Source organism: Nannocystis punicea (genome assembly GCF_026965555.1).
Taxonomy (GTDB): domain Bacteria; phylum Myxococcota_A; class Polyangia; order Nannocystales; family Nannocystaceae; genus Nannocystis; species Nannocystis punicea.
In genome coordinates, this window is record NZ_CP114040.1 from 7715343 (window position 1) to 7830685 (window position 115343).

Here is a 115343-nt window from a genome sequence, read left to right on the forward strand (position 1 = left end):
CTCGCTGCGACCGACCACCATGTACGGCGTCACCAAGGTCGCCGGCGAGCTGCTCGGCGAGTACTACAGCCGCCGCCACGGCCTCGACTTCCGCGGTGTCCGCTTCCCCGGCCTGCTGTCGGCCGTGCTGCCGGGCGGCGGCACCAGCGACTACGCCCCGCTGATGTACTACGAGTCGCTGCGGACCGGCGGCTACGAGGCGTTCTGCCGCCCCGACAGCCAGATCCCGCTGATGTACATGCCCGACGCGCTGCGCGCCCTGGTCGAGCTGTCGCTGGCCCCGCGCGAGCGGCTCGGCCGCTGCATCTACAACATCGCCGCCTTCTCGCCGACCGCGCAGGAGATCGCGGACGAGGTCGCTCGCGTGGTCCCCGGGGCCCGCATCACCTTCAAGCCCGACCCCGCGCGCCAGGCCATCCTCGACTCGTGGCCGCGCGCGCTCGACGACACCTGCGCCCGCCGCGACTGGGACTGGCGCCCGGCCTGGGACCTGGCCAGGATGAGCGACGACCTCACCCCCAAGCTCGCCGCGCTGGCCGCCCGCGCCGGCAAGTGACCTGCCCGATTCCACCTGCCCCGAAGGACCTGTCCCCATGTACAGCAAAGCCCGTGACCACTACGCCGCCATCCTCGCCGAGATCGACGCCGCCGGCCTGACGAAGCACGAGCGCGTGATCGCCTCGCCGCAGGGCGCCGAGATCACGGTGAACGGGCGCACGGTCCTCAACTTCTGCGCCAACAACTACCTCGGCCTGTCGAGCCACCCGGCGGTGATCGCCGCCGCCCGCGACGCCCTCGACGAGCGCGGCTACGGCATGTCCTCGGTCCGCTTCATCTGCGGCACCCAGGACCGCCACAAGGAGCTCGAGCAGCGACTCGCCGGGTTCGTCGGCACCGAGGACGCCATCCTCTACTCGTCGTGCTTCGACGCCAACGGCGGCCTGTTCGAGACCCTGCTCGGGCCCGAGGACGCGATCATCTCCGACGCCCTCAACCACGCCTCGATCATCGACGGCGTCCGCCTGTGCAAGGCCCAGCGCCACCGCTACGCCAACGACAACCTCGAGGAGCTCGAGTCGATCCTCAAGGACACCCAGTCGGCGCGCCTGCGCATGATCGCCACCGACGGCGTGTTCAGCATGGACGGCAACATCGCCCGCGTGAACCAGATCTGCGACCTCGCCGAGAAGTACGGCGCCATGGTCATGGTCGACGACAGCCACGCCACCGGCTTCGTCGGCCCGACCGGCCGCGGCAGCCACGAGCACAGCGGCGCGTTCGGCCGCGTCGACGTCGTCACCAGCACCCTCGGCAAGGCGCTCGGCGGCGCCTCGGGCGGGTTCGTCGCGGCCAACAAGGAGATCGTCGCCCTCCTGCGCAACCGTTCGCGGCCCTACCTGTTCAGCAACTCGCTGGCGCCGTCGATCGTCGCCGCCTCGCTCGCGGTCATGGACCTCTTGACCGGCAGCTCCGAGCTGCGCGACCGCCTCGCCGCCAACACCCGCCGCTTCCGCGCCGGCATGACCGCCGCCGGCTTCGCCATCAAGCCCGGCGTCCACCCGATCGTCCCCGTCATGCTGGGCGACGCCCGCCTGGCCGCCGAATTCGCCGCCCAGATGCTCGACGAGGGCATCTACGTGATCGGCTTCTCCTACCCCGTCGTGCCCAAGGACCAGGCCCGGATCCGCGTCCAGCTGTCCGCCGGCCACCAGCCGGAGCACGTCGAGCGCGCGATCACGGCCTTCTCGGCCGTCGGCAAGCGCCTAGGCGTGCTGTCCGCTTGAACATGTCCTGAGGCGCCTGTCCTCAGGGACATCTGAGGACGGGCGCCCCCGCCCGCGGAGCGATCTCCCGCCCGGTGGCTGCAATGGGTCGCAGCCCGTCGGCGGAATCGCGCCTCCTGCGCAGTCGTCAACGGCTCTTTACGTTGGCGATCATCATCAGCACGAGGCACGCGACGACCGGGATCACATAGGGCACGACCTTGAGCCCCCCGAGCTCGAAGTTCTGCCAGCCGAGCAGGAACTCGCCGCCGGCGATCGATCCAGCCACCAGGATCGCCCCAAGCCGCTCCGGCCAGTCGGTCTCGATCTTCAGCCCGATATAGAAGATGAGCAGGCCGACCGCGCCCGTGATCGCCGGGAAGGCCCACGCCGGCAGCCCGGCGATGGCGTCGATGCCCTTGGTCGCCAGCTCCGGGTTGCTCAGCGCCAGGTTGGCCAGGACCGCCACCAACACCAGCCCAGTGGCGAAGATCAGGTAGGTCCAGATGCGTCCTTTGTGGGTCCGGTGGCTGTGGTCGTGGGCGTGCCCTGCTGCCATGCGTTCCTCCGCTGGCACTGTACCGCGTCCGGCCGGTCACACCCCGACCCCGTTGCGACGCGGAACACAGTCAACCAAGACGCGCGCTCTCGGTCACCGGCCGGCGGGCCATCCCTCGCAATTCCGACGTCCCCCCTTGCCGAGTCTGCCAGTGTCGGGCAGCATGAAATCGTTCGGCTCGGATCCTTCGACGCTACTTACGGTCCTTTTTTCGTCACGGTACTCCCATGCAACGCAACGCTCTCCGCTGGCTTCGTAACCTCCCGCTCCTCTCACTGATCGTCACGCCTCTCGTGATCCCCGCCTGTGGCATCTCGAAGCTCGACATCGACGGCTACGAGGAAGGCGACGAGAAGGGTGAAGGCGGCCAGGGTGAAGAAGAAGGCGGCCTCGAAGAGGGCGGCCTCGAAGAAGGCGGCCTCGAAGAAGGCGGCCTCGAAGAAGGCGGCAACGCCGAAGAGGGCGGCGGCAGCGGCCCCAGCGATCCCGGCACTGGCGGCTGGGAGGAAGGCGGCGAGGGCGGCGAGCAGGGTGAGACCGGCCATATCCCCGGCGAAGAGGGCGGCGAGGAAGGCCAGGCCGAGTGGGGCGGCGAGGAAGAGGGCGGCGGCGAAGGCCCCAACCCCGGTGAAGAGGGCGGCGGCGAGGAAGGCCAGGCCGAATGGGGCGGCGAGGAAGGCGGCGGCGAAGGCCCCTTCCCCGGCGAAGAGGGCGGCGGCGAGGAAGGCCAGGCCGAATGGGGCGGCGAGGAAGGCGGCGGCGAAGGCCCCTTCCCCGGTGAGGAAGGCGGCGGCGCCGAGGGCAACGCCGAGTGGGGCGGTGAAGAAGGCGGCGGCGAAGGCCCCCAGCCCGGTGAAGAAGGCGGCAACGGCGAATGGGGCGGCGAGGAAGGCGGCGGCGAAGGCCCGATGCCCGGCGAGGAAGGCGGCGGCGCCGAGGGCAACGCCGAATGGGGCGGTGAAGACGGCGGCGGCGAGGTCGGCGGCGAGACCAGCGGCGGCTTCCCCGGCGAGGAAGGCGGCGAGTGGGGCGGCGAAGGCGGCGTCCCCGACGAGGGCGGCAACAAGCCGGCCAAGAAGCCCGTCGTCCTCATCGAGAAGCAGTTCAACCAGTGCCTCGACTCGGGCAGCGCCTACGACCATTGCGTCGGCCAGCTCGACCTCGCATTGAAGAAGCTCTGAGCTCGCACGCGTCCGCGTGAATGAAGCGCCGAGGTCCGCACGACCTCGGCGTTTTGCGTGGGTCCATCCGTCACGCGCGGCCGAACTTGCGCGGACCGCCGATGCGCCGGACACTTCGCGCCGACCGATGCAGATCACCAGCAACTTCGACGGCGGCAACATCCTCGTCCGCGACATCGCCGACCCCGGCGACGCGCACCTCGAGATCCGGCGCGACAACCAGTCGGACTTCTACCAGTGGTTCTACTTCCGCGCCTCGGGCGTGCGAGACACCCCGCTGGTCCTGCACATCGACAACGCGGGCACCAGCAGCTACCCGCCGGGCTGGAAGGACTACCGCGCAGTCGCCTCCTACGACCGCGAGCAGTGGTTCCGCGTGCCCACCGACTACGACGGTCGCCGCCTCACCATCCGCCACACCCCCGACCACGACAGCGTCTGGTACGCCTACTTCGCGCCCTACTCGCACGAGCGTCACCAGGACCTGATCGCCGCCTGCCAGCTGTCGCCGCGCTGCCGCCACGAGCTGCTCGGCGCCACGGTCGACGGCCGCGACCTCGACCTCCTCGTCCTCGGCGAGCCCGCGCCCGGCAAGCGCGTCTGCTGGGTCATCGCCCGCCAGCACCCCGGCGAGACCATGGCCGAGTGGCTCATGGAGGGCCTGCTCGAGCGCCTGCTCGACGACGAAGATCCGGTCGCGCGCCAGCTGCTGGCCAGGGCCGTCTTCTACTGCGTCCCCAACATGAACCCCGACGGCTCGTTCCGCGGCAACCTGCGCACCAACGCCACCGGCGCCAACCTCAACCGCGAGTGGCAGGAGCCCACGCGCGAGCGCAGCCCCGAGGTCTACTTCGTGCGCAAGCGGATGGAGCAGACCGGCGTCGACTTCTGCCTCGACGTGCACGGCGACGAGGCCCTGCCCTACAACTTCATCGCCGGCCCCGACGGCGTCGCCTCGATCACCAAGCGCGTCCTCGACCTGCAGGACGAGTACGAGCGCCTCCTGATGCGCAGCAGCCCCGACTTCCAGCTCGAGCACGGCTACGACGCGGTGGCCCCCGGCGCCGCCAACATGACGATGTGCACCACGTTCATCGCCGACCGCTTCGGCTGCCTGTCGATGACCCTCGAGCAGCCGTTCAAGGACACCGTCGACTCGCCCCACGAGCTGTTCGGCTGGTCGCCCGAGCGCTGCCGCAAGCTCGGCCGCGCCAACCTCGACGCGCTGTTCGGCATCCTCGATCGCCTGCGCTGACGGCGAGCGCCGCCGCGAGACCGGCCGAGCGGCGGAGCCTGCCCCTTCGGACAGGCATCCGCCGCGGCCGCGCTACGCCCCGCTCTTGCCTGTCCCTTCGGACATACGCATCACGAACGCGAACTCGATCTTGCGCCGCTGCACGCTGCTGTCGATCACCTCGACCACCACGCGATCGCCGACCGTCAGGGCGAAGCCCGTGCGCTGGCCGACCAGCTTGACCCCGGACGAGTCGAGCTGGAACGGCTCGCCGCGGTCGCGCTCGAGGTTGCCGAGGCGCACCAGGCCGTCGACGAACGGCCGGTCGACCTGGACGAACACCCCCGGCGAGCCGATGCCCGACACAGTGGCCTCGAACCGGTCGCTCAAGCGGTCGCGCATGTAGAGCGCCGCGAACAGCGACTTGCTGTCGCGCTCGGCGTCGGCGACCGCCCGCTCGCGCAGGCTGCTGCGGGCCGCCTGTTCGGCCGACTGCTCGCGCGGCGGCATCGCCGGCACCGGCTCCGGCCCCGGCAGCCCGCCGATCTTCGCCAGGTGGGCCTTCAGCACGCGGTGCACGATCAGGTCCGGATAGCGCCGGATCGGCGACGTGAAGTGCGCATAGGCGTCGCTGGCCAGCGCGAAGTGGCCGACGTTGTCGACGCTGTACTGCGCCTGCGCCATCGCCCGCAGCATGAACATGTGCAGGGCGGCGCGGCGCGGGTGGTGCTGCGTCCGGTTGAGGAACTTCTGCGCCCCGCGCGGCGTGTTCAGCTTCTCCGGGTCGGCCTTGGCGCCGAGCGCCTCGGCCACCGTCGCCAGCTGCTCGAGCCGCACCGGGTCGGGCGGCGCGTGGATCCGGTAGACCAGCGGCAGCTTGGCCGACACCGCCACCCGCGCGACCGCCTCGTTGGCGGCCAGCATCAGCTCCTCGATCAAGTTGTAGGCCCGCGCCAGCTCGGCGCTGGCGCGCGTCGGCACGATGTCGCGGATACGCTCCGGGTCGTCCTGGTCGAGCAGCACCTTGATCTCGGGCACGTTCAGTTCGATCGCCCCGAGCCGCAGCCGGCGCGCGCGCAGGCGGTCGGCCGCCGCTCGCAGCGCCGCGATCCGCGAGCACACCTCGGCCGGCTGGGTCTCCTGCGGACCTGTCTCTTGAGACAGCACCGCCGCGACCTCCTCGTAGGTCAGGCGCTTGCGGCTATGGATGACCGCCGAGCGCAGCACCAGCTCGTCGATCTCGCCGTCGCCCTCGAGGCGGAAGCTCGCCACCATCGCCAGGCGGTCCTGCTCCGGCACCAGCGAGCACATGTGCGACGACAGCGCCCGCGGCAGCATCGGGATCGATCGGTTCGGCAGGTAGCACGAGAAGCAGCGCCAGGCCGCCTCGCGGTCGATGGCCGTGCTCTCGCGGACGTAGTGGGACACGTCGGCCACCGCCACGTGCACGCGCACGGCCCCGTGCGGGCCCTCGCCGGCGATCTCCTCGACGCACACCGCGTCGTCGAAGTCGCGCGCGTCGACCGGGTCGATCGTCATGAACTCGAGACCACGCAGGTCGGCGCGGTTCGCCAGATCCTCGGGCTGCACCGTCTCGGGCACCGCCTCGGCCTCGGCCAGCACGTCGGCCGCGAACTCGGGGTCGATGTTGTACTCGAGCAGGATCTTCGCCTGCTCGGTCGCCAGAGTGTTCGGCGGGCCCAGCAGTCGCTCGATCCGGACCGCCCCGCCGTCGCGGGAGTCGATCGGGTAGCGCGTGATCGCGGCGACCACCACGATGTCCTCGGGGACAGGTGTGTCGTCCTCGACGTCCGGCCGCAGCAGCACGCGGGGGTCATCGCACTCGAGCACGCGGACGCGGCCGATCCGGCGCACTTGCCCGGTCAGGCGCGTGCGACCGCGGCGCACGATCCGCACGATCTCTCCCTCGAAGCCCTTCTCGGACGGCCAGCTGTGGACCTCCACCTCGTCGCCGTCCAGCGCGCCGCTCAGGCGGCCGCGCGGAATGAAAACAGTACCTTCACCATCGAGGCGTTCGGCGAAGCCGAAGCCTCCGGGGTTGACGACCAGCTTCGCGGCCGCGGCCCCCTTTGTCTCTTCTTTACTCACGCGCGAGAAGATGCCGACCCAATTCCCCCCGCGCAACCCGCGACGAAGCGCGGCAAACGCACGCGCGCGCGAGCACGCCCGAAGGCCGGTGCGCGCCTATCGGAAGGCTCGCAGGTGACCGTCGTCGCAGCCCACCACGATCGTGCCGTCGCTCGCGATCGCGACCGACGAGTCGATGTCCGCGCCGAGCTCGATCGTCCACAGCACCTTGCCGCGCGGCGACACCGCGTAGAGGCGCTCGTCCTGGCTGCCGAAGAAGATGTTGCCGGCGGCGTCGACGACCGGGGTCGCGTGGATCTTGCCGCCGGTCGGCAGCACCCACTTCACGTCGCCGCCCGGTGACAGCGCGTACAGGTTGCCGTCGAACGACGTCGCGTAGACCGCCCCGCCCTCGCCGAGCGCGATCGCCGAGCGGATGTCCTTCTGCGCCACGAAGCTCCAGCGCAGGCTGCCGTCGGTGCGCAGCGCGTGCACGCGGCCGTCGTCGGCGCCGACGTAGATCGCTCCGTTGTCGCCGAGCGCCGGCCCGCCGTCGACGTCGGCGCGGATCGAGTAGGTCCACTGCATCGCGCCGTCTGCGCTGAGGGACATGAACAATCCGTCCTGTCCTCCGACGTAGATCGTCCCGTCGCCCGCCACCAGCGGGGCGGCGAACACGTGCTTGGCCTGGATCGACGCGTCGGCCGGGTAGTGCCAACGGATCTGTCCTTCGGGACTGATGCGATAGACCCCGTCGGCGCCGAGGATGAGGTCGCCGTCAGGGGCGATCGTCGGCCCGCCGTCGGCGTCGCAGCGGGCGCCCTCCGGGCCGGGCACGCGCGCGCCGTCGCAATTGCCGAGCTTGAGGGTCCACGCGATCGCCTGCTTGTCGAGGTCGATCGCGTAGAGCGTGTCGTCGTCAGCGCCGACGTACGCGCGATTGCCAGCGACCGCGGCCGTGGCCCAGACCATCCCGCCGAGCGTCACGTCGAGCACGATCTCGCCAGCGCGCGAACCGCCGAGCGCGACCCCGATGAACCGTCCTGCGTGCGTCCCGACCAGCGCAGCGGGCTCACCGCCGACCGTGCCGAGCGCCGGCGAGGCGAACACCACGGCGCCGAGATCGCGGTCCCACAGCTCCTTCGGCTCCTGCGCCGGCCCCTTCCCCTGCGTCGGGCCGGCGTGTCCGGGGCCGCCGCGGCTCCACTTGCCGGTGGCCGGCGTCGGCGCCCGCGACGTTGCAGATACAGCCGCCTCGGCCGGTCTGGGCGCCACGCAGACCCCCGCCTCGCAGATCCTGTCGCCTTTGCAGTCGGTGTCCTTGGCGCAACCCGGGTCCTGGGTGTTCGGCGCCTCGGTCGCCTCGGTCCACTGGCAGCCTGCGGCGCCCAGCACTCCGAGCACCGCCAGCGCAAGCCCTAGAACATCGTTACTTCGACTTCTGCGCGACACTCCAGGAGTCCTTTGCCGGGCGCGACCAAGTGAGCGAAAACTCTTGCCTTTGCGGCAATCTACCTTCGGCTCGGCTTTGACATCAACATTTTGGGGTGGTACCTGTATCCCGATATTCGCGGGAAAAAACGCCCCCCAGCGCGAGTTCCCGCGCAGGACCGGGCGTCGCCCGGCGCCCCCGGGTACCCCTCGTTTCTCGCGGGTGCGCCCTCGGCGCACCATCTCCACCCCGCCCGGTGTTCCCCTCGATTCACCCTCTGACCAGCCCCCGAACGACGTTCTGTCGCATTCCGGGTCTGGCTCGGATTTCTGGCCCTCCGGGCCTTCTTTGCGCCTGAGGAGCACGCATGTCCAGCCAGCCAGCCGCCCAGATCTCTTCCGGGACCGACGAGCCGGTCGAAGAGATCTACTACCGCAAGGGCGACATCGACTTCTGTTTCCTGCTGAACCGCCGGCACCACAACCTCCGCGTGTTCGACTACCGCGTCGGCAACTACCAGCAGAAGCGCGACTTCTTCGACCGGATCGCGCGCGCCGAGGGTCTGCGCAAGGTCTTCACGGTGGTCGAGAAGCAAGACTCGAAGAGCTGGCGCAGCGTCGGCTTCTCGCGCGAGGGTGCGATCCCCGGTTATTTCCGCACCGCAGACGCCTATATCATGAGTCGCGTCTACACCGAGGACGGTGAGCCGATTCAGGGCGGAGCGCCGAAGATGGGCGCGCCGCTGGCGTTGCCGGGCAAGGAGGGCAAGGACAAGGACCTCAAGTCCGTGCCCAAGCCGCGCGGATTGACGGTCGACTTCATCCGCGACCCCGTGCTGCTGCAGGACATCGTCCGCGGCGTCGGCCAGGACGCGCTGTACGCCCCGTTCCGGCGCGGCGTGTTCAACCCCGATCTGGCGATCCACGCCAAGACCGGCAAGAAGGAGTACTGGGTCGGCGCCGAGACCGACAGCTCGTTCGGCCACGCCAAGGTCGACATGTTGACGCCGCCGGTGAAGGACATCGAGCTGCCGGTGCTCGAGTACTGCGTGAAGGCGCTGCTCGACGAGCTGCACAAGCAGGAGACCGCCAGCGTGTTCGCGCTGTGCGCCGCCGACTGGACCCTGAGCAATCAGGTCTACAGCGAGCTCGGCTTCAAGGTCACCGCGCGGCTCACCGATCACATCACGCGCGCCGACGAATTCGTGGGCGCGCAGCTGTGGCACCGGCGCCTGGCCAACGTCGCCGCGCCGAAGCTGAGCAGCTTGCTCGGCTGATCGATCGCCGACGACTTCATCCTCGCGCGTGCGCCCCTCGGCGCGCACGCGCGTCGAGTCATTGGTTCTTCGCGCGCCGAGGGCCGTGCGCGCCGGCCGAAACGCGGACCGCCAACCTCGCCGGCGGCACTTGACGCACCTGGGCCTGGGTTTACCTTCACGCCCGGAGCCGTCCCGGCGGCGCCTGCGTGCACGAGTCCGCTGGCGCGCGTGTGCCGGGGGCCCGCGACAACCCTCCGATTCGTTTCTTGCCGAAGGTGCCACGTGACCACTAGCCGCGAAGAGAAGCACGAGTTCAAGGCCGAAGTCAGCGCCCTGCTCCGCCTCGTCACCAACTCGCTGTACACCAACCGCGAGATCTTCCTCCGCGAGCTCGTCTCGAACGCCTCCGACGCGCTCGACAAGGCGCGCTTCCAGGGCCTCACCGACACCAACCTGCGCGACCGCCACGAGAAGGCGCAGATCAAGGTCGTCGCCGATCACGCCCGCGGCGTCCTCACCATCGAGGACACCGGCGTCGGCATGACGCGCGACGAGATCGCGCTGAACCTCGGCACGATCGCCCACTCGGGCACGCTGAAGTTCATGGAGCAGGCGCGCGCGCAGCAGGAGAGCGGCCAGAAGCCTGACGTCAACCTCATCGGCCAGTTCGGCGTCGGCTTCTACAGCGCCTTCATGGTCGCCGACCGCATCGACGTCACCAGCCTGAGCGCGGCCGAGGGCGCCGAGGCGGTCCACTGGAGCAGCACCGGCGACGGCACCTTCAGCGTCGGCCCCGCCCAGCGGAGCACCCGCGGCACCACCATCGAGCTGCACCTCAAGCCCGACGCCAAGGAGTTCCTCGATCGCTGGAAGATCGAGGGCATCATCAAGCGCTACAGCAACTACGTCGTCCACCCGATCCTGCTGAAGGTCGTCGACGACAAGGGCAACACCGAGGTCGACGGCAAGCAGGTCAACGACGCCACCGCGTTCTGGATGCGGCCGACCCGCGAGCTCACCGACGCCGACTACAACGAGTTCTACAAGCACGTCATGGGCGGCTTCGTGCTGCCGGGCGACGAGCCGCTCGGGCACCTGCACCTCCACGCCGACGCGCCGATCCAGTTCGTCGCCCTGCTCTACATCCCGGGCAAGCCGCCGGCCGACCTGTTCCAGGAGGACCGCAAGGCCCTGCAGCTGTACGCCCGCCGCGTCGTCGTGATGGAGAGCTGCGACAAGCTGCTGCCCGGCTACCTCCGCTTCGTCCGCGGCGTCGTCGACTCCGAGGACCTGCCGCTCAACGTCTCGCGCGAGATGCTGCAGGAGCACAGCGCCCTCACCTCGATCCGCCGCCAGCTGAGCCGCAAGGTGCTCAAGCTGCTCGAGGGCATCGCCAAGGACAAGCCCGAGACCTACGAGAAGATCTGGGACAACTACGGCGCCGTCCTCAAGGAGGGCATCCACACCGACAGCACGCACCACGACGACCTCGTCGAGCTGCTGCGCTACCGCACCTCCGCGGACGACAAGCTGGTCTCGCTGGCGCAGTACGTCGAGACGATGCCCGAGGGTCAGCCGGCGATCTACTACATCACCGGCGAGTCGCTGGCCGCGGTGGCCCGCAGCCCGCACCTCGAGGCCTGCCGCGCGCGCGGCTACCAGGTCCTCTACATGGCCGACCCGATCGACGAGTGGGTCGTGCAGGACCTGTCCGAGTACAAGGGCAAGAAGCTCGTCAGCGTCACCCAGGGCGACCTCGACATCCCCGAGGACGAGCAGCACAAGCACGACGCCGGCGCCATCGCGGCGGCCGTCGACAAGTCGAAGCAGCTGCTGACCGACAAGGTCAAGGACGTGCGCGTGTCGAAGCGCCTGCGCGAGAGCGCCGCCTGCCTCGTCGACGACAGCGGCGGCCTGTCGCGCAACATGGAGCGGATCCTCAAGATGGCGCGCCAGGACGTGCCGACGCGCCAGCGGATCCTCGAGCTCAACCCCGAGCACCCGTTCGTCCAGGCCGTCGACAAGCTCGCCCGCGAGGCCCCGAGCGACGACCGCCTCGGCACCTACGTCGAGCTCCTCTACGATCAGGCCGCCCTCGCCGAGGGCCAGGTCCCCGACCCGGCCGGCCTGCTCAAGCGCTTCAACTCGGTCCTGAGCGGCACCATCAAGATCTGAGCCGCGCCACCTGAAACGAACGAAGAGCTCCGCGACGGCGTCGCGGAGCTCTTCGCGCTTTCTGAGCCGGCCGTCGGTCGTTATCGAACGGACGAGCGCCGCCGACCCCGCAGCAGCGCCAGCAGGCCGAGCAAGGCCGCCGAACCTGTCCCTCCGGACATATCATTGCGGCAGCCGCAGCCCTCCCCGCCGGTCTGCCCGCCGGTCTCGCCCGCGCTGTCGCTGGCCCCGCCGGTGCTGCTGAGGTTGCCGCCCGTCGGCTCACCCGTGGCGTCGCCCCCGGTCGTCGGCGCCGTCGTCGCCGTCGTCGTCACCGCGCCGCTGTCGCTCGCGCTGTCGCCGGTGCCGGTCGGCTCCGAGGTGCTCGTGCCGCCGTCGGTCGTCGGTTCGACCCCGTAGGCGGTCATCGTCGCGTTCGAGGCGGCGACCAGCGTGTTGACGCCCGCGCGGAATTGCAGGCTCGCGCTGTTCTCGTACACGCCCGGCGCGCCGAGCTCGACCGTGACGCTGACCGTCTTGCCCTCGCCCTCGCCGAGGTTGCCCAGCTGCCAGGTCACCACGCCGTCGACGTGGCTGCCGTCGTCGGTCGCCGACACGAACGTCACCCCCGCCGGCAGCGTGTCGGTCAGCACCGCGTCGAGCGCGGGCATCACTCCCATGTTGACGAAGTTGATGTCGAACGTGACCTCGGGGACATCCGTGGTCGCCGGCGCCGACTTGGTGACCGAGATCTGCGGCAGGCCCTCGGCCGTCGCGCACGGCGCCTCGAACAGCGAATTGAGAAACAGCCGCGTCCCCTGCGTGGTCGGGTTCTCCGAGATCGGCAGATCGACGTCGTACTCGTGCCCGCCGAGGTAGCTGACCTTGCCCGCGGTCAGGCACGCCGCCGAAATCCCCGGCTCGCTGATGAGGCCCGGACAGATGCCGTCGACGAAGCCGGTCATCCACACGTCATTGATCCCGATCGGCGTGCCAGCCTCGGTGATCATCACGATGTCGCTGCCCTTGTAGCTGTCGCCCTGCGGCAGGCTGTACGCCGGCTCGCTGCCGCCGACCGACTGGAACGGCCCGTCGAGCTGACCGAACGGCGTGTCGGTCTCGTAGTACTCGTACATGTTCGGCTGCTGGCCGATGAGGAACCCGTGGGGCGTCAAGAAGTGCCCGTGCGCGGCCAGGTTCTCGAACGCGTTGACCGCCTGACACTCCGCGAACAGGTGCGTCGGGTGGGTCAGGAACTCGCGCATCTCCGCCACCACCTGCTGGTTCTGCTCGGCGTCCTTCACGCCCCAGTGCATCGACATGAACTGGCAGTAGACCGGGTCGCCCTCGTCGTCGAACAGCGCCCCGTCGCGCAGGTTGTCCTCGGTCGGCCCCGAGAGCTCGTCCGGGTCGAGCATGTCGGGGCTGGTGTCGGGCCAGCCGTAGTCGCCGACCGAGTCGGGGATGCCGGCCGCCATCATGTACTTGCGGGCGATCTTCTGGTTGCCGTCGGCCATCATCGCGATCGTCGGCGCCACCACCAGCGTCGCCGCGACGTCGCTGGAGAACCCCTCGCTCGCCTCGTGCACCGCCACGTCGGGGTTGTCCTGCTGCCACGCCTCGACGATCGGCAGCGCCGCCGCGGCGTCGGCCGCGTCGATCACCCACGGCCCCCCGCGATAACCGTGGGCCTCGATCGCCGCCCCGCTGGCCACGTCCGTGCCCGAGGCCGTGAAGTCCGCGTCGCCGTGGCCCTTGCCGGCCTTGATCGCCCAGTTCACCGGCACGCCCTGACGCAGCAGCTCGTACACGAGCCCGTAGGCGCGCAGCATGCCGAGGTCCTGGTAATCGGTGTCCATCGGGATCACCAGCGAGCCGGCGGCGAAGTCGGCCGCATCGGCCGACACCGGCGCGAACGCGAGCGCCACGGCGACAGCAGAAACACCTGTACGGATCATGAGTATGGTTCTCCGATCCGCTTGGACAGACCCCCCGAGTCTCGCTCCAACCTCGCCTGCACGATCCAACCTGTCCCCCGAGACATGCCACGGCGCTCGCTGTCCCACAACGACGCACGGCCTGTCTCTTTGAACATGTGCGCCTCGCCCGCCGCGGGCGAGCACTCGCGCACCTGAGCACCGGGCTCAGCCGAACACTTCGGCGAAGCCGAGGTCCTGCGGGACCTCGCCGGTCTTCGCCACCCAGCGCAGCCCGCTCAGCATCAGCGCGTCCTGCACGACCCCGCGCCCGCCGAGGATCGGGTTGGGCGAGAACAGCAGCACGCGGCCCTTGCCGAACTGCGACGCAGTGATCGCCGGCGTGCCGGGCATCTCGCCCGGACCTGTCCCCTTGGACATATTATAAATTTCGCCGATGAACGTCGCCAGCGGCACGTAGGGCGCCAGCCCCTCGACGGCCACCGGCGTGAAGATCGGCCCGTTGGCGTAGAACAGCTTGAACGGCTCGCGGCCCGGGGCCGACACGTCGAGCCCGGCGATCCCGCGCTGCCAGAAGTCGCCCGTCAGGTTGCGACCGGCGACGATCCGCAGCTTGTGGAACTGGTCCTCGCCCTGCAGCGCCATGTACGCCCCGGCGCACACGCCGACGTAGCCGCCGCCGCGGGCCACGAAGTCCTTCACCTGCTGTTTGCCGACGTCGCCGAGGTTGCGCCCCTGGGCCGTGCCGCTGCCGCCCATGAACACCGCGACGTCCTCGTCGGCGAGCGACCCGCCGCGGATGTCCTCGGGGACAGTCACCCGCAGGCGAAAGCCCTCGCGCCCCTCGAGCAGCTGCCTGGCCGCCGCGAAGGCCGCCGGGTGCACCCCTCCGGCCTTGTACAGCGCCACTCGCACCGGCTTCTGCCCCGCGCGCGCCCGCACGGGCAACATCGCCCCGATCGCCGCCCCGATGGTCGCCCCGAGGATTTCGCGTCGCCGCAGCACCTCCCGAGGGTGCCACAACTCCCGGCCCCGCGCCGCTTCCAGGCCTGGAGACACCGCGTGGCCGCGCGCATCGACCTCGCGCCGTCGCTCGCGCGCCGCTCAGCGCAGGTACTTGCCTTTGAGGATCTCGTCGATCTCTTGCAGCATCCCGAGCATCTGGTCGACGCGATCCTGCAGGCCGCGCACGTCCTGCAGGTTGCCCGTGGCCGCGCGCACCAGCGGCACCAGAGTGCGCTCGACGATGGCGACCTGCTGGGCCAGCAGCTCCTGCACGCCGGGGGGCGGCTCGTTGTGCACGTCGACCTTGAGCGTCGCCTGGTTGAGGCCCTCGAGCGCGCTGGCGATCCGCGCGACGATCGGCCGCGCCCAGTCGAGCCCGCCGGTCGTCGGCGGCGCGACGCTCGGCATCGGCAGCGTCGTCAGCTTCTTCTCCGGCTCCGGCGCCTTCTGTTGCGCCTGCGCCTGCGCCTGCGCCTGCGCCATCAGCTCGACCAGCCGCGCCTGCTGGGCCATCTGCGCCTGCTGCAGCTCCTTGCTGTTGGCCGCGTCGCGCTCGGCCGCCACCAGCAGCGAGTCCTTGACCTGCTCGACGCGCTCGGCGAGCACCGACAGCTGCCCCGCCACGCGCACCGCCGGGTCGTCGGCCGCCCCGCCGAGGCTGCGCACGCGCTGGAACTCGCGCTTGATCGTCGACCAGCGCTCGGTCTGCGGCGCCGTCTGACGGCCGCGCATCTCCGCCAGCTTGAGCAGGTTCTGCTCGGCCGCCACCGTGAGCGTCTGGGCCTCGCCGGCGTAATGGTCGTCGACCAGGCGATCGACCTCGTCGGCGGTCATCGCCGCCGCGACCTTCTCGGCCAGCTTGTTCATGTTGCGGTAGCTGCCCTGCAGCTTGAACGCCGGCTCGGTGCGGAACTTGTCGTCCATCGCCGCCGACGCGATGTACTCCTTGTTCACGCGCAGCAGCACCTCCTGCACGCGGAACAGGTGCTTGATGACGCCGACGACCTCCTGCACCTCGGCGCCGGAGTAGCCGTACGAGAAGTCGGTGCTCGGGACCTCCTCGCCGCGCGCCATCTTGATGAAGCGGTAGACGTCGGCCTGCTCGCGGGTGGCCAGCGGCGCCAGGGTGCGGTTCGACGTCAGCGTGTTCTCGATGTAGCTGAGCGAGAACGCCTCGAGGTTGCCGCCGAGGATGTCGCCGAGGTTGTAGGTGTCGGCGCGGTTGGCCAGCATGTCGGGGATCTTGAACGCCGCGCCCGACTCCGTGTACGGGTTGCCCGCCATCACCACGCAGAACTTCTTGCCGCGCAGATCATAAGTGCGCGACCGGCCGCGCCACACGCCCTCGATCCGCCGCTGCGCGTCGCACAGCGAGATGAACTTCTGCAGGAACTCCGGGTTGGTGTGCTGGATGTCGTCGAGGTAGAGCATCACGTTGTTGCCCATCTCGAGCGCCAGGTTGACCTTCTCGACCTCCTGGGCCGCCGTCGCGTTCGGCGCCTCGGACGGATCGATCGACACCACCTCGTGGCCGAGCGCCGGCCCGTTGATCTTCATGAACACCAGGCCGAGCCGGTTGGCGACGTACTCCATCAGCGTCGTCTTGCCGTAGCCCGGCGGCGAGATGAGCAGCAGCATGCCCATCCGGTCGGTGCGCTTCTGATCGCCTGCGGCCCCCAGCTGCTTGGCCATGTTGGCGCCGACCAGCGGCAGGTACACCTCGCTGACCAGCTTGTTGCGCACGAACGAGGTCAGCACCTTGGGCATGAACTCGTCGAGCCGCAGCCGCTTGCGCTCGCGGTCGATGAGCTGCTGGCGCAGGCGGCGGAACTCGCGGAAGCCCGGCACGCGCACCCGCGCGAACTCGCCGAGGCGGCCGAGGAACTCGTCGAGCCGCAGCTCGAGCGTGCGCTCGCGGATCCGCGGGTGCTGGCCCAAAAGACCGGTGACCTGCGCGCTCTCGATCGCGGTCTGGACCTCGCGGTCGAGCTTGCGGTCGGTCAGCGCCAGCGCGGCCGCCTCGACCAGCGCCGTCGCCCCCTTGGCCTGCTCCGGCAGCGCCGCCGCGAACGCCTCGAGCCACGCCTTCACCAGCTCGAAGCGCTCGCGCAGCCGGCCCTCGAGCGCGCGCAGATCGTCGTCGAGCGCGCGCCGCTTGCCGCCGGCCTCGAGCGCGTTCAGCAGCTCCTGCCACAGCGTCTGCGCCGCCGCGCTGGTGACGAAGCGCGGGCGCTCGTCGACCAGCTCCTCCGCGAGGTAGGCCCCGGCGGCGTGACAATCACCTGGCCCAAAGGACAGCCCCGTCTGCTGCACCCACTCGCCGATCGCCCGCGTCAGCTCGCCCGCCAGCGCGTCCAACGCGGCCCCGTGGCCGAACACGGCGCGCAGCCGGCCGGCGCTCTGGGCCCGCCGGTGCCACACCGCCTTGAGCTCGTTGCGCTCGAACCACGCCCAGAACAGGCAGGCCAGCGCGCGCGGCCCCGGCGACACGCGCAGGAGCCCCGCGGTCGCGTACATCGTCAGCAGCTTGTCGAGGATCAGCGCCGCGTCGGCGTCGTGCAGGCCGCGGTCGTAGCCCTCGTCGTAGCGCTCGGCCGCGAACTTGCGGACCAGCTCGACCAGCCCGCCCGCCTCGCGCCCGGCCGCGTGCAGCTTGTCGATCGTGAGCCCGTGCTCGCCGCGCTCGGCCGCGAACAGCACCGCGGCCGCCAGGTACTCGCCGCGGTACACCTGCTCGATCTCCGACACCAGCTGCTGCGACCAGAAGTCCTTCGTCTTGGCGAACTCGGGGTCCTCGACCGTCTCGTAGAAGTCGGTGCCGCCGAGGTGGATCGCCATCGCGCCGTCGCGCGCCACCAGCGTCAGGTCGAGCACCTGCGTGTTGACGGTGAAGCGGAACGTCCCGAACTTGACGATCTGCGCGCCCGCCTCGAACAGCTCCAGGCGGTCTCGCAGGGCCCGCAGCGCGTCCTGGCGGGCCGCCGTGATCTTGGTGGCGATCTCGTCGGCCTTGACCGAGGCGCCGAGCCCCATCAATCGATCGACCAGCTCCTTGGCCTTCAGCACCATCGCGTCGGCCGCGAAGTAGGCGTTGAGCTCGTCGGCGGTCTTGAAGGTCTGGGCGCGGCGGCCGACACCCTCGAGGATGCGGTCGGCGGCGGCGATGAGGTTCTGCACCCGCGCCTGGCGCTCGTCGAGCAGCGTCTGCTTGCGGGCCTGGAACGCGTCGTGGACCTCCTCGCGCTTGGCCGCGATCTCGCCGAGGAACTCGTCGAACTCGGAGAAGCGACCGGCGAGCTCCTCCAGCTGCACGAGCAGCTTCGCCAGCTGCTCGTCGCACTTCTCCGGCGTGTCGCACAGCGCCAGGCCCGACGACACAGTCTGGGCGAACAGCTTGAACTGGGCCGCGAACTCGGCCTTGCCCTCGGACGTGAGCAGCTGCTTGCGAACGCTCTGGAACGTCGCCCGCACCCGGCCCTGGTGGGCGAACACCGTCGAGATGTCCTCGAGGATCTTCGTCCGCGCCACCGCGTCCCCGACCTGCAGCCCGCTGACGACCTCGGCCAGCACGTTGAGGCCGTCGCCGATCGCCTGGATGTCCTCCTCGATCGGCTGCAGCTGCGCCGCGTTGTCGACCTTCTCGAGCCTGGCCAGGACCTCGTCGAGCCGCTTGCCGACCGGGATCAGCGCCTCGCCCTTGACCAGGAACTCGACGCACGCCTTGCTGATGCGGTCGAACTCCTCGACCAGCTGCTTCTCGAGCACGTCGAGCGCGGCCAGGTCGATCGACCGCACCTCCCGCAGGGTGATGACGGCGCCCCGTTGGTTGCGCAGGGCCGTCAGCGCCTGCATGTACTGCTCGACGCTCTTCCAGTCGCCCGGCCGCAGCGTCTTGACCAGCGCGGTCTGCTTGGTCTGCGCGTCCTGCAGCGCCTCGCGGGCGCGCTTGCGGATCGCCACGACCTTCTCGAACTCGTCGATGATGAGCTCGCCGGTCTGGCGGATCGTCTTGACGTCGCTGGCGAGGTCGCCGACCTCGGCGTGGCCCAACCAGTAATAGTTGTCGACCAGTCGCTGCGCCTGCGCGATCAGGTCCTCGTAGGTCTCGCGGCGCGGGTCGCTGTTGTCGATCAGGCGCGTGACGCTGAACGCTTCGCTGATCCCGCGCACCAATTCGGCGTTGCCGACCTTGGCCAGGTACGACCCGTCGGTCGGGGCCGCGGCCGCGAACTCCGACGTCATGAACGGCGTCTGCCACACCTGCATCGGGTGCAGCTGGGCCTGCTCCTCGCTCTGGGCGCGGAACACGATCAGCTTGCCGTCGCGGAACAGGCTGTAGCCGTTGCACTGGATCGGGTTGGCCATCTCCTTGCGGATCAGGTTGTACGGGAACAGCACGTAGCGGCCCTGATCGCGGCGGTAGAACACGTAGAGCACGTCTTCGCCGTTGGGCGCGTCGATCCGGCGCTCGAACTCGAAGGCCCCGGTGTCGCCCCCGAACTGCTTGGTGTCCCCCGTCGTCAGGTAATACCCACCGGGGAAGACCACCCCGTGCCCCTCGGGCAGCTGCATGCAGCTCTGGCCGATCGCGTCGACGCGCGCGACCGACTTGAGCCGGGTGTTGTAGACGAAGAAGCGGGCCTTCTGCTCGCGGTACGGCAGGATCTTCAGCAGCACCAGCGGGCCGACGAGCGCGTAAAAGAACTTGGCGTCGTCGAGCGCCTGGTTGGCGTCCTCGACCGGCTCGCGGTAGATGCCGAGGCCGTCCTTGGTGTTGTTCTCGACCTTGATCGTCAGGTCGCCGCCGACGGTCTCGACGAACACCAGGTCCTTGATCGACACGTGCGGGTGCGGCCCCGACACCTGGTCTTCGCGCGTCGTCGCGGTCCACTCGAAGTCGTGCGACGCCAGCTTCGGCAGCTCGCGATCGCCGCGCGTGTCGACATAGCGGACCCCGCCGCGCGGCAGCACGTTCCAGTGCAGCACCTTCACGTCGGTGGCCGCCGCGCCGATCTGGAAGATCGCGAACAACTTGGTGTCCGTCGCCTTCAGCCGCTGCAGCCGCGTGTCCTTGTAGTACTTGTAGATGTCGGTGAAATCCTTGACGAACTGCTCGCCGTCGAGGAGCCCCGGCACCTTGTCGAGCGCGGCGGGCTGCAGCGCCTGGCCCTCGGGCGCGCCGCCGTCGAAGGTCTGGATCGAGAACACGTCCTCGATCGCGACCTCCTTCTTCATGCCGAAGAACACGTTGTAGCCGAGCAGCAGGTGGCCGCCGGTCTGCACGATGTCGGCCGGGACGCAGGCGTGCTCGGTGCGCACGCGCTCGTTGGCGACCACCTGCAGCTCGCTGCCGCCGAACGCCTGCTTGCGGCGCTCGTTGAGCGCCGTGGTCTTCTCGGCCAGCGCCTTGCCCTGCGCGATCAGACGGGCGCGAATGACCTCGTAGCCGCCGCTCTCGAGCGCCTCGCCGCCGTCCTGCGGCTTGTCCTTCGCCTCTGCCATGACGGCTCCGGCTTACTGGATCCCGAGATCCTTGGCCTTCTCCGCCAGCGCCTGGATCTTCTTCTTCGTCGGGCCGTCGGCGTTGCGCAGCAGGTCGGCGAGGAACGCCGACAGCGTCAACTTCTGCAGGTCGTCGGCCGACACGCCGGACAGCACCTGCTTGAGGTCCTCGGGCAGGCTCTTCTTGCCGTCGAGGTAGTCGCCGAGCAGCTTCTTGAGGGTGTCGCTGTGGTCGATGGTGCCGTCGATCGACTGCGCGGTGCCGACGGCGCGCACGAACTTGTCGAAGAACTGGCCGTCGCCGCCGACGATGTTGATCTTGGCGTGCTCGAGCGCGGTCGCCAACACGCGGGCCTGGGCCTCGGCGATGGTCTTCTGGGCCGCGATCTGGGCCAGCTGGACGTCGCGGTCGCGCTCGAGCTGGAGGCGGAACTCCTCGTGCGCGCGCGGCTCGCCGGCGAAGTTCTGCATCGCCTTGCCCTTCTCGGCCAGGCCGGTCGCCTCGGCCAGCAGCTTCTCGCGGATCGCCGACGCCTGGGCCACGCCCTGGCGCTCCTGCGCGACGGCCTGGGCCGAGCCCTGCTTCTCGATCGCCGCCGCGTCCGCCTCCTTCACGCGCACACCGGCCAGGCCCTTCTGCTCCTCGCCGCTGGCCTCGACCGCGAAGCGCTCGCGCGCGATCGTGTTCTCGGCCATGCCGCGCTTCTCGATCGCGCCGGCCTCGGCCTCCTGCACGCGGACCTTGGCCATCCCGAGCTTCTCGGTGGCGACCGCGTCGGCCTCCTTCACGCGCACGCTGGCCAGCCCCTGCGCGGCCTCCTGGGCCTGCAGGCCCTCGGCCTCGCGGATCTTCGCCTTGGCCTGCTTGTCGGCCGACTCGAGCGACGCCTCGGCGAGGATGAGCTGCTTCTTGGCCTCGTGCTTGGCCACCTCTTCCATCGCCTGGGCGTTCTTCACGTCCTTGACCAGGCGCTCCTGGGCCTCGCCCTCGGCCTTGATGACGCGCGACTCCTTGACGCGGTTGGCCTCGGCCAGCGTGCGCACGTCCTTGGTGCGCTCCTCCTCCTCGGCCACGCCCTTCTCGACCGACACGCGCTCGCGGACCACGTCGGCGATCGCCTTGCGCTCGATCTCCAGCGCCTTCTCCTTCTCGATGCGCAGCAGCTCGACCGCCCGCTCGCGCGCGATCGCCTCGGTCGCGCGGGCCTTCTCGACCCGCTCCGTCTCGACCTGGACCTCGCGCTCCTTGGCCTTCTCGGCGATGAGGATCGCGCGCAGCTTGTCCTGCTCGGCCTTGCCCATCTCGGCCTCGTTGGCCTGCTGGACCAGCGTCGTCTTCCTGTGCTCCTCGCTGGCGACCCGCATCGCCTCGTTCTGCTCGCGGGCCTGCGACATCGCGATCTCCTTGTGCTTCTTCGCCTCGGCGTCGGCGCGCTGCTGCTCGTAGCGGAACACCGCCTCGTCGGAGGCGAGGTTCTGCGAGCCGACGTCCATGCGCTCCTTCTGCCGCAGCTCGTTGGTGCGCACGTTCTGGGCGGCCGTGATCTCGGTGATCTTGCGGATGCCCTGGGCGTCGAGGATGTTGTGCGGGTCGAGCGACGTCATCGGCGTCTGCTCGAGGAAGTCGATCGCCGCGTCGTCGAGGATGTAGCCGTTGAGGTCGCGGCCGATGACCTCGATCAGCTCGTCCTTGAACTGCTCGCGCTTGGTGTAGAGCTCCTCGAAGTCGAGCCGCTTGCCGACGGTCTTGAGCGCCTCGGAGAACTTGGCCGAGAACAGCTCGTCGAGGGTCGCCTGGTCGGACGCGCGGGCGCAGCCGATCGACTGTGCCACCTTGAGCACGTCCTCCGGCGTCTTGTTGACGCGGACGAAGAAGGTGACCTTGATATCGGCGCGGATGTTGTCCTTGCAGATGAGGCCCTCCTTGCCGCGGCGGTCGATGTCGATCGTCTTGACCGAGATGTCCATCATCTCGACGCGGTGGATGATCGGGTACACGATCTTGCCGGCGAACGAGACCTCGGCGCTGCTGTTCCAGCGATTGATGATCAGCGCCTTGCCCTGGTCGACCTGGCGGAAGAACCGGCTGATGACGAACCCCATGGCGAACAGCCCCAACAGGCTCGCTACCACCACGCTTGCGATCAGGATTAGCGTCGGATCCATACTGTTTTATCCCTCTCCGCGGACGACCCCGCGCTACGGGCGGGCCAGGCTGTCCTTCACCTCGAATGGCTCGACCATGTAAGTCCGGGCTTCGGCGTCGTAGCTCACGAGCACCACGCGCATGTGCCTCGCCAGCGCGTTCGGCGTGGCGCAGCGGACGTCGACGATGAGGTTCGCGCCGTCCTCCTGCAGGTTGGCCTGGCCGAAGCGCTCGTCGACGCGGCCGGTGGTGACGACCGCGAGCTTGCCGACCAGATCGCTGCGCCGGATCGGCTGATGCGGCTTGAAGGCCTTGCCTAGCGCCCGGGCGATCAAACCCGACAGCATGCCGGCGACGACCATCGCGCCGAAGCCGATGGCGACGTGCACCGGGACGGAGGCGACACCGTAGTCGCGCAGCATCAGCGTGGCGAAGGTCGACAGGGCCCACGCGAACAGGGTCAGCATGGAGATGACGAGGGTCGCCGGCACCTTGCCGAAGCCCATCGCGGCCAGCAGGCTGAACCCGCCCGAGACGCCCTCGAGCTTGCCGACCGCACCTTCGATCTTGCCGGTGGCGCCCTCGACCGCCCCGTCGACCTTGCCGGCCATCGCCTCGACCGCCCCGTCGACCTTGCCGGCCATCGCATCGACCGCCCCGTCGATCTTGCCGGCCGCGCCGTCGAGCAGGTCGCTGCCGATCCCACCGACCAGAGCGAGCAGCCAGTACCCCATGACAATCAACAGGGCGACCGTGAACACCACGGTGGGGAAGCTGACGATCGCGGCGATGAACTCGTCCATGGGCCAGCGGAGCGCGGAGTGTGAATGGTGCCACACGCCGCGTCGCTCTGCCAAGCCGACCGTCCGGGTTCGGATCCGCCCGATCCCGGCGAGTTATCTGTCCGTGAAGACAGGTGCCTGCGCCGCTCGTCGGCGCGCGACGGTCACGACGATTCGTCGGACCGTTGATGACGCGCCAGCGACAGCAACGAACGGGCGATTTGCAGCGCCCCGCGCGCCTTCTTGCCGATCCCGGCGCCGTAGATCGCCCGCACCGCGCCGGTCACCAGCTCGAGCGTCGCCGGCCGTACGGGGTACAGCGCCATGCCCTGGCGCACCGGGACGCGGTCGGTGACGATCGCCTTCTCGTTGCAGCAGGCGCGTAGGCCCTCGCGGCCGTTGATGCGCCCGAACCCCGAGATCTTGAGGCCGCCGAACGGCAGCGACTGGATCATGTAGGCCAGGCCGAAGTCGTTGACCGTGGTCATGCCGGCCGCGATCGCGCGGGCGAGCCGCTCGCCGCGGGCCGGATCGCGCGTGAACACCGACGAGCCGAGCCCGTACGGGCAATCGTTGGCGAGCCGCACCGCCTCGGCCTCGGAGTTGACCTTCAGGATCACCATCACCGGGCCGAACTGCTCCTCCCGGGTGATCCGCATCGTGTGGTCGACGTCGACCAGCACCGTCGGCGGATAGTAGTTACCCGGCAGGTCGGTCCGCGGCTTGCCGCCGCACAACACCCGCGCGCCCTTGGCGACGGCGTCGTCGACCAGCTCCTGGACGATCTGGAGCTGGCGCGGCATCGTCATCGCGCCGAGGTCGACCTCGCCCTGCAGCGGCGGCCCCTGGCGCAGCGCCTTCGCGCGGGCCACCACCTCGTGCACGAACGCGTCGTAGATGCCGGCGAACACGTACAGCCGCTCGGCGCCGACGCACATCTGCCCGCAGGCGTTGAACACCCCGAACGTGGCGGTGCTGACCGCCTGCTCGAGGTCGGCGTCGTCGCAGATGATCATCGGGTCCTTGCCGCCGAGCTCGAGCACCACCGGGGTGAGCGTCTCCGCGGCCGCAGCCATGACCTTGCGGCCGTTCTGCGGCGAGCCGGTGAAGAAGATCTTGTCGACGCCCGAGGTCACGAGCGCCGAGCCGGTCTCGCCGTAGCCGGTGACGATCTGCACGAGGTCGGGGCTGTGGCCGCGACGTCGCAGCACCTCGGCGAAGATCTCGACGTAGCGCAGCGACGACCAGGTCGCCAGCTCGCTGACCTTGACCACCACCGCGTTGCCGGCGAACAGCGCCGGGATCGCCGGGCAGAAGAAGTTGTGGAACGGGAAGTTCCACGGCGCGATCACGCCGATGACCCCGAGCGGCAGGTACTCGACGCGCGCGGCCTTGTGCGGCAGGAGCCCCGACGGGCGCCGCTCGGCGCGGAGGTCGGCCTCGCCGTGCGCGATCGTGTAGCGGAGCTTCTCGCAGACGGGGAAGATCTCGCCCATCGCCGCGTCGACCATCGTCTTCCCGGAATCGCGCACCGCGAGGCGACAGATCTCCTCCTGGTGCTGGACCACGTAGCGCAAGATGTCCGAAAGGACAGCCCGCCGCTCGGCCCACGACGTCGCCGCCCACGCCGCCTGGGCCGCACGCGCCCGCTGGACCACGGCCACGACCGCGTCCCTGTCCATCACCGGCGCCTCGCCGAAGCGTTCGCCGGTGGCCGGATCGCTGCACGGTAGAACGGTGGGCGGCGGAGGGGGCTCGGGGGGAACGGTTCGCAGCGTGGTCGCCATGGCGCGGCACCTTAGCGGCTTTGCCGGCGCGCCGGCTTGAGCCGGATCACGTCGTCTGCAAACATCGACGTGTCGCCGGTCTTCGCATGCCCCTGGCCCCCGCCGCGCAGCCCGTCGTCGCCGCGCCCGACCTGCCCCCGCAGCGAGTGCCGCGACCGGGGCCCTTCGACCCGCCCTCGCGCGGGGATCCGGGCAGCTGCCTGGGCATGAAGAGGGCGCAATACGGCACCGACGAGCAACGCAGCCGGCGTGACGGAGAACGGGCGCGGGAGGACAAGGCCCGGTCGCGACGTCGGGCCCCGGATCCACCCCGACGCCACGCATCGCCTCAGCGGACGCGCGCGAGCTCACGATCCGCCGCACCGACGGCTCCGGTCCTCGGGACGAGCGGCGCGCACGACATGGTCTTTAGGACAGGTAAACATTAACCTTCGGACATCTGCCCATGCATCACTCGTTGGTCGCCGCCCTATCGTTCGCCCTCTTGCAACCTGCCGCGCCCGCCCTCGCGCCGGCCCCGGCGGCCCAGCCTGCCCCCGTAGCTGTCCAACCAGCGGCGCCGCCTGTCCCGGCGCAGCCCGCCGCGCCCGCGCAGCCTTACGCGCAACCGACTCCGCCCGAGCAACCCTACGCGCAGCCGCTCGAGCCCACGCAGCCCTACCCACCGCCCAGCCAGCCCCAGGGCGGCCCGCCGAACACGTACTCCCCCGAGACGCCGCCCGCCACGACGACGACGCCGCCCGCCGGCGTCGAGGGGCCCGCGAACGCCCCCGAATCGGTCACGCACCGCAAGCTCGTGTTCGCCAACTTTTACGCCCTCAACTTCGGCATCCTCTCGCCCTTCCCCTCCGGCGACTTCAGCTTCTTCCTCGGCACCAACCTGCGCCCGCGCAAGAACCGGGCCCGCACCTTCGACTGGAACACTGCGCTCGGCTACCAGTTGACGCTCTCGGTCGGCCTCGCGGACGAGATGTCGTACGAGCTGTCCCCGGTCGACGACTACAACATCTTCATCCACCGCCACCACCTCACCGCGATGGGCTACGGCGGGCAGAAGCAACGGCTGTTCTACTCGATGGGCGCCGGCGTCGCGTTCCTGCTGTCGCAGATAGGCGGCGTCGAGGGCGAAGGCCGCCTCGGCTACGTGTTCAGCAAGCCGGAGAGGCGGATCAAGGGCGTGGTCGGCGGGCAGGCCCGCATCACCGCCGCGTTCGGCGGCGTCCCGCTGCTGCAGCTGGGGCCGTTCATCGGCTTCATGACTTTCTGACCGCGCGGACATGTCGCCCGAGACAGGTCCGCGAGAACATGCCCTGAAGGGCATGCCCCGGCGGGCACGCTCAGCGGTGGAAGCGGACGTGGAAGTGGTCGCGGTGGCCCTTCCAGTGGCGGATGATGCCGTAGCCACGGCCCTTGCCGCGCGGGTACTGGAACAGCTCGTCGAGCTTGGACTCCGGCACGCCTTTCTTCTTGGCGTGCTCGTAGAGGACCTTCTGCAGGCCGTAGTCGAGGAAGATCGCGCGGACCTCCTTGGTGTCGACGAACGACTTGATGAGCGCCCACGTGCGCGCGACGTCGAGGTTGTCGGCGTTGCCGGAGAGGAACCGGACCTCGCCGGCGTCTGCCCCCTTGAGCACCAGGCCGACGTCGACGTCGACGCCCTTCTGGTGCGACTTGTGGCCCTTGAGCGGCCCCCCGCCGCGGGCGCTGATGTCGCCGACGTGCACCTGCGGCCCGCCCTTGATGCCTTTCAGCTGGGCGTACTTCGAGATCGCGAACTTGATCGCCTTGATCGTCGCGCCTGTCCCGAATGCCAGGTTCGGCCGCTTGATGTAATAGTACTTGCCCGGGTCGAGCGGGATGCCGATCCGCAGCACCCCGCGATCTTCGTCCTTCGAGGGAGCGAACGCGGCGATGATGCCGCGGTCGACGAGGATCGTCAGCTCGTCGCCGGGCCGCAGGTCGGACTTGTTGGCGTCCAGCCGCTTGCGCAGCGAGCCCTTCTGCAGCGCGAGCAGCTCGCTGACCTTCATGTGGTACTTCTCGGCGATCTCGCTCAGCGAGTCGCCCTTCTTGACCGTGTAGCTGCCCTCCTCTTCGAGGTGCGGCGGCACCTCGGGGTCGGGGCAGACCAGCACGATCTGGCCGATCGACAGCTTGTCCGGGTTCTTCTTCAGCTTCGGATTGAGCCTGGTGATGTCGCCCATCCGCACCCCGTACTGGCCGGCGATGCGCCCGAGGTTGTCGCCGGACTTGACCTTGTGCTCCCAGATCGGCGTCTTGCCGCCGCAGCGCGGGTCGCCCTTGGGCTTCTTGGCCGAACTCGACTTCGTCGGCTTCTTGCCGGACTTGGCCGACTTGGACTTGGTCGCGGTCGGCGGCTCCGGCTCCGCCGCCGGCTCGGGCGCGATGACCGCTGGGACGTCTTCTTCTTCCTCTTCCTCGGGGGTGCCCGCCTCGGGCGGGTCGAGCAGGACCGGGGAGGCCGCCGCGGTGGGGACCGTCACGAGCCCGATCCACAGGGCCAGAGCGGTCAGCGCCCGCGGCAGGCGCCCGTGAGGGAGAAGATGGCTGGTTCGCATTCAGCGCTCCTGTGCTCGAACAGGCCCGGGGGCCCGCGCCGCGGCCTTAGACCGCGGCGGGGGCGCCAGATTCACCACCCAGGGCCCTTCAGGGACAAAAGTCTCACGCGCGGCGGCAAAGCGCCACAAACTCGCGAGGTCCTCGCGGCGCCGGCCCGACGCCTGATATACCGGCACTCACGATGGAGAGCGTCGTCATCCAGGGCGTCGAATTGCGCCTCACTCCGCCCGACGAGATGCGCTGGCAGTGGGTCGGGCGACCCGAGTTGAAGCGCCAGCTGCTGGCCGCGTGGGCCGTGTTGGACGAACAAGATCACGCGCTGTCGCCACGTTTAGTCGGCAAGCCCGGCGTTGGCAAGACGACATTGGCGTCGGCCGCCGCGCGCGCCCTCGACGTCCCGCTCTATGTGTTCCAGGCGACCATGGACACCCGGCCCGAGGACCTGCTGGTCACGCCGGTCATCACCGATGGCCAGAAGCTGCGCTACACCGCCAGCCCGCTGGTGAGCGCGATGATCAAGGGCGGCGTGTGCGTGCTCGACGAGGGCAACCGCATGAGCGAGCGCAGCTGGGCCTCGCTGGCGCCGCTGCTCGACCGCCGGCGCTACGTCGAGTCGGTGGTCGCGGGCGTCAAGATCCACGCGCATCGCAACTTCCGCTTCTGCGCGACGATGAACGACGACGCCAGCACCTTCGACATCCCCGAGTACATCCAGAGCCGGCTGCAGCCGCAGATCGTGATCGACTTCCCCGAGCGCGACGAGGAGACCGCGATCCTGCAGGCCAACCTGCCGTTCGCCAGCCCGCGGATCCTCCACTACCTCGCGGTGTTCCTCCAGCGCGCGCACGAGGACGACCAGCCGTTCACGGTGCGCGACGGCATCAACATCGCCCGCTACGCGCTGAAGCTCGGCGCCAGCGACCGCGGCGGCCTCGACGTGAAGAAGCACGTGCGCCAGGCCACCGCCATGATCCTCGGCGACGACGCGCTCGAGTACCTCCCCGGCGAGGTCCCGCTCGAGCAGCCTTGACCTGAACTTTCGGCCATGTTCGACGACGCCGCCGCGACCTACCGCCCGGCCTGGCCGGACCCGCTCAGCCTCTCGCGCGACGAGCTGGCCGAGCTCGACATGATCCTGCCCGGCGTCGTCGTCCTGCCGGTGGTGCACGGCCGCCTCGAGTGCGCGCAGATGGTCCGGCGCGCGATCGAGAAGTTCAGCCCCGCCGCCATCGCCGTCGAGCTGCCGGCGGGGATCGGCGAGCCGCTCGCCCGCGCGATCGCCCGCCTGCCGCTGCTCAGCGCGCTCGAGGTCCCGAACGAGGCCGAGCACGGGCGCCCGCAGTACCTCGTGGTCGAGCCGGCCGACCCGCTGATCGAGGCGGTGCGCCGCGCGACCGAGCTCGGGATCCCGTTCCACCTGGTCGACCGCGAGGTCGCCGATTATCCGTCGGCGCGCGACAGCTTGCCCGACGTCGCCAGCGCCGAGTCCGTCGGCGCCGCCGCCTGGCTGCGCGCCGGCCTGGCCGCCGCCTCGATCAGCCCGCGCGTCGCCGCCGACGACCTGCGCGAGGACTTCATGGCCGGCTCGATCGCCGCCCTCGCGCTGCGCCAGAACCTGCCCGACGCCGCCGTCCTGGTCGTCTGCGGCCTGCACCACGCGCGCGGCCTGGTCGCGCGCCTCGGCCCGCTGCTGGCCGAAGGCGCCTCGCCGCCCGCGCCGCTGCGTCGCCTCACCAGGCGCGAAGGACATGTCCTTTGGCACCTGTCCGAACAGTCCAGCGCCGAGGTGCTCGGCGAGCCGGCCTTCCTCCAGGCCGCGTACGAGCGCAGCCGCGGCAGCGCCCCGCCCTCGGCGCTGAGCCCGGCGAGCGCCGGCGCCGTGCTCGACCTGTTCACGCGGGCGCGCCAGGCCCCGCTCCAGGACCCGTTCCGCACGCCCTCGCCGCCCGATCCGTTCGACGAGCGGCCGCGGGTCACCGGGCGAACGGGCCTCCTGCTGGCGATCTGCCAGCAGGCGCGGACGCGCTACCGCGAGCGCACCGGCGGCGATCTCCGGCCCGGCGTGATCCTCCGCCTGCTGCGCTACGCCCACGCCTACGCGCTCGAGGAGGGGGCGATCGCGCCCGACCTCTACCAGCTCGTCGTCGCCGCGCGCGGCTTCGTCGACGACACCTACGCCCAGGAGGTCTGGGAGGTCGCTACCACTTATCCATGGCAGGCGGTGCGGCCCGACTTGCCGCCGCTCGACCTCTCCCTGCGCGACCTCCACGACCGCGTGCGGACGATCCACTTCCACCCGAAGCTCATGCAGCGGCGGCGTCGGCTGATGAAGATCGTGCGGCCGCGAGAGAAGGAGCGGCGCAAGGGCGAGTGGGCCGAACGTTTCACCGGCGACAGCATCTGCTCGTACCCGCCGGAGGACCTCGCGCTCGAGCACTACGGCGCGTTCCTGCGCAAGCGCACCGAGCGCGTGCTGTCCGACGCGCACACCCAGGTCGCGCCGTTCTCGACCAGCCTGTTCGACGGCGTCGACGTCCGCGAGACCGTGCGGAACTGGCACCAGGGCAAGATCTACGTGCGCATCGAGCAGCTCGTGCGCGGCAAGCCCGGCGCGGTCGTGGTGATCTTCGACGACGAGCCGCTGGTCCCCGAGGACGACGAGGTCGAGCCGAAGTTCGGCTGGCACATGACCTGGCAGGGCGAGCACGAGGACGAGGGCGACATGGCGCTGTACGCCAGCGACCCGTTCGCGCAGGTCGTCGGCCCGGGCATCGGCCGGGCGCTCTACGGCGGGTTTCTCCTCAATCGTCCGCCGGGGCAGATGTTCGGGGTATGGGAAGACCCGCACTTCGGCGACGCCCGCACCAAGGCCGAGGTGCTGTTGCGGGCGGCGCTCGATTACTCGGCCGAGCGCATGGTCGTCTACGTGGCGGCCACGCCGCCGCGCCCGGCGCTGCGCCAGCTCGCGCAGCGCATGGACAAGAAGATCGTCTACGTCCCGCTGGGGCAGCTGTCCCCGGTCGCGCTCAAGCGGCTGCGGGTGTTTCACGTGCTGAGCGACCGCAACGTGCGGGCGGTCGCGCACCGTTACATCCGCGACTAGGCGCACGCGCGGCGGGCTTCGCACCGAAGGCCGCGAGCGCGGACGGATTTGTTGTCACACGGCCGTGGGTCGGTACCATGCCGCGGGTGGGGCGAGCCGGCCGTGAACACAGGTCGGTCGGCCGGCGTCCCTGCGGCCACGCTCGTACCCTGAGAACCTTCCCATGCGCACTCGTCTCCTCGTCAGCACCCTCGCCCTCACCGCCCTCGTCGCAGCGCCCGCCTGTGGGGGCGACGACCCGCCCGGCTCGCTCATCGTCCCGTTCAAGATCGGCGCGAACGTCGACTGCAGCGTCCTCGGCGTCACCGACGTGACCGTCGAGCTCTACAAGTACTCCGCCAGCGGCGCCGCTGGCGACGTGATCGACACCGAGATCGTCAGCTGCGAGGACGGCCAGGCCGAGTTCACTGGCCTCCTCGCCGGCCGCTACAACGTCAGGGTCAGCGGCGTCGACGCCGAGAAGGTCATCGTCACCGACAACTTCGACAACGACCCGGCCGACATCGCCGAGGTCACCTCCGGCGCCGAGAACACCGCCGACGTCGTCACGATGTCGCCGACGCCGGCGAAGATCCTGGTGCGCTGGCTGCTCAACGGCGGCTTCGGCATGTGCTCCGACGTGCCGGTCACCCAGTTCCGCGTCGCCACCTACGAGAAGGAAGGCCTGAGCGAGCTGCTCACCTACGACTTCGACTGCGACCCCGAGGAGCCGGCGGTCATGGGCTACAACGCCATCATCGACCCCGATCGCCAGGTCGCCGGCGACGACCTCGACCGCGTGTTCATCGACGCGCTCGACGACAAGGGCGCCAGCCTCGTCACCGCGCCGCTCGAGTTCGTGATGGAGCCGCCGGGCCACGGCCGCACCGTCAAGCTGACCGTCGCCCTCGACTGCATGGCCGACCCGTGCACGATCGCCTGCGCCCAGGGCAAGGGCGCCGATCCGATGGATCCGACCCTCTGCCTGGCCGACTGACGGCTCGCCTGTCTCGACGGTCACCTTCGCCCGCGAGCGTGCTCGCGCCAGCTGCCCGGCGATCGCCGCGGCGGCTTTTGTGCAGCCATCGCGGCGCGTCGCCGTGCACATGACCCCGTGCACGCACCATCCGACGAGCAGCGCCGATCCCTTCACGCGCCGGCCCGTCGCCGTGCACGACCTCCCGCGCCGGCCTCGGCCGACGAGCGTTCCGCGCCGCTGCGCCTCGAACTCCGTCCGGCTCAGCCCTACGGCAGCGCATCTTCAACGATGAACTCGTGAGACATGCCCCAGTCGACATGTCCAAAAGAACATTCTCTATAGGACATGCACCATCGAGCATGTCCTATTGCGCCTGAGCCCGGAGATGTACCGCGCGCAGAGCCGTGAGCCCTCTTCGCGGATCCGCTACAGCGCAGCGGCTCTCCGCGCAGCTCCGCCCGGTCAACCTCTCACAGCCCGCGGGCCCACTCGGGCCGCAGCGTCACCTCGCCCGCGATCGCGCTGTCGATGGTCGCCAGGATCGCCGCGCGGTCGCGCGGCAGGCGGCCGCCGATCGCCAGGTAGTTCGACGCGTGGTTGGTGCGGAACAGGGCGTCGGTCGGGCGGGCCTCGTCGACGATGGTCCGCAGCTCGCGGAGCATCTCGACCACCGAGGGCAGCGCGAAGCGGCCGCGGGTCTGCAGCGTGTGCAGGGGCGTCTTGGGCACCACCGTGGTCGTCAGCGCCGACGCGAACGCCGGGTCCATCGCCGTGATCAAGCGCGCGGTCGCGGTCGCGTGCTCGTGGGCGCGTTCGGTGCCGGCGATCCCGAGCAGCACGATCACGCTGAGTTCGAGCCCCGCCGCGCGCGCGCGCTCGGCCGCCGCCACGTGCTCGGCGAACGTCGAGCCCTTGGCGATCCGCTTGAGCGTCGCGTCGTCGCCGGACTCGGGCCCGATGTAGAGGCGGGACAGCCCGGCCTCGCGCAGCGCCGCCAGCTCGTCGGGCGTCTTCTTGAGGATGTTGATCGCAGTCGCGTAGCACGACACCCGGCGCAGGCGCGGGAACCCGGCGCTGGCGGCGTTCAGGATCGCCAGCCAGCGCTCCATCGGCATCCCGAGCGCGTCGCCGTCCCCGACGAACACCTTGTCGACGCGGCTGCGGGCGATCGCGGCCGCGGTGCGCAGGTCCTCGAGGCACGCGTCGGTGTCGCGCTCGCGATAGACCTTGTCGCTGTACATGTCGCAGTAGGTGCAGCGGTTCCACGAGCACCCGACCGTCGCCTGCAGGATGTACGCATCGGCCTCGGACGGCGGGCGGTAGATCTTGCCTTCGTAGCGCATGCAGCGTTCGTCTCTGGGGCGAACGATAGCCACACCGGCGGCGTCGGGTTTCGCGCCGCCGGCACGAGCGTCCTCACGCGCCCTGTTCGGCGGCAACGTGGCGGTGCGGGCGCTTTTGCGCGCGGGGCAGCGACGGTCGGGGCCCCGCGGCCGGCGGCCGTGTATGCTCTCCCGGCCCTCGCATGACGATCGCCGACACGCAAGCGCACCTCGAAGCCCTGCAGCACCGCCTTGCCGACCTCCTGCGCGAGGTCCAGACCGTCATCGTCGGCCAGGACGACGTGCTCCGCGGCATCATCACCTGCCTCCTCGCCGGCGGACACGGCCTCCTCGAGGGCGTGCCGGGCCTGGGCAAGACGCTGATGATCCGGACCCTCGCGGCCGCGGTCGATCTGTCCTTCGCCCGCATCCAGTTCACCCCGGATCTCATGCCGGCCGACATCGTCGGCACCTCGGTGCTGGTCGACCGGCCCGGCGGCGGCCGCGAGCTGGCGTTCCAGCCGGGGCCGATCTTCAACCACATCGTCCTCGCCGACGAGATCAACCGCGCCACCCCGAAGACGCAGTCGGCGCTGCTCGAGGCGATGGCCGAGGGCCAGGTCACCGCGGCCGGCAAGACGCGCGGCCTGCCCGAACCATTCCTCGTCCTCGCCACCCAGAACCCGCTCGAGATGGAGGGCACCTATCCGCTGCCCGAGGCCCAGCTCGACCGCTTCCTCTTCAAGATCGACGTCCCCTTCCCCGGCGAGCGCGAGCTGCTGGCGATCCTCGATCGCACCACCGGCACCAAGAGCGCCGCGGCGCGGCCGGTGCTCGACGGCCCGACGCTGCTCGAGATGCGCCGCTTCGTCCGCGCCGTCCCGGTCGTCCCGAGCGTCGCCGAGTACGTCGTGCGCGTGCTGCGGGCCACCCACCCCGACGACGCCCGCGCCACCGATCTCGTCAAGCGCTACGTCCGCTTCGGCGGCAGCCCGCGCGGCGCCCAGGCAGTGCTCCTGGCCGCGCGGATCCGCTGCGTCATGGACGGCCGCAAGTCGCCGTCGATCGACGACGTCCGGGCCGTCGCGCCCTCGGCCCTGCGTCACCGCGTGATCCTCAACTTCGAGGGCGAGGCCGAGGGCATCGCCATCGACAAGGTCATCGGTCAGGTGCTCACCGGCGTCCCCGCCGACGCCGACAAGTCGCGGAGCTGATCGCTTGGCCCTGTGGAAGCGCAGCGAGAGCCCCAAGCCCGAGCGGCCCGCGCCCGCCGCCGCCGCTGACGATCTGTTCGGCGAGGCCTTCCTGGCCAAGCTCGAGCTGCTGCAGGTGATCGCGCGCCGGCTGTTCCGCGGCAAGCAGCGCGCCGAACGCAAGACGCGCAAGGTCGGCAGCGGCCTCGAGTTCGCCGACCACCGCGAGTACAGCCCCGGCGACGACATCCGCAACCTCGACTGGGGCGTGCTCATGCGCCTCGAGCAGACGCTGGTCCGCCTCTACGAGGAGGACGAGGACCTGCCGATCCGGATCGCCGTCGACATCAGCGACTCGATGTCGACCTCGGGCGGCAGCAAGCTGCGCTACGCCCAGCAGGTCGGGGCCGCGCTGGCCTACGTCGGCCTCGCCAACCTCGATCGCGTCGGCCTGACGTGCATGAGCCGCAAGCTGCACACCACGTTGCCGGCGGTGCGCGGCAAGGGCCGGATCTTCCGCGTGTTCGACTTCCTGCGCACGGCCCCGCGCGGCGGCCCGACCGACATGCGGGCCGCGTGCGGGCGGCTCGCCGCCGAGAGCACCCAGCCGGGCCTCACCGTCGTCCTCAGCGACTTCTACGACCTGCAGGGCGCCTTCGACGGCCTCAACCTGCTGCGCTTCCGCAAGCACGAGCCGGTGGCGATCCAGGTCATCGACCCGCGTGAGGCCCACCCCGAGCTCAGCGGCCTGCGCGGCGACGTCACCCTCGTCGACGTCGAGGGCGGCGACGCCCGCGAGGTCACCCTCAGCCCCGCGGCCCTGCGCGCCTACGCCGACGCCCACGAGAAGTTCTGCCAGGCTCTGGCCGCCAGCTGCCGCAGCCGCGGGATCCCCTACTTCCGCGCCGAGACCAGCGTCCCGTTCGACGAGCTCGTCCTGCGCATGTTCCGGGTCGGAGGCCTGCTCCGATGACCCTGTCCGGATGGACATGGCCCGAAATACTCCCGGTGTTCGCCGCCGGGGCCGCCGCGATCACCGCGCTCTACCTCCTGCGCATGCGCCGGCGCCAGGTCGTGGTCCCGTTCGCCGCGCTGTGGCAGCAGGTCACCCGCGAGAGCGACACGCGAAGGTTATGGAAGAAGCTGCGGCGGCTACTCAGCTGGCTGCTCCAGCTGGTCCTGCTGGCCCTGCTGTGCGCCGCGCTCGGCGACCCGCGGCCGGACAGCTGGCTGCGCGACCCGCAGACCGTGGCGATCGTCGTCGACCGCTCGGCCAGCACCGCCGGACCGGCCGCGGGCGAACCGGGGCTCACGCGGCTCGACCTCCTGCTCCGCCGCGCGCGCGCCGAGATCGCCGGCCTCGGGCCCACCGATCGTGCGCTCGTCATCACCGCCGGCGCCGAGGTCGAGGTCCCCGGCCCGCTCGGCCGCGACGCCGCTCCGCTGCTGCGCGCCCTCGAGGGCGTCGTCCCCGGCCCCGGCGAGGCCGACCTCGGCCGCGCCCTCGCGCTCGCCCGCGCCGCCCTCGCCGGTCAGGCCGGCGGGCGGATCCTCGTCCTCACCGACGGCGCCCTCGACGAGGCCGCCGGCGACGCTCTCGCGGCCTGCATCTCGGGACATGTCGCTTCAGACAGCCCCGAATCTGCCGCGATCCCGTGCCAGGTCGCGCGCGCCGGCGGGCCGGCCGACAACCTCGCGCTGGTCGCCTTCGCCGCGCGCCGCTACCCCGGCGACCGCGAGCGCATCGAGGTCCTCGCCGAGGTCCACAACCTCGGCGACGGCCCCGCCGACGCCGTGCTCGAGGTCCAGGCCGACGGCCTCGTGGTCGGGCGCCAGGCCGTGCAGCTCGGCCCCGGCGAGCGGCGGCGCGAGGTCCTGCGCGAGCTCGACGCCGCGCGCACCCGGCTCGTCGCCAACCTGTCCCTCGCGCCAGGCGCCGCTCCGCAGCTGCTCGGCCCGCCCGACGACGACCGCGCCTTCGCAGTGGTTCCGCCGCTGCCGCCGTTCAAGGTCGTGCTCGTCACCGACGGCAGCGACCTGTTCCTCGAGGCAGCCCTGCTCACCTTGCAGGACCACGTCCAGCTCACCGGCATCGGCCCCGCCGACGCCACCACGCACCCGTCGCTGGCCGAGGCGGACCTCGTGATCATCGACGTCGGCGAGCTGCCGCTGCCCGACCCGCTGCCGGCCGCCGACCTCGTGATCTTCGACCCCGCGCGGATCGCCCCCGACGCCGCGCCGATCCACGGCGCCGGCGAGCTCGCGCGCCCGTTCCTCACCGAGCAGCACCGCGAGCACCCGCTGCTCGACGGCGTCGTCCTCAAGGACGTCAACCTCCGCCGCGGCACGCGTCTCGCCACCGAGCCGGGCGACACCGTGCTGGTGCGCAGCCTCGGCGAGCCGCTGGTGGTCCTGCGCCACGAGCTCGGCGGCGACGGTCGGCGGCCGCGGGCCGTCCTGGCGCTCGGCTTCGATCCGCGCCAGACCGACCTGCCCCTTCGGACAGCCTTCCCGATCCTCGTCGCCAACATCATCACCTACTTCGAGCAGGCCCGCCCCGGCTTCGTCGCCAGCGTGCCGGTCGGCCCCAGCCGTCCGGTCGCCGCCGCGGAGATCGGCCTCGGCGCCCAGGGCCTGAGCCAGGTCGAGGTCCGCGGCCCCGAGCCCGCCGACGTCCCGGCGACGCTGCCCGTCGACGCCACCGGCGTGTTCCGCCTGCGCGCCATGGAGCCCGGCATCTACCGCGTGCGCGCCCTCGACGGCGCGGCCGCCGGCGCCGAGGTGCTCGTCGCGGTCAATCAGGCCAGCGTCGCCGCCTCCGACCTGCACGACCGCCTCGGCGAATTGCCGCCCGACGTCCTCGCCGGCGAGGCGGCCACGCCGGTGCCGGTGCGCGACGAGCCGCTGTGGGCCCTGCTGCTGCTGGCCGCGGCCCTGCTGATCGCGCTCGAGTGGGCGGCCTATCACCGCCGCGTCACCGTCTAGCGCCCGCGCTCACCCGCCGCGTCAGGCCTCGGCGTTCGCCAGCTTCTTGCCGAAGTCGGTGTCGCGGGCGAAGCGGAGCTGATTGAGGAAGAACGCCTCGACCCCCGGCGCGGCGATGCCGGTGCCCGCCAGCGCCGCCCGGGTGTGCGACGTGTCGAACCACAGCTGCAGCGACAGGTACGGCGTGTAGACCCGGCCGTTCGTCAAGATCCGCTTCAGGCGGCCGAACGTGAACCGGTCGATGAACGGTCGCGCGCGCACGAACAGGTTCGGCTTGACGAACACCGCCGGCTTGCAGCCGAAGAACTGGCTCGCGGCCGTGCTCAGCTGCGCGAGCGTGGCGGCGTGCTCGTGGCCGGCGCACAGGTGATACGCCTGTCCCGAAGGACCTGGCTGTTTGCGCAGGTGGCAGACCGCCTGGACGACGAAGTCGGACGGCACCACGTCCATCACCGCGTCGGGTCGGCCGGGCGCCCAGCGGAACCCGCGCGAGAAGATCTTGAGCGGCCAGTAGAGCACCTTGAAGCTCGAGGTCCGGCCGGTGCGCGAGTCGCCGACGATGATGCTCGGGCGGAAGATCGTCACCCGCTGCTCGCCGGCGCGCGCCCGGACCAGCTGCTCCGACTCGAGCTTGGTCTGCTCGTAGGTGTTGTGGAACGGCTGGCCGACGTCGAGCTCCGTCTCGAGCGCGGTGCCGCTGCGATCGCCGGCCACGTAGGCGGTGCCGATGTAGTCGAACGGGCACTCGGCCGCGTTGGCGAGGTCGAGCATGCGGCGCGTGCCCTCGACGTTGATCGCCCGCGCCTGCTCGAGCGGCAGCGAGAAGCTGACCGAGGCCGCCCCGTGGATCACGCCGGTCGCCCGTCCGGCGAGCCCGGCGTAGGTCGCGGTGTCGAGCCCCAGGTTGTCGCGCTCGAGGTCGGCGCGCACGATCTCGACCCGCCGCTCCGCCGCGGCCAGCGCCTCGCCGGCCAGTCGGTCGCGCAGCACCTCGGCGCCGCGGGCCCTGGCCTGCGCCTCGTCGCGACCGCGCACGAGCAGCGCCAGGCGCGTCGTCGGCTCGGTCGCCAGCAGGTGATGGACGAGCTCGCGGCCGAGGAAGCCGGTGGCGCCGGTGACGACGAGGACGGGATCCGACATCGCGCGCACGATCGCCCTCGACGCCGTGGCGGGTCAAGCGGGGCCCGCGCGCGCGGCCGCCCGGCGCATCCGCAGCGGCGGTCCGCGGGCGATGAGGCCGCTGCGGCGATCCCGGCGTCCGAGCCGCCGCGCGCCCTTCAGGTCCACCTCCGCCGGCGTGGGGCTGGGGTCTGAAAACCCGCGAAAGACCGCCCCGCTCGGGCTGGTTCGGGCATACTCGGTCCGCAGGAGATCCGTGAACGACGCCGACGATCCCCTCGCGCTCAACGACGAGATCGCCGCCCTCCGCTACTACGTCGGGGAGTTCACCGAGCGCGAGGAGACCCCCGCCGCGCTCGCGGCCCTCGAACGGGTCGAGGCGCGGCTCCACGCCGCCTTGCGCACGCGCACCGCGATCCTCTCGGACCTCGGGCACGAGCTGCGCACCCCGCTGAACGCCATCCTCGGCTTCTCGCACCTGCTCCGCGAGGACGTGCTGCTGAATGCGGAGCAGCGGGCGCACATCGAGGTCATCCACCGCAGCGGCGAGCAGCTGCTCACGCTGATCGACGAGCTCACCGGCGGCAACGACGAGGGCGCCGGCCAGGTCGGCTTCGACCTGCACTACTTGCTGGATGACCTCGCGGACATGTTGTGTCTGCGGGCCGCCGGCGCCGCGGTCGCCCTGCGCATCGATCGCGCGGTCGACCTCCCGCGGCGCGTCCGCACCGACCAGGTCCGGCTGCGTCATCTCTTGCTGCTCCTCCTCGGCAACGTGCTCGAGGTCCCGCGTCGCGACCTCATCGTCGTCCGCGTGCGCATCGAACCGGGCTCCGGTCCCGGCTCCGGTCTGCTGCGCTTCGACATCCGCGCTCCGGGCATCGACCTCGCCGACCTGCGGCTGCGCTCGTTCGTCCGCACCGACGCCGGTCTGCAGACGGACGAGCCCGGCCGCGGCCCCGAGCTGGCGATCGCCATCGCCAACCAGCTCGGCGGCGAGTACCACGTCGCGCCCGATCAACTCACCCTCACCTTGCCGGTGGGTCTCGGCCGCGGCGCCGAGGATCCGCGGCGGTCCGCGCGCAAGATCCTCGGCCTCGTCGCCGGCCAGGAGCCACGAAGGATCCTGATCGCAGAGGATCGGTGGCAGAGCCGCCAACTCCTGGTGCAGGCGCTCTCGCGGGTCGGATTCGAAGTTCGCGAGGCCGCCGACGGCCGCGAGGCCGTGTACTTGTGCGAGACTTGGCGTCCGCACCTCGTGTGGATGGACATGCGCATGCCCGGAGTCAGCGGCATCGAGGCCACGCAGCAGATCAAGCAGAGCCCGTGGGGCGCCGAGACCGTCATCATCGCGCTCACGGCCAGCGCCTTCGAGGCCGACGAGGCGACCGCGCGGGCGGCCGGCTGCGACGACTTCCTGCGCAAGCCGTTGCAGCTGCATCAGGTGTTCGACAAGCTGAGCGAGCGGCTCGGCGTCACCTATCTCTACGACGACGCCCCGCCGGTCGCCCGCGTCGACGCGACCGTGCTGCACGGGCTGCCGCCGCCGTGGCTGTCGGCGCTCGAGCAGGCCTGCCTGCAGGCCGACGTGTTCACCGTCGCGCGCATGATCGACTTCATCCGCGCCCAGGCGCCGCAGGCCGCGACTGTCCTTTCGGACATGCTCGAACAGTACAACTACGCCGCGATTATCGACCTGACCCGGCACGCGTTACAAGCCGCCGGAGGTGGCCCATGAGCGAGAAGTCCTATCAGCCCGTACGCGGCGACATCCTGGTCGTCGACGACACCCTCGTCAACCTCCGGATCTTGACCGAGATGCTGGCCGCGCAGGGCTACAAGGTGCGCCCGGTGACCTCCGGCCCGCAGGCGCTGCAGGCCGCCGCCGCCGCCGCCCCGGACCTCGTGCTCCTCGATATCAACATGCCGGGTATGACCGGCTACGAGGTCTGCCAGCAGCTCAAGGCCCAGTCCGACACGCGCGACGTGCCGGTCATCTTCATGAGCGCCCGCGACGAGGTGCTCGACAAGATCCGCGCCTTCGAGGTCGGCGGCGTCGACTACGTCACCAAGCCGTTCCACCTCGAGGAGCTGCTCGCCCGCGTCGCCACCCACGTGTCCCTGCGCGCGCTGCAGCGCCAGCTGGAGGACGCGCGCCTCCTGGCCGAGAGCGCCGCCGCCGCGCTCGCCGACGAGAAGCGGCGCAGCGACGATCTGCTCTACAGCATGCTGCCGCAGAGCGTCGCCAACACCCTCCGCGAGGGCCGCAGCGTCGTCGGCGATCACTACCCGCAGGTCACGGTGCTGTTCTGCGACATCGTCGACTACACGCGGGCCGCCAGCGACCACTCGCCGCTCGAGGTGTTCGAGCTGCTCGGCCGGCTCTACACCCGCTTCGACGCGCTGATCGAGCGCCACCCCGTCTACAAGATCGAGACCGTCGGCGACTGCTACGTCATCGCCGGCGGCGTGCCCGACCCGAACCCGCGCCACGCCGACGCGATCTGCGACGTCGCCCTCGACATGCTCGAGGCCGTCGAGGGCATGGCCCTGCCGACCGGCGCGCCGCTGCAGATCCGGATCGGCGTCAACTCGGGCCCGGTGGTCGCCGGCGTGGTCGGCACCAAGATGCCGCGGTTTTGCCTGTACGGCGACACGGTCAACATCGCCAGCCGGATGGAGACCACCAGCCAGCCGATGCACGTCCAGATCAGCCAGTCGACGCACGCGCTGATCGACCCGAGCCGCTACCAGATCGAGGAGCGCGGCGAGGTCGCGCTCAAGGGTCGCGGCAACATGCGCACCTACTTCGTGCGCCGTCGCTGAGGTTCGCCGCCGCTCGCGCGCGCGCCCGCGAGCGCGGCCGTCCGCCTCCACCCGGGCGGCCGCCGCGTGGTAGGCTCGGCGGGCCGTCCGCGGGACTTCCGTTCGACTTCCGAATTCGGCCTCTGGAGCTGCGCTAAGCGGTCGAGCACTCCTTCCCCGGGCGGCAACCTGTCCCGATGACCATGTCCGCCGAGACCCGCCACGCCGCCGCCGCGCGGGTCACCTGCGAGGACCTGGTCGTGTTCCTCAACGCCTGCTTCTGCTGCACCGGCCAGCGCGAGTTCTACAGCGACGGCCACGCGCAGACCGTCTCGATCGAGTTCCTCCACGACTACATCCGCGGCAACTACCGCCGGCTCTACGCCCGCACCCTCGCCGCCGGCGTCAATCACTTCAACCGCGCCCGGATCGTCACCGAGCTGCTGGCCAGCTCGCGCGACCTCGACCCGGTCGAGCGGCGCGACGAGGGCCGGCTGGTGGTCGCCGCCCTGCGCTCGCTGCCGGCCCCGCGAGCCTATCGGGCGCTCCTGGCCGTGCGCGCGCGCGGCGTCAACAACCGCCGCGCCCGCGCGATCGTCCGCGACTACCTGTCCTCGCGGCCAGATCTACAATTCGACGCCATCAAGTACAGGGGCAAGCTGCGCGACCTGATCCTGCACACGCACCTGCGCCTGCCCGACGAGCTCGGCGGGTTCCTGTTCAAGGGCTGGAAGCAACGCCGCTATCGCACGCCGCTGCTCGAGACCTTCCGCCAGGCCCACTTCAGCGACGAGGCGCTCTACGAGCTGCCGTTCACCGTCGCCGAGGGCATGGCCGCCCGCCGCAAGATCGACCGCGCGGTGTTCCTGCGGAGGATCGCCCCGCGCCTGACCGCGCTCGAGCGGCTGCGCCTGCAGGCCGCCGCCGCGCGCGAGGGCGTCGACGCGCTTGCGATCGACCTCGCGCGCGCCGGCCTCACCCGCGTGGCGATCTACCTCCTCTCGCTGCCTCCGGTCGAGCGGCGCGAGCGACGGGCCGAGCTGCAGGCCGCCCTCGACGGCGCCGCCCGTCGTTGCCTGCGCGAGGCCCCGCTCGCGCTGGGCCGCGTCGCCGCCGTCCTCGACCGCTCCTACTCGACCACCGGCTCACCGGACAAGCCGCGCCGCTCGCTGGCGGTCGCGCTCGGCGTCGACGCCCTGCTGCGGGCCGCGAGCGCCGAGTACATGTCCTTTTGGACACCTGCCATCGAAGACCCGCTGATGGCCGGCCCGCGCGGCCAGACCGACCTCGCCGGCCCCTTGCTCGACGCCCTCGAGGCCCGGCCCGACCTCGTCGTCATCGTCTCCGACGGCTTCGACAACGACCCCACCGGCGGCGCCGGCGAGGTCTGCCGCGTGTTCAAGGCCCGCCTCGATCCCGCCGGCCGCACCACCATCGTCCACATCAACCCGGTGTTCGACGCCCCCGAGCTGGGCCCGCGCCGCCTCGGCCCCGGCGTCCCGACCCTCGGTTTGCGCGACGCCGAGGACCTGCCGACCGCGCTGGCGTTCGCCCGCTTCGCCGCCGGCGACCTCTCTCTCGCCGATCTCGAGGACTACCTGGCCCGCCGCGTCGACGTGTTCCTGCGCCGGGCCGACGTCGCGCCGCTGGAGGGCGAGGCGTGAAGTTCGACGAGACCAGCCAGGGCCTGGGCCTGCGCGGCCTGCAGATCGCCGCGGCCCAGGCGGTCGGGGCGGTCCGCCTCGTCCCCTTGCTCAAAGAACATGTCCGGGAGGACCTGCGCCTCGGGACACATGCGTTCGGCGACGAACGACCCCGCGCCGTCGGCGTGCGCGGCCAGGCCGACCGCCCTGACGTCGCCTACTGCTCGTACCTCCCGCACGCTTACGTCCTGCGCTGGTCGAGCGACGGCACCGCGGTGGCCGCCCGCGGCGCCGCGCTGTCCGACAAACAGCTCGGCCTGCGCGACGTCGGCGGCGTGCGCGTGCTGCACCGCATGATCCGGCAGGAAGGCCCGGGCGCGCTGCGGTTCTTGCCGCTGCACCTGGCGATGGAGGGCTTCCTGTCGCTGCACTTCGGCGGCCCCGACGTCGCCTGGAGCGAGTACAGCCGGCAGGCGCTGAGCCACGGCCTGTCGCCGCGGCGCGAGAGCGCCGTGCTCGGCAGCTACGTCCACGGCCTCGAGGACGCGGTGCGCATGTTCGAGATCCACGAGCGCCAGGTCGGCGCCCTCGTGTTCGTCGCCGACGCCCTGGCCGCGATGGTCGTCTTCCCCCACCCCGACGACTACCGCGCGCTCCACCGCAGCCTCGTGCGCGACTTCTTCGGCGAGCTCGTCTACCAGTACGCGATCCTCTACGACGACGTCCCGGCCCACCGCGTCGCCGTGCGCGAGGCCGAGATCGCCGACCTCGCCGGCCTGCGCGCCGCCGTCGCGCGGGCGCGGGCCGACTGGGCCGAGTTCAGCGGCGACATGGCCGGCAGGGTCCTACGCGAGCCCCTGCGCTGGCAGACGCTGCGGCAGGTCGGCCCGTTCCGCCTGCGCCGCTTCATGTCGGCGCTGCGGCCCGACGAGGACAACCACATCGGCGAGGCGATCGTGCGCGACAGCGGCGAGCTCGAGTACTGCAAGACCTTCCGCCTGTCGGCGGCCCAGGTCCGGCGGGCCTACCTGCTCGAGAAGCTGGCGCAGAACCTCTGGGACCTGGCGCGCACCGCCGAGGCGCTCGGCGTCGAGGTCCCGGCGCTGCTGGTCCGCCTGCTCAACGCCGGCTTCGGCTACTTGCTCAAAGAACATGTCCTGAAGAACCTGCCTACGGGGACAGTTTAGCCCTCCAGCGCCGCCTTGAGCTCGCGCGCCGGCTTGAAGCGGACCGTCTCGCTGCGGGGGATCTCGATCGCCTCGCCGGTCTTCGGGTTGCGCCCGGGCCGCGCCTGGGTCACGTGGACCGAGAACGAACCGAAATTCGGGTGAACGTAGCGCCCCTCCCGCCGCAGGCTCTCGGCGACCGCGGCGAACACCGCGTCGACCACCTTGCCCGTCGCCCCCACGGACAGCTCCGGCCCGCCGCTCTCGTCGAGCTGGCGGCGGATCGTCTCGATCAATTCCTTGCGCGTCATGGCCTGAGGCTAGCAGGCCCGACCTGCGTGAAGGGCGCACTCCCGCGGTGTGGTCGAGGGGCCTCGCATCGCCCGCCGCGCGATCTCTCGCCGCTGCGGCGGTGAATTTCCCCGTCGTTGCAGATGCATCGACCGCCGCACGCGCTGCGCCGCCGCGGGGGGGAACAATGTCTGACTGCGCCACCAGGTGTTGGGCTCGGACACCGGGCGGGGCCCGCGTCAGCGCATGAGCTCGCCCAATCGATGATCTCCTACGGTATTGTGCGCTGCATCCGGCCTGTCACGCAAAAGCGGCACGATTGCCGTGATTGTATCGAGCCTCACAAATGTTTCTCGGACGGGCCCTGGTCGCCCGCCGAGGGCCTGCGATGGGGTTTACGATCCATGCTTGTACAATCAATCTTGACCCGCCACTATACATCTGAGCATGATTGCAACTCGCTAGCTCGAGCGTTAGCGTCGAAGTTGCTCTAGGGTCATTGAAGCGTGGACGTCACGACTCCGGTCGCGTCCTGACCCTTCGACGGACCTTCTCATGGCCCTTCGGGCCGATACCCTTCATGTCCTCCGAACCGGTCACTCCCTGAGCCTCGGCGCCAGGCACTCCACGGACCAGATACCCCGTCGGCCACCCATGACCAGCACTGCCAAATTCGCCTTGGGTTTCTCCCTTAGCCTGGCTCTCGGCACCGGGGTGTTATCGCAGCCCGTCGAGCCCTCGGCCGGCTGGTTCGGCAACTGCCTCATCTGCAAGTGGGATCCCTGGGGCGGCCCGGCGTTCTGCGCGGCCACCTCCAGCAAGGGTTGGTGGGGCTGCTACGCCACCGGCTACAAGTGTCTCAATGGCGGCCAGCCCTGCGGAAAGAAGGCCCCCACGCCGACCGCGACCGGCGAAGCCGTCCGGCAGACCCCCTGAACCCGAACACACGAGCACGGAAGCGGCTGGTTCGGAATGCCCACAAGGAAGCTGGTCTTCACCCTCACCGGGCTCGCCGCCGTCTGCGCCCTGCTCTCGTACGCGGCCAGCGAGCGCCTCGGCGGCCTCCGCGGCGGTTCGACGGCCTCGGCGGCCGCCCATTCGACCGGCCCCGGCTACGGCTCGTATCTGCAGATCGCCGGGGTCCGGCCGATGGACTATGACGCCGCCGACAAGGGCGCCCGCCGCGACGGTGCCGCCTGGGTCCTCGGCGACGTCGACCTCGAGGCCGTCCGCGCCGCCGCCGCCGCGCCCGAGGATCTCGACCGCCTGGCCGAGGTCGACCCCAAGTGGATCCCGACGCAGACGTGGAAGATGCGCCACGGCGGCGCCAGCCCGTTCGCCCTCGCCAAGGAGCACTGCAGCGCCCGCCACCTCGCGCAGATGGAGGCCATGTGCAAGGCCGACATCAGCGTCGTCGTCGAGCGCCAGGGCGCCGACGAAGGCCACGTCGTCTACGCCCGCCCCGCTCTCGGCGACGAGGCCACCGACGACTGTCACGCCTACGCCGACTGCATCGCCCGCAACGCCTGGCTCGACCGCGCCGCCCCGCTGCCCGACGGCCGCGCCCCGTACCACGCGTTCCAGGCCGGCGACATCCGCCTGCCGATGCACGGCACCAAGGACGAGTGGCAGGTCAGCCTGCGCTCCGAGATCGAGCTCGTGACGGACAACCTCACCGCGCTGCGCCGGCTCGACCTCGCCGACCCGCAGATCCGCCAGAGCCTCGATCTTCAGCAAGATCTGCTCGAGCAGCTCGAGTGGATGGCCGCATTGTGAACCTGTTGCGCCGCCATCGCCCCCTCCTCGCCGGCCTGGTCGCCGGCCTGCTCGTCGCCCTCGCGGCCGCCTGGCTGCTGGACCCCGCCCGCTGGCTGCGCGGCCTCGGTCGCGTCTACGTCATCGGCACCTGTTCTTACAGCAAGGTCGCGCTGGACCTCCTGCGCGACGACCCCGACGCCCCGTTCGTCCCGCTGGTCCTGCCCGCCGACGTCCCCGAGTTCGAGGCCGACGCCTGCGACGTCGCCCGCGCCCGCCTTCGCCGGGGCGGCGCCTTCTGGCTGGCCGTCCTCCCGCGCGACTACGTGTGCCGCCGCCTGCGCGACCTGGCCGCCGCTCGCTTCACCGGCGAGACCACCGGCGAGGGCTACCCCGCGTGGATCAGCGCCGAGGGCGAGTTCGTCGGCCTCGGCGTCGACCCGCGCCAAATCGCCGCCCTCGGCCTGACCCCGCCGCCGCCCGTCGTCCGCTTCTGGGTCGAGGGCGGCTACGACCGCGCCCTCGTCGAATCGCTCGGCTTCGTCGTCCCTGAAGGCACCGTCCAGGGCCCGCGCCAGCCGCCGCCGATGGCGTCCGCCGTCGAGTAGAGCAGCGACATGGCTCGCGCGGCATGTTCGATCGAACATGCCCAATAGAACATGTCTCCAAAGACATGTCCCGAAGAACACCTCGCCGAAATCTTGCCGAGCAGGCGAGTGTTCGGGTCGCCAGAGGCGCCCGTCGCGGATCGAACCGTCCGCGGCCGAGCGCTCGCAGGAGCCCGACTTCCCTCGCGCAGCCGCGACGCTGCATGCCCCTCACGAGCCCCGCTTCGCGGCCTGCGGACGAGCCCGCCTCACTCCGTCTCGAGCGCGTCGGCGGCCTGCAGTGCCACGAAGCTCCACGCGAACAGGCCCAGCGACACCAGCACCGCGGCGCGCAGCCCGGTCGCGAGCGCGTAACAGACGTGAAGCCCGGCGCAGGCGGCGAACAGGCGCCAGCGGGCGCGTGAGGGTCGTCGCATCAACAGGGCGGCCGCGACCGCCGCGACCGCCGCGAAGTAACCGATCCACAACCAACCCGCGGCTGGCACCGCCGGCGCCGCGCCTGCCTGGAGCCCGGCGGCGATCTGCTCGATCACGCTGTGCTGTTCGCACTGGTCGAGCACCGGCAGGGCCGCGCAGGCCAGCCCGAACGGCGCGGCCGCGCGACGCACGGCCTCGCGCCGCCAGCGTTCGCTGATGCTCTCCTGCCCTCCGGACACGACACCACCCTACTGCGGCGCTTCGGCGAACGCACGTGCACGCGCAAATTCGCCCGCGCCAACCTCGATCGCGCCGGCTATCATCGTCGGGATGGCCGAGGCTCACGGACACGACGACGACGACAAGCGGAGCCGCGCGACGCGCATTTTGGCCGCGCCGCTCGAGCCGAGAGCCTCGTTCGCCGCGACCTTCAAGGCGATCTTCCGCGAGCTCCACCCGATCTACACCGCCTTCGACAAGGACGGCCTGCTCTGCGTCGCCGCCCGCGAGGACGGCAAGATCGCCTCCTACGTGCACCTGCCGATCCTCAGCGAGCAGGGCGCCTTCGGCGTCATCGGCCGCCACGAGTGCTGCGCCCTCACCCTGCAGGACGAGGACATCTCGCTGCGCCACGCCCTCGTGCGCGTCAGCCGGCAGGGCATCGGCGAAGCCCGCGTGCGCCTCATCGACCTCGACTCGTCGAACACCTTCCGCACCGAGGACGGCCAGGTGTGCAAGTCGGTCCTCGCCGAGGGCCCGCTGTTCGTGCACATGCTCGGCTATCAGCTGTTCCTGTTCCCGACCGGCTCGCTGGCCCCCAGCCGCTGGGAGAGCAGCGCCGACGCCACCTGGGATTCCTTCCCCGAGCGCGTCTACCTCGATCACCGGATCCCCGAGCGCGTCAATCGCGAGCAGCGCCGCCCACAGCCGGCCGGTCGGGCCCGGCGGCACACGTACATGACGCTGCTCCCGGCCGCCCAGCACCTGCGCGCCAAGCCCGGCGCCGGCGGCAAGATCGTCGGCACCATCCTGCTGTCGGCCGAGAACACCCAGATCGCCCACCGCGTCTCGGCCGAGGACCTCGAGCGCGGCATGCTGATCGGCCGCTACGAGCGGTGCCAGCTGGCCGGCGCCAGTCACAGCCTGTCGCGCGTGCACCTCGTGCTGCTGCTCGACGGCGGCGACATCTGGGCCGTCGACACCGCCAGCCTCAACGGCACCATCGTCGACGGCCAGAAGATCAGCGCGATCGTGCTCGACCGCGAGCTCGAGCTCAAGTTGCCCGCCGGCATGGGCATGCGCTGGGTCCCCGAGCACATCCCGCCGTCCTGACGTCGACGCCTTCGCGCTCGTGCGCGACGCGGCTCGAAGCCTCGCACTCGCCCGCGAGCCGATCGGGCGACGCACCCCCGCGCGACGCGAGCGAGTCGCTCCCTCCGGACCTGCCGCGTCGCAGCGAAGCTCGCAGCGCGCACGAGCGGTCGTGCGCAACGCGCCGTCACGCCGCAGCGAGGCTCCCGCGAGCGAACCGGCGTCCGTGGCCCGCTCCGCCGCTTGCGCCTGCACGTGCGTCGCGGCCTGGTAAGCTTTGCCGCGCCCGAGGAGCCTGCGTGACCGCCGAGCCCAACCTGTCCTCTTCGCCATCTGGTTTCGTCTCCGTCCGGCCGAGCGGCCTCGAATTCGACGTCGTCGTCCTCGGCTCCGGCCCTGGCGGCGAGGGGGCCGCCATGTTGGCCGCCAAGGCCGGCCAGCGCGTCGCCCTCGTCGAGCGTCACCGGGCGGTCGGCGGCGCCTGCACCCACCTCGGCACGATCCCGAGCAAGGCCCTGCGCGAGGCCGTGCGGACGCTGAAGAGCGTCCGGCAGAACCCGCTGTTCGCCGACCTCGTCGCCGGTCGCGTCATCACCTTCCCCCAGCTCCTCACCGGCGCGCGGCGGATCATCGACAGCCAGGTCGAGCTGCGGCGCAGCTTCTATCATCGCAACCACGTCGAGGTCTTCACCGGCCACGCCCGCTTCGTCGACCCGAACATCATCGAGGTCGAGGAGCCCGGCGGCGCGCGTCCACGCCTGCGCGCCGGCGGCGTCGTCATCGCCACCGGCTCGCGCCCCTATCGGCCGCCGGACGTCGACTTCACGCACCCGCGGATCTTCGACAGCGACACGATCCTCGACCTCGGCCACCACGGCCGCGAGCGGGCCCCGCAGTCGATCACCATCTACGGCGCCGGCGTCGTCGGCTGCGAGTACGCCTCGATCTTCCGCGGCCTCGAGATGAAGGTCAACCTCGTCAACAACCGCGACAAGCTGCTCGCCTTCCTCGACGACGAGATCATCGACGCGCTCTCGTACCACCTGCGCGATCAGGGCGTGCTGATCCGCCACAACGAGACCTACGAGCGCATCGAGCCGCTGCCCGACGGCGTCGTCGTCCACCTCAAGTCCGGCAAGAAGCTGCGCTCCGACATCCTGTTGTGGGCCAACGGGCGCACCGGCAACACCCAGGACATGGGCATCGAGGCGATCGGCATCCAGCCCAACAGCCGCGGCCAGATCGAGGTCGACGACGTCTACCGCACGCGCGTCCACCCGCACATCTACGCCGTCGGCGACGTCGTCGGCGCCCCGAGCCTCGCCTCCGCCGCCTACGATCAGGGCCGCTTCGCCATGACCCACCTGATCCACGGCGAGTGCGACGCCCGCCTCGTCAAGGACATCCCGACCGGCATCTACACCGACCCCGAGATCAGCTCGGTCGGCCGCACCGAGCGCGAGCTGACCCAGGACGGCGTGCCCTACGAGGTCGGCCACGCCCTGTTCCGCAACCTCGCCCGCGCCCAGATCACCGGCATCCGCGTCGGCGTGCTCAAGCTGCTGTTCCACCGCGAGACCCTGCAGATCCTCGGCGTCCACTGCTTCGGCGATCAGGCCGCCGAGATCATCCACATCGGCCAGGCGATCATGGCCCAGAGCGGCGAGGCCAACAACCTGCGCTACTTCATCAACACCACCTTCAACTACCCGACCATGGCCGAGGCCTACCGGGTCGCCGCGCTCAACGGCTATAACCGCGTGTTCTAGCGGCCGCGGCAGTTCGACGCCCAGGGGTCGAACTGCCCGGTCATGCGCGCCGAATCACTTGCCCATCTTGTACGCCTTCGCCTTCGACTGTTTGCCGTAGATCTTGGCCTGCTCCGTGCTCTTCCGGGCCGCGTCGAGGCCCGACTCGGCCTCCTTGAGCTCCTCGATCTGCTTGCTCAGCTTCGGGCTCGGCGTCGCCTTCTGCTGCTTCTCGAGCGCCAGCACGCTGTCCTTCAGCACCTGGCGCGCCTTGTCGTAGTCGCCGCCGTCGACCGCGACCGCGGCCGCCTGCAGCTGCGCCGCACTCTCGACCTCGGCCACGCGGACAGTCACCTCCGTGCGCTCCGCCCGGCGGATCTCCTCCGCGTCGACGCTGGTCGGGACCGACAGCGCCAGCTTGCCGTCGACCGGCCGGCCCTGCTGGGTCTGGTCCTTGGCCTTGAGCGCGACGGTCCCGAGCGCCAGCTGCCCCGTCGACCCTGTCCCGAAGTTCACCTGAAGCCGGACCACGATCTCGCGCACCTGCTGGGCCGCCAGCGAGCCGACCAGGATCGACGCGCCCTGCGGCGACTCCTGCCACGAGTAGCCGTACACCTGCCGCACCTGGACCCCCGGCGCCATCTGCATCGTCACCTCGAGCCCCGACGCCACGGTCGCCACCAGCCCGGCGAACTCGTCGGACAGCACCCGCGAGATCGCGTCGGTGCCGGGGATGAAGTGATAGCGACCGCCGCCCTGGTCGGCCAGCCGCGTCATCAGCTCCTCGTTGTAGTCGAGCCCGACCCCGAGCGTCGACACGCTGACCCCGAGGCCGAAGTTCTCGCGCGCGCGCTGCCCGAGCACCAGCGGGTCCTTCTCGCCCTCGTTGGCCTGGCCGTCGGACAGCAGCAGCAGGTGGCGCAGCTCGTCCTCCTTGCGCGTCTTCGGATCGAACGCCTCGAACCCGCGGAACAGCGCCGGACCGAGCGCAGTCCCGCCGCGCGTCTCGATCCCGAGCACCGCCTTGCGCGCGGCCTTGCGACCCGCGTCGTCGACGAGCACGTGCTCGGCCAGCACCTCGACGTCGTTGTCGTAGGCGATGAGCGTCAGTCGGTCGTGCGGCTTCAGCTCCTTCAGCAGATCGAGCGTCGCCTGCTTGACCGCAAGCAGCTTCTCGCCGGCCATGCTGCCCGAGCGGTCGAGCACCACCGCGAGGTCGAGCGGCGGCCGCTCGCCGACCGCCTCGCCCATGCCGCGCAGACGCAGCAGCAGGTGGACGTCGAGCGTCCCGCTGCGTCGATCGAGCACCTCGAATTGCGGCAGCACCTCGAGCTGCACCGAGCCGGAGGTCATCACCCATCCGAGCCCGCCGGGCACCGGCGCCTCCGTCTTCGCCGGCTGACTCGTCGGCTCGCTCGCCGGCACCTCGCGCCTGGGTTCGACGGGCCCCTTGCCGGTACATCCGCTCGTGACGAGCAACGCGAACATCGTGAACACGGTCGGGACCAGCGAGGACAGACACGGCGTCAGCATCGACGCCTGCAACGCCCTCGCGGCCCCGCGGTTCTCATTTACGACACCGAGCCGAACTCGCCCCGATCGGCGTCATCGACCCATCCACTTTCTGCATCGTCATGGAATGGCGAGCCGAGGACTCGCGTGGAGTCGGACCACATCCTCGACCTCGACGACTCTGCAAACGAAGGTTCGAATTCGCGCCATCGCTCGAACGCGGACTCGCCTGGCTCTTCGGACATCTTATTTCGCGACCGCGGCGAACCACTGCTACCTTCGCCGCGTGCCCGTCCGCCTCGCCGCCCTCGTCGCCCTGCTGGTCCTCGGATGCGCTCACAGCCCGCCCCCGCCTGCGGGGCCGCGCGTGCTGGCCGGCAGCGCACAGATCCAGCGAGCCGAGGCGACCGTCGAATTGACGCTGCGGTACGAAGTGCGCGAGGGATCGGCGCTCGAGATCTCGGCCGAGCTGCGCGGCGGTGGGAGCGGCAGCGTCGGCGCAGTCGCCGTCGAACTCAGGCCCGACGGCTTCGAGCTCGCCAGCCCGGCCATCTGGACCGCCGAGGTCGCCGCCGGAGAGGCCGCGAGCAATACCTGGAAGCTGCGCCCCGCCAGCGAGGGCATCGCGCGGGTCGAGGTGCGACACGGCCTCGCCGGCAGCGACCTCGACGGCAGCACCGCCGCCGCCTTCCGCGTCGGCCCCGACGCGATCCGCCTGTGCGCCACCGCCGACTGCGCCGGCGACGAGCCCTGAGCCGGGCTGCCCGCGAAGGTTTTACGAAGCGAGATCGCGCAGGGAGTTTTCCCTGGGCCGGTCTGTTATCCTGTCGGAGTCGGGGACCCCAGAGTCATGACTGAACAACGCGAGTACGCCACCCGCACCAACCTTCACGCGTTTTATTCCCACAGTCAGCTCTTGATCGTCGCCGAGGGCGAGCTGCCGTCGACCGAATACGAGATCGACATCGGCCACCAGGCCGGCGAGGCCGTCCCGACCTTCGCGCTCACGCACCGCGCCCGGCCCACCGCCGCCAATACCCCGCCGAAGGCCACGCCGTTCCGCTACGGCGAGATCTTCAGCATCGGTCGCCCGCCCGACGTCATCCGCGTGCGTCACAAGGGCGGCCTCGACGACGTGAGCGTCGAGTTCACGCGCGACGACCTCGTCGACATCGTCCTCAGCCTCAGCGGCGGTGACGTCGAGGTCTCGCTGCCCGACGAAGGCGACACCAACGCCCCGATCCCGCCGCCGCCGCCCTCGGGCTTCGACACCATCCCGCCGACGATCGAGAGCTCGGCCCCGGTCGAGACGCGGCCGCTGACCGCCAGCGAGAAGGCGGGGATCCTCGGCGACATCGCCGTCCGCTACCGCGAGGCGATCGGCTACTCGAACAAGCTCTCGTTCGACGAGGCCTTCGCCGACGCGCTCAAGAAATTGCCCCCGCCCTCGGTCAAGTTCCCCGACATGCTCGAGACGGTCGAGGTCGTGCAGATCGGCGCGAGCTTCGGCGGCATCGCCGGCTTCCGTCGCCTCGAGGTCCGGATCCGCGCCTACCCGGATTGACCAGCTTGCATGTGCACCGGCCGAGCGAAAAGGGGTGCTTCCCAAGCTCCGCGGCCTTGTGGTAGGAATCAGTTCGTGCCTCGCGGTCCAGTCACAGGAGGGCAGGTCTAGCTCGCTGCTCTGCAGCGGGGCGGCGTTGCGCCGCCCGAGCGTCTTCCCCACCATCCATCACAAGGAAGGCTATTCCAGAACGTCGCTGATCGTCCGTAGCCCATACGGGCCGCGACGGGCTGGTACAACCTCGCCAATCGTGGTTCCGTGCGCGGCCCGTATGGGCTACGGACGGCGAGTTCAGTGAGCCTTCCATGTCCCAGGTCTTGAGGTAGATCCTCCACGACAGGTCAACGATGCACGGGCGGCCGAGGTGCGAACAGCTCCTCGGCCGTCGCTTTTAATGGTATCGTCCTCTCCGTGCTGCGGCTGTGCGAAGGAGGTCAGGTCTAGCTCGGTGCTCTGCACCGGGGCGGCGTTGCGCCGCCCGAGCGTTCTGCACGCCATTCGTCACAAGGAAGGCTGTTCCAGGATTCACTGATCGCCGAGGTACCGGTCGCATCGCGACGGGCTGGTTCAACCTCGCCGATCGAGGTTCCGTGCGCGATGCGACCGGTACCTCGGCGGTGAATCCAGTGAGCCTTCCATGTCCCAGGTCATGAGGTAGAACTTCTCGCCGCACGCAGCACATGCGGCCCCGACGACCTCCCCGCCGCGCGCGGGACGGCCCTCGGGGCCGCGGCTTTTTGGTCGCCGAGCGCGCCTCTGCACGCGTTCGCTTGACATCCCGGCGCTTCGGCCCGATGCCAGATCCATGGGTAACGCCACCCACTCGCGGCCACCGCGAGAACGCGCCCGACGCGCCCTGCGCGTCGCTCTCGCCCTCAACCTCGCGTTCCTCGGGCTCGAGACGGTCATCGCGTTCATCAGCGGTTCGCTCGCCCTGCTCTCCGACGCCGCGCACATGGTCAGCGACGTCGCAGCCCTGGCGCTCGCCCTGCTCGCCTCCGAGTTCGCCCTGCGCCCGGCGGTGCAGGGCCGCACCTACGGCTTCGCCCGCGCCGAGGCCCTCGGCGCCTTCGCCAACGCTCTGTTCCTCGCGTTCGCCTGCGCCCTCATCGTCCACAGCGCGATCGGTCGCCTCTCCACCGGCGACACCCACTTCGAGCCCGAGCCGGTGCTCATCGTCGGCGTCGCCGGCCTCGTCGTCAACCTCGCCTCGGCCTGGTACCTCGCGCGCAGCGGCGGCGACAACCTCAACATCCGCGGCGCGTTGATCCACATGCTGGCCGACGCGCTCGGCTCGCTCGGGGCGATCATCGCGGCCGTGCTCGCTTCCACCTGGGCGATCCACTCCGCCGACTCGATCCTCAGCCTGGGGATCGCCGCGCTCGTCCTCTTCAGCGCCTGGGGCGTGCTGCGCGACGCCACCCGTGCCCTCCTCGACTTCGCCCCGACCCATCTCCCGCAGGAGCGCGTCGAGGCCGAGCTGCGCGGCGTCGCCGGGCTGTCGGAGATCCACGAACTCCACCTGTGGAGCGTCGGCGGCGCGCCGGTGCTCACCGCTCACCTGGTCCCGGAGCCAGGTGTGGCCCCCGGCGATCTGCTGGCCCGCGCCGAGCACGTCCTGCGCGAGCACCTCGGCGTCGTCCACACCACCCTGCAGATCGACGACCCCGGCCCCTGCGCGCAGCGGCACTGCCCGCTGTTCGACGAGCACCTGGCCCAGCTGCGCCCGCACGGCCACGGTCACGCGCACGGCCACGGTCACGGTCACGCCCACTGACGGGCGAAGCGACCTGTCCTCCGTGACAGGCGACGGACCGGCACCTGTCTCTCGCTACAGGCGATCGCCGCCTGTCCCTCGAGACAGGCAGCGGGCTCGTGCCGTCACGAGCCCGCTAGAACCCGATCTCCTTGCACGTGCACCCGGGCACGTCGGGGCCGCACATGGTCGGCGGGGCCGGGTTGTCTGCGCTGACGGACAGCGGGATGTAGCGGTCGGCCGGCTGCATGTACCCGTCGATGCGCGTCCACACCTGGGCGGCCGGCTCGAGGTCGTTGGCGGCGGCCGCGTCCGCGTTGGTGATGAACGGGACCAGCAGCTTGTCGTCGGGGTAGCCGAAGCCCTTGAGGCCCTCGCTGAGGCCGTAGTGCGGGCCGAGGTACTTGCAGCCGGCCTTGGGGAACTTGGCGAACACGTCGCTCGGGCAGTCGCTGCCGGTGGCCTCGCGGTAGTACTGCAGGAACGCGATCTCGCAGCCGACGCCGCCGTCGCAGCGGACCAGGTAGCGCCAGCCGGTCTTCTTCGGGTCGATGCACGGGTGGACGCACGGGTTCCAGCTGATCGGCAGGCCGTCGCCCGGGCGCAGCTTGTCGGCGTAGCAGACCTCGCCGCGGAAGAACGGCAGGACGAAGGTCGACAGGTCGCCCGAGCCCATCCCGGTGCAGTCCTCGGGCGCCTCGCAGGTCGCCGGCGGCCCGGTCGTCGCGGTCGGGTCCCAGCCGGTCGTCTCGGTCGTCCCGGTGGTCGACGTCGTCGAGTCGGTCCCGCCCGAGTTGCTGTCGCTCATGCTCCCCTCGGAGCTCGTGGTCGGCACCGCCGTCGTCGTCGGCACGTCGGCCGTCGTCGATTCGGTGCCCGTGGCGCCGGTCGCGTCGGTCTCGGTCCCCGTGATCGACGACGACTCCGACACAGTGTTGAGGGCTGCGGTCACCATCTCGTAGTTGTCCTGGCAGCCGACCGCGAGGGCGAGCGCGGGGAGCCAGGCCGTGCGCGGCCAAAGCTGAGACATGGGCATGGTGAGCAGTGTAGAGGCTCACCGGGCGGCCGGCGACTTCCCGGGCTGCGCGACCGGCGCTCGGGCCCACGGGGGACCGTGGCCCCGCGCACGAGCTTCGCGCCGGCGGCGCCTGCTTCGGCCCTCGCGCCCGGCCCGCGGGTTCGGCAAGCTTCGCGCATGTTCGACCTGCGCATGTGGTTTCGGGCGCTGCAGATCATCCCGCGGCTCAGCAAGGACGAGTGGGACCGTCTCGACCTCGTGAGTCGCTGGCTCGTCGCCACGCGAGCGGCCGTGTTCGTCATGACGATCGTGTCCGCCGGGATCGGCGGGATCCTGGCCGCGCGCGACGGTCACTTCTCCGGCCTGAACTTCCTCGCCTGTCTGATCGGCCTGGTGTTCGCGCACGCCACCAACAACCTCGTCAACGACCTCACCGACCACCTGCAGGGCGTCGACAAGGGCAACTACTTCCGCGCCCAGTACGGCCCGCAGCCGCTCGAGCACGGCCTCATGAGCGTGCGTGACGTCCTGCGCTACACCGCGATCACGGGCGCGATCGCCCTGGCCGCCGGCGTGTGGCTGATCGCCGCCACCGGCACCACCGCGCTCGGCCTCATGCTCGCCGGCGTCTTCTTCGTCCTGTTCTACACCTGGCCCTTGAAACACATCGGCCTCGGCGAGCCGACCGTGCTGCTGGTGTGGGGTCCGCTCATGGTCGGCGGCACCTATCTATGCACCGCCGGCCAGTGGAGCTGGGACGCCGCGCTGATCGGCAGCGCCTACGCGCTCGGCCCGACCGCAGTGCTGTTCGGCAAGCACACCGACAAGCTCCCCGCCGACCGCGCCAAGGGCATCTTCACCTTGCCGGTGCTGCTCGGCGAGCCGCTCGCGCGCCGCTGCGTCACCGTCATGCTGGTCGCACAGCTGCTCGCAGTGGTCGCGCTCGTGTGGCGCGGCGCGCTCGGCTGGCCGCTGCTGATCGTGCTCGCCGCCCTGCCGATGCTGCGCGACACCGCCGCCGTGTTCGCGCGTCCGCGGCCCGACACCTGCCCGCCCGGGTTCCCCAAGCACATCTGGCCGACCTATCTGGTCGCCTACGCCTTCCGCTACAACCGCCGCTTCGGCCTGCTGTTCCTGCTCGGCCTGCTGATCGAGCTGGCGCTCGCGTGACGCCTCGCCGCGGCTCGGCTCGCTCGCGTCCTCGCGCGTGCGAGCCGTGACGACGGCGATCGCCGGATGCGCGAAGGGCCGAAGCGATCGCGTGGACCGCTTCAGCCCTGGCGCAGATCAAACAGTGACCCGTCGCACCGGCAGCGCCGCGATTACTTCGGCGCCGGCGCCGGCGCCGGAGCGGACTCGGCAGGAGGCGTCGAGCCCGCGGCGGGCGCTGCACCCGCGGCGGCCGGAGCAGCCGACCCGGTCGAGGGCGTGCAGATCGGCGGCTCGGTCGCGGCCTCCTGGACCTTGTTGGCGACCCCGTAGCAGCCCCACACGACCTCGAGCTCGCGGCACGAGCCGGGGTTGAGCTCGATGAACTTGGCGGCCCGCCCGCGCGCCTCGGGCGACTGGCCGATGTTGGGACCCACCCACTGGAGCTGCAGCCGACCCAGGATCTCCTTCGTCAGGCCGACATTGATGCTCTCGCGCGCCGCCGCGTTGGTGACGCATTGATTGTAGTCGACGATGTTCTGCAGCACGCAGACGTTCCCCTCGGACAGCACATAGCCAGACTCGCAGCCTCCGGGGCTCTTGGAGCTGTCCTTCTTGCAGGCGACGGCGGACAGGGCGGCAGACGATAGGGCGATGACGGCGAGGGTACGGAGCATGGGGGGCCTCTTCGTTGCGGCCGATTGTATGCCACAGGGGTCCGGGCGCCGCACGAAATTCGCCGGACCCAGGAAAAATGCGACCGCGATCGCGTAAAACCGCGTCCCGGGCTATCTTGGCGGGCATGAGCGAGCCTTCCGACCTGTACTTCCGTCAAGTGCCGATCGGGCCGATGGCCAACTTCATCTACTTCATCGGCAGTCGCGCGACGCGGACCTGCGTGGTCGTCGACCCGGCGTGGGACACCGACGCGCTGCTACGACTCGCGGAGGCCGACGACATGAAGATCGTCGGTGCGCTCGTCACTCACTATCACCCCGATCATTGCGGCGGCGGGATGATGGGGTTCCGGGTCCCCGGCGGCGTCGCCGAGCTCATCGGCCGGGTCGACGCCCGAATCCACGTCCACAAGCTCGAGGCTGACGGCCTCAAGCAAGTCACGGGCGTCAGCGAAGGCGACCTCGTGCGGCGCGAGGGCGGCGATCGGCTCACCCTCGGCGATGTCGAGATCACGTTCATTCACACACCTGGTCACACCCCCGGCAGTCAATGCTTCGTCGTCCGCGATCGCCTGGTCGCGGGCGACACCTTGTTCGTCGACGGCTGCGGCCGCGTCGACCTCCCGGGCGGCGACGCGCAGCAGATGTACGAGAGCCTCACCGGGCCGCTGGCGGCGCTCACCGACGACGTGGTCCTCTACCCGGGCCACAACTACGGCCCGACCCCCACGAGCCCGCTGGGTACGCAACGGAAGACCAACCGCTACTTGCGGATCCGCTCGCGCGAGGACTGGCGGCGGCTGATGGGCCGCTGACGCGAGCGAGGGCGCGCGATGGACGGCGCGGCGCGTCGTTGTACGATCCCGGGTCCACGGCCTCGGGCTGTCGCTTCGGGCTTCGGTAGGATGGGCGCGTGAACGTACAACCTTACGGCCGTCCCGGAGATCGCCGCGTCTACCCGCGGGTAGCGTGCACGCTCGTGTGCACCGTGGCCAACGTCGGCAGCGGCCGGGTGTTGAACGTCTCCGACGGCGGGGCCTTCGTCGCCTTGCCCGACCAGCACGCGCATCTGCCCAGTCAGTTGCACCTGTCGGTCGCGCTGCTCGGCACCGACCAGGCCGTCGACGTCTCCGCGCGTGTCGTCCGCGTGGCCGCACTGTCGCCGCATGGCCTCGGGGTCGGCCTGCAGTTTCAGGACCTCAGCGAGGCCGCGGCCGACCAGATCCACCGCTACGTCCTGGGTCGGCTGCTCGCGGAGATCGCGGAGATCATGGAGGAGCAGCCGCGACACATCGACCCGCGCAACGTGCAGGTCGTCAGCGGCGTCGCCTCGGTGGCGAACACCCTGCGCGACATGCTCGCCGAGGGTCCGGTGCCGGGCCTGCTGTTTCAGCGCGACGTCGGCGAGCTCGTCGACCTGCAGCTGTTTCAGGTCAGCGGCGCCGCGGTGCTCGTGCAGCTGCGGGACGCCTCGGCGCGGTTGCCGGCCGTCGGCGATCACGTCCACCTCACCTTGACGCGCGGCACATTCAACGCCCACGCGCACTCGCAGGTCCTCGACCGCAGCGGCGGGCGCGTCACGCTCGAGGTGCCGGCCAACCTCACCCGCTTCGAGCTGCGGCGCTCGCAGCGGCGCTCGCCCGGCCCGCAGGAGATGTTCGTCTCGATCCCGCTGCCGTATCCCCCGGGCAAGAAGCTGCGGCGCGAGGTGCTCGACATCTCGGCCACGGGCCTCGCCTTCAGGATGCGGCCCGACGAGGCGCTGCTGCTGCCCGGCACGCCGCTGCGGGAGGTCGTCGTCAGCGGCGCCAACGGCGACGGCGAGACGCGCAAGACCGGCCAGGTCATGCACGTCACCCCGGTCGAGGGCGAGGCCGGCGTCGAGTACCTGCGCGTCGGCCTCGACTTCGGCATCGCCGACGAGGCCTTCAACAAGGGCGTGCGCCCGCGCGGCGCCGCCGAGAAGAAGTCGCTCGGCTTCGTCGAGAAGATGGGCCTTTTGATCGGTCGGCTGATCCCGCGCAAGTCCTCGGCGCCGAGCGGGCCCGGCTCCGGCGGCGTCGAGGTCGTGCGCTACCCCAACCGCCGCCGCGAGGACATCGTCGCCATCCTCAACACCACCCCGCGCGGCGACGGGCGCAAGCTGCTCGCGCCGGTGATCATCATCCCGCCCGCGCACTCGAAGCGCAAGGAGTCGACCTCCGGCCTCGCGCTCACGCTGGTCGAGAACTTCGCGCGGCGGCGCCAGGACGTCGTCGTGCTGCGCTTCGACGGCGTGCGCAACCTCGGCGAGAGCTACAAGGACCCCGACTGCCGCGAGCACGGGCGCGAGGCCATGCGCATGTCGCTGTCGCAGGCCATCGACGACATCCAGGCCACCCTCGACTACGTCTACGACAACCCGATCTTCTCGCCGACCCAGGTCGTGCTGGTCTCGTTCAGCCTGCAGGGCGTCGTCGGTCGCCGCGCAGTGTGGCTCGACAGGGGCAAGCGCGTGCATTACTGGCTCGGCATCAACGGCGCGCCCGCGGCCCAGGAGGTCATCCGCAACGCCTCCGGCGGCATCGACTACGTCTCGCAGCACGCCAGCGGCAAGCTCGGCGGGATCGCCAACATCCTCGGCGTCACCGGCGACATCGACCACTTCTGCGCCGACCTGCTGCGCGAGGGCCTCGCGTTCATGGCCGACGCCAAGCGCGAGATCGCCGAGATCCCGATCCCCGTGACCTGGTTGCTCGGCCGCTACGACGCGTGGATCGACCCGGCCACGATCCGCGAGTTCATGGCCGTCGCCGCCCCCGGCTCGCGCGAGCTGGTCGAGCTCGATTGCGGGCACATGCCGCTGTCGAGCGTCGAGGCGCTGTCGCTGTTCCACACCGCGGTGCGGCAGATCTGGCGCTTCCTCTTCCGCGAGGACATCGACCCGATCACGCCCGACCCGCGCGAGCTCGTCCGCGCCCGCAACGCCGAGTGGCGGCGCGTGCCCAAGAGCCCGCTGCCCGACCGCCGCCGCTACTGGCAGGAGTACCTGCTCGGCGACAGCAGCTCGAAGCTCGCCTACGACGTCCTCAACGCCTGCGACGAGTACAACGAGTTCATCGAGCGCGAGCTCGAGCTGCTCGACGTCCGCCCCGAGCACGTCGTCTGCGACCTCGGCTGTGGCACCGGCAACCTCTCCGCCCGCCTGCTGCGCCGCCGCGGGGCCCGCGGGCGGCCGCCGTGCGCCCGGCTGAACCTCGTCGACTTCGTCCCCGGCGCCCTCGACGAGGCCGAGCGCAAGCTCCGCGCGCTGGCCGACGAGCGCGGCCTCGCGCTGCCCGACGTCGCGCGGCACTGCGTCAACGTCGACATCAGCCCGGTGCGGACCCTCCGGCGCTTCCTCGCCGGAGAGCTCTACGGCTACGACGCGCTCCGGGGCATCATCAAGGGTCTCACGGGCTACTCGATCGACATGTGGAAGGCAGCGGAGGACTGGCGGCTGCACGACGTCTTGCGCGGGCGGGAGCTCGACAAGCAGGACCTCGCGTACCTCGCCGCCGCGTTGCCGGCGGACGAGCATGACGTCGTCCTCGACTTCAACCGCATGACCCGCTGGCTGCGCGGGCGGCTGGGGCCGCAGGACTTGGTCCGCGACGCGCGGGCCCGGTTCGAGCGCGGCCAGGCGCCGGCGATCGACGAGCTGCAGCTCGCGCGCCTGTCCATTCGGCCAGGTGACCAGGTCGAGCGCCTGCCGTTCGGCGACGCCACCTTCGACCGCGTCGCCTGCAGCCTCGTGCTCAGCTACCTGAGCAACCCGCTCGAGGTGTTGCGCGAGCTCCACCGCGTCGTCAAGCCGGGCGGGCGGATCGTCGTGTCGACGATGCAGCCCGACTTCGACATGAGCCGGATCTACCAGAACCTGCTGCACCGGCTGCAGAGCGACCCGAACATGCCGCTGCCGCCGGGCGTCGACCGTGGGGCCTTCCTGCGCGACGTGCGGGCCTTCCTCAGCAGCGCCGCCTTCCTCTCGATCCTCGCCGAGGAGGGCCAGTTCGCCTTCTTCTCGCGCGAGGAGTTGGTCATGATGATCGAGCGCGCCGGCTTCCGCCGCGTCGAGACCGTCACCGCCTTCGGCGACCCGCCGCAGGCCATCATCGCCGTGGGCCATCGATGAGCGCGAGCGACCTCCCGACCGTCAGCGAGAGCTCCATGTCGCGCGACGTGGGCTTCGCCGCGCGCGTGCGGGAGGACGTCGCCGCCGGCTACCGCCGCGTCACCTACCTCGGCATCGCCTTGATGCTGGGCTTCGGCGTCCTCGACATCATCAGCCTCGACGACCCGCGCCTGGTCGCCAAGTTCTTCGCCATGCGCCTGGCGCTCGCGCTGGTGATGATCGGCCTGCTCAAGTTCAGCGAGCGGCCGCGGTACCAGCGCTACGTCGAGGGCGTGTGCGCCCTGGCGATGTACCTCATCGGCTCCTTCATGGGCCTGATGAGCGCGCTCAACCTCGGCCACAAGAGCCACTACTACGCCGGCATCACCCTCACGCTGGTCGCCGTCGGCGTGTTCGTCCCGATCGGCCCGCTGCACGTCCTCGTCACCTCCACGGCCGTCTACCTCACCTTCGTCGCCCTCCTGCTCGCGCTCGACCCGGTGCGCTGGCCCACTGGGACTGGTCGGTGTTCGCCGCCAACAGCATCTTCCTGATCTCGACCGCGACCACCGTCACCGTCGGCGCCTACTTCAACCGCCGCCTGCGCCGGCGCCTGTTCGACGCCGCGTTCGCCCAGCAGCAGACCAACGAGGAGCTGCGCAGCGTCTACGAGCGGATCACCCACAGCTACCAGGAGGTCTCGGAGAAGAACCGCGAAATCGAGGAGGCCTACCGGGCCAAGAGCCAGTTCCTCGACAACATGTCGCACGAGCTGCGGACCCCGCTGACGTGCATCCTCACCCCGCTCGAGGGCCTGCTCGCCGGCAACGCGCGCGGCGAGGTCCGGCAGGTGTTTGAGGACATGCACACCGCCACGCGGCAGCTGTACGACCTGATCAACGACCTGCTCGACTACTCGAAGTACGGCGCGCGCGACCAGCCGCTCGCGCGCGAGCCGATCGACCTGCGCACCATCGTCGACGAGCAGGTCAAGGCGTTCGGCAGCACCGCGCGCCAGCGCAAGCTGGTCCTGCAGTGGGACGCCCCGCCCGAGCCGGTGGTCGTGCAGGGCAGCGCGCGCGAGCTCGGCAAGGTCGCGCGCAACCTGATCAGCAACGCCGTCAAGTTCACCGCCGCCGGCGGCCGCGTCACCGTGGCCGTCGCCGTCGTCGGCGAGCGCGTGCGGCTGTCGGTGCGCGACACCGGCATCGGCATGAACGAGTCGGTCAAGGCCAAGCTGTTCACCCCGTTCTTCCAGGGCGACGCCACCTCGACGCGCGCCTTCGAGGGCACCGGCATCGGCCTCGCGCTGGTCAAGACGATCGTCAACCGCCACGACGGCGAGGTCTTGGTCGAGAGCAGCCTTGGGCGCGGCACCACCATGACCGTCGAGCTGCCGAGCCGCCCGCTCGACCCGACCGAGCTGGTCGGCATGGCGCCGCCGCAGCCCGCGCCCGGCGAGTCGATGCTCGCCATCCCTGTCCCCGAGGACATCCTCGCCACGCCGACGATGAGCATGACGCGGATCGAGCGACTGCCGGCGATCGATCGCGTCGAGCTGTTCGACCCGGCGGCGCCGACCCCGGACCTGTCGTTCCCGGGCGCCGCGCCGCTGCTCGGCGAGCACCTGCTGGCCGCCCAGGGCGAGCGCAGCCGGATCCTCGTCATCGACGACCACCCCGAGATCGTCCGCGTCATCGAGCGCCTGCTCGCCCCGCAGCACGACGTCTACACCGCCAGCAACGGCGAGGAGGGCCTGCAGAAGGTCCGCGACGTCCGCCCCGCGCTCGTCATCTCCGACGTCATGATGCCCAAGCTCTCGGGCTTCCAGCTGGTCGAGCAGCTGCGCAAGGACCCCGAGTTCGAGCGACTGCCGGTGCTGCTGCTGACGGCCCGCGCCGACGGCCGCGACCGCGTGCGCGGCCTCCGGCGCGGCGCCAGCGACTACCTCGTCAAGCCGTTCCTGCCCGAGGAGCTCAAGGCGCGGGTCGGCAACCTGCTGCGGGCCCAGCACTACGAGTCGTACCTGACCCGGCTCAACGAGGAGCTGGCGACCAAGAGCAGCTCGCTCGAGAGCCGCGTCCACGGCTTCTTCATCGACACCGTGCGGACCCTGGTCGCCGCCATCGACGCCAAGGACTTCTACACCGGCGGCCACTCCGAGCGCGTCAGCTACTTCGCGGTGCGGATCGCCGAGCACATGAAGCTCGCGCGCCCGCTGCTCCGCACCATCGAGCTCGGCGCGCTGCTGCACGACGTCGGCAAGATCGGCATCCCCGACAAGGTCCTCAACAAGCCCGGCGCGCTGACCCTCGAGGAGATCGACGTCATCCGCCAGCACACCGTGCTCGGCGGCAAGATCCTCGAGAAGTCGCCCGAGCTGGCCGAGCTGCGGCGGTTCGCGCTGCACCACCACGAGCGCTGGGACGGCAACGGCTACCCCGACCGGCTGCGCGGCGACGACATCCCGCCGAGCGTGCGCGTCGTCAGCGTCGCCGACTGCTGGGACGCGATGGTCTCCGACCGCATCTACCGCGCCGGCATGGAGCCGCGGATCGCCGCCGAGAAGGTGAGCAAGCTCGGCGGTAGCCAGTTCGATCCGGCGGTCGTCGAGGCGATGATGGAGATCTGGCCCGAGCTCGAGCTGCCGCCGAACCTGCGGCCGCTGAAGCCGCGTACGAGCCCCGCCGAGAACCGACAGGGCCCGCGCGTCAGCGAGTGCGGCGAGGTCTACGAGGTCCACAACTGACGCGCCGGCGCCGCCGGGATCGGGGGCCGCATGCGTACGCGGCTGCGCACGCGTGCGACGACTCCGCCTCGCCGTGACAAACGGCTGCGGCCGGTTACAATCGCCGCCCTGTGACCTCCTCGATCGATCGGATGCGGGCCGCGTGGCACTTCTTCCTCAACGGCTGGCGCGACTGGGATCAGACCGCCTCCTTCGTGCCGAGCTCGCGGTTCCTGGTCGACGCGCTGGTCCAGGGCGCGGAGCTCCATCGGGCCCGCAGCGTCGTCGAGCTCGGCACCGGCACCGGCACCGTCACCGAGAAGCTGCTCGCGGCGATGCGGCCGGACGCTCGCCTGTTCGGCGTCGAGATCGACGGTCCGCTGCTCGACGCGACCGCGCGGCGCCTGCCGGACTCTCGGCTCGTCGCCATCCACGGCAGCGCGGCCGACCTGGGCACGCACCTCGCCGCGGCCGGTCACTCCGGCAAGGTCGACGCGATCGTCTCGTGCCTCGGCATGAGCCTGCTGCCGCCCGACCTGCGCGACGCGATCCTCGACAGCGCCGCGCGGGTGCTCGCGCCCGGCGGCGTGTTCGTGCAGTACGGCTACTTGCACGCGCACGTGATCGTCTACAGCACCACGCGCGGCTTCTCGCAGTTCCACCTCGGCCGCTACCTCGGCCGCTACTTCAGCGAGCAGCGGCGGCAGATCGTCGTGCCCAACCTGCCGCCGGCCGAGGTGCTGGTGTGCCACGGCCCGGTGCCGCGGGACATCTCCGAGGCCGCCTGAAGCACGGCCCGGTCGCGCCGCGCGTCGTACTTCTGTCGCTGTTGTTTTAGTTCTGTCGCGGCCGGTCGGACGCTCTGCGGGAGCGAGTGCGCGAGCCGTTGCGCACCTGCACAGAGCTTCAGGATCCGCGGCTGCACGGCGTCCACGAACGTTGCACGGGGGTCGGCTTCGGTGTATCGCTGCCCCGCGTGCAGAGCTTCGATCACTACTTCCAGTCGACGTATGACCGCGTCGCCGAGTTTTACGACGACCTCTGGAGCCCCAACGTCAAGACCCCCAACGACCGGCTCACGCGCGACCTGCACCTCCGCCGCGGCGAGCGCCTGGTCGACCTCGCGTGTGGCAGCGGCGCCGCCACCTTGCCGATGATGCGGCTCATCGCCCCCGGCGAGACAGTCGCCGTCGATCCCTCGGAGAACATGCTGCGCCTCGCGGTCGAGCGCGCCGCCGAGGAGGGCCTGCACCTCCTGCCCGTGCGCTCCAAGGCCGAGGACTTCATCGCCGACGCGCCGGCCCACTCGTTCGACGTCGTGTCGATGCGGTTCGCCCTCGCCTACCTCGACTGGCCGCGCGTGCTGCCGGCGATGGGTCGCCTGGTCCGTCCGGGCGGTCGCGTCGGCATCCTGACCAGCCTCGCCACCAGCGCCCCGCAGGCCATGGCGACCTACCAGAAGTTCGCCGAGCACCTCGAGCTCGACACCGTCGCCGAGCCGCCCACGCCCCGCGAGATCGACCCCGTCCTCGACCTGCTCGGCCGCGGCGGCCTCGACATCGACACCTGCTGGCAGCACAACTTCCGCCTGTGGTTCAAGACCGGCGTCGACGCCACCCGCTGGCTGCTCGACACCGGCTACATCACCCACCCGGCCCTGTCCGCGCTCGAGGGCGAGATCAAGGACGCCATGATCGAGCTGTTCGGCTCGCACCTCGAGGACGGCTACCGCGAAGACGAGGGCGTCCCCCTCGACTTCTTCTTCTGCGGCGTCATCGCCCGCCGCTGAACCTGTCCCCGCGGGCAGGTCGCGTCGACCTGCACTTTCGGACAGCGTGTCTCTGAAGTCAGGCTGTCCTCGAGGACAGTCCGCCGCGCACGCCGGGTTCGCTCGCCGCGCCGCCTCACCCGAGCGCCGCCCCACATGTCCCTCGGGCCAGGCTCCTGACCGACCGCCGGGCCGCGCCCCGTTCGCGCTCGCTCCCGCGCCCGCTTCGCCTTCGCCGGCGCCTCGCGTACCATCGCGCGCATGGCTCTCTCCGCGCGTGGCCAGCAGATCCTCGGCGTCCTCGCCGCCGTCGTCGTCGGCGTCGTCCTGCTGCTCGCCGGCCTCGACCGCAAGGACTTCCGCTGCGACCGCGCGGCCGGCAGCTGCACCCACGCTGCCGGGCTCATCGGCTTCGAGCGCACCAAGGAGATCCCGCTCGACGCGATCGCCGATCACCGCTTCGACAGCCACGACAGCCGGGCCGGCCGGCGCGGCGTCACGGTGCTCCTCGACCCCAGCGGCCGCGAGCTGCCGGTGGGCCTCGCCGACGAGGCGACGGCCCGCGCCCACTACGACGCCCTGCACGCCTTCTTCCAGGGCGAGCGCGCCAGCGTCGCCGTCACCACCGGGCCCAGCTGGTGGCTCGTCGCGCTCGGCGTCCTCGTCCTCGTCGGCGGTCCCTGGATCGTGCGCCCCAGCGGTCCCGCGCGCGTCGCAGCGCCGGTCGACGCGCCTCGTCGGCGAGGCGCCAGCACCCCCGTCATCGCCCTCGTCGTCGGCGTCCTCGTCCTCGTCGGCATGTCCGCCTCGATCCTCATGTCGCGCACCCAGGGCTCGCTCGCGCTGCGCTGCACCCAGCGCTGCGACATCGGCGGCGGCAGCTGCATGCCCGGCTCGGAGATGGTGCTCACCCTCGCGCCCGGCGAGCACGAGGTGCGCGTCTTCAACCCCGACGACCCCGCGAACCCGATCGTCCACCGCGTCGGCGTCGTGCGCGGCCAGGTCACCCACTTCGAGTGCGCGCGCTGACGAGCGGCCGCGCGCGCCTGCGGGCCTCGCTTCGCCGCCGCCCCCGCAGTCGTTTCTGTGGAAGCATCACCGCATGCCCGAGGACCGCGACGCGCCGGCCACTGCCCTCGAACTCGTCGGTCAGCACCGCGTCGAGCTGCGCCGCGATCCCGCCGTCGACACCCTCGAGCTCATCGGCCGCGACGGCAAGGTCGTGCTGGCGATCGAGGTCCGCGACACCGGCCCTGTGCTGCGCTTCGAGGGCGCGGGCCTCACCCTGCGGGCCGCCGGCGAGCTGGTGCTGGACGCCAAGAAGCTGACCCTGCGCTCCGAGGAGGCGCTCTCGCTGTCGACCGGCGGCGACCTCGATCTCGTCGCCGCCGGCGACCTCCGCAGCACCGCGCGGGTGCAGACGATCACCGCCGAGCTCGGCGACGTCCGGGTCGAGGCCAACGACGACGTCCGGATCGACGGCGAGCGGGTGCTCGTCAACTGTTGAGGCGGCGGCCGTGAAGCTCGACAATCGCTCGCCGTACCACGCCCGACTGTTCCGCGGCGGCATCGACGAGCGACGCCTGTTCGGCTCGGTCGCCGCGCGGATCACCTACGACATCGTCGGCGATCGCCTCCGCGTCGCCCGCGAGCAGGTCTGGCCCGTATCACCTGCTCCTTGGGACAGCCCGCAGGGCCCCATGCCCGGCGACGAGCTGTTCTACCGCGGCGGCGTCGACCTGCTCGTGTTCGGCTCGGCGCGCGCCGCCCGGCCCGCCCCGCGCGTCGACCTCGACCTGCGGGTCGGCAACGGCTTCCGCGGCCGCCTCGCGGTGTTCGGCGACCGCGTGTGGAGGAAGGGCCCGCGCGGCCTGGTCCCGAGCGCCCCCGAGCCGTTTCGGGCCATGCCGCTGACGCTCGACCGCAGCTTCGGCGGCAGCTTCGAGTGGGACGGCCTCGCGGTCGCCTTCCCCGACAACCCCGGCGGTCGCGGCTACTACGGCGAAGAGCGGGCCGCCGAGGGCCAGCCGCTGCCCAACATCGAAGATCCCGCGGCCCTGTGCGCGCGCTGGGACGACCGACCCGAGCCCGTCGGCACCTGTTCTCCGGGCCAGGGCTTCGGCCCCCGGCTGCGGCGCAGCGTCGAGTTCGATCCGGACACTGGCATGCTCGAGGTCCTGCGGCCCACCTTCTACAACGCCGCCTTCCCGCAGCTGATCGTCCCCGCCGTCAAGCCCGGTGACCGCGTCTCGATCACCGGCGTCCGCGAGGACGGCCCGCTCGTGTTCCACCTGCCCGACAACCTCCTGCGCGTGCGCCTCGCCTTCGGCGACGAGGCCGCCGAGAAGACCCCCGCGATCGACCAGATCGGCGTCGAGCCCGATCACCTGCGCGTGTTCGTGTCCTACCGCTACCCGTTCCGCTACGTCCTGAACCCGCTGGAGAAGCGGGCCTGCGAGCTCGTCGCCCTGCGCTGAAGGACATGCCCTGAGGGACATCCCGTGCCGTTCGCCGTCCTCAAAGACTTCCACCCGATGATCGGCTACGACCTCCACATCCCGTGGCCGATCGGCTCGCCCGCGCCGCTGCCGGCGCCCGTCCCGTACGTGTGCTTCCACCTGCTGTGCGGCTGGAAGGGCACCTACCAGCGGGCGATCAGCCACAGCACCAGCTGGGGCGCGCTGGTCCAGAAGGGCAGCGACATCGGCCCCGGCATCCCGCACATCGGCATGCTCTCGTACTTGCTGCCGCTCGACATCCTCTTCAGCGCCTCGAAGTCGTACTGGGGCACCAGCGAGTACAAGGCCGAGGGCAAGCCCGCGGCGGTGTGCATCATCCCGTACGCCTGCATCAACATCAACCTCAACTGCGGCACCCCGTTCCCCAAGCGCCCCGGCATCGTCATCGCCTTCAACACCCACTACGCGGGCATGACCTGGGGCGACTTCTTCCACGGCCTCCTCAGCTTCGCCATCGACTGGGCGCTGCAGTGGCTGTTCAACAAGCTCCTCGGCAAGTTGAGCGACAAGATCGCCAACCGCTTCCTGAACACCGCGATGACCAAGGCCGCCGCCAAGGACCTCCTGCGCGGCACGGTCAAGCAGAAGGTGATCAACCAGATGGCGCGCGAGCTGGCCGCCGCCAACCGGGCCCGCGCCGACGCCTTCCTCAAGATCTTCCCCGCCTTCATGCGCCCCAGCCGGGAGGCCGCCAACCCGATCCTCAACAACGCCGTCGGCGCCGTCTCCGGCTTCCTGTTCGGCGGCCCGCTCGGCATGGACGCCAACGGCGCCTTCGGCTGGTGGACCCCCGGCGGCGCCACCACCAACGGCGCCCAGGACTACCTCAACAACAACGTCGTCGACGAGTTCGGCAAGCGGCCCCAGCCCCCGCCCCAGCCGCCCCAGCCCCCGCGTCAACCGCCGAGCATCGGCCCCGCGCCACCGCCGGTCTGCCGGCCCTGACGACCTGTCCCATGCGCCAGGTCGTGCCGGAGCCGACCTGTCCCCTGGGACAGCCATGAACTCGACCCGCTCCTCGCCGCACCTGACCGAAGCCTCTCGAGCAAAGCTGTCCCATGCGCCAGGTCGAAACCCGCCCGAGCCCCACAGTCCAGCAGGTCTCCGACATCCTCCCCTCGGGCGAGCCGATGCTCGCCGTCCTGGCCAAGCGCACCTACGACGTCGGCGCCGACGGCGGCTGCACCCTCGCCGACGAGCAGACCCCGCTGTTCGCCGCCCCGCTCGACGACGGCGACGTCCCGGGCCTGCTGGCCGCCGACACCGACCTCCACCCGTACAAGCCGCGCACCGACGTCGTCCTGCTCGGCCACGCCTACGGCCGCCAGCGCGCGCGTCGACTCGACGTCCTCGTCCGCGTCGACGGCCGCGAGCACCGGATCGCCGTCGTCGGCCAGCGCACCTGTTCGATCGGCCAGGGCAGGATCCGCTTCTCCGACCCGCGGCCCATCGACAAGGTCCCCCTCTCCTACGTCTTCGCCTACGGCGGTCGTGATCACGGCGCCGAGGCCCGCCACGGCAACCCCCTGCGCAGCCCCGAGTGGAGCAAGGCGCTCGGCGGCGTCGATCCCGACCTCGCCTCGCCCTTCCTGTACCCGCGCAACCCCGTCGGCCGCGGCTACCTCCTCGAGCTCGATCCGGCGGCCGACGACGAGTTCGAGCTCCCGCAGCTCGAAGATCCCACCGACCTCCTCACCCCCGAGCGGCTCGTGTGCGACTGGCTCGACAACTGGCACCGCATGCCGCTCCCGCACGCGGGAGGGTGGACCCAGTACGACTGGTACCCGCGCGTCGCCTTCAGCGGCCTCGTCCCGCTCGTCGAGTCCTTCGACGAGCCCCCGCTGGAGGTCGAGCGCGGCCTCGTCCCCGAGCTCCTCGCCGACGGCACCGGCCGGACCGACCTCGACTTCCGCTACGAGATCACCTGCGGCGCTCCCCTCGGCCTCCAGCTCCCTCACCTCCGCGGCGGCGAGCCGGTCGAGCTCCACGGCGTCCACCCCACCCGCGGCCGCTGGCTCTTCACCACCCCGCCGCCCCCGCGCCTGCACACCGACGGCCGCGACGGCCGCCTCAACCTCACCGAACCTGTCCTTCACACCATGCTCTTGGAGCCAGATACCGATCGCGTCACCCTCGTGTGGCGCGGCTGCGCCCCGGCCAAGCGCCCCTACGCCCCCCAGGAGCTCGAGTCGATGCCCCTGCGCGTCGACTGGCGCGACTGACCGCCCCTCGCACGCGCTCGCGCGCGAGTGACTCCGCAGCTCGACGACATGTCCGAGAGGACATGCCAGCGAACCTCCCCGCGAACGATCCTGTTTTGGCCGCCCTCCGGCCACCACCCTTCTCCTGGTCCGCCGCGAAGGGCCACGCCCGCGCATCGAGGCCTCTGACACAAGCACATGTCTGAATGGACATGTCGCCCAATCGCCGGCCCTGCGCTCCTCACCGCGCATCCAGTCGGGGCTCGCTCGCGCCGCGAGACCTTCGCCGCGAACACCCGCCCTCACCGCCGCACGCAGACCTCGCCGCGCCTCGACCCTCGTGGTTCAGGCGCGAGCGGGTCCCGGATCTCGGCGGAGCCGACCGTCACCGCCCAAAGAGAGCTCCCGGAGGACGGGGGCCGGGACGCCCTGGCACCGAGTTTGCGCAGGACGAGGCAATTGCTGCCTCGAAGCGAGCCAGCCACCACGACGTCCGAGCAACTGTCTGAGGGGACAGGGCGTCCCGGACACCGGCCCCGCGACCCTCGCCGCGCATCGATCCGGGACCCGCTCGCGCCGTGCGACTCTCGCCGCGCATCGCTCCGGGCCCCCGCCCTCGCAGCCCCGCTCGACAATCGCCGCGCCCAAGCAGAGGATCGCTACGACTCGATCAGGCGCGCCCGAGCCCCGCGAGCAGCGGCAGCCGCGAAGCCACCAGCGCCACCGGACCGCTGGCGAGCGCGCAGATGATCAGCGCCGCCATCGCCGGGCCTGCCAGATCGATCCACGACAGCGCGAACGGCAGGTGGTCGACGGGATAGACCTCCGGGTCGAGCGGGTAGCGGAACACAGCCACCATCCAGCCGAACGCCAGGCCCAGGCCCACACCGATGAGCGTCCCCAGCACCCCGGCGAACACCCCGACCGCCTCGAAGATCGCGAAGATCGCCCGCGAGTCCGCGCCGAGGCTCATCAGCGCTGCGATCTCCTCGCGCTTGCGGCGGACCAGCAGCAGCAGGCTCGCCAGCAGCGCCGTCGCGGCCACCACCTCGAGCAGTCCGAGCACCAGCGACACCGCAGCGCGGATCTGTCGCAGGCCGGCCAGCACGTCCTCGCCCTGTTGTTCCCACGTCGTCGCGCGGAACCCGTCGCCCATCGATCTCACCAGCTCCTGGGCGAACGCCGACGCCGAGTCCGGCTCGCGGAGCGCGAACTCCACCCCGCTGACCCGGCGTTCGGCGAAGAACAGCGCCTGCGCGGCCGACAGGTGGACCAGCGCCAGCGACGCGTCGTAGTCACCGACCCCCGTGTCGAGCAGGTCCACCACCTCGTACTCGCCGTGGCGCGGGGGGCGGGTCATCGCTGCCGCAGTGCCGTCGAGCTCCGCGGGGACCACCAGGCGGACCGAGTCCCCGACCTTCACCCCGAGGCGGTCGGCCAGGCGGGAGCCGAGCGCGATCGCCGGCCCGTGGCGCACGTCGCCCGGGCGGATCGCCCGCAGATCGCCCGCGCGGAGCATCGCTACCGTCCCTGGCAGGGCCGCGGCCAGCTGCGGTTCGACCCCCTTGATCAGCGCGATCACCGGCGCGTTGCGGTCGATCGGGCGCACATGAGTCTCTCCGGACATGTCCTCTTGACCATGTCCCTCCACACCTGTCGCATTTGACCTGTCCTCAGGACCATCCTTTTGCAGCGGCACCACCGCCGCCGTCGAGAACGCGAACGGCGACACCGCCAGCACGCGCGGGTCCGGGCCCCAGCGGGCCACCACTTGGGGGTACTCGTCGAAGTCGAGGCCGTACTCCGTGAGCGTCACGTGGCCGCCGACCTTGCTGAGGCGGCCGACCAGCTCGCGTTCGAAGCCCGAAGTCACTCCGAGCACCGTGATGAGCGCCGCGCAGCCCAGGCCCGTGCCGAACACGGCGACTGCGACCGCGGGCATCAGGTGGCGGGCGCACGCCAGCCCGACGGCGACCAGCGCCGCCATGCCTGCGACAAGCGGCGGACCGACCGAGCGGACCCCGAGCAGCGTCGCCGCGACGCCGGCGATCGCCAGCGCCGCAGCCGTCCACAGCACCGCGCTGGCCGCTCGCCCGGCCCCGCGGCGGCCCTCGCGGAGGAGCATGCGGCGGGCCACCAGCGCGATCAGGGCCCAGCGGCGGCGGGACGTGGCCACGGCGTCACTCGTAGCGCAGGCCCTCGACGGGGCGGAGTTTGGCCGCGCGGAGCGACGGCGGCAGCGTGGCGACGAAGCAGATCGCCAGGGTCATCGCCAGGATCCAGCCGATCTGGGCCAGGCTGAACTCGACCGGCAGCTCCTCGATGAAGTAGACCTCGGGGTCGAGCGTGTAGCCGTACAGCGACACCAGCCAGCACAGCACCAGGCCGAACAGCACCCCGGCGGCGGCGCCGGACAGGCCGATCGCCATCCCGGTGACCTGGAAGATCCGCGCCACTTGCGGCCCGGTCGCGCCCATCGACATCAGGATCGCCACGTCGTTGGTGCGGCGGACCACCATCGTCCACAGCGCCGACAGCACGTTGAACGTGGCCACGGTGATCACCAGGCTGAGGATCACCGTGATGATGTTCTTCTGCAGGCGGATGCTCTTGAACAGGTTCTCGTTCAGGTTCTGCCACTCGAGCACCTGGTACTCGCGGCCGGGCAGCGCCGCGCGGATGGCCGCGCCGACCTGGGGGGAGAGATCCGGGTGTTGCAGGCGGAGGTCGACGCCGGAGACCTGGTCGCGGCCGCGGTACTTGAAGCGCTGCAGCTCCTTGATGTGTACGTACACCAGGCGGCTGTCGTACTCCTGGAAGCCAGCCTGGAAGATCCCGGCGACGCGGTAGTACTGGAATTCGGGCTCGCTCGAGGCGTCGAACGACGAGCCCGGGTCGACCACCATCACCAGCGAGTCTTCGTGCAGGCCGAGCTCGCGGGCCAGAGTGGCGCCGACGAAGATCGTGGGCAGGGCGCTGGCGTCGAAGCGGGTCGCGGGTTCGCCGGCGGCCTGCTCTTCGGGCCACTCGTCGTCGTCGAGGAGATCGCCGCGGATCTCTCCGGGGATACGTTTGCGGGCGGCGGGGACCTGGGCGTAGTGGGCCATCGCGCGCTCGTACCAGCCTGAGCCGCGGGGATCGGGCGTGGCGGCGATCGCCGGCGGCAGCTCTTCCGGCTCGCGGTCGGGCACCGGCATCAATTCGAAGTCGGAGCGCAGGACCGGGAGCGGGATCGCCCGCCCGCTGCCGCGTTGCAGGTGGGCCGGCAGGTCGATCACCTCGGACGCCGTCTCGGGCTCGATCCCTTTCACCAGCACGCTGGCGAGGCGGAGGTCGTCGGTGCGGCCGCCCTCCGGGTCGTAGGGCGCCAGCATCATCGCGTAGTAGACGAACGGGCTCGCGCCGGTGACGCCCGGCCGGGCGCGCAGGAACGTCTCGAAGCGGCGGTACTCGGCCATGCCCGAGCTGCGCGTCACGTTGATGTGGGCGTACACGCCGAGCACGCGGCGTTCGAACTCGTGTTGGAAGCCGGTGGCGACCGACTGGACGACGATCAGCGCCGCGACCCCCAGGACCACCCCGATGATGCTGGTGGTGCCGAAGATCGACGAGTACTGGACGAGCAGCAGCAGCAGGCCGAGGAAGCTGGCGGCGGCGGTGGCGATCACCAGCGCGAGGCTGTGGTAGCCGAGGTTGAGCAGCAGCAGCGCGACGCCGGCGATCGCCCAGCACACCGCGCACAGCATGCGAGCGCCGCGCGGCACACGTTCGGCGCGGATGATCCGCAGGCCGAGCGATCGCTCGTAGCCGAGGGCGCCGGCCAGCAGCCAGTAGATCACGAGCTGGGCCAGCGCGGCGGCGCCGACGTAGCCGACCGTCGGGGCCCACGCGGGCAGCGAGTCGGCGAAGTCGAGCGGGACGGCGAGCGCGAGGGGCGAGGCCCACGACAGCACGAACAGGCTCAGCAGTCCGGCTCGCCGGGGAGCTCGCGCCCGCGCCCCGAACCGATCTCCCGCCTGATTCGGGCTTACACGGGCGAGCGGAGGGCCTTGTACGTGCGGCGGCTTCAGGCCGGGCACGCTAGCAGCCGGCCTTTGCGCGGTCAACGAGCGCGGAGCCCCGGACCCTCTTTAGCGCCGCGAAACCATCGCTCTGCGCTCGGGGCCGCCGTCTGTAAGGTCGACGGCGGGGCGCGCTCGACTTCCTTAGTTGAGTCAGGAAGCCGCCGCGGCCCGTCGTGCGCCGCTCACGGCAACCGACGATCGGGCGTATTCCTCGGCCCAGCACGGCCTGGCGCGAACCTTGACACACCTCGCTGGCGCAAGTTACGCTGCGCCGACCGCTGAATCTCGGAGCTCCCGCATGCCCAGACGGTTCCTTTCTTCGTTTGCCCTAGCGGCTTTCGGCCTGAGTTTGCTTCTCGGCTCTTCGGAGGCTTGGGCGGGACCTTACGACCTGCGGCTCAGCCAGTTAGGCACGATGGATCCGAGCGGCGTGGTGTCGGCCAACGACGGCGACTTCCGCAGCCTCGCGTCGGAGCTCGGCGTGTTGATGGCGCCGAAGCCGGTCGACCCCGCGGACTCGCTCGGCCTGTCGGGCTTCGCGCTGTCGGCCGACATCAGCCTCAACACGATCAGCAACGGCAAGGACTTCTGGAAGAACGCGACGCGCGGTGATCCAGGCAAGGTCGCGCCGACCCTGCAGATCATGGGTCGCAAGGGTCTGTGGCCGGGCATCGAGGTCGGCGCCGGTGCGACGCACCTGTTCGGCAGCCGCATGTGGACGATCAGCGGCTACGGCAAGGTCGCCATCCACGAGGGCTTCCACCACCTGCCGATCCCGTCCATCGCGCTGCGCGGCATGTTCTCGCGCCTCGTCGGCGCCGAGGACATGAACATGACGACGGGCTCGTTCGACATCTCGATCTCGCACGTGTTCGGAGTCGGCAAGACCGTCAACATGACGCCGTACATCGGCTACCAGGGCCTGATGATCTTCGCGCGCTCCGGCGTGCTCGACGCCACGCCGACGACGGACGAGTACCTCGACAAGTCGCCGGTGTTGAGCGAGTTCGTCTTCAAGGATGCGGGTATGATCTACCGGCACCGCCCGTTCCTCGGCTTCCGATTCATCTTCAGCGTCTTGCGCGTCGGCCTCGAGGCGATGATCGTCCCCGGTGGCAAGCGCCAGGGCGAGATCGAAGGCAACAAGGTCGCCGACACCTCCGGGCTGCAACAGCAGTACACTCTCTCCCTGGGTCTGGACTTCTAATGTTCGTCCTCTGTCCGTCCTGCGCCGGTCCCTTCCGCATCCCTGCCGACCAGATCGCCCCGCTGGTCCAGATCGCGTGCCCGCACTGCGAGTTCCGCATGATCTTGGACTTCGAGGCGGCCAACGAGCCGTCGCTCGCCGAACCCGGGCAGCTGTTCGCTCAGGGTTTCGAGAGCGCCGAGGCGTACTTCAGCGTCTACAGCCACGTCGGTCCGCAGTCCGACATCACCCCGCGCAAGGTCGAGGCTCCGCCGCCGGCGCGTCCGGTCGAGGCCGAGAAGCCGGCCGCGACGCCGCCCGTCAAGGCGCCGCCGACCTCGCCCGCCGCCACGCCGCCCGCGTCGGTGCAAACGCCTCCGACCCCGCCGGTGTCTGCCCCGCCGCCGCCCACGCCTGCGGCCGCCGAGCCGCCGCGAGCCGGCAACAAGACGATCATCCAGGCGCCGAAGCGGCCTGCGAGCATGGATCCGCGGGCCGGGGACGTGGCTGCGGCGCCGACCTCCGGCTCGTCGATGCGAGCCGGCAACAAGGCCGCTGATCTCGAGGCCGCCGAGGCGAAGGTCAGCGCCGTGCAGCCCGAGCCGCGGATTCCGCCGCACACGCCGCCGGCTCAGACCGCGACCAGCAACCCGCCGGCGCCGGCCGAGCCCGCCGTCACCGCCAAGGTCGAGCAGGCTGCGACGTCCAACGCGAACCTGCCGACCCCGAGGCAAGAGGTGGCCAGCAAGCCGCCCGAGCCGGAGAAGCTGCCGATCGCCAACACCACGCCGCCGACCGGCAGCTCCAACGTGGTCTACATCGCCCTGGTGGTGGTCGTCATCATCGCCATCGTGGTGGTCGTCGTCCTCAACTCGAAGGGATGACCGGGCGACGCCTCCGCGGCGTCGACGGCGAAGCCCGCTCGTTCCGGCTGGAACGGGCGGGCTTCGTGAATTTTGCGGCTCGAGATCGCGGAGGTCGGGAGGAACACGCTCAGCCGGGGCGGCTGTGCTTCGGCTCGTCCTTCGGCGTGACGTCGATCTCGCCGCGGCGGTCGGCCTCTTGCTGCTTGTCGTGTTCGATCGCCTTCATCTCCTTGCGGAACCCTCGCAGCATCTGACCGATGCTCGATCCCAGCGCGGGCAGCTTGGACGGGCCGAGCACGAGCAAGATGACCGCGACGATGATGACGATCTCGAGGGGACTGAGGACACCCAGGAGCATGGCCGAAAGGTAGTCCTTCGAGCCTCGCTTTGCTAGCGTGGGCGGCGATGCGAATGCGACCAGGTCCGGATCTGCGCGGGCGCCGCAAAACCGCCCCTACGCCCTCCTGGGTGGGGTTTGGCGGGCTTCTGACGGCGCTGTGGCTGGGCCTTGCAGGTGTGGCTCACGGCGCACCGGCCGAGGAGCGCGAACGGATCGGGCCCCTCGAGGTCGCCGGCGGCGGTCGCGACCAGGTGCGGGGTGGACGGCCCGACGGCGCCACGATCCACGAGACGCACGCGGCGCGGGCGGTCGACGCGGACGCGGCCGCGCGCGAGGACCTCGCCAGCTTCGAGCGCGGCGTGCTGACGAGCACACCGCGCTCGACGATCGAGAAGACCGCGCCGGAGAAGTGGATCGCCGCGCTGGCGCTGCCGGAGCTGCCGATCCGCTACGGCGCCAAATTGGTCGAATACTTGCGTTTCTTCAAGGACGACGCCAAGGGCCAGGCGCTCATACGCGGCTGGGTGCGGCGCATGAACCGCTACGAGCACATCTTGCGCCCGATCCTCAAGGAGGTGGGCGTCCCCGAAGATCTGGTGTTCGTGGCCATGGCGGAGAGCGGGTTTCAGCCGCACCGTCGCTCGCGCGTGGGGGCCGCCGGGCTGTGGCAGTTCATGGAGCCGACCGGCAAGGTCTACGGCCTCGAGCAGAACTACTGGGTCGACGAGCGGCACGACATCGAGCGCTCGACCTACGCGGCGGCCGCCTACCTCAAGGACCTGCGGGTGCGCTTCGGCTCGTGGGAGATGGCGCTGGCGGCCTTCAACGGCGGCTACGGCCTGGCCATGACTGCGATCGCCCGGGCCAACAGCAACAACTTCTGGGCCCTGTGCGAGATCGAGAGCGGCCTGCCGCACGCGACCACGCTCTACGTGCCGAAGATCCTGGCGGCCGCGCTGGTCGGCCGCAACCGGGCCGCGTTCAAGGTCGGGCCTGACCTTTCGGACAGCTTGCCGCCGATCCACTTCGTCAAGGTCGACGTCCCGCCGGGCACCGCCCTCAGCGCGGTGGCCAAGGCGATCGACGAGGACCCGGCGCTGCTCGAGGAGCTCAACGCCCAGCTGATCCGCAAGCGGACCCCGCCGGGGCGCAGCTATCCGGTGCGGATCCCCAAGGCCAAGCTGGCCGCGTGGGAGCGCGGCGGCGTGCGCGACGGCGCCGGCGGCGACCACATCCAGCACGTGGTCGCCTACGGCGAGACCGTCGCCGCGATCGCCCAGCGCTACGGCGCCACCGAGGCCCAGCTGCGCAAGCTCAACGGCCTCGAGGACAACGGCGAGCTCGAGCGCGGCGTGGTGCTCCTGGTCCCGCGCGGCTCGGCCGCCGCGGCACCTGCCTCTACGGACAGGTTGCTGGTGCCGGCGCCGAAGGTCGCCGTCGGCCCCGACCAGCGCCTGGTGTTCTTCGCCGTCACCCGCTCGACCACCCCGCGCGGCCTGGCCGACGCCTTCTCTGTCCCGTGGGACAGCATCGTCGCGTGGAACGACCTCGACCCGCAGGCGCGGCTGCAGCCCGGCCAGGTGCTGCAGATCGTGGTCCCGCGCTCGTTCGACGCCCGGGCCGCCAAGATCGTCGTGCTCGAGCAGAGCGCCGTCGACCTGGTGGTCCGCGGCTCGCGCGAGCACCTCGAGGCCGGCCTCAAGCAGCGGGGCCTGGTGCGGCGCGGCTACAAGGCGAAGAAGGGCGACACCCTCGAGAAGATCGGCAAGCGCTTCGACCTCACCGACGGCGACCTCGCGCGGATCAACGGCATCGACCGCGGCCACGCGCCCGCGGCCGGCCAGCTGCTCGTCGTCTACGTCAAGGCGGGCGAGACCCGCGGCACCGTCGACGCCCCGGCGCCGCGCGGCAACATCGGCCCTGCGCCCGACGACCTGCGCGCCGACGTCGCCGCCGAGGACGTCGACGCCACGCGCTACGCCGCCACCGCCGACGACCCGAGCGCCGCGTCCGCCGTCGACAACCCGGTACCCTCGACCGAGGAGACCAACTCCCTGCCCGGCAAGCGCGGCTGGTCGAAGCGCGGCAAGCACAAGACCACGCCGCCGACGCCGACCAAGAAGGGCAAGAAGAAGAGCGGATGATCGCCGACGACCTCGAGCCCGAAGCCGCCCTCGCGCGCGTCCTCGCCGCCTGCGCCCCCCTGCCCGGCGAGCGGAGGGCCTTGCCGGCCGCGCGCGGCCGCGTCCTCGCCGAGACCCTGCAGGCCCGCTGGGCCATGCCCGGGGCCGACGTCAGCACCATGGACGGCTGGGCGGTGCGCGCCGTCGACCTGTCCTCGGAGACAGGCGAGGTCGAGCTCGCGGTCGCCGGCGAGAGCGCCGCCGGTCACCCCTCCGCCGCCGCGCTGCGGCCGGGCGAGGCCGCGCGGATCTCCACCGGCGCGGTCCTGCCGCCGGGCGCCGACGCGGTGGTCGCCCAGGAGGACGTCGAACGCCGGGGCGAGCGCCTGCGCATCGACCTCGCCCGCGCCGGCCAGGTGCGGCCCGGGCACTTCGTCCGCAAGGCCGGCAGCGACCTCGCGGCCGGGGTCGAGATCCTGTCCCCCGGGACAGCCCTGCGCCCCGGCGACCTGGCGCTGGCCGCCGGGGCCGGTCACCCCGACGTCCTGGTCCACCGGGCCCCGCGGGTCACCGTCCTGTGCACCGGCGACGAGCTGGTCGACATCGGCTGTCCTCCGGGACATGGCCAGGTCGTCAGCAGCAACGGCCTCATGCTCGCCTGCCAGGCCGAGGAGGCCGGCGCCGACGTGCGCGACCTCGGGCGCGTCGGTGACGAGCCCGAGGCGCTGCGCCGGGCCCTGGCCGACGCCGCCGCGGGCGCCGACGTCGTGCTTGTCAGCGGCGGGATCTCGGTCGGCGACCACGACCTCGTGTGGCCGGCCCTGCTCGCGCTCGGGGTCGAGCCGATCTTCCGCCGCGTCCGCCTGCGCCCCGGGCGGCCGCTGGCGTTCGCCCGCCTCGGCGACGCGCTGGTGTTCGCCCTGCCCGGCAACCCGGCCAGCACCTACGTCGGCTTCGAGCTGTTCGCCCGCCCCGCCCTGCGCCGCCTGGGCGGCCACCTGAACGTCGAGCGGCCGCGCCGGCGGGTCGTCCTCGCCGCCCCTGCCGAAGGCGCCGGGCGCCGCACCCACTGCGTCCGCGCCCGCCTGGTCGACGGCCGCGCCGAGCCGCTGCCGAGCCAGGTCTCCGGCGCCCTGACCTCCCTGCGCGCCTGCGACCTCCTCGTCCTCGTCCCGCCCGGCCCCGGCCTGCCCGCCGGCGCCGAGGCCGAGGCGCTGGTCCTCGCCGATCCCGGAGTCGCGTGACGCGCTCCAACAGAGGTCCTGAAGGCCAGGTCCCGAAGGACAGGGCGAATGGACCAGGTCCCGAGGACCAGGCCCCAAAGGCCAGGGCGGAGGGGACAGGTCCCAAAGGCCAGGCTTCGAGGGCCGGCACGAACAGGACCGTGGAACACGCCGATTCGGCCAGCGCGCGGAGTGAGACGAGGACGGCCGGCCGGTCCGCGCCCCCCGCGGGCACGCTCTCCGACCGCCACGACTTCTCCACCCGCCCCGCAGACGCGCCCTCCGACCGCCACGACCTCTCCACCCGTCCCGCAGACGCGCCCTCCGACAACCTCTCCACCCGCCTCGTCTGCGTCGCCGAGTCCGAGGACGACGGTGCCCGCGCCGACGTCGTCCTCGGCCGGCGCCTCGTCGGCCTGTCGCGCCGGGTCGCGCGGGAGCTCGCGCTGGCCGGGCGGCTCACGGTCGACGGCCGGCGGGCCCCGCCGTCGCACCGCGTCCGCGCCGGCGAGCGCCTCGAGCTCGCAGCTCCGGCCGCGCCCGCGGTCGTCGAAGGTCCCGAGCTGCTCGCTGCCACCGACGCCCTCGTCTACGTCGTCAAGCCGGCCGGCCTGCACACCCATCGCCTGCGGCCCGACGATCCGCCCGCCCTGGCCGATCGCGTGGCCGCCCGCTTCCCCGAGTGCGCGGCGGCCAGCCTCGACGTCCGCGAGGGCGGCGCCGTCCACCGGCTCGACCGCGGCACCTCGGGAGTCGTCGCCTTCGCGCGCACCCGCGACGCCTTCCTCGCCGCGCGCGACGCCTTCGCCGCCAGCCGCGTCGGCAAGCACTACATGGCCGTTACGACATGTACTTTTGACCATGTGTGGCCGCCCCCGCCCGACTCCTGGCTCGCGCCCGTGAGCGCCAGCATGGTCGAGGTCCGAGCCCCGCTCGGCCCCGGCTTCGGGCGAGATCGCGTCGCCGTCCGCCGCACCGGTCAACCCGCGCGCACGCGGGTAGAGCCGCACAGCCCGCCGGGTGCGCGCCGGCTGTGGTCGCTCGAGCTGCTGACCGGCCGTCGCCACCAGGCCCGCGTCCACCTCGCCTGGCTCGGCCTGCCGATCCTCGGCGACGAGCTCTACGGCGGCGACCCTGCCGATCGCCTGTACCTGCACGCGCTGCGCCTCGACCTCTCGGCCGCGATCGCCGGCGAAGAGCCGATCACCGCCCCCCTGCCCCCAGAGTTCACCGCGGCGCTCGCATGATCGCTCGTCGCTGACGTCGCTGCCGGGAGGCGCCGGCTCGCTCGCCAAGGGCCGATCGTCGATGTGAGTGGAGCAATGGAGTAGGAGCCGTCGCGGCAAGAGTGTAGAGGGGCGTTCGGTGGTGTCGGCGATGAGCGGCAAGCGAGTCGCAGCGGAGGCAAGTGGGTAGGTCGTTGGGTCGTGCGGCTCGTGCTCGCGAAGGGCCGATCGTCGATGTGAGTGGAGCAAGGGAGTAGGAGCCGTCCTGGCGTAGAGGGCGCGTTTGCTGATTTCGGTGTCAGCAATCGCGTAGCAATCGAGGCAAGTGGGTAGGTGCATGTTCGCAGGGCGGACATGCCCAAGGTTGAGCAATGAAGTAGTGTCCTCGCAACGGGCGCCTCGCTGGGATCGGTGGGCTGCAAGCGTGTGGAAAGAGTTGGCTGTTCGAGAGCTGCACGGCCCGAGCGCGGAGCAGCAAACTCGTAGTTCTTGGGCAAGTGGATAAAGCTGCCGCCTCGAGCGGTCGTCGTCGGGGCACGAGCCTCGATGGAGTTCGCAAGCGAGGAGAGCGAGCGCGGGAGCCGATGCAGCAAGCAAGTAGAGCTGCTGCTCATGGAGATCGGCAGCGCTGTATCGCCGGCACCATCGAACGCCCCTCTACACTCTTGCCGCGACCGCTCTACTCCCTTGCTCCACTCATATCGACGATCGGCCCTTGGCGAGCACGAGGCGCACAGCCCGACGACCTACCCACTTGCCTCCATTGCTACTCGCTTGCCGCTCATCGCCGACACCACCGAACGCCCCTCTACACTCTTGCCGCGACCGCTCCTACTCCCTTGCTCCGCCTCATCCGCCAACCGCACAGCCCAACCTCCTACCCACTCGCTTCCACTGCTACGCGCTTGCTCGCCGACACCGCCCGAACTCGCTCTCTACGCTCTTGTTGTGACGACCTACCCACTTGCCTCCAATGCTACGCGCTTGCTGCACACCGACACCAGCGAACGTGACCTGCGACGGCTCCTACGCCCTTGCTCCACTCCTACGCGATTGCCCGCTGACGAGCACCAACGCTCTCTACGCTCTTGCTGCGACGGCTCCTACTCCCTTGCTCCGCTCCGCCTTATCCGCCAAGCGTCACCGCCCTCGCCTACCCCCTTGCCATCATTGCCCCGCCTGCCGCTCTACACACCCGGCACCGGCCGCGACCGGTAGGGCGCGTGACTGTAGTATTTCGGCCGCGCGTCCAGCCTCACGTGCAGCCACGGCACCGCGCTGCCGGACGTGCTCAGCCACACCGGCGCCGAACTCCGGCCCCATGCGGCTTCCAGCGCCGCGCCGACCGCCTGCCATAGCGCATCGATCTTCCGCGCCGGGCCAGCCCGCACGAACGCCGCCAGGTGGCCATACGCAGCGTCCTCGGCCGCCGCTCGCGGCACCACCAGCACCGCGTCGCCGCCGAGGTTGGCGAACGTGCACACCTGCGCACCCTCGTCATTCTCCAGGTGCTCTGCGAACGCCGCCGACGACGGCTCTGCGCGCGACAGGTGGGGCGCCGACACCACCACCATCTCGAACGCCGACGCCGTCGACGTCGCCGACACCGCCGGCGTCTCCCAGAAGAACGCCGGGAACGGGCTCGCCGCCAGCGTCTCGGTGAGCGCCGACCGCAGCGCCGGATCTACGCGCAGACCGGCCGCGAACGCGGCCCAGGACACCGCCGTACCACCTGACAGGAGCCGATGCCGGCGCGTATCGGCGCCGAGGAGCTCGCACGTGAATTCTGGAGGACCCGCCACGCCGCGATCGTACACCTCGCGGTCGCTCGCCGGTCGGCTGGCCGATCGGACAGGCGCTGACGGGCGCGCGCGGCGACCGGTCGCGCGCCGGGCTTCGCCTCAGAAAGCTCGGTGCGCGCCAGCACGCGGGTGTATGCTTCGAGGATGCGAACCCGGCACTTCGGCGCGACCGACCCTGGTTTGCGGCGGAGCCACAACGAGGACGCCTTCCTCGCCGACGAGCAGCTCGGGCTCTTCATCGTCTGCGACGGCGTCGGCGGGCGAGCATTCGGCGAGGTCGCCTCGCAGGAGACCGTCGAGATCATCTGGGAGTGGGTCAAGCGCGAGGCCGCGGAGATCGCCGCCGCGACCGACGAGGCCCGGGTCGCGCGGCGCATGGTCGTGCACGCGCGGCCGTTGCCGGGCCCGCAGGTGTGGCTCACGCCCGCCACCGTCGCGCGGCTCGGCGCGCTGATCCGCGGCGCGCTGCAGAACGCCTGCTACATGGTCCACGGCATGGCCGAGGTCGACGCCAACTACTCGGGCATGAGCACCACCGCCTCCGTCGTGCTCGTCGCCGGCGAGCTGGCGGTCATCGGCCAGGTCGGCGACTCGCGGGTCTACCTCGCGCGGGGCGACGACGTGCGCCAGCTTACCGAGGATCACACCCTGCTCAACATGCAGGTCAAGCAGGGCCTCGTCAGCCCCGAGCAGGCGCGCGGACGCAAGAGTCAGATCACCCGCGCGATCGGCCTCCACGACTTCGTCGAGGTCGACATCCTCGCCTTCCCGCTGCAGATCGGCGACCGCCTGCTGCTCTGCTCCGACGGCCTGCACGAGTACCTCGACAGCGCCGACACCTTGACCGACCTGTTCCACCTCGACGCCCGCGACGCCGCGCCGGCCGCCATCGCCCACGCCAACGCGTGCGGCGGCAAGGACAACATCACCGCCCTGTTCGTCGAGCTCCTCGACAACACCCGCGGCCCGTGACCGCCCGCTCGTCGAGCTCCTCGAAGCGCCCGCGACCCGCGACCGCCCGGCCGGATCTTCGACAGCGCCCGTGCATCGCGACCTCCTGCCTCGACGCGGCAATCGGCGACGCGCGCCTGCGCGCATCGAACGCTTCACCGATCGATCTCGCCGACGTCATCCCCCGCAAGCGCCGCACAGCTCGCCTTAGGACGAGCCCGCCGGCACACCCCGCCGCTGTCTCCGCCACCTGTCTCTTCCGCCAGGAGGCCGCGTACCTCGAGTCGGCGACCGCGGCGCACCGTAGAGCCCGCGCCACGGGCGAGCCCCGCGACCAGCTTGCGGCCGCGACAGAATGCACATACCTGACCGATGGGACACCTGCCGAGCCGCGCGCGGTCGCGCGCTCCCGGGGCGGCTCCCCGGCGACCTCCGCGGCGTGCAGCGGTTTACGCGTCTTCTCATCGCCGGCGGATGGGGCTCCAATGGCTGCACCATGCGTCGCTCCCTTACTCCCTGCACCCTGGCCTTGCTCGGACTCGTCCTCATGCCCGCATGCGGCGACGACGGCACCGCGACCACCGAGAGCGCGAGCGAGACGACCGACAGCACCGGCACCACCGACGACACGACCACCGCCGCGCCGACCACCGAGCCGCCGACCTCCTCGACCACGGTCGAGCCGACGTCGACGACGACCACCACGGAGACGGCGACCGATCCGCTGACCGGCACCACCACGCTCGACACCGACACCACCACCGACACCACCACCGGCGAGCCTGCGACCCTGTGCGAGCGGCTCGGCGGCGAGGCCGGCGTGGGCGAGCTGGTCGACGGCGCGCTGGGGGTCGTGCTGAGCGACGACAAGGTCAACGGCTACTTCCTCAACAGCGACGTCGACGCCGGCAACCTGCGCGCCTGTCTGATCAAGCAGCTCGGCGCGGTGGCCGGCTGCGCGGGCGTCGAGTACGACTGCCTCGACATGAAGACCGCGCACGCGGGCCTCGGGATCTCGACCGCCGACTTCATGGACTTCGCGCTCGACTTCTCGACCGCGCTCGACGCCCACCAGGGCGCGCACCCCGACCTGAGCGACGACGACAAGACCGCGATCCTCACCGCCCTCGGCGACCTCGCCCCCGACATCGTCGAGGACGCGAAAAACGACCTCACCGTCTACCAGCGCGTCGGTCGCAAGCCGGCGATCAAGGGCCTCGTCGGCGCCCCGGGCCAGGCCGGCTCGTTCGTCGACAACGTCGCCAACGACGCCGCCATCAACGGCTTCTTCGGCGCCACCGACTTCGAGCGCCTCAACACCTGTCTCACGCGCCAGGTCGGCGGCATCGACGGGCCCACCAAGTACGGCCTCGAGGTCGACGCCCCGGACGGCGTCGACCCCGGCGTCGGCGCCGGCGCGGCGTGCAAGACCATGGCCGAGGTGCACGTCGGCCTGCTCGACGCCAACGACAACGTCGGCATCGACATCAACGACTTCGGCGCGCTGGTGGCCGACCTCGTCACCGCGATGGAGGCCGCCGGCGTCGCCGCGACCGACCAGGAGGCGATCCTCGCCGTCCTCGGCCCGATGTGCGAGGACATCCTGGCGCCCGAGTTCAAGAACCAGTGCCCCGGCGCCAACAAGGTCGAGACCGTCGAGGCCCTGAACCTCGCCTTGCCGATCCCCGACGACGGCTACGACGCCTCGCTCGCCAGCATGGCCTGCGCCGTCCTCGACGTGCCCGACGACGGCATCAATTTCGTCGGCTCGGTCGCCGTCACGGTCGCCGCCGACCACACCTTCGTCGGCGACCTGGTGATCAAGATCCAGGGCCCCGACGGCACCCTCTCCACCATCCTCAGCCGCCCCGGCCTCGCCGAGGCCAACGACGGCCAGGGCGATTGCTGCGGCGACAACGCCAACATCAGCCAGTCGATGCCGCTCATGTTCAAGAACGGCGGGGCCACCGACGCCGAGCAGATCGGCGCCGCCCTCCCGAACACCGGCGACATCGTGTGTGTCAACGAGCAGCCGCCGATCGCCTGCGAGTTCCACCCCAACCCCGGCGCCGGCCCGGGCATGGACCTCGACGACTTCCTCGGCCTGACCGCCAACGGCACCTGGCGCGTCTGCATCGGCGACGCCGGCGGCGGCGACACCGGCACCCTGCACGGCGTGACCCTCGGGATCGACAAGGTCAAGTACGACCCGACGCCCTGAGCCGCGCCGCCAGCTCCATCAGCGCCCCGGCGACGGCCGCGGTCTCGCGGCCGTCGTCGTACAGCGTCGCGTCGGCCAGCGCGTGGTTCGACGGGTGCATCACGTAGGCGTGCAGCCGCGCGGCCGCGATCGGCCGCCCCTGCGCCGCGAGGCGAGCCCCCAGAGTCGCCACCGCCGCCTCCGCGTCCGCGCCCGGCAACAGCAGGACCACCCGCGCCCGCGCCAGCGCCGCCTTGACCGCCGCCCGCAGATCGAGGTGCTCGTAGATCGAGTGACCGGCGCCGAAGTCGAGGATCGCGTCGTCACCTGTCCCATGGACCATATCGACGATCGCCGCCGCCTTGGCCTCCTCGAGCGCGCGCGCGGCCGCCTGCTCGCCACGCGCCGCCACCAGCCGGGCCCGCACCGCCTGCAGCCAGGCCCGCCGGCGCGCGGGCACGACGTCGCCGCCGACCACCCACTCGCCCGGCTCGACCGCCGCGACCGCCGGCTGCGCGCGCAGGTGCGGCCACCAGCGGGCGTCGACCTCGAGCGCGACGCGACCTGTCTCCTTGGCCAGATGCTCGGCGCAGCAGGTCTTGCCCGCGCCCGGCGGCCCGATCAGCGCCAGCGGGCCCGACCGCTCAGCCACCGCGCCCGTGCTCCGCGAGCGCGCGATGCCCGGCCTCCAGCACCTGCGCGGTCCAGTCGAGGAACGCCGCCACGAACACCGCCCCGTCGGCGTCGGTCTCGACGTGCTCGGCGATCTCACGCCGCCCGGCCTCCATGCGCTCGACGTTGCGGCGCAGCAGCCCGGCCAGGTAGTCGCGCATGTCCCGATCGGTCTCGCCGGCCAGCATCGCCACGTCGAGCGCAGTCACGTGCATGAACGAGTACTGCGCGTGGAACACCGCCGACATCGGCCGCTTGCGGTCGGTGCGAATGGGGCTGACGTACAGCCGATCGAGCGGGTTTTTGATCAGGCGCGCGCTCGACTCGAGCTCGAGGCCGAGCGCGAACAGCTTGTTGTGGGCCATCTCGTGCACCAGCGCCTGGGCAGTCGCTGCCGGGTCGTGCGTCGTCACCCACAGCACCCCGAACTGCGAGCTCTGCGACGTGCTGGCCGACCCGCGCAGCTCGGGCCAGCGCGCCGTCGGTCGCGCCGCCGCGCGCATCGGGCTGATCGTGTGCACGATCTGCGGCAGCTGCCGCGCCGCCGCCGGCCAGCGCGCCAACAACCGCAGCGCCTGCTCGAGTCCCGGATCTGCCAGCGGCCCGTGCTCGTAGTCCGGCGCCCGCGGGCAGCGCTCGCCGACGTGACGCACCGCCACGCGGCCGTCGCACACGCGCACCTCCGCGGCCGCCAGCGCCTCGGCCCGCGCGGCGTCGAGCTGCGGGAAGCGGGCCGCCGCCAGCCGCACGATCACCGCAGCGTCGTGGCCGTCGTCCTGCGGCGCCGCCAGACGGTCCCACGCGATCGCCGGCGCCGACGCCAGCACCGGCAACCTCGCGCGCCCCTCCGCGTGCGCCAGGCCGCGGAGGTGACGCGGCGCGTCGCTCACCAGCCGCCGCGCCGGCGCGCGGAACGGCGGCCGGGTCCCCTGCGCGCCCGCCTCGGGCCACCCGTCGCCGGCGCGCACGAACGCGTGGCAACCCGGCGAATCCTCGCTGTCGTGACACAGCTTGAACACGGGCGTCTTGACCTCGGCGATCCCGTGCAGCGCGCTCCAGCGGGTCGGCCACGAGAGCATCGCGAGCAGCCATTCCGCGGCCTCTGCGTCGCGGAGCCGCAACGCGACGACCCGCTCCTCCGCCGCCGCCAGGCTTGCAGCGCAGGTCGGCGAGCACACCGCGTGGTCGAGCACGCGCACCCCCAATCGCGCCAGCAGCGGCGACAGCAGCGGCGCGCACGTCAACACCGTCTCGCCGGCCGGCGGCCGCCAGCGCCACACCGGATCGCGCAGCGGTCCTCCTTCGACGCAGCACTGCGGCGCTTCGACCGGCCCCAGCTCCTGCAAGGCACGCCGGACCCGCTCGAGCCGCGGCTCCCAGATCCTCCGCGCCGCGTCGCTCACCCACGAGACTCGAACGAACCGCGGCATGTCCTTCAGAACATGCTCTTCAGAACATGTCTTCTCCGCCATCACCGCGCGCAGCGCCGACTCGACCGTCGGGTTGTCGCCGCGGGTCCACGCCGCCAGCATGGCCGCCTCGACGCGCGGGCGCAGCGGGTGGAGCGACAGCGGCAGCTCGCCGGCCGCCCGCAGCTCGTGCTCGAGGTCGACGAACAGCCGCTTGTGGACGTCGCAGTGCTCGCTGCGGTTGCGCCAGTCGCCGGCGATCGCCGTGCCCGGACAGTGGCCCTTGCACATCAGGAAGAAGCGGCAGTCCTTGCAGCCGCCGTCGCGCTGCGGCGTGCGGTGCAGCGCCACGTAGCGCTCGTAGCCGGCGCGGTCGGCCTTGGTGAAGTCGACCCCGTCCTTGTTGGTGCGGCCGCAGTTGCTGCTGTGGCCGTCGCCCTCGATCCCCGTCACGGCCGCGGTCGTGTAGCTGTCGCAGGCCCGGAACACGCAGCCGGCCCGGGCGTCGCGGCCGCGCAGCATCTGCCGCATGTCCGTGAACACGTCGAGCTTCAGCGCCGGCACCTGCCGCTCGAGCGCCGCGAACGAGCGCAGCGCCGCCACGTTCTCGTCGGCGTCCAGCGCGTAGCGGGCCCCGACCGCGGGGTCGTCGACCTCGAGCGTGTGCAGCCGGGCCGCCCGCAGCCCGCGCGCGGCCAGGTCGGTCAGCCACGCGTGCATGCGCGGCAGCTTGTCCGCGGTCGCGTTGCCGCGGTGGAGCGTGACGATGAGGCTCACCGGCAGCCCCTCGGCCAGCAGGCGGGCGATCGCCGCCTCTGTCCTTTGGGTCAGCTCCCGCGTGCGCGCCGGAGTGCCGGCCCAGCGGGCGTCGTTGAGCTCGCCGGGCCCGTCGATCGACACGCCGACGCGGACCTTGTAGCGCTTGAACGCGGCGACGTGGTCCTCGCCGATCAGCGTGCCGTTGGTCTGCACGGTGTTGCCGCCGTGGCGCCCCAACCCGAACGCCCACAGCCGCTCGAGGTCGGCCAGCGGGACCATCAGGGCCTCGCCGCCGAACAGCGAGAACGGCCGCGGGTCGGCCTCGAGCGCCCGCAGGATCGCGGGCACGTCGTAGCGCCGGGCGACGTTGCCGGCGTCGCGCTGGGGGTTCTGATAGCAGTACTGGCAACCGATGTTGCAGCGCACCCCCAGCGGCCTGACCTCGATCCCCATGGCTCAGTAGTCGTCGATGTGGCCGATGACCGGGACGTCGACGTGGTCGACGTGCGGCAGGGGGATGTCGACGTGGGGGATCCAGCTGCCGCCGAAGATGTCGCCCATGACGTCTGCGACCTCGTTGGCCGCGTAGCCGGCCCCCTTCAGCGCCGAGTTCACCGCGCTGTCGGTGTAGCCGCCGACGTCCTTGAGGAACTTGCCGACCTCCTCGGCCGACTTGCCGAACGTGTTCTTGAGGATCTTCGCCGCCTCGTCCGCGCCGAGGCCCAGGTACTTGACCGCCTGCTCCGCGGTGGTGCCGAACGTCTTGACCAGCCCCTTGGCGATGTCCTCGCTCTTGGCGCCGACGTCCTGGAAGAACTTCGCCGCCTCCTGCGCGACCGGGGTGACGAACTCCTTGACCCACTTGAACGCGGTGTCGCCCGCCGCCTTGAGCACCCCGAGCACCGGCCCGAGGATCTGGTCCTTGAACCACCGCGAGAACTCCTGCGCCAGGTCCTCCGCGGTCTTGAACGGCACCGACACCTGCACCGGGCCGATCGTCTTGTTCTCGTAGAGGATCGTGAACGCGAAGGCCACACCCTGCGTGAACGCGCTCTTCGAGATCGTCGTCGCCACCTGGCAGCCGACCGTCAGGCCGACCGAGCGCCCGGCGATGTCGACCTTCACGCCGATCGTCGGCCCGTAGCGCAGGTCGAACACCCCGTCCTTCAGCTTGAGCTTGGCCTGGGCGTAGATGCCCATGTTGCCGCTCTGCAGGTCGATCGAGAAGCCCGACGTGTACATCTCGGCCTTGATCGACTGCGCGTAGAGCCCGCCGACCAGCACGATCTTGCCGTCGATCGCGCCGCCCTGACGCGACGCGGTGAACTCGACGTCGACCGACGCCCCGCCCGAGCCGGCGACGTCGGTGATGGCGAGGAAGTCCATCCCGCCGGCGCTCAGCTTGATCGGGTCCAGCTTGCCCTTCAGCGCCCCGCCGCTGCCGTAGTCGACCTTGCCGTACAGCTCGGCCTTCCAGCCCCACAGGTTGACCTTGCCGCCGAGCTCGAGGCCCGGGTCGTAGGTCTTGCCGGCGATCGTGCCGCCGTTGGGCGCGACGTGGATCAGCAGGTCCTTGATCTGGACGTCGATCAGCTTGCTGGCGTCGATCGCGTCGCTGGTGAGCGCGCCGATCAGGCGCGGGATGTCGAGGCCCTCCGGGCTCTCGATGCGGAGGATCGAGTTCTGCGGGGTGCCCGGGTCGATGAGCAGGCCGATCTCGCCGCCGAGCAGGCCGTCGCCGATGTGGATCCCGCCGCGCGCGCCGATCGCCACGAACGGGAACGTCGCAGTCGCGCTGAGCTGCACGCCGAAGCCGGTGATCGTGATGCCCTTGAAGCCGAACGGATCTTTCCAGGCCCCGTCGGCGGCATCGAGCGCGCCCCACACGGTCACCTTGCCGCCTTGCCCGATCTCCCCCTCGATCCCGCCGCGCAGCTCGAGCTGCTCGTTGCCGATGTTGAGCTCGAACGTCGCGGTCAGGCCGGCGGCCACGCTCGCCGTCTGGCGATCGACGTCGACCGACAGGCTGCGGAACACCACCGCCTGGGTCCCGAGCGCCACGTTCAGCAGCAGCTCGGCCTGGACCTTGAACAGCAGCTGCGCGCCGCGGCGCGACGCGATCGACAGCACCACCGTGCGCGAGTCGAGGCCGAGCGCCGGGAAGGTCGCCTGCAGCGCGCGGAACGGCTGGAACGTGTCACCCTTGACGGTCGTGAACAGGGTGATGCCGTCGACGTAGTCGCCGAGGTCGTCGTCGCTGCCCTCGTCGTTGGCGATCACGACCACGCTGCTCGCGTACGCCTCGACGAACGGCATCACCACCGCGTCGACGATCGTCCACAGCTCGCCCGGGAGGTTCGGCTTGACCTCCTTGATCATCAGGTCGTCGAGGCCCTTCGGCGTGGCGAACTTGAACACGTAGCCGATCGGGTCGGCCTTCGAGACGGTGATCTCGAGCGGGTTCACCGACGTGCGGAACGGCGCCGAGATCGTCGCCGCGCCCTTGTAGGCGATCGACTTGTCGAACGCCGAGGCGGTGATGTCGCCGGTGAACTGGATCGGCAGGGTGAACGGCAGCGAGAACAGGTCGAACGAGACCTCGCCCAGATCCTTGAGCCGCGCCAGGTCGGCCTGCGGATCGAGCTCGGGCGGCTTGGGCGTCGGCGTCTCCGGCTTCGGCGCCTCCGGCTTCGGCGGCGTGGGCACCGGCACCGGCGTGGCGACGATCCCCTTCGTCACCACCAGGCTCGACGTCTTGTCGTTGAAGTCGCCGACGTTGCTGGTGTCGGCCGTGAAGCTGACGCTGCGCCCGCGGAAGCCCGAGTGCTCGTAGAGCGTCACGGTCAGCCCCTTGGGCACCTTCACCGAGCTCAGGGTCTCGTCGCCGATGCCGAGCTGCGCCGCCTCGTAGCGGCCCGGGGCCAGCACCTGGCTCTTCCCGGCGAAGTTGACGTCGACGTAGATCGTCGCCCCCGCGGCCTCGGGCAGGCTGACCTTCTCGACCTTCACGCTGGCCGTCTTGTCGTTGAAGCTGCCGAGCGTGGTCGCGTGGGTGGTCAGCACCAGCTTGCGCCCGGCGAAGCCCGCCTGGTCGTAGAGCGACACCTGCAGCCCCTTCGGCACCTTGACCGAGCTGATCGCCCCCTTGAACTGCAGCGCCGCCGCGTCGTGGCGGCCCTCCGCGAGCCGCTGCTCGCGCCCGCCGAAGTGGTCGTTCTCGTACAGCGCCACCCCGGCCCACGCCTCGCCGCGCTCGACGATCACGCTCGAGATCTTGTCGCTCAGCTGGCCGATGTTGGCGCTGTCGGCCGCGAACGAGACCGAGGAGCCGCGCGCCTCGGCGTCGGCGAACAGGGTCACGCGCCAGCCCTGCGGCACCTTGACCGAGCTGATCGCGTCGTCGCCGACGCCCAGCTTGGCGAGGTTGTGGTGGCCGACGCCGAGGGTCACGCTCTTGCCGGCGAAGTTCGCGTCGACGTAGAGCGTGACCCCGGTGGGCAGCCGCGCCGGCGGCTTCTCGCGCACCTCGATGCTCGACGTCTTGTCGTTGAAGTCGCCGACGTTGCTGGTGTCGGCCGAGAACGCGATCTTGCGCCCCCCGAACTTGGCGTCCTCATAAAGGATCGCCTCCATCCCCGCCGGCACCTTGAGCGAACTCAGCGCGTCGTTGCCGAGAGCCAGCTGCTTCACGTCGTAGCGACCGACGGTGAGCAGCTGGCTCTTGCCGGCGAAATTGACATGCTCGAATACTGTGACCTCGCGACCCATGGCACCCCCCTGCCCGAAGCGAGCCCGACCGTAGCAAAGCCGCGACTTTGGCGACATGCCCGAGAGGACATGTGACGGGCCACGACCGCGCGCTTATTCGCCGCGCGCGAGCGGGCGCGCGAGCGCGAGGAATTGCGCGGCGAGCCGCGACCAGCCGCCCGCGTCCGCCTCTGCAGCCGCCTTTGCGAGCTCGGTGAACGCCCGCTCCGCCAATGCATCGAGGATCGATGCGAGCCGGTCCGTGGCCATGCAATCATCGTTCGCCAGCGAGAGCGCGAGGTTGACCGCGCCGCGGCGGGCGTCGTCGTCGAGGTCGTCGAGGTCGTCGACGATCCGCCAGGCGACGAACAGGCGCTCGAGGACGCCGACGATGCGATCGCGCGCGGCGGGTCCCCCCATTCGCCAGGCGCAGAGGGCGGGCACGATCGTCCACGTGGCCATCTCTGCGCGCGCGCTCGCCAGCGCGGCTTCGAGCGCGATCGGCCCGCGCGCGCGATCGACCGCGGCGAAGTGACGATCGATCTGCGTCGCCGCGAACGCCTCCATCTCGACCTCGCCCGCGGCCAGCCGCGCCACCGCCGTCTCGAAGCGCGACCAGGCGCGCGTGCGCAGCTGCAGCAGCGCCGGCGCGCAGGCCAGCTGCCCGTCGCACAGGTGATCGTCGAGCAAGTGCAGCAGGAGCGCGAGCGACTGCCCCACCCCGGCCTCGGCGGCGAGCTCCGCAGGCAGCCCCTCGCGCAGCGACAGCAGCGACGCCCACAGCGGCGGCGGAAACTTGCGCAGGACGCCCCCCGGACCGCGCCCGCGCGCCTCGACGTCGAGGAAGGCAGCGGCCCCCGCGCGCAGCGGCGCAGGCAGGGTCGCCGCCACCGACTGCAGCGCTTCGCCGAGCTGTGCCTGCAGCTCGCGCTCGGCCGGCGTGAGCTCGACGCGGCCGAACTGCCAGCGACGACCCGAGACCGGCGCCGCCGTGCCGCCGCGGCTCGTGGCCGAGGCGGCCGCCGATGCGTCACCTGTCCCTTGGGACACTTCAAAAATTGCGCCGGAGCTGTCCGGGTCGTAGCGGCCGGGCGCGAGGATGTCGCCCGGGTCGAGCGCCCGCCGGATCTTCGCCAGCGTCGCCCGGTACACCGGATCTGTCCCGCCGGCCAGGTGCATCGACGGCAGGCCGAGGCGGTACGGCAGCAGGCCGCGCGCCGCCAGACCGCGGAGCAGGGCGTCGTGGCAGGCCAGCGCGCGCGCGTCCTCGCCGGGGCGGCGGCGGTCGAACATCAGCGCCAGCACCACGTGGATCACCCGCGGCTCGGCCCACTGCAGGCTGACGGCCGGATCGAAGCCGTGCGCGATCACCTGGTCTTCGAGCCAGGCGATCGTCGCCACCAGCTCCGCCCCGCGGGCCGGCACCACGGGCGCGCACCACAGCAGGCCGCAGCCGTCGGCCAGCGGGTCCGGCTGCGCCGGCGGCGGCTCACCGAGCGGCCAGTACAGCCGCGCCAGCGCGTCCTCGCCCGCCAGCGCGTCCGACTCGCGGGGGACGCGGGCGGTCCAGCCGTCGACATGTCCCTTCAGACATGTCTCTACCGACTCGAGCGCCGCCGCCCCGACCGCCTCGCTCGGCCCGTCGACCGTCACTTGCCCGAGCCAGCGCGCGCTCGGGCCGGCCGGGTTCTCGCGGTCGACCGCGGCCTGCGAGAGCGCCTGTCCTTCCGGACATGCCGGGCGCCGCCCCGCGATCGTCAGCAGCCGGCGATCGTTGTACAGCGAGACCGTGGCCGGCAGCGCGTCGGCCAGCTTGAGCGGGCGCAGCGCGTCGACCACCGCGGCCAGCCGCTCGCGGCGGTCGAGCGTGAACCGCAGCGCCCGCGACCACGCCGGCCGGGGCGTCAGCCACAGGGTCGCCCGCGCGACGATCCCGAGGCGTGACTGAAAGAACATGCTCTCGAGGCCAGGTCCCGCTGCCGAGCGCGACAGCCCGGCGCAGCGCGCGTCCGGCTCGCGATCGAAGCCGGTGCGCAGCAGCGAGCCGTCGGCGAGCACCACGTGGAGCCCGCACAGGCGCTCCGCGCGGGCCCCGTGGCGCCCGCGGCCGATCCCGCGCTCGAGCCCGTTGGCGAGCACGCTGGCGTCCGCCGGCGCGCCGGTGCGCGCGATCGTGAAGCCGGATCCGCGCAGCCGCTCGGCCAGCGCCGCGAACGTCACCCCGGGCTCGATCGCCACCGCGCCGAGCTCGCGATCGACCTCGCCGATCCGGTCGAGCCGCGCGAGCTCGAGGAGCACCGACCCGTCGCGCGTCGGCACCCGCGAGCCGTAGCCCAGGTTGCGCCCGCGGCTGCTCGGATACACCGGCACCCGCGCGTCCGCGGCCGCGCGCACGCACGCCTGCAGCTCCGCGAGCGTGCCTGGCCGGACCACGCAGGCCGGCGCGTTCGTGGTCGAAAACGTCGCGCGCGCGGCAGCGCGACGCGCCTCGGGATCGGCCAGCACGTGGGCCTCGCCGACGATGGTCCGAAAGGCCGCCAGCGCTCGCCACAGCTCGCTCATCCCGCCCGCATGCTAACGCATCGGCGCGGGCTTGACGGGCGCAGCGCCGCCCGCTGTGCTGAAGTCGATGATCCCTCTGCGCACGCGCCTCGACCTCGCGCCCCTGTTCGCCGCCCTCGGCTGGCTCGCCGCCTGCGGGCCGACCAAGGGCGGGACCGAATCGACCGGCGAGCCCACCGGCTCGACCACCGGCACCGGCGCGCCCACGACCGCCACGTCCGCGCCGACCACCGGCGATCCCGCCGCGTGCGCCGGCGAGCTCGCGCCGTTGATGCAGGCCCACGTCGAGCCGCCCGCGCCCTCGGGCTACGCGCGCTGCGACGACGGCATCGTCCACCGGCTCGAGAAGCTCGAGTGCCTGGCGCCGGCGACGCCCTCGAACTGTCCGGCCGACGCCTCGCCCGGCGAGTGCTTCACCGACGACGATTGCACCGAGCTGCCCTTTGGGTCATGTCGAGAGAGCGTCCTCTTCGGCGGCCTGGCCGCCACCGAGACCGGCGGCACCGGCCCGTCGTGCGTGTGCGAGTACGGCTGCCGCACCGACGCCGACTGCCCCGAAGGACAGATCTGCCGCTGCGCCGGCGACGGCCTCGGCTCCTACACCCGCTGCATCCCGGCCGGCTGCACCGCCGACGCCGACTGCCCCGGCGAGCTCTGCGGCGCCTCGCCCGGCCCGTGCTCCGACGGCCTCGTCAGCGCCGCCTGCACCACCTCGATGGACACCTGCGCCGGCGGCTCCGACTGCGAGGGCAACCTGTGCCTGCTCGAGGACGGCAAGTGGGTGTGCAACACCACCGATTGCGGCCGCCCCTTCGTCGTCGACGCGGCCCGCGTGACCGCCCCCGCGGCTCCGCGCGACGACTGGCGCGGCCTCGTCGCCGCCCCCGTCGCCGCGCCGGCCCTGCGCGCCCGCCTGCGCGACCACTGGACCGCGATCGCGCTGGCCGAGCACGCCTCGGTCGCCTCGTTCGCCGCCTTCGTCCTGCAGCTGCTGGCGGTCGGCGCCCCGCCGGCGCTGGTGAGCGACGCCCAGCGCGCGATGGCCGACGAGATCGAGCACGCGCGGATCGCCTTCGCGCTGGCCAGCCTGTACGAAGGGACAGGCGTCGGTCCCGGCTCGCTGCCCGTCGGCCGCCCGCACCTCGTCGGCGACCTCGACGCCGTGGTCGCCGCCGCGATCGCCGAGGCCTGCGTCGCCGAGACGCTCGCCGGCCTCGAGCTGCGCGAGGCCGCCGCTCGCGCCGAGGACCCCGCCCTCGCCCGCCTGCTGGCGCGGATCGCCGCCGACGAGCAGCGCCACGCCGAGCTCGGCTGGCGCTTCGTCCAGTGGGCCCTCGCCGAGGCCGGCGCCGACCGCCGCCGCGCCGAGGCCTGCTTCGCCGCCGCCGTGGCGCACACCGAAGCTGCTCTTCAGGACATGTCCTCACGGACCGGAGAGCCGGACCTGCGCGGCCACGGCGTGGTCGACGCACCGCTGCGCGCCGCGGTGTGGCGCCGCGGCCTCGACGGCCTCGTCCGCCCCGCGGCCGCCCGCCTGTGCGCCGCGTGAGCCGCCCTTCGCGGCACCCCACCCCACCCATTCGTGGTGGTCCGCCGCGGGCGACGTCCGATGATTCGCCGCTGTCCACGGCGCGGTGAATCCTCGGACAGTCCGGCGATTCGCCGCGTGCACGGGCCGTTGCCGCCACGCACGCCCGTCAGGGCGCGAGCGGGAGCGACGCGAACACCCCCTCGCCCTGCCCCGGCACCCATCCGCGGCCCAGGGCCTCGCGCGCCAGCTCGGCGACCCGTCCGGGCGTGATCGGCACGACCTCGGCGCGCCAGGCCTCCTCCACCGACACCTGCACGATCGCCCCGGTGCGCGACGCGTGGGCCAGGGTCACCGTGCATTCGTCGCAGTGCTGGCACTGCCGCCGCCCGCGCCGCCGCACCCACCAGAGCAGCTCGTGGCCGTCCACGACGATCGGTCGACTGCCGCGCCTCGCCAGCACCACCCCAGCGTGCGCCGCAGCGGCGCCGCGGTCAAGCTGCCGCGCCCTCGGGCCTCGGCGTCACGTTCCTCAGGGGCGACCGCCTCGTCGACTTCATCCAAATCGAGCACCGTCCTCGTCCTCGCGCCGCCCGTCCAGGCTGACGGGCCGTCCGGACCCCTCCTCCCGCCGCGCGCGGCCGCAACAATGTTCGCCTGGATCGGACATGCACGACGGCCGCGGATCCTTCCGGACGACCTCCGAGGCTTCGCCCGGCGGTACAATGTCCGGCGATGAGTCAGGCCCTCCACTCCTTATGGGTCGAGTTGCTCAAGGGCGAGGATCTGCGGCCGTGGATCCGCCGCGCCTTGCCCGAGCTCGCCGACATCATCCCCGCCGGTTCGGCGACCCCCAACGAGATCGCGGATCGATTGGTCGATGCGATCGGGACACGCAACCTCCACGCCCCCGTACTGCGCGCCCTGCAGGCGAAGTTCCCCGCGCGTCGAACCCAGCTCCTCGCGCTGGCCGCCCCGTTCGGCGTCGAACTGCCCCCGCCGGAGCCCGCGCTGCCATCCCCCGCACCTCGCGTGATCACCCCGTGGCTCGTGGTCGCGGCGCTCGTCCTCGGCATCGTCGCGTGGCAAGTGATCGAGCGGAGCAATGGTCCGGCGGCGGAGCCAAATACGGAGCCGCCCGCGCCGCCCCAGGATCTCCGCGGCGAACTGGCCAGGCTCTTCCAGCGCTCGCCCGACCACCTGCACCTCAACATCCCTGCCTTGCCCGCGCGGGACCTGGGCACCGTCCTCGCGCGTGCTCCCGACGATCGACACCTCCTGGCGACCCGCCTCCACATCGACGAGTCCGAGATCGTCGCCAGCAGGTCGCCCGTCGTGGCGCTCCGCGTCGAGCCGTCGCGGCGACTGGCGAGCAGCCTCGGCCTCGCCGTCAGCGATGACGAGCTCGCGGCGGCCGACATCGAGCTGCGCCTGGACGACCTCGTCGTCCGCGAAGTCGCGGGGTCTGCCCTGCGCAAGCGCATCGAGGCCGACCCGGACGTCACCGAGCAGCGCAAGCGGGGCGCCGCGCTGACCATCATCACCAGGACCTTCGAGGCCGTGCCCCAGCTCGCCTTCGCCCCGCGGCGCAGCGGCGACGCGGCGTGGCAGTCCCTGTACCAGCGGCTGACGACCGCCCGCGCGCCGGAGGTCGTCCACGACGGCCCGACCATCGTCCTCAAGGGCAACGCCGGCGCCGTGCTGGCATACGAGCTGTCTTCGGTCGAGTTTGTCGCCGCGCAGCTCGGCGACGGGAGCGACGTCCGGCTGCTGCCCGTGGTCGCAAGCGATCCGCAGGACGCCCCGGCGGTCGCCCCGCCGCGTACCGAGCCGCTGGAGCGGTTCGCATTCGCGGTCATCGCCGGCGAGCGCTACCGGCTCCACGGAAACCTGCCGGGGGCGAACGGCGCGGAGTTGGTGGCGCAGACGCTGCGGCGTGCCGGTGGTGAATCGCTCGTCGAGCTCGTGCCCGGCGAACTGACCGCCGGCGACGTGCGCCGCGCGCTCGATCAGCTCGTCGAGCGCGCACGCGCGACCCGACCCGCCTTGCTGGTCTTCTATTACTTCGGTCACGCGATGCCCGTCGGCCTCGGCCAGCAAGTCCTCGTCATGGGCGACTACACCGGCGACCTGAAGCGCGAGGTCTTCTCCGCAGCAGCCGTGACGCACCAGCTCGAGCGACCCGAGCACCCGATGCACGGCTCCAACCTCGAACAGCTCGTGCGCGTGGCCCAGGCGATCGAGACCGAGCTCCCGCCGCAGGTCCCCGGCCTCGTGACCGTCGCCGAGGTGCACCATCGCCTCGAGGAGAGCCAGATCCCCTTCGTCATCCTCGTCGATGGTTGCTACGAAGACAAAGAATTCGAGAGCATCCGCGAGCTGCTGCAACTCACCGAGTTCGGCGACTACTTCGGAACGGACGACGGCGCGACCGCCGAGCGAGAATTCCACGACAGGCTCATGCGCTACGGCGACGTCCCGACCCTGAAGGACGACGATCCCGTGATCGTCGCAGCCCGCCCTGGTCGCGCGGCCCCCGTGGTGGCCGACCCCAGACACGGATGGAGCCTCTCGCCGGGCGTCGGACCGCTCGGACGGCGCCTCTATCTCAATATCGACAGCGCGGATTCGTGGCCGGCCCTGTTGCGGACCTTGATCGATATCCAGCCGCTCGGTGAAGCGCGAATCAACGGCACGATCTCGTGGAGCGACCTTTCAGCCTTCGCAGCCCGCCTGCCACCCCAGCCAGCCGACGCGCCCTAGGCTCGGCCTCGCGCCTCCGAGCGCAGGAGCCTTCGCGCGGCGCGAACGTGCCATACTGCGACCCCGCATGAAGCAGCGCCTCGACCCCCGCCAACTCCAGGCCCACGCTCAGCGCGGCACCCCGCGCGTGCCCGAGCCGCTCGCGCGCTATCGCAGCAGTCTTGGCCGGCGCGACGGCGGCGACGACCCGTTCCCGCGCGGCCGCTATTGCCTCGACTTCGAGCTCCCGCGCGCCAGCGACGCCTGCGAGATGCGGGTCCGGGACTTCTACCAGGCGCTGCTGCCGTGGCTCGCGCACGACCTGGTCGAGCGGCCGCAGCCGTGGATCGACGTCGTCGCGCTGATCGACGAGTTGGTCACGCGCGAGGACGACTGGTACGCCTGGTCCGCCCCGTGGCCGCTGGCCGAGCTGCGCCTCGTCGTCGACGAGGTCGCCGCGCTGCTCGCCGCCCAACCCAACCCGTGCGCGCAGCAGTGGCTCGGCGACATCGACTACGAGCACCTCGGCCGCAGGTTCGCCGGGCTGCAGCAGGACCTCGCCGCGCACGCGTCCGACTGCACCGACGTCCTGATCAACGTGCACTGGTGGTGACCGCAGCACCCCGGCGGCTCCACGCTCGACGCTGCCCGTTCAACCTGTCCCGAGGGACATCCTATCAATCGCTCCTCGGCACGCCCCACCCACGCGATGCCGACCGCCCTGCCCTTTCTCGCGCGATTTTCTGTTAGCCTCGCCGCCGCAGTGTCGACGACCGCCGCACCCGCCAGCTCCGCCCGCCAGCGGCTCGCGCGGGTGCTGCTCGTCCTCGCCGCGATCGTCGCCGGCCTCGCCACCTACGGCCTCGGCAACGGCGGCACCTTCTACTTCCGCCTGGCGGCCGCACCGTTCGCGCCCGCCGAGCACGGCCCCTACTACCGCGAATCGCTGCTGCACGTCGGCCTCGCCCGCGCCCTCGGCCTCACCGGCGACATCGACGTCTTCCGCTTCTTCGTCCTGAGCTTCTTCTGGCTCGGCCTCGCCCGCCTCGTCGTCGTCGCCTCGCGCCGTCTGTCTCTCGCCGACCTCGCCCTCGTCGTCCTGGTCGCGACCTTCCACCCTGCGGCGATGATCGCCCACAGCTGGACCTGTCACCCGGACGCCCTCACCTACCTCCTGACCATCACCCTGTTGTTCGCGCGCCACCCTCTCGCGTGCGCAGGGATCGCCGCCCTCGGCGCGTGGACCCACCTGCCCATGTGGCTCGTCCTGTGCGCCAGCGCGATCGTCCTGTGGTTCGCCTTCGCCGAGCCGCGCGCCCGCCCGCGCGCCCTCGCGGTCCTCGCTGGCCTCCTCGTCGGCGCCGTCACCTGCAAGCTCGCCCTGCACCTCTGCGGGATCGGCCTCGCCGAGGATCGCTTCGCCGCCGCCGCCGCGCACCCGCTCCCCGTCCTCCTCCGCTACTGGACCGATCCCGGCTGGCCGATCCTCTACACCCTCTCCTTCGCCCACTTCGTCTGGCTGCCCTCCCTCCTGCTCGTGCTGCGTCGCCTCGCGCCGCGGGCCGTCCTCGGCCTCCTCATCACCCAGGCGCTCGCTCTCGGCGCGACCTTCTTCACCGAGGACACCACGCGGGTGTTCGCCTTCCTCGCCTTCGGCCCGCTGATCTACGGCCTCGTACGCGCGCTCGAGGTCCCCGCGCCGCACCGCGCTTACTACCTGCGCCCGCTCGTCCTCGTCGGCGTCCTCGTCACCCTCGCCGCCCCGAAGACCTTCGCCTGGAAGGGCCGCCTGCACGACCTCGACGCCCCGCGGGCCCACCTGCGGAGCCTCCTCTCGCCGCGCTGACGCAGCCCCTGTGCTGCTCCGGGTCTCGCTCGGCGCAGCCAGGGGATCGACCGAGCCACCTCGCGTCGATGCGCGCCGGCGACCGCGAAAAAAATCTTCGCCGCGCCGGGAAGATGCAGCCCGCCCGGCGTTGACCCGGCGAACCAGGACCGAGCCCCGCCGACCGCCGCGTCGCGCCGGCTTCGGCTCGCAGGGCCGCTCCTCTTCGGGAGCGCCACTCACGATCCCGACCCGCGCCTGCGCCCGCAGCGTCACGGCCGGCGGTGCACGTGTCCACTTCACCATGTCCGAACAATCATGTCCGAAAGCGCACGAGCAATTGTCATGAACTCCCGCATCATCCTCCCCACCGCCATCCTCCTCGCCTTCCCCGCCTGCGACGACCCCGACGACCTGAGCGCCGGGGAGGCCCTCGAGCTCGAGAACGACGAGGCCGACGACCAGGCCGACGGCGGCTTCGCCTCGACCGGCGGCCTCGACCTCGCCGCCGCCCTCCGGCCGCAGAGCATCGTCGGCGGCGGCCCGGCCAGCGAGGGCGAGTATCCCTTCATGGTCTCGCTCAACCGCCCCGGCTTCGGCCACTTCTGCGGCGGCAGCCTCGTCGCCCCGAGCTGGGTCTTGACCGCAGCGCACTGCGTCGAAGGTCGCGCGCCAGGCAGCTTCACCACCGTCATCGGCCGCACCGATCTCCTCAACACTGCGACCGGCGAGACCCGCAACGTCACGCGGATCGTCGTCCACCCGCGCTACGAGACCGAGGCCGGCGACTCCGACAACGACCTCGCGCTGCTCGAGCTGTCTTCGCCGTCGACGCGCACCCCGCTCGAGCTGGCCGCGCCGCACACCGGCAGCGACCGGATCTCGTGGATGCCGAACGCCCTCGCCACCGTGATCGGCTGGGGCGATCTGTGGGAGCTCGGCCCGAGCACCAACCACCTGCAGGAGGTCCAGGTGCCGGTCCTCACCGACACCTACGCCGCCCAGGCCAGCGTCTACGGCGGCCGCTACAACCCGGCCGTCCACGTCGCCGCCGGTCCAACCGCCGGCGGCAAGGACTCCTGTCAGGGCGACAGCGGCGGCCCGCTCATGGCCTGGACCGCCACCGGCCTGCAGCAGTTCGGCGTCGTCAGCTGGGGCGATGGATGCGCCCGTCCCGGCAAGCCCGGCATCTACACCAAGATCAGCAGCCAGCGGCTGCATCGATGGCTGCGCAGCGTCATCCACGAGACCCCCGCCGTCGGCGACGTCAACGGCGACGGCCGCGACGACATCATCACCTTCACCCACGGCGACTCGGGCACGGGGCCGCTCGACGTCTACGTCGCCCTCTCCAACGGCAGCAGCTTCGGCGCCGGCCAGCTATGGCAGGACTGGTTCGCCCACCGCGGCCACGCCGGCGCCGTCGGCGACTTCAACGGCGACGGCCGCGACGACATCTGGGCCTTCACCGAGAGCCAGGTGTGGGTCGCCCTTTCGCGCGGCTACGACTTCAACGGCAGCATCTACAACAGCAGCGTCGGCACCGCCGACATCGACGACATCGGCCGCGTCGCCGACGTCAACGGCGACGGCCGCGAGGACGCCGTCCTGTTCGCCGCCGACGGCACCGGCGACGTCCACGTCATGCTCTCGACCGGCGCGGGCTTCGGCGCCAGGACCAAGTGGCACGAGTACTTCGCCCCCGAGGGCGAGACGCCGATGCTCGCCGACTTCAACGCCGACGGCCGCGCCGACCTCGTCACCTTCACCCAGGGCATGAACGGCGCCCAGGCCGTCGTCGCCCTCTCCAACGGCTCGAGCTTCGGCGCCGCCGCGGTGTGGAACACCTGGTTCGCCCCCGCCGGCGAGGTCCCCGCGGTCGGCCGCTTCAACGCCGACGCTCGCGCCGACATCGCCACCTTCGATCGCTTCTACAACGTCTACGTCGGCACCTCGAACGGCGCGAGCAACTTCGCCTCCGCCCTGTGGAGCTCGTCCTTCGGCGACTGGAACGACACCCTGACCGCCGGCGACGTCAACGGCGACGGCCTCGATGACATCATCGCCTTCACGCAGGACCAGAACGCCGACGTGTGGGTCGCCCTGTCCAACGGCGCCAACGCCTTCGGCGCCCCGTACATCGCCCACAACTTCTTCGCCCCGTGAGCGCCTGACCGCGACCCGGCCCCGCGTCCCGCGACGCGGGCTGTGGACGCGCAATCCCATGACCACGCCGAGACCCGCGTCCCGCGACGCGGGCACTTTGTCTTGGCCGGTCACGACCTCGCGTCCACGACGACCCTCGCGTCGCGCCCGCTGCCGGGCGAAGCTCCGTCGCGTCCCGTCGACTTCTTGCTCTACACATTGGCGACTCCCGCGTCGCACATTTCAATGCCGTGAGCGTATGCGACCTCACGCGCTCGAGCGACCCGCGCCTCGTCCCGGTCGCCGCGGACAGCCGTCACCGACATGTCCCTCGAGACATCTTTCGTTCCGCGCGCCCGTACGCGCCCGCAGGAGCGCCTGCGCGAGCTCGTCCCCGCGCGAGCGAGCGCCTCGCGCGGCGATCGCCCCCGCGCGAATCCCACGCGCGGCTCGCTGCTTCGCCCCGGAGCGCAGTGCCCGCGGAGCGGTCCTCGGCTACAAGCGACGCATGCCACTTACGCATCGCTTCCCCCTCCCCCTTTCCCTCTGCCTGCTCCTCGCCGCCTGCACCGACCCGGGCTCGACCACCGACGGCAGCTCGACCGACGCCGGACCGACGACCACCACGACCGCTCCGTCGACCACCGTCGACGAGCCGACAACCACGACCGGCGTCGACACCACCACCGGCGACACCGCCACCACCGTCGCCACCACCGTCGACACCACCGGCGAGACCACCACTGTCGATACCACCGGCGTCGACACCACTTCGGCGGGCCAGGAGTGCCCGCCGGTGAGCGGCACCTTCGGCCCCGCCGGCGGCGAGCTCTCGCTGTGCGGCGCCACCCTGCGCGTCCCCACCGACGCAGTCGCCGAGGACGTCGTGTTCGGCATCGAAGTCGTCGATCCGCCCGTCGACCCGCCGTTCGAGCAGGAGTTCGCCTCGCCGGTGTTTCGCTTCACTCCGGACGACGTCGCCTTCGCTCAGCCGGTCGAGCTGATCTTGCCGCGCCCCGTCACCGACGCTCGGATCTCCCTCGGCCGCTACGCCCCCGAGGACGACGCGTTCTGGATCGTCGAGGCCTGCAAGGTCACCGACACCACGATCTCCCAGAGCTTCTTCCAGCTCGGCACCTTCGCCGCCCTGCGCGGCACCTACGACTATCCGGACAGCACCTCCGGCCTCGGCGACGGCAGCGTCGAGCTCGAGATCCTCGGCACCACCGCGACCTTCCCGATCGACATGAGCGGCTTCGGCATCTACGCCGACGCCGAGGACGGCAGCCGCACCGTCACCGTCAAGACCATGCGCGAGATCGACGACGGCCTCGAGTCGCTGCGCATCGACTTCGCGGTCGACAGCTCCGGCGACATCGCCAGCCTGATCGCCGTCGAGTGGCTCTCCACCGCCAACGGCGGCGGCGGCTACACGTACATCGCCGATCTCATCGGCTCCGACGGCGTCATCACCCTCACCGACAACGCCGACAATCACTTCGCCGGCGAGCTCGGCGCCAACGTCCACGGCGGCAACCCGCCCCACGACGAGCCGCTCCACGCGACCTTCGACTTCACCGTCGAGAAATACACCTTCCCGCCCGAGCTCAGCTGCTTCGGCGGCGGCGGCTGACCTTTCGGCCAGCTCGCCCCGCTGTCGGCGTCGCGGCCGGCTCCTCGGTCGCGCGGTCCTCCCGCGCGGCCGAGCCACCCGCCGCGGCCGCCGAGTCGAGCAACGCCGCCACCTCGTACTCGCCGAGGCAGCCCGCGCCGGCCGTCACGAGCACCCGGCGCATCGAATCGTAGGCGAGCGCGGCGATGCCGTCGGCCGACTCGAGCGTCGCCAGACGCTGCCACACGCCCGCGCCGCGATAGACGTACAGCCACGGCTCCGGGGCGTAATCGGGGTAGCCGACCAGGAACAGCGTCGCTGACGCCGAATCGAACGCGAGCAGCAGCGCCCCGCCGAGCAGGGACTGCACGCCGTCGCCGAAGTCCGCGGCGAAGCTCGCCCACTCCTCGCCGTCGCACTCGTATGTCTTCGGGCTGGCGACGTAATTCTTGAGCGTGCCGCCGACGACGATCCACGCCCCGCGCGAGCGATCGAACGCCACCTTGGCCTCCGTGGCGGCCGGCGCCGCGCCCTTCGCCGGCACCTCGGCCCACCGCTCGCCATCGAACAGCCACGTGTCGCCGAGGCGCTTGGCGCCGCGCACCGGCTCGCCGCCGACGAGGAAGATCCGCCCGTCTCCGTCGCTGCCGACATTCGTGGTGTCGCGCTCGACGAACTGCGCCGGCCCCTCCGCGACGCGCTGCCAACATTCGCCGGCGAGGCGAAACAGCTCCCCCGAGAACCCCACCGCGAAGCAGCCGCCCGCGTCCGCGACCAGCGCGAGCGCCGGGGGCGACGGCGCCAGCAGCTGCAGCTCGCCCTCGACCAGGGCCGAGACCGCCGCCGACTTGTAAGGCCGCTGCGCTGCGCGCGAGAAGTCGCCGTGAGGGGACCCCTGCGTGCCCCAGAACAGCACAGGGCCGCCGGTGCTCGCCGCCGCGATCGCGGGCACCGGTTGGCCTGCCGGCACCAGCCGCTCCCCGTCGTACCGCGCCAGCGTCGTCGCCACCGTGCCCGGGCCGAACCACGGGCCGTAGACGAACGTGGTGTCTCGATCGCCGTCGTACGCGGCCCCGCCGTACGCTTCGAGGGCGCCAGCCTCGCGCCGCGACCAGCCGTCGTCGCCGAGCTCCCACAACAATGCCTCGTGATCTCGCGTCGACCGTTGGTTGTGCAGATACAGCAGATCCCCGCCGCGCGGCGCCTGGGCGAGCGTGTTGGGCTTCCACGGCAACGTCGGCAGCTCGCCGAGCGCGTGCCAGGCCCGCCCGTCCCAGCCGTGCGTCGCGCAGGTGTCGTTGTCGATGAACACCGCGAGCTCGCGCCGCCCGTCCCAGCCCGCATACGTCTCGTACGTCCCGGCCTCCGCGAGCGGCGACCCGACGTCGCGCCACACGCCGTCGACGCCGAGCTCGCGCACGGTCAACCCGCCGCGGGTCTTTCGCTGCGCCTCGATCTCCAGGCTCATGTCCCGCTGACCGACGAAGTGCACGAGCACGCCGCGCGCCGGGTCGAACACGAAGCTGTCGCTCGAGGCGACCTGGATCCCGTTCTCCTGCGCCACGGGCTCGAACGTGCGGCCGTTCCACGCTCCCAGCAGCAGACCGGCGCCGAAGCCGTCGGCGTAGGTCGAGAACAGCCACACCGGCGCCTCGCGGGCGGTGTCGAAGTAGAACGCCTGAGTGTGCAGATACGACGCGGGGAACTTGGGCGGCAGGCCGAGCACCTCGTTGGCCCCGACCAGCGTACCGGCGCCGTCGGCCCCGACGCGCCAGAGCTGCTGCCGGCCGAGGACGAGCAGCCACAGCTGCTTCTCGCTCGGGTGCCAGAGCAGGAGGTGCGGATGTCCCGGCGATGCGGGCACAGGGGGCAACGTCGCGGTCCGCAGCGTGCGAGCGGTCAGGGTCGTCATGCGCGCCGCGCAGGATAAGCGAACGGCGCCCGCCACGGCGCGGATTCGCGACCCCTTTAAAAAGGGGGGGCGCTCGTCACCGCCGCCCGGTTCGGTCCGCAAGGACGCCATGGATCGATCATAGGACCACACTCGCGCCTCAAAGCGACGGGATCGAGACATCCACGAGAGCCCCTACCGATGGCGGCACGCCTGGTGGCGACGGCAGTGAGGGCAAGGATGCGAGCGCGCCCCCGATCGTGCACGCCTGCGTCCATGGCGCGAGCTCGGGCCAGCGCCGTCGAGTACGCGCGACGACGTCGTGTGCAGGCTCTGCGACAAGCCGGTACCTGGCCCATGGAGGCTCCGATGAGCCCGCTGCCGAATCGCGTGCGACGGCGTGTAACGTCCGAGCCGCGCGCGCGTGAACCCGCCCCATTCATCCAGGCGCGCCACCTGCGAATGGCCCCGCTGGGGCGAACGGATGGGCCTCCGGTGATTGATATTGAGCCGGCGCGCTATCAACAGTCATTTCTCACCACACCGCTGAGACCGCGCGCTTCCTCTTCACCAGAGCCCGTGGTAGAGTCCCACCCTCGTCAGCATTGGAAAACCGCGGAGCGCGACATCATCCGACTCCGACCGAAGCACGAATACAAGCTTCATTCGACCCGCGCGGGGTTGTACGGACTTATGGGAAATTCGAGCGAGAATGACCTGTCATTGCTTCGGCTCGGGCGAGCTCAACTCGGCTCTCTATGTCGCGCCTTGAACCTGGCAGATCGAGCGGACGAGCTCTTCGAGCCCATGACATTCGTCCTGGGGCCGCACGCCGACCACGACCGACGTGAAGGGGTGCGCTTCCCATCGGACGTCTCGGACGATCACACGCCGTTCGAATTCTCGGTCTCCCTCGCCGGACGCGAGCAACAGCTGCGGGTCTTGATGGAGACGCCGGGCCCGGACGCCACCCTGGCGACCACGCACACCGCCTGCGTGGCGATGACGGAGCAGCTCGTGCGGCGGCTGAATCTTCGCGCCGAGCGCCTCCGGCGGGTGGAAGACCTGTTTCAGTCGACTGCCCCATCGGGCAGGTTCTCGCGCTGGCACGCGCTCGAGTTTTCCCCTGGCCGCCCGATCTCCGTGAAGGTGTACTTCAATCCCCAGCTCCACGGACGCGAGTGCGCAGGCGAGGTCGTCGAGGCCGCGTTGCGCCGACTCGGCCGCCCGGACGCGTGGGACGAGGTCGTGCGGCGGGCGGCCCGGGGCGAGGCCGACGAGCTGACGTACTTCTCGCTCGATCTCGACGACAGCCCCACGACGCGCGCCAAGGTCTACGTCCGCCACCACCACGCCACGGCCGAGGAGATCGAGGCCACCCTGGCCGGCACGCGCGAGTACAGCCCCGGGAGCGCGTCGGCGTTCTGTCGGGCGATGCTCGGCTCGGCGCGGCCGTTCGGCGCCAGGCCGGTGTTCACCTGTCTGTCGTGGGTGGAGGGGGTGCCCGGGCCCAAGCCCACGATCTACGCACCGGTCGCCGGCTATGCGCGGGATGACGCGGACGTCCGCGACCGCGTCCTGAGCTTCATGCGTGCCGCCGGGCTGCCGTCCGATGCCTACGAGCGAATGCTCGCTCCGCCTTGAGTTCGACCATCGTTCGCGTCATCGTGTGCCTCGCTGATTTCACGGTTCAAGCCCGCCGGCCGCGTTCCGTGACGGCAACACGGAGTAGGCCTCGGGCGACAGGTAGATGGTCATGAGCACGACGTCTTCACCGAGTCGACCACCAAGGCGCTCGACGCCATCAGCTACGAACCAGCGATGTACGAAGAGGCGCTCACCCTGGTGCATCGCTCGTTCGACCATCTGACGCGGTTCGCCGCGCACCTCGAGGCCCATCGCGCGGGTCGGGGCGAGGTGCGACAGCCATGAGCGAGCGTACTCGTCGCTCGCCGAATCATCACCCGCCAATCATCACTGCACCAGGATCAGGAACTCGATGCGGCGATTCTTCGCGCGACCGGCCGCGGTGCGGTTGGTGTCGAGCGGCTCGTCGGGCCCGGCCCCGCGGGTGGTGAGGCGCGCCGCGTCGACGCCGTGCTCGACCAGGTAGCGGCGGACCGACTCGGCGCGGCGGCGCGACAGGTCGCGGTTGTACTCGATCCCGCCGGTGCTGTCGGTGTGGCCGGAGATCTCGATTTTCAGGCTCGTGTGCTCCTTCAGCACGCTGACGGCCCGATCGAGCACCGGCCGCGAGCGCGGCTTGATCGTGTCCCTGTCGAGGTCGAAGTAGATCCCGCGAATCACGCCGATGATCGGCCGCACCGGCTCGAGGTCGTCGGGGCAGCCGTCGTCGTCGCGGAGCCCGTTGCGGGTCTCGGGCTCGTGAATGCACTGATCGACGTCGTCGAAGATCCCGTCGCCGTCGCTGTCCGGGATCGGGCAGCCGTCGGGCGCGACGCCGGGGACGTCGGGGCAGCGGTCGCGGCTGTCCAAAAAGCCATCTCCGTCGCGGTCCCGCTCGGGGCACCCGTCCGGCGCGATCCCGGGGACGTCGGGGCAGAGGTCGCGGCTGTCCAAAAAGCCATCTCCGTCGCGGTCCCGCTCGGGGCACCCGTCCGGCGCGGTCCCGGGCTCGAACGGGCAGGCGTCGCCGCGGTCGAGGAAGCCGTCGCCGTCGCTGTCCTTCTCCGGCCGCCGCGTCGGCGACTTGCGCCCCAGCAGCGCCGACACTCCGAGCTGGATCTCCGGGTAGCTGACCGCGCCCGCGTCGACCCGCCGCCGCGCCGCCACCACGTCGCGCACGTCGAGCCGCAGCAGCGCGCGGTGCGACAGGAACAGCTTGACCCCGCCGCCGAAGTGCACGGATTGATCGATGTCGTGCCCGAGCGCGCCGGTGGTGCCGAGGCCCCCGCCGCCGACCAGCACGAACGGCGCGACGCGCCAGAACGGCAGCTGCGCGATCAGGTTGCCGCGGAAGTTGAAGAGGATCGCGCGGTCCCGCGGCTGGCCGTCGATGACGATCCGCGTCGGCATCGCGGCCGCCTCGATCTCACCGCCGAGGAACGCCAGCGGATAGAAGCCGAAGCGCCCGCCGAACTGCGGCGCCGCGGTCCGGTACGGCTTGAAGAACATCGACGCGGGATCGCCGTCCTGCAGCGACGCCAGCTGTCGGTGCGGATCGAACAGCTCGTGGGCGCCGCCTCCGGTGAAGAACACCCCCGCGAAGGCGCCCAGCTCGAAGGTGTTGCGCTCGGGCCGGCAGCGGCGGATCCACGCCACCTCGCGCGCGTCCTGGCAGCGACTGCCGGCTGCTGCGGGAGAGGATGGAACGGGAGTCGCCGCGGTCGTGGTCAGGACGGCAGGCGCCGGCGCAGGACCCTCGGAAGGCGCGTGCGAGGGATCCCGGGCGGCCGCGCTCGCAGGGAGCACGGCGAGGAGCGCGGCGGCGAACGGACCGAGACAGCGGGCGAGGTTCATGGCGGCCGGTGAAGTACCGACCTCCGGCGAGTCGATCGGTCGCCTCGCGCCGATTGTTCGCGGCGTGAAGTCGCGCCGACCGCAGACCATTCGTGCGAACCATGAAGCCCCCCGGCGCTGCGGTGACCGTCCTCGGCCGCGGCATCACGTTCATGCGTTGCGGACCTCCCCGAGACCTCGGCGCCCACGGTCCGGTGGAACCTCTCCGCGGCCCGCTTGTCCCCCGCTCGCATGCGAGTCCTCCCGCTCCTCGCTCTGGGTCTCCTCGGCTGCGTGACGCGTCCCCCACCCGCGCAGCCGCCGACGACCGTCCCGCCGCCGGCCCCCATTTGTGCCTCCTCGCCGTCGACGGCGCCCGCGTCCCCGGAGCCGGCGCCGTCGCTACCCGAGACCGAGCCGGCCTGGTCGCTCACGCAGGCCGATGTCCTCCTCCAGCTCGAGGAGGAGCCGACCTTTGCGGTCGGCTCGGCCATCGACCCGGCTCATCCGTACGGCCGCGTGCCGAGCTTCACGCTCTACCGCGACGGCACCGTCCTCTTCCAGGACGGCTCGCGGCACCGACGCGGCCTGTTGCAGTATCACATGTTCGAACGGGTCGCCGAGGACCACCTCGAGCACGTGCGGCAGCTCGGCGTGACGCGACTGCACAGCCACGAAGACGATTGCATCCCCAGGGGGCGCACGCAGCTCTGCGTCGCCGACGCGAGCGTGCTGATCCTGCGCGCCCGCCTGCCCGACGGCAGCGTCCGCGAGCTCCGCAACTACAACGGCTTCGAGCCCAAGCTCCCCGCCCCGCTCCACGCGATCTACGATCGGATCGCAAGGCTCTCCCAGCCGCGGGGAGGCGCCGACCATTATCTGCCGCACGCCGCGACCCTCTTCGTCCACCGCGCTCGCCCGCCGTCCGAGCTCGACGCCGCAGTGATCGCCCGCGCGCGCCCGTGGCCGCTCGGCCCTGAATTGCTGGCCCGCGCCCTGGCGTCCGGCGTGGAGGTGCTCGCGGTCCCGGAGATCCGGACGATGTTCGCCGCGACCGGCACCAACTCGCCGCAAGACGTCCTGTTCATCCTCGGCGAGGACCTCGTCCACGCGACGATGATCCCGTGGCTCCCCGGCCAGGATCACCGCGCCGCGATCGCCCAGCGGCCCCGCGACGCATGAAGGTGAGACCTCGAGTGAGGTCTCGTGTTCGTGAAGACATGTCTCATACGACATGTCCTCACGAACATGTCTTGCCATACGGCCGGTCGCCGAAATGATGGCTCCACTCGGCGGGCGTCAGGTCGCGACCGGCGCGCGCGCAGGCCTCGGCGAGGCGGCCGTCGGGGGTGGCCGGGAACACGCGGGCCAGACCGTCGGCGCCGGCGGTGACGACCAGGCGGCCGTCGGGCGAGAAGCTGCCGGTCCACAGCGTGTGGTCGGGCTCGCCGGGGCCCGCGGCGGGCGTGTGCGGCAGTCGCAGCGACGTGAAACCCGCGCCGCTGCGCGACCACAGGCGGGCGGTGCCGTCGGCCGAGGCGGTGAGGATCGCCGCCCCGTCGGGGCTGTACGCCGCGACCCACACCGCGTCGGTGTGCCCGCGCAGCGACACCGGCTCCCCGCCGTCGAGCAGCCACTCGCAGGCGGTCCCGTCCGTCGAGGCCGTCAGCGCCGCCAGGCCGTCGGGGCGCAGCTGGATCTGGGCGATCGATCCCGCGTGCCCGCGCAGCTCGATCGGCGCCGCCTCGGGCCGGGCCAGCGACCACACCCGCGCCACCGCGTCGTCGCCGGCGCTGGCCAGGTAGCCGCCTTCGGCGCTGACTGCCAGCGCGCGGACCGGGCCGGCGTGGCCTTGCAAGCTGGCCTTTCGGACAGATGATCCGGGCAACGGCGTCACCCGCACCGGGCCGTCGTCGCCGGCGCTGGCGATGGCTGTCCCATCGGCCAGGAACTGAAGGACACGCACCGCGCCAGCGTGGGCCGCCACCTCCTCGAGGCTCGGCGGGCCGACCGGGGGGAAGCGGACCAGGTGGACCCGGCCGTCCTCGCCGGCGATCGCGGCCACCTCGCCGGCGGGGCTCCAGCGGGCGTCGAGGAACGCCGCGCCGCGGGACGCGGTGAGGCTGGCCGTCGGGACAGGTTCCTCGCCGCTCAGCGACCACAGGCGCAGTCGGCCGTCGCTGCCGACCGACAGCAGGCGGGCGCCGTCGGGGCTCGGCGCGAGCGTCACCGAGCCGCCCTCGCGGTGGCCCCCGAGGCGCGTGGAGGGCCGGCCGTCGCGCGGCCACAGGCGCGCGGAGCCGTCGAGGCCGGCGGTCACGACGGTGCGCGCGTCGGCGAGGAACGCCGCCTGCTCGACCCCGGCCGCGTGCCCGCGGAGCAGCCACGGGTCGTCGGCGATCCGCCAGCGGCGCGCGCTGCCGTCGACCGAGGCCGACAGCACGCGGGCGCCATCGTGCGAGAAGCGGGCCGCCACCACGCTGCCGGCGTGGCCGCGCAGGCGCAGCGGCGGGCCGCGGACGTCGAGCTGCCACAGCCACACCTCGCCGCCCGCGGGTGTCCCGAGGAGCAGGTTGCGGTCGGGCCCGATCTGCACCCCGAGCAGCGCCTCCTCGTGGCCCTGCAGCTCGATCCGCTCGCTGCTGCCGTCGCGCTCCCACACCCGCGCGCTGCCGTCGCGCGAGACCGTCACGACCTGCTGCCCGCCGGCCAGGAACGCCGCGCCGTAGACCTCGTCGGTGTGCCCGCTCAGCCGCTGCGGCGGGCCGCCGTCGACCGGCACGATCGCCGCGGTGTGGTCGGCCCGGGCGACCACGAGCTCCTGCCCGTCGGCCCGCCACTCGGCCGCCAGCAGCCCCGTGGCGCCCCTGGCCGCCGGCGGCGGCAGCTTGAGCGCGCGCGCCGGGTCGCCGGCCTCGGGCCACAGGCGCAGCGCGCCGTCGGACCCGAGCGTCAGCAGCAGCGCGCCGTCGGGGCTCCACAGCGCGCGCCGCAGGCCCTCGCTCGCCTCGCCGATCGCCCGCGGCGGCTCGCCGGGACGCAGCACGTGCGCGTGCGGCCCGTCGCGCACCACCAGGGCCCCGCGGGCGCTCCACGCCAGGTCGCGCGGGTCGGTGGTCGAGATGTCCCAACAGACAGGCGGCTCCAGTCCCCCCGCGGGCGCCAGCGCGTGCGCGCACGGGCGGTCGCCGGCGCGGGCGACCGCCAGCAGCTCCCCCTCCGCGGCGAACGCCAGGGCCCGCGCGCTACCTGTCCCGAAGACCACGTCGATCGGGGCCCGCGGCGCCACCGTCGACCACAGCGCGACCGCTCCGTCGCGCTCGCCGGTGGCCAACCAGCGGCCGTCGCGACTCTCGGCCAGGGCGTCGACCACCGCCGCGCCCGGCCTGGCGAACAGGTCGCTGCGCGGCCCCTCGAGCGCGTCGAGCAGCGCCTGCTCGACCTCGACCGGCGGCGCCTCCCCGCGCTCGCGGGCCGTCGACACCGCCGCGACCGCCAGCAACAACCGCAGCGCCGGATCGTCGCCCGCGTGCTGCCCGGCGGCCGCGGCCAGCCGGCGCGCCTCGCCGGCCGCCTGCGTCCGCTCGAGGTCCGCCGCGGTCGCGGCCGCCCGCGCCCGCTCCTCCTCGACGTCGCGGGCGTGGCGCGCCTCCAGCTGACCCCAGGCCCACAGCCCGCCGCCGGCCAGCGCGCCCAGCAGCACCAGCGCAAGGGCCAGCTGGCGGCGCAGCCGGGTCGGGTCGCGGCCCAGCGCCGACAGCAGCGCCTCCATGCTCGGCCAGCGCGCCGCGGGGTCGGCCTGCAGCCCGCGCTCCACCGCCCGCTGCAGCCAGGCCGGCACGTCGTGCGGGCCGCGGGCGATCGCCCCGGCGACGATCGCCGCGTGCACCTCCTCGCGGCGCTCGCCGGCGAACGGCCGCGCCCCGTGCAGCGCCTCGTGCAGCGCCACGCAGAAGCCGAACACGTCGCTGCGCGCGTCGGCCTCGCCGCCCTCGTGCTGCTCCGGGGCCATGTACGCCGGCGTGCCGACCACCGCCCCGGCGGCCGTCAGCGAGGCCGGCTCGCCGAGAAGACCTGTCCGCAGGGGCATGCCCATTCGGACCTGCTCTTTCGGACCTTCCCCTTCGGACCTGTTCTCCTGGACATCCATCGGCC

Annotated in this window: 82 protein-coding genes (2 of these 82 cut by a window edge); 52 read left to right on the top strand and 30 right to left on the bottom strand. The window is 71.4% G+C overall.

What is annotated here, in order from left to right:
* Window positions 1–556, top strand: partial view of an NAD-dependent epimerase/dehydratase family protein gene (locus O0S08_RS29645; protein WP_269032701.1) — the 3' portion only. The gene continues 434 nt to the left of window position 1, outside the view; only the last 556 of its 990 coding nucleotides appear in the window; its start codon lies off the left edge, out of view; it ends in the stop codon at window positions 554–556.
* 37 nt (window positions 557–593) lie between these two features.
* Entirely contained in the window at window positions 594–1784 is a 1191-nt protein-coding gene (kbl, locus tag O0S08_RS29650) for a glycine C-acetyltransferase (protein ID WP_269032702.1), read from the top strand.
* Between the two features lie 127 nt (window positions 1785–1911).
* Here the strand turns inward: kbl and O0S08_RS29655 are convergent, their stop codons facing one another.
* Window positions 1912–2322 carry a hypothetical protein gene (locus O0S08_RS29655; RefSeq protein ID WP_269032703.1) on the bottom strand — a complete coding sequence of 137 codons (411 nt, stop codon included), beginning with the start codon at window positions 2320–2322 and terminating at the stop codon, window positions 1912–1914.
* A gap of 227 nt (window positions 2323–2549) precedes the next feature.
* On the opposite strand from O0S08_RS29655, the gene O0S08_RS29660 reads away from it, so the two are divergent.
* The gene (locus O0S08_RS29660) at window positions 2550–3503 is read left to right on the top strand and encodes a hypothetical protein (RefSeq protein ID WP_269032704.1); all 954 of its coding nucleotides are present in this window, start codon (window positions 2550–2552) and stop codon (window positions 3501–3503) included.
* Between the two features lie 127 nt (window positions 3504–3630).
* On the top strand, window positions 3631–4758 hold the full coding sequence (locus O0S08_RS29665) for a M14 family metallopeptidase (protein ID WP_269032705.1): 1128 nt from the start codon (window positions 3631–3633) through the stop codon (window positions 4756–4758).
* A 72-nt stretch (window positions 4759–4830) separates the two neighbouring features.
* On the opposite strand, the gene O0S08_RS29670 is transcribed toward O0S08_RS29665, so the two are convergent.
* Window positions 4831–6846, bottom strand: coding sequence for a ribonuclease R family protein (locus tag O0S08_RS29670; RefSeq protein ID WP_269032706.1), 2016 nt, complete (start codon window positions 6844–6846; stop codon window positions 4831–4833).
* A 96-nt stretch (window positions 6847–6942) separates the two neighbouring features.
* Window positions 6943–8229 (bottom strand): outer membrane protein assembly factor BamB family protein, encoded by a 1287-nt coding sequence (locus O0S08_RS29675; RefSeq protein ID WP_269032707.1) that lies wholly within the window; start codon window positions 8227–8229, stop codon window positions 6943–6945.
* A 395-nt stretch (window positions 8230–8624) separates the two neighbouring features.
* Between O0S08_RS29675 and O0S08_RS29680 the strand changes: the two genes are divergently transcribed.
* Window positions 8625–9533 carry a hypothetical protein gene (locus tag O0S08_RS29680; RefSeq protein WP_267702360.1) on the top strand — a complete coding sequence of 303 codons (909 nt, stop codon included), beginning with the start codon at window positions 8625–8627 and terminating at the stop codon, window positions 9531–9533.
* Window positions 9534–9797: 264 nt separating this feature from the next.
* Window positions 9798–11690: a molecular chaperone HtpG gene (gene htpG / locus O0S08_RS29685; RefSeq protein ID WP_269032708.1), complete on the top strand. Its 1893-nt coding sequence runs from the start codon at window positions 9798–9800 to the stop codon at window positions 11688–11690.
* Between the two features lie 80 nt (window positions 11691–11770).
* Here htpG and O0S08_RS29690 read toward each other — a convergent pair whose 3' ends face one another.
* The 6 genes from O0S08_RS29690 to O0S08_RS29715 form a co-directional block, all read right to left on the bottom strand.
* Window positions 11771–13597: a DUF11 domain-containing protein gene (locus O0S08_RS29690; protein WP_269032709.1), complete on the bottom strand. Its 1827-nt coding sequence runs from the start codon at window positions 13595–13597 to the stop codon at window positions 11771–11773.
* A 216-nt stretch (window positions 13598–13813) separates the two neighbouring features.
* The gene (locus O0S08_RS29695; protein ID WP_269032710.1) at window positions 13814–14611 is read right to left on the bottom strand and encodes a BPL-N domain-containing protein; all 798 of its coding nucleotides are present in this window, start codon (window positions 14609–14611) and stop codon (window positions 13814–13816) included.
* 99 nt (window positions 14612–14710) lie between these two features.
* Window positions 14711–20113 carry a DNA repair ATPase gene (locus tag O0S08_RS29700; RefSeq protein WP_269032711.1) on the bottom strand — a complete coding sequence of 1801 codons (5403 nt, stop codon included), beginning with the start codon at window positions 20111–20113 and terminating at the stop codon, window positions 14711–14713.
* Between the two features lie 12 nt (window positions 20114–20125).
* Complete coding sequence (locus tag O0S08_RS29705) at window positions 20126–22279, bottom strand: flotillin family protein (protein ID WP_269032712.1); 2154 nt, start codon at window positions 22277–22279, stop codon at window positions 20126–20128.
* Window positions 22280–22312: 33 nt separating this feature from the next.
* Window positions 22313–23062 (bottom strand): OB-fold-containig protein, encoded by a 750-nt coding sequence (locus O0S08_RS29710; protein WP_269032713.1) that lies wholly within the window; start codon window positions 23060–23062, stop codon window positions 22313–22315.
* Between the two features lie 143 nt (window positions 23063–23205).
* Entirely contained in the window at window positions 23206–24828 is a 1623-nt protein-coding gene (locus O0S08_RS29715; protein WP_269032714.1) for an aldehyde dehydrogenase family protein, read from the bottom strand.
* A gap of 445 nt (window positions 24829–25273) precedes the next feature.
* Here O0S08_RS29715 and O0S08_RS29720 point away from each other — a divergent pair, with 445 nt between their 5' ends.
* Window positions 25274–26095: a hypothetical protein gene (locus O0S08_RS29720; protein WP_269032715.1), complete on the top strand. Its 822-nt coding sequence runs from the start codon at window positions 25274–25276 to the stop codon at window positions 26093–26095.
* A 70-nt stretch (window positions 26096–26165) separates the two neighbouring features.
* Here the strand turns inward: O0S08_RS29720 and O0S08_RS29725 are convergent, their stop codons facing one another.
* The gene (locus tag O0S08_RS29725; protein ID WP_269032716.1) at window positions 26166–27407 is read right to left on the bottom strand and encodes a penicillin-insensitive murein endopeptidase; all 1242 of its coding nucleotides are present in this window, start codon (window positions 27405–27407) and stop codon (window positions 26166–26168) included.
* Window positions 27408–27589: 182 nt separating this feature from the next.
* Between O0S08_RS29725 and O0S08_RS29730 the strand changes: the two genes are divergently transcribed.
* The 3 genes from O0S08_RS29730 (at window position 27590) to O0S08_RS29740 (ending at window position 31487) form a co-directional block, all read left to right on the top strand.
* Window positions 27590–28438 (top strand): AAA family ATPase, encoded by an 849-nt coding sequence (locus O0S08_RS29730; protein ID WP_269032717.1) that lies wholly within the window; start codon window positions 27590–27592, stop codon window positions 28436–28438.
* Window positions 28439–28453: 15 nt separating this feature from the next.
* On the top strand, window positions 28454–30511 hold the full coding sequence (locus tag O0S08_RS29735; protein WP_269032718.1) for a hypothetical protein: 2058 nt from the start codon (window positions 28454–28456) through the stop codon (window positions 30509–30511).
* 163 nt (window positions 30512–30674) lie between these two features.
* Window positions 30675–31487 carry a hypothetical protein gene (locus tag O0S08_RS29740; protein WP_269032719.1) on the top strand — a complete coding sequence of 271 codons (813 nt, stop codon included), beginning with the start codon at window positions 30675–30677 and terminating at the stop codon, window positions 31485–31487.
* A gap of 452 nt (window positions 31488–31939) precedes the next feature.
* Here the strand turns inward: O0S08_RS29740 and O0S08_RS29745 are convergent, their stop codons facing one another.
* Window positions 31940–32812, bottom strand: coding sequence for a radical SAM protein (locus O0S08_RS29745; RefSeq protein WP_269032720.1), 873 nt, complete (start codon window positions 32810–32812; stop codon window positions 31940–31942).
* A gap of 182 nt (window positions 32813–32994) precedes the next feature.
* Here O0S08_RS29745 and O0S08_RS29750 point away from each other — a divergent pair, with 182 nt between their 5' ends.
* From O0S08_RS29750 to O0S08_RS29760, 3 genes are read left to right on the top strand one after another with little or no spacing between them, the layout of a single operon-like run.
* Window positions 32995–34005 (top strand): AAA family ATPase, encoded by a 1011-nt coding sequence (locus tag O0S08_RS29750; protein ID WP_269032721.1) that lies wholly within the window; start codon window positions 32995–32997, stop codon window positions 34003–34005.
* A gap of 4 nt (window positions 34006–34009) precedes the next feature.
* Window positions 34010–34957 carry a DUF58 domain-containing protein gene (locus tag O0S08_RS29755; RefSeq protein WP_269032722.1) on the top strand — a complete coding sequence of 316 codons (948 nt, stop codon included), beginning with the start codon at window positions 34010–34012 and terminating at the stop codon, window positions 34955–34957.
* A complete protein-coding gene (locus O0S08_RS29760) occupies window positions 34954–36969 on the top strand; it encodes a VWA domain-containing protein (protein WP_269032723.1) in 2016 nt (671 codons plus the stop codon). Before O0S08_RS29755 ends, O0S08_RS29760 begins: the two co-directional genes overlap by 4 nt.
* Window positions 36970–36990: 21 nt before the next feature.
* On the opposite strand, the gene O0S08_RS29765 is transcribed toward O0S08_RS29760, so the two are convergent.
* A complete protein-coding gene (locus tag O0S08_RS29765; RefSeq protein ID WP_269032724.1) occupies window positions 36991–38109 on the bottom strand; it encodes an SDR family oxidoreductase in 1119 nt (372 codons plus the stop codon).
* Window positions 38110–38344: 235 nt separating this feature from the next.
* Between O0S08_RS29765 and O0S08_RS29770 the strand changes: the two genes are divergently transcribed.
* From O0S08_RS29770 to O0S08_RS29785, 4 genes are all read left to right on the top strand, one after another.
* Window positions 38345–39826 carry a response regulator gene (locus tag O0S08_RS29770; RefSeq protein ID WP_269032725.1) on the top strand — a complete coding sequence of 494 codons (1482 nt, stop codon included), beginning with the start codon at window positions 38345–38347 and terminating at the stop codon, window positions 39824–39826.
* A complete protein-coding gene (locus O0S08_RS29775) occupies window positions 39823–40914 on the top strand; it encodes an adenylate/guanylate cyclase domain-containing protein (protein ID WP_269032726.1) in 1092 nt (363 codons plus the stop codon). The genes O0S08_RS29770 and O0S08_RS29775 overlap by 4 nt, the downstream gene beginning before the upstream one ends.
* Window positions 40915–41096: 182 nt before the next feature.
* Window positions 41097–42557 (top strand): hypothetical protein, encoded by a 1461-nt coding sequence (locus O0S08_RS29780; RefSeq protein WP_276082551.1) that lies wholly within the window; start codon window positions 41097–41099, stop codon window positions 42555–42557.
* A complete protein-coding gene (locus O0S08_RS29785) occupies window positions 42554–43723 on the top strand; it encodes an ARPP-2 domain-containing protein (RefSeq protein WP_269032728.1) in 1170 nt (389 codons plus the stop codon). Before O0S08_RS29780 ends, O0S08_RS29785 begins: the two co-directional genes overlap by 4 nt.
* On the opposite strand, the gene O0S08_RS29790 is transcribed toward O0S08_RS29785, so the two are convergent.
* A complete protein-coding gene (locus O0S08_RS29790) occupies window positions 43720–44013 on the bottom strand; it encodes an HU family DNA-binding protein (RefSeq protein WP_267766316.1) in 294 nt (97 codons plus the stop codon). The two genes, O0S08_RS29785 and O0S08_RS29790, sit on opposite strands and share 4 nt — an antisense overlap.
* 694 nt (window positions 44014–44707) lie before the next feature.
* Here O0S08_RS29790 and O0S08_RS29795 point away from each other — a divergent pair.
* Genes O0S08_RS29795 through O0S08_RS29805 form a run of 3 tightly spaced genes read left to right on the top strand, consistent with a single transcriptional unit; the run spans window position 44708 to window position 46356 of the window.
* Window positions 44708–44929: a hypothetical protein gene (locus tag O0S08_RS29795; protein WP_269032729.1), complete on the top strand. Its 222-nt coding sequence runs from the start codon at window positions 44708–44710 to the stop codon at window positions 44927–44929.
* A 36-nt stretch (window positions 44930–44965) separates the two neighbouring features.
* Window positions 44966–45769, top strand: a complete 804-nt coding sequence (locus O0S08_RS29800; RefSeq protein ID WP_269032730.1) for a hypothetical protein — start codon at window positions 44966–44968, stop codon at window positions 45767–45769.
* Window positions 45766–46356, top strand: coding sequence for a hypothetical protein (locus O0S08_RS29805; RefSeq protein WP_269032731.1), 591 nt, complete (start codon window positions 45766–45768; stop codon window positions 46354–46356). Before O0S08_RS29800 ends, O0S08_RS29805 begins: the two co-directional genes overlap by 4 nt.
* A gap of 248 nt (window positions 46357–46604) precedes the next feature.
* On the opposite strand, the gene O0S08_RS29810 is transcribed toward O0S08_RS29805, so the two are convergent.
* Window positions 46605–47012, bottom strand: a complete 408-nt coding sequence (locus O0S08_RS29810; RefSeq protein ID WP_269032732.1) for a hypothetical protein — start codon at window positions 47010–47012, stop codon at window positions 46605–46607.
* A gap of 91 nt (window positions 47013–47103) precedes the next feature.
* On the opposite strand from O0S08_RS29810, the gene O0S08_RS29815 reads away from it, so the two are divergent.
* The gene (locus tag O0S08_RS29815; protein WP_269032733.1) at window positions 47104–48105 is read left to right on the top strand and encodes an FHA domain-containing protein; all 1002 of its coding nucleotides are present in this window, start codon (window positions 47104–47106) and stop codon (window positions 48103–48105) included.
* A gap of 395 nt (window positions 48106–48500) precedes the next feature.
* A complete protein-coding gene (gene sthA, locus O0S08_RS29820; protein ID WP_371879561.1) occupies window positions 48501–49853 on the top strand; it encodes a Si-specific NAD(P)(+) transhydrogenase in 1353 nt (450 codons plus the stop codon).
* Window positions 49854–49907: 54 nt separating this feature from the next.
* On the opposite strand, the gene O0S08_RS29825 is transcribed toward sthA, so the two are convergent.
* Window positions 49908–51365, bottom strand: coding sequence for a vWA domain-containing protein (locus O0S08_RS29825; RefSeq protein WP_269032735.1), 1458 nt, complete (start codon window positions 51363–51365; stop codon window positions 49908–49910).
* Between the two features lie 265 nt (window positions 51366–51630).
* On the opposite strand from O0S08_RS29825, the gene O0S08_RS29830 reads away from it, so the two are divergent.
* From O0S08_RS29830 to O0S08_RS29840, 3 genes are all read left to right on the top strand, one after another.
* Complete coding sequence (locus O0S08_RS29830; RefSeq protein ID WP_269032736.1) at window positions 51631–52098, top strand: hypothetical protein; 468 nt, start codon at window positions 51631–51633, stop codon at window positions 52096–52098.
* A 96-nt stretch (window positions 52099–52194) separates the two neighbouring features.
* Window positions 52195–52908, top strand: a complete 714-nt coding sequence (locus O0S08_RS29835) for a hypothetical protein (protein WP_269032737.1) — start codon at window positions 52195–52197, stop codon at window positions 52906–52908.
* Window positions 52909–53713: 805 nt separating this feature from the next.
* Window positions 53714–54685, top strand: a complete 972-nt coding sequence (locus O0S08_RS29840) for a cation diffusion facilitator family transporter (RefSeq protein ID WP_269032738.1) — start codon at window positions 53714–53716, stop codon at window positions 54683–54685.
* A 115-nt stretch (window positions 54686–54800) separates the two neighbouring features.
* On the opposite strand, the gene O0S08_RS29845 is transcribed toward O0S08_RS29840, so the two are convergent.
* The gene (locus O0S08_RS29845; protein WP_269032739.1) at window positions 54801–55694 is read right to left on the bottom strand and encodes a hypothetical protein; all 894 of its coding nucleotides are present in this window, start codon (window positions 55692–55694) and stop codon (window positions 54801–54803) included.
* Window positions 55695–55859: 165 nt separating this feature from the next.
* Between O0S08_RS29845 and O0S08_RS29850 the strand changes: the two genes are divergently transcribed.
* Window positions 55860–56852 carry a prenyltransferase gene (locus O0S08_RS29850; RefSeq protein ID WP_269032740.1) on the top strand — a complete coding sequence of 331 codons (993 nt, stop codon included), beginning with the start codon at window positions 55860–55862 and terminating at the stop codon, window positions 56850–56852.
* Window positions 56853–57004: 152 nt separating this feature from the next.
* Here O0S08_RS29850 and O0S08_RS29855 read toward each other — a convergent pair whose 3' ends face one another.
* Window positions 57005–57508 (bottom strand): hypothetical protein, encoded by a 504-nt coding sequence (locus tag O0S08_RS29855; protein WP_269032741.1) that lies wholly within the window; start codon window positions 57506–57508, stop codon window positions 57005–57007.
* 125 nt (window positions 57509–57633) lie between these two features.
* Here O0S08_RS29855 and O0S08_RS29860 point away from each other — a divergent pair, with 125 nt between their 5' ends.
* From O0S08_RS29860 to O0S08_RS29910, 11 genes are all read left to right on the top strand, one after another.
* The gene (locus O0S08_RS29860; protein WP_269032742.1) at window positions 57634–58323 is read left to right on the top strand and encodes an MBL fold metallo-hydrolase; all 690 of its coding nucleotides are present in this window, start codon (window positions 57634–57636) and stop codon (window positions 58321–58323) included.
* A gap of 98 nt (window positions 58324–58421) precedes the next feature.
* Entirely contained in the window at window positions 58422–61661 is a 3240-nt protein-coding gene (locus O0S08_RS29865) for a PilZ domain-containing protein (protein ID WP_269032743.1), read from the top strand.
* Entirely contained in the window at window positions 61658–62194 is a 537-nt protein-coding gene (locus O0S08_RS29870) for a hypothetical protein (RefSeq protein ID WP_269032744.1), read from the top strand. The genes O0S08_RS29865 and O0S08_RS29870 overlap by 4 nt, the downstream gene beginning before the upstream one ends.
* Window positions 62167–64389, top strand: a complete 2223-nt coding sequence (locus tag O0S08_RS29875; protein ID WP_269032745.1) for an HD domain-containing phosphohydrolase — start codon at window positions 62167–62169, stop codon at window positions 64387–64389. Before O0S08_RS29870 ends, O0S08_RS29875 begins: the two co-directional genes overlap by 28 nt.
* 110 nt (window positions 64390–64499) lie before the next feature.
* Complete coding sequence (locus O0S08_RS29880) at window positions 64500–65156, top strand: class I SAM-dependent methyltransferase (protein WP_269032746.1); 657 nt, start codon at window positions 64500–64502, stop codon at window positions 65154–65156.
* A 188-nt stretch (window positions 65157–65344) separates the two neighbouring features.
* The gene (locus tag O0S08_RS29885) at window positions 65345–66157 is read left to right on the top strand and encodes a class I SAM-dependent methyltransferase (RefSeq protein ID WP_269032747.1); all 813 of its coding nucleotides are present in this window, start codon (window positions 65345–65347) and stop codon (window positions 66155–66157) included.
* A 240-nt stretch (window positions 66158–66397) separates the two neighbouring features.
* Window positions 66398–67165 (top strand): hypothetical protein, encoded by a 768-nt coding sequence (locus O0S08_RS29890; RefSeq protein WP_269032748.1) that lies wholly within the window; start codon window positions 66398–66400, stop codon window positions 67163–67165.
* Between the two features lie 73 nt (window positions 67166–67238).
* A complete protein-coding gene (locus tag O0S08_RS29895) occupies window positions 67239–67643 on the top strand; it encodes a hypothetical protein (RefSeq protein WP_269032749.1) in 405 nt (134 codons plus the stop codon).
* A 10-nt stretch (window positions 67644–67653) separates the two neighbouring features.
* The gene (locus tag O0S08_RS29900) at window positions 67654–68613 is read left to right on the top strand and encodes a DUF2169 family type VI secretion system accessory protein (protein ID WP_269032750.1); all 960 of its coding nucleotides are present in this window, start codon (window positions 67654–67656) and stop codon (window positions 68611–68613) included.
* A 24-nt stretch (window positions 68614–68637) separates the two neighbouring features.
* Window positions 68638–69600, top strand: a complete 963-nt coding sequence (locus O0S08_RS29905; RefSeq protein WP_269032751.1) for a hypothetical protein — start codon at window positions 68638–68640, stop codon at window positions 69598–69600.
* Window positions 69601–69713: 113 nt separating this feature from the next.
* Window positions 69714–70877 carry a DUF2169 family type VI secretion system accessory protein gene (locus O0S08_RS29910; RefSeq protein WP_269032752.1) on the top strand — a complete coding sequence of 388 codons (1164 nt, stop codon included), beginning with the start codon at window positions 69714–69716 and terminating at the stop codon, window positions 70875–70877.
* A gap of 649 nt (window positions 70878–71526) precedes the next feature.
* Here O0S08_RS29910 and O0S08_RS29915 read toward each other — a convergent pair.
* Both O0S08_RS29915 and O0S08_RS29920 read right to left on the bottom strand, forming a co-directional pair.
* Window positions 71527–73032 carry an ABC transporter permease gene (locus O0S08_RS29915; protein WP_269032753.1) on the bottom strand — a complete coding sequence of 502 codons (1506 nt, stop codon included), beginning with the start codon at window positions 73030–73032 and terminating at the stop codon, window positions 71527–71529.
* 4 nt (window positions 73033–73036) lie between these two features.
* Window positions 73037–74809 (bottom strand): ABC transporter permease, encoded by a 1773-nt coding sequence (locus O0S08_RS29920; protein ID WP_269032754.1) that lies wholly within the window; start codon window positions 74807–74809, stop codon window positions 73037–73039.
* A 526-nt stretch (window positions 74810–75335) separates the two neighbouring features.
* On the opposite strand from O0S08_RS29920, the gene O0S08_RS29925 reads away from it, so the two are divergent.
* Both O0S08_RS29925 and O0S08_RS29930 read left to right on the top strand, forming a co-directional pair.
* Entirely contained in the window at window positions 75336–76127 is a 792-nt protein-coding gene (locus O0S08_RS29925; RefSeq protein ID WP_269032755.1) for a hypothetical protein, read from the top strand.
* On the top strand, window positions 76127–76990 hold the full coding sequence (locus tag O0S08_RS29930; RefSeq protein WP_269032756.1) for a hypothetical protein: 864 nt from the start codon (window positions 76127–76129) through the stop codon (window positions 76988–76990). The genes O0S08_RS29925 and O0S08_RS29930 overlap by 1 nt, the downstream gene beginning before the upstream one ends.
* 109 nt (window positions 76991–77099) lie before the next feature.
* Here the strand turns inward: O0S08_RS29930 and O0S08_RS29935 are convergent, their stop codons facing one another.
* Window positions 77100–77330 (bottom strand): Sec-independent protein translocase subunit TatA/TatB, encoded by a 231-nt coding sequence (locus O0S08_RS29935; protein WP_269032757.1) that lies wholly within the window; start codon window positions 77328–77330, stop codon window positions 77100–77102.
* A 158-nt stretch (window positions 77331–77488) separates the two neighbouring features.
* Between O0S08_RS29935 and O0S08_RS29940 the strand changes: the two genes are divergently transcribed.
* The 3 genes from O0S08_RS29940 to O0S08_RS29950 all read left to right on the top strand — a co-directional run bounded on the left by O0S08_RS29940 (window position 77489) and on the right by O0S08_RS29950 (window position 81905).
* Window positions 77489–79456 carry a LysM peptidoglycan-binding domain-containing protein gene (locus tag O0S08_RS29940; RefSeq protein WP_269032758.1) on the top strand — a complete coding sequence of 656 codons (1968 nt, stop codon included), beginning with the start codon at window positions 77489–77491 and terminating at the stop codon, window positions 79454–79456.
* On the top strand, window positions 79453–80679 hold the full coding sequence (locus O0S08_RS29945; protein WP_269032759.1) for a molybdopterin molybdotransferase MoeA: 1227 nt from the start codon (window positions 79453–79455) through the stop codon (window positions 80677–80679). Before O0S08_RS29940 ends, O0S08_RS29945 begins: the two co-directional genes overlap by 4 nt.
* Before the next feature lie 140 nt (window positions 80680–80819).
* Window positions 80820–81905, top strand: a complete 1086-nt coding sequence (locus O0S08_RS29950) for an RluA family pseudouridine synthase (RefSeq protein WP_269032760.1) — start codon at window positions 80820–80822, stop codon at window positions 81903–81905.
* Window positions 81906–83071: 1166 nt separating this feature from the next.
* Here O0S08_RS29950 and O0S08_RS29955 read toward each other — a convergent pair.
* Window positions 83072–83605, bottom strand: a complete 534-nt coding sequence (locus O0S08_RS29955; protein ID WP_269032761.1) for a DUF6940 family protein — start codon at window positions 83603–83605, stop codon at window positions 83072–83074.
* 225 nt (window positions 83606–83830) lie between these two features.
* Between O0S08_RS29955 and O0S08_RS29960 the strand changes: the two genes are divergently transcribed.
* Both O0S08_RS29960 and O0S08_RS29965 read left to right on the top strand, forming a co-directional pair.
* Entirely contained in the window at window positions 83831–84658 is an 828-nt protein-coding gene (locus O0S08_RS29960; RefSeq protein ID WP_269032762.1) for a PP2C family protein-serine/threonine phosphatase, read from the top strand.
* Window positions 84659–85133: 475 nt separating this feature from the next.
* The gene (locus O0S08_RS29965; RefSeq protein ID WP_269032763.1) at window positions 85134–86858 is read left to right on the top strand and encodes a proprotein convertase P-domain-containing protein; all 1725 of its coding nucleotides are present in this window, start codon (window positions 85134–85136) and stop codon (window positions 86856–86858) included.
* Here O0S08_RS29965 and O0S08_RS29970 read toward each other — a convergent pair.
* The 4 genes from O0S08_RS29970 to O0S08_RS29985 all read right to left on the bottom strand — a co-directional run bounded on the left by O0S08_RS29970 (window position 86836) and on the right by O0S08_RS29985 (window position 95986).
* Window positions 86836–87489 (bottom strand): AAA family ATPase, encoded by a 654-nt coding sequence (locus tag O0S08_RS29970; RefSeq protein WP_269032764.1) that lies wholly within the window; start codon window positions 87487–87489, stop codon window positions 86836–86838. The two genes, O0S08_RS29965 and O0S08_RS29970, sit on opposite strands and share 23 nt — an antisense overlap.
* Window positions 87482–90130: an aKG-HExxH-type peptide beta-hydroxylase gene (locus O0S08_RS29975; RefSeq protein ID WP_269032765.1), complete on the bottom strand. Its 2649-nt coding sequence runs from the start codon at window positions 90128–90130 to the stop codon at window positions 87482–87484. The genes O0S08_RS29970 and O0S08_RS29975 overlap by 8 nt, the downstream gene beginning before the upstream one ends.
* A 3-nt stretch (window positions 90131–90133) precedes the next feature.
* Window positions 90134–93445, bottom strand: a complete 3312-nt coding sequence (locus tag O0S08_RS29980) for a beta/gamma crystallin family protein (protein ID WP_269032766.1) — start codon at window positions 93443–93445, stop codon at window positions 90134–90136.
* 93 nt (window positions 93446–93538) lie between these two features.
* Entirely contained in the window at window positions 93539–95986 is a 2448-nt protein-coding gene (locus O0S08_RS29985; protein ID WP_269032767.1) for an FAD-binding oxidoreductase, read from the bottom strand.
* A 67-nt stretch (window positions 95987–96053) separates the two neighbouring features.
* Here O0S08_RS29985 and O0S08_RS29990 point away from each other — a divergent pair, with 67 nt between their 5' ends.
* A complete protein-coding gene (locus tag O0S08_RS29990; protein WP_269032768.1) occupies window positions 96054–97535 on the top strand; it encodes a ferritin-like domain-containing protein in 1482 nt (493 codons plus the stop codon).
* 148 nt (window positions 97536–97683) lie between these two features.
* Here the strand turns inward: O0S08_RS29990 and O0S08_RS29995 are convergent, their stop codons facing one another.
* Window positions 97684–97977, bottom strand: coding sequence for a hypothetical protein (locus tag O0S08_RS29995; RefSeq protein ID WP_269032769.1), 294 nt, complete (start codon window positions 97975–97977; stop codon window positions 97684–97686).
* A gap of 272 nt (window positions 97978–98249) precedes the next feature.
* Between O0S08_RS29995 and O0S08_RS30000 the strand changes: the two genes are divergently transcribed.
* The 5 genes from O0S08_RS30000 (at window position 98250) to O0S08_RS30020 (ending at window position 105859) form a co-directional block, all read left to right on the top strand.
* Entirely contained in the window at window positions 98250–100277 is a 2028-nt protein-coding gene (locus O0S08_RS30000) for a hypothetical protein (protein WP_269032770.1), read from the top strand.
* Between the two features lie 67 nt (window positions 100278–100344).
* Entirely contained in the window at window positions 100345–100869 is a 525-nt protein-coding gene (locus tag O0S08_RS30005; protein ID WP_269032771.1) for a hypothetical protein, read from the top strand.
* A gap of 150 nt (window positions 100870–101019) precedes the next feature.
* Window positions 101020–102102: a hypothetical protein gene (locus O0S08_RS30010; RefSeq protein ID WP_269032772.1), complete on the top strand. Its 1083-nt coding sequence runs from the start codon at window positions 101020–101022 to the stop codon at window positions 102100–102102.
* A gap of 324 nt (window positions 102103–102426) precedes the next feature.
* Entirely contained in the window at window positions 102427–104247 is a 1821-nt protein-coding gene (locus tag O0S08_RS30015; RefSeq protein WP_269032773.1) for a trypsin-like serine protease, read from the top strand.
* Between the two features lie 487 nt (window positions 104248–104734).
* The gene (locus O0S08_RS30020; RefSeq protein WP_269032774.1) at window positions 104735–105859 is read left to right on the top strand and encodes a hypothetical protein; all 1125 of its coding nucleotides are present in this window, start codon (window positions 104735–104737) and stop codon (window positions 105857–105859) included.
* On the opposite strand, the gene O0S08_RS30025 is transcribed toward O0S08_RS30020, so the two are convergent.
* A complete protein-coding gene (locus O0S08_RS30025) occupies window positions 105834–107750 on the bottom strand; it encodes a hypothetical protein (RefSeq protein WP_269032775.1) in 1917 nt (638 codons plus the stop codon). The genes O0S08_RS30020 and O0S08_RS30025 overlap by 26 nt on opposite strands.
* A gap of 348 nt (window positions 107751–108098) precedes the next feature.
* On the opposite strand from O0S08_RS30025, the gene O0S08_RS30030 reads away from it, so the two are divergent.
* Entirely contained in the window at window positions 108099–109373 is a 1275-nt protein-coding gene (locus O0S08_RS30030; protein WP_269032776.1) for a tryptophan dimethylallyltransferase family protein, read from the top strand.
* A 39-nt stretch (window positions 109374–109412) separates the two neighbouring features.
* On the opposite strand, the gene O0S08_RS30035 is transcribed toward O0S08_RS30030, so the two are convergent.
* Both O0S08_RS30035 and O0S08_RS30040 read right to left on the bottom strand, forming a co-directional pair.
* Window positions 109413–109628 (bottom strand): hypothetical protein, encoded by a 216-nt coding sequence (locus tag O0S08_RS30035; protein ID WP_269032777.1) that lies wholly within the window; start codon window positions 109626–109628, stop codon window positions 109413–109415.
* Between the two features lie 75 nt (window positions 109629–109703).
* Entirely contained in the window at window positions 109704–111011 is a 1308-nt protein-coding gene (locus O0S08_RS30040; protein ID WP_269032778.1) for an OmpA family protein, read from the bottom strand.
* Window positions 111012–111482: 471 nt separating this feature from the next.
* On the opposite strand from O0S08_RS30040, the gene O0S08_RS30045 reads away from it, so the two are divergent.
* Entirely contained in the window at window positions 111483–112370 is an 888-nt protein-coding gene (locus tag O0S08_RS30045; protein WP_269032779.1) for a hypothetical protein, read from the top strand.
* Between the two features lie 58 nt (window positions 112371–112428).
* Here the strand turns inward: O0S08_RS30045 and O0S08_RS30050 are convergent, their stop codons facing one another.
* Window positions 112429–115343, bottom strand: the 3' portion of a protein-coding gene (locus O0S08_RS30050) for a WD40 repeat domain-containing serine/threonine-protein kinase (RefSeq protein ID WP_269032780.1). The gene runs 574 nt beyond the window's last position; only the last 2915 of its 3489 coding nucleotides appear in the window; its start codon lies beyond the right edge, outside the window — the gene reads right to left on this strand; its stop codon occupies window positions 112429–112431.

Coding starts and splice junctions, on each gene's coding strand:
- kbl (WP_269032702.1), top strand. CDS start 594: ATGTACAGCAAAGCCCGTGACCACTACGCCGCCATCCTCGCCGAGATC.
- O0S08_RS29655 (WP_269032703.1), bottom strand. CDS start 2,322: ATGGCAGCAGGGCACGCCCACGACCACAGCCACCGGACCCACAAAGGA.
- O0S08_RS29660 (WP_269032704.1), top strand. CDS start 2,550: ATGCAACGCAACGCTCTCCGCTGGCTTCGTAACCTCCCGCTCCTCTCA.
- O0S08_RS29665 (WP_269032705.1), top strand. CDS start 3,631: ATGCAGATCACCAGCAACTTCGACGGCGGCAACATCCTCGTCCGCGAC.
- O0S08_RS29680 (WP_267702360.1), top strand. CDS start 8,625: ATGTCCAGCCAGCCAGCCGCCCAGATCTCTTCCGGGACCGACGAGCCG.
- O0S08_RS29700 (WP_269032711.1), bottom strand. CDS start 20,113: ATGGCAGAGGCGAAGGACAAGCCGCAGGACGGCGGCGAGGCGCTCGAG.
- O0S08_RS29705 (WP_269032712.1), bottom strand. CDS start 22,279: ATGGATCCGACGCTAATCCTGATCGCAAGCGTGGTGGTAGCGAGCCTG.
- O0S08_RS29710 (WP_269032713.1), bottom strand. CDS start 23,062: ATGGACGAGTTCATCGCCGCGATCGTCAGCTTCCCCACCGTGGTGTTC.
- O0S08_RS29715 (WP_269032714.1), bottom strand. CDS start 24,828: ATGGCGACCACGCTGCGAACCGTTCCCCCCGAGCCCCCTCCGCCGCCC.
- O0S08_RS29720 (WP_269032715.1), top strand. CDS start 25,274: ATGCATCACTCGTTGGTCGCCGCCCTATCGTTCGCCCTCTTGCAACCT.
- O0S08_RS29725 (WP_269032716.1), bottom strand. CDS start 27,407: ATGCGAACCAGCCATCTTCTCCCTCACGGGCGCCTGCCGCGGGCGCTG.
- O0S08_RS29730 (WP_269032717.1), top strand. CDS start 27,590: ATGGAGAGCGTCGTCATCCAGGGCGTCGAATTGCGCCTCACTCCGCCC.
- O0S08_RS29735 (WP_269032718.1), top strand. CDS start 28,454: ATGTTCGACGACGCCGCCGCGACCTACCGCCCGGCCTGGCCGGACCCG.
- O0S08_RS29740 (WP_269032719.1), top strand. CDS start 30,675: ATGCGCACTCGTCTCCTCGTCAGCACCCTCGCCCTCACCGCCCTCGTC.
- O0S08_RS29745 (WP_269032720.1), bottom strand. CDS start 32,812: ATGCGCTACGAAGGCAAGATCTACCGCCCGCCGTCCGAGGCCGATGCG.
- O0S08_RS29750 (WP_269032721.1), top strand. CDS start 32,995: ATGACGATCGCCGACACGCAAGCGCACCTCGAAGCCCTGCAGCACCGC.
- O0S08_RS29760 (WP_269032723.1), top strand. CDS start 34,954: ATGACCCTGTCCGGATGGACATGGCCCGAAATACTCCCGGTGTTCGCC.
- O0S08_RS29765 (WP_269032724.1), bottom strand. CDS start 38,109: ATGTCGGATCCCGTCCTCGTCGTCACCGGCGCCACCGGCTTCCTCGGC.
- O0S08_RS29775 (WP_269032726.1), top strand. CDS start 39,823: ATGAGCGAGAAGTCCTATCAGCCCGTACGCGGCGACATCCTGGTCGTC.
- O0S08_RS29780 (WP_276082551.1), top strand. CDS start 41,097: ATGTCCGCCGAGACCCGCCACGCCGCCGCCGCGCGGGTCACCTGCGAG.
- O0S08_RS29790 (WP_267766316.1), bottom strand. CDS start 44,013: ATGACGCGCAAGGAATTGATCGAGACGATCCGCCGCCAGCTCGACGAG.
- O0S08_RS29800 (WP_269032730.1), top strand. CDS start 44,966: ATGCCCACAAGGAAGCTGGTCTTCACCCTCACCGGGCTCGCCGCCGTC.
- O0S08_RS29815 (WP_269032733.1), top strand. CDS start 47,104: ATGGCCGAGGCTCACGGACACGACGACGACGACAAGCGGAGCCGCGCG.
- sthA (WP_371879561.1), top strand. CDS start 48,501: ATGTTGGCCGCCAAGGCCGGCCAGCGCGTCGCCCTCGTCGAGCGTCAC.
- O0S08_RS29825 (WP_269032735.1), bottom strand. CDS start 51,365: ATGCTGACGCCGTGTCTGTCCTCGCTGGTCCCGACCGTGTTCACGATG.
- O0S08_RS29835 (WP_269032737.1), top strand. CDS start 52,195: ATGACTGAACAACGCGAGTACGCCACCCGCACCAACCTTCACGCGTTT.
- O0S08_RS29840 (WP_269032738.1), top strand. CDS start 53,714: ATGGGTAACGCCACCCACTCGCGGCCACCGCGAGAACGCGCCCGACGC.
- O0S08_RS29845 (WP_269032739.1), bottom strand. CDS start 55,694: ATGTCTCAGCTTTGGCCGCGCACGGCCTGGCTCCCCGCGCTCGCCCTC.
- O0S08_RS29850 (WP_269032740.1), top strand. CDS start 55,860: ATGTTCGACCTGCGCATGTGGTTTCGGGCGCTGCAGATCATCCCGCGG.
- O0S08_RS29855 (WP_269032741.1), bottom strand. CDS start 57,508: ATGCTCCGTACCCTCGCCGTCATCGCCCTATCGTCTGCCGCCCTGTCC.
- O0S08_RS29860 (WP_269032742.1), top strand. CDS start 57,634: ATGAGCGAGCCTTCCGACCTGTACTTCCGTCAAGTGCCGATCGGGCCG.
- O0S08_RS29870 (WP_269032744.1), top strand. CDS start 61,658: ATGAGCGCGAGCGACCTCCCGACCGTCAGCGAGAGCTCCATGTCGCGC.
- O0S08_RS29890 (WP_269032748.1), top strand. CDS start 66,398: ATGGCTCTCTCCGCGCGTGGCCAGCAGATCCTCGGCGTCCTCGCCGCC.
- O0S08_RS29895 (WP_269032749.1), top strand. CDS start 67,239: ATGCCCGAGGACCGCGACGCGCCGGCCACTGCCCTCGAACTCGTCGGT.
- O0S08_RS29910 (WP_269032752.1), top strand. CDS start 69,714: ATGCGCCAGGTCGAAACCCGCCCGAGCCCCACAGTCCAGCAGGTCTCC.
- O0S08_RS29925 (WP_269032755.1), top strand. CDS start 75,336: ATGGATCCGAGCGGCGTGGTGTCGGCCAACGACGGCGACTTCCGCAGC.
- O0S08_RS29930 (WP_269032756.1), top strand. CDS start 76,127: ATGTTCGTCCTCTGTCCGTCCTGCGCCGGTCCCTTCCGCATCCCTGCC.
- O0S08_RS29935 (WP_269032757.1), bottom strand. CDS start 77,330: ATGCTCCTGGGTGTCCTCAGTCCCCTCGAGATCGTCATCATCGTCGCG.
- O0S08_RS29945 (WP_269032759.1), top strand. CDS start 79,453: ATGATCGCCGACGACCTCGAGCCCGAAGCCGCCCTCGCGCGCGTCCTC.
- O0S08_RS29960 (WP_269032762.1), top strand. CDS start 83,831: ATGCGAACCCGGCACTTCGGCGCGACCGACCCTGGTTTGCGGCGGAGC.
- O0S08_RS29965 (WP_269032763.1), top strand. CDS start 85,134: ATGCGTCGCTCCCTTACTCCCTGCACCCTGGCCTTGCTCGGACTCGTC.
- O0S08_RS29975 (WP_269032765.1), bottom strand. CDS start 90,130: ATGGGGATCGAGGTCAGGCCGCTGGGGGTGCGCTGCAACATCGGTTGC.
- O0S08_RS29980 (WP_269032766.1), bottom strand. CDS start 93,445: ATGGGTCGCGAGGTCACAGTATTCGAGCATGTCAATTTCGCCGGCAAG.
- O0S08_RS29985 (WP_269032767.1), bottom strand. CDS start 95,986: ATGAGCGAGCTGTGGCGAGCGCTGGCGGCCTTTCGGACCATCGTCGGC.
- O0S08_RS29990 (WP_269032768.1), top strand. CDS start 96,054: ATGATCCCTCTGCGCACGCGCCTCGACCTCGCGCCCCTGTTCGCCGCC.
- O0S08_RS30000 (WP_269032770.1), top strand. CDS start 98,250: ATGAGTCAGGCCCTCCACTCCTTATGGGTCGAGTTGCTCAAGGGCGAG.
- O0S08_RS30005 (WP_269032771.1), top strand. CDS start 100,345: ATGAAGCAGCGCCTCGACCCCCGCCAACTCCAGGCCCACGCTCAGCGC.
- O0S08_RS30015 (WP_269032773.1), top strand. CDS start 102,427: ATGAACTCCCGCATCATCCTCCCCACCGCCATCCTCCTCGCCTTCCCC.
- O0S08_RS30020 (WP_269032774.1), top strand. CDS start 104,735: ATGCCACTTACGCATCGCTTCCCCCTCCCCCTTTCCCTCTGCCTGCTC.
- O0S08_RS30025 (WP_269032775.1), bottom strand. CDS start 107,750: ATGACGACCCTGACCGCTCGCACGCTGCGGACCGCGACGTTGCCCCCT.
- O0S08_RS30030 (WP_269032776.1), top strand. CDS start 108,099: ATGAGCCCGCTGCCGAATCGCGTGCGACGGCGTGTAACGTCCGAGCCG.
- O0S08_RS30035 (WP_269032777.1), bottom strand. CDS start 109,628: ATGGGCCTCGAGGTGCGCGGCGAACCGCGTCAGATGGTCGAACGAGCG.